Consider the following 115,343-nt stretch of genomic DNA (forward strand, 5'->3'; position numbering starts at 1 on the left):
TACAGGTGAACACAATAAGTGGATTGCTCTCGCCCTCTGTATTCTGCTCGGATACCTGGGCATGCACCGTTTTTACGAAGGTAAAATTTGGACCGGAATCTTGTGGCTTTGCACCGCAGGACTATTTGGCGTTGGAGTCATTGTCGATGCCATTTTGATTGTTTTGAAACCGGAACATTACTAATTAGTTATTAGTCAATAGTCAGTAGTTATTAGATTAATATGAAACGTTTATTTGTTATCGCGACCGGTAGTGCCGGAAAAATTAGAGACTTCGCCCACATTTTGGGAACCGACCATTACGAATTCAAGACATTAAAAGATATCGGTTTCGACGAAGACATTATCGAAGACGGCAATACCTTTGCCGAGAACGCCATCATCAAGTCGAACACAACGGCTCAATGGCTCGCCAAGCGCAACATCGAAGCAACAGTTCTCGCCGACGACTCTGGTCTTGAAGTTTTCGCACTGAACGGCGAACCGGGCATTTACAGCGCCCGCTACTGCGGAAAGCACGGCGATGACGAAGCCAACAACGTCAAGTTGATGCAAAAGCTCGAAGGCATCGAAGACCGCAAGGCCCGCTACTTCTGCGCGCTCTCGTACCAGACCGTCACGAAGAACGAGAATGGTGAATTTGTCATCAGCAAGCCGATTATTTTCGAAGGCGAATGCCGCGGCGAAATCAACCATGCACCCGTTGGCGACATGGGCTTTGGCTACGATCCGCTTTTTGTCCCGGATGGTGAAACCAGAACGTTCGCGCAGATGGAACTTGAAGAAAAGAAAGTCATCAGCCATCGCGGTAATGCAATTAGAGCATTGAAGAAAGCCCTCGGGAAATAAAAAGCATAATCCACATTTTTTCAATTGTCATGCCGGACTCCGTTCTCTTTGACCACTTAGAACTTTAGTTCTTACGTGGTCATGATCCGCGTATGGGGACGGCATCGCCATTCTTAGTTGAAAAAAGATTAATACATTTACTATTGCATTTGTAAAAAACAAGGTCCGCAAAAATCGCGCCATGCTAAAAGTTCTATTCGCACCGCTACAAGGTTACACGACGGGCATTTATCGAAAAGCCCACGCTGAAATCTTTGGCGGTGTTGATGCTTATTACGCTCCATTCTTGCGAATCGAGAACGGAAAGCCGCGCGAAAAGGACTTGCGAGATTTAAATTCGTTTGATGGGAATGCGCGCGAGATTCCGCAGATTATTGCAAACAGCGTAAGCGAATTTAAAATTCTCGCAGACGTACTAATCGCCAAAGGCTACACGGAAATCGACTTCAACATGGGATGCCCCTTCCCGATGCAAGTCAATCGCCATCGTGGTGCAGGTATTTTAAGCGATGTGCAAGCAGTCCAACAAATCATGGACGAAATTGCGAAATTATCTAGCACCACAAACGAAACAGCACAGGCAAATGCAAAAAAAACTGCGCCGATAAAAATTTCCGTGAAGATGCGTCTCGGGCAAGAATCCCCTAGCGAAGCATTTGCGCTCCTCCCTATTCTAAACGAAGCTCCGCTTACACAAATTACGCTCCACCCGCGACTCGGCAAGCAGCAATACAAAGGCGCAATTGATTTCAAATCATTTGAAAAATTTTATGAGGAATGCCGCCATCCGCTCGTTTACAACGGCGACATCACAACAATTTCGCAAATTTACGAAATGGAGCGCCGCTACCCCAAACTCGCAGGTGTGATGATTGGCCGCGGGTTGCTCGCACGCCCTAGCCTAGCTGCTGAATACAAAGTACAACGCGAAAATGCCGATGTTCAGGATGTTCAAGATGTTCAAGATGTTCGCAAAAATTGTGCCATAAGTGAAACAGATTTCACAAACAAACTTTTTCAAATGCATCAAGCGATTTTCGACAACGCTTGCAAAACGTATCAAGGCGATAGCCAAATTCTCTCGCACGTTCAAAGTTTTTGGGAATATCTCGAGCCCAGCATTTCCAAGAAGATATTCAAGAAAATCAAAAAAGCAGGCAAACTCAGCGAATATCAACAAGCAATTATCGAGATGAGGGGATGATTGTGAACAGCGTCTACATCGAAATCACGAACGTTTGCAATCTGAATTGCAGCTTTTGCCCATGCGGAACCACCGCAAGTAACGCGAATACTGCAGACAACAGATTTGCGGCAAACAATTCGTCGATTTCCGCAAATCGCGCGTTCATGAACTCCAAGATGTTCGAGGATTGCATCGCTACCGCTCAAGAAATCGGAGCCACCAACGTATACTTTCACGTTCTCGGGGAGCCCACGCTCCACCCCGGCTTTGCGCATTACGTCAAGAAGTTAGAACAAACGCCATTAAAGCTAACGCTCACGACAAACGGAACCACCATTGAGCGCACTGGCCGCCAAATTCTCACAAGCCCCGCTGTTCGCCAAGTCAACTTTTCAACACACGCCTACGCCGAGCTCCCCCGCGAAAGTGCTGAGCGTTATTTGCAAAACGTCCTAGATTTCTGTAGTCTCGCGATTGTCGAGCGCCCCGACCTCTACATCAATTTACGCTTGTGGAACGTCGGCGCAGACGAAGTCACGCCGTGGAACAGCTACATGCTAAAGCGCATCCACAAGACATTCGGTGTCGAAGTCACACCAGGGCATTTCTGCAGCCGCCACAAAAGTTTCAATATCACCGGTCGCCTCTACCTGCACGAAGACACAAGATTTGAATGGCCTAAGCCAGACGAAAGAACAAGCAAGGTCCCTGAGCCTGCCGAAGGGCCTCATCATCCTGTTGGCACATGTCGCGCGCTCGATACGCATGTGGCAATTCTTCATAACGGCCGTGTGGTCGCCTGTTGCCTCGATCATAGCGGACAAATTACACTCGGCCACATTGGTGAACAAAGCCTTGCCGAAATTTTAGAAGGTCCGCTAGCTCACAACATCCGCGAAGGATTTGCGCAGCACGAACTACGCCATCCCTTCTGTCAAAATTGCAATTTCTGCAAACGGTTTAAATAAGCGGCATCAAAATCAATAGCAGGTTTTGTCCGTCCTTGTCGCCCATTTTTTGAAAGCAACAAGAGCCTCGTTTCGCATAAAATGATCGCACTTGATAGCACGTTTTTCGTACGGCAAATCGAGTTGATCATAAATAAAGGAATCATCAAAGTCAATAGCGGCGGCATCGGCCTTGGTATTTGCGTAGCAGATTCGCTTGACACGCGCCCAGTAAAGCGCGCTTAGGCACATCGGGCAAGGTTCACAACTTGTATAAACCGTACAGCCTTCCAAGCTGAACGTTCCAAGTTTTGCGCAAGCATTGCGAATTGCAGTCACCTCGGCATGAGCCGTCGGATCGTTATTCGGAACCACATGGTTTGTACCCGTCGCCACAACTTCACCATCCTTGACAATTACGGCTCCAAACGGGCCACCACCTTCGTCAACGTTATCTACAGACAATTGAATCGCCATTTGCATAAAACGTTTGTCTTCATCCGTAATATTCTTCAATTCTTCTTGCATAAAAACTCCTTTACCTCCCTAAAATAATCAAAAACTCAAAGAAAAACAACAAAAAGAAAAATTCAAAACACGCTATTTTTCAAACCACGCCCTGTCATGCCAGCCACCGAGCAGGCATCGCCTTTTTTGCCCAAGGTAGCGGATTTTTAACTATTTTTTGGCAATGATGATCACGGTTCAAGACTTCACGGGCGTTTATGCCGAGCAACCCTTTATGCAAGAACTGCGTGCCGCCGCAGAAACAAGCAAGGACATTCGCTGGCTAGACTGCACCAAAATCGTAGGAACCGACTGCTACTGTGACGATGACGCCATCAAGGAAATCAATGAATTGATTGATAACGCTGAAAGCAACAGCAAAAGTGAATGCGACAGCATTATCGAGAATCGCGACAATTCCACAAACGACATTGCGCCGCAACCAAGTATTCACTTCTTTGATAACGGCAATTACCACTACATGAGCAAGCTCTGGACTGACAGAGTTCAAGAACCATTCACGCTCATCGTCTTCGACCACCATCCCGATATGCAGCCGCCCCGCTTTGGCGGAATTTTAAGTTGTGGCGGTTGGGTCAAAGAAGTCCTCGACAATAACAAGTTTATTCAAAACGCAATCATCATCGGAGTCAAAGACGAACTCGTCGAAACCGTTCGCGAAGAACTTTCGCAATCCGGTGAAGCGGACATTTTAGAGAAAGTTACGTTCATCAAAGAAAGTGAACTAAGCACCCTCTCGTCTTTAATCTGTAGCGAGTTTTCGAGCATCCTCTCGTCTAATCTTTACATTTCCATCGACAAGGACGCGCTCTCGCCCACCTATGCAGCAACAAACTGGGACCAAGGCTCGCTTACACTTGACGCCCTCAAAGATTGCATCACAGCCCTTGTAACAGGTCGTAAAATTCTCGGCGTAGACATCTGCGGTGAATGCGCCCACGATTTCGAAGGCGACGAGCACCACACCGTCCAAGAAGCCGATACGCTCAACAACTCGCTCAACCGCGAACTTGTCGAGTTTTTAAAGAAGATTTAAACTAAGCGTAAAATCAAGAGATTATCCTTCAGTTTCTACCTTTTTTTCTGAATGCTCGTGTTCATAGAGAACCTTCTGCATTTCTATTTCACGAGCAAGTTCTTCCTTAGATGGCAAATATGTCAAATACTTGGCAGCGTACATACGCTTATTTGTTGCAAGCGTTGAAAATCTTGCCACATCAGCATTGGTTTCTGAACAAAGAATCACACCGACAGTCGGGTTATCCCCCGTATTCCTTTTATAGGTGTCATATAGCCTGAGATACATATCCATTTGACCAACATCTTCGTACGAGATTTTTGTGGTTTTCAGGTCAATCAAGACAAAGCACTTTAAAATGTAGTTATAGAATATCAAATCAATATAATAGTCATCTTCGTCTGTATGGATATGCTGCTGGCGCCCAACAAAGGCATATCCCTTCCCCATTTCCATTAGGAATTTCTGTAAGTGGTTCAAAATTGTACTTTCCAGGGTTGATTCAGTCAATGCAGCATCCTGATTGAGTCCCAAGAACTCAACAATCAATGGATTCTTAATAAACTCAGAACTATCTTTCTGATAATCGGCTGTCAAAGTCTTCATTTCCCTGACAACAAGTACTCTCTTAGCCTTCGGTGTTTGCATCAAGCGATAGTAATATTGCGAGGCAATATTGCGTTTTAAAGTGCGATAATCCCATTGTTCTGCAGCCGCTTCCTGCATATACCACTGACGAGCATCAAGGTCAGGCACACGCATCAGACTTTCGTAATGGCTCCAAGATAATTGAGGAAGCAAAGGCTGTTCTATCATTGAAGATTCAGCAACATGCGATTCCATTTTTCCTAATTTTACGGATTTAGCAGGCAAAGCCTGCTGAATCTTTACTATTTCTTTTTTAAATTCAGCAGGCAATGCCTGCTGAATTTGCAGAAATTTAAACAAACAATAAAATTTTCTAAAATTCCTAAGTTGCGTCTCAGAAAAACCATTACCAAAATTTTCGGTTAACGAAGCTGAAGCTTCTTCAATAATTCGTTTCCCATAATCCGCCCTAGCTTTACCTTGCTGTTCTTGCTCCACGATTCGCCAACCTAGTAGCCAGTTACAAGCCACCTGCATCAAGTTTGCTGCACGAAAACTCATTTTTCGAGCAGTCGAAACAATAGACCGCAAATCAGCGATATAGTTTTCGCTATCAGTTTTTCTTTTCTTAATTTCTCTAGATTTCATTTCAGCCTCCATTTTGCCGCATTTTACGGCTGTTAGATTTTAGAGGCGTTCCCTTATTCCAAAATTTCAGAATAAAAAAACGCATTTCTCCATTCGACAGAGAAACACGTTATGCATTAATGTACCTAATATTAAAATATCTGGCTAGGGGTGCAATAAAATTTTACATAATCAAGAAATTCTAAACCACAAAATTGTCATTCATCTTTTCTTAGCAACAAGTCTCTTAAATTCCGCACGGGCCTTGCGCATATCAGCATTGAAAGAATCATCTGCATGCAAGCGTGCATAGCATCCTGAAATTATCAACTTTGAAGCATCTACATCGCTTTGCCAATGGAAGCCAGCTATCACGCGGCTTTGCCCCCACTCGTAGCCGAACTTCAGCAATGCATCTTGAGCAGCAGGGTTAATTTCGGCAAGCAAGAGTGCCATCGCCCACCCGCGAACCGTATGGCTCGACGGAAACGACCCCGTATTTCGATGTTCTTTTTATTTTTGACAACACAAAATACAAAGAAACAAAAAATTCTTTGAAAAGAATCATTGATTCAAATGTATTTGCATAAGCGGTCATGCATTCCAGCGCGGCACCCCCATTTCTACTTCACTGCAATAAACTTGCGGCGTTCCGTATTTGCGCTCTTCAGCTGCATCACATACAAGCCAGCAGGCAGTCCGCGGGTCATCCATGCGACATCGCCGACTTTCGCAGATTCAACGTCCATGCGGCGCACCAGCGAGCCCTTCGTATCGAAAATGCTAACGCGATAGGCGCTTGGCACGACCTTTGCTGCCGTCGAACGCAAATTTGCAAAGTGAATCGATGTAGGATTATCCTTCGTCGTATCTTTTTCCGCGGCCTTCACAAGCGTCACATCGAACTGATCGATGTTCGGGCCGTCATTACCGCCAACAGTTGCAAATTTCACGGCATTTTCGCCTGCAGCAAGGCTAATCAAGACTTCAGCCGTTTCCCAGACAGTCCAGCCACCAGTTGCCTTGAAAGATGTTGTTGCAGTATCCAACCCCGCGCTCACCGTCAACGAACGCGCTTCACTCGAGCCATTTGCAAAATCGACATCGAATTTGTATTGACCTGCGGTATCGACTTTCACATTTACAACAACATCTCCGCCCTTATCAAAATTCACGTAACCGTCACCATGATAACCGCCATTGCTACTTTCTGAAACGCCACCTGTAATCACGCCTTTTTCGGCCTGATATTGCTTATCGGGTGTCGGCGGCTCCGGTTCCACATAATTCGCATCACATTCTGTCGGGCTTTTGAGCGTTGCACCCGCATTCGCTTTCACCGCAGCCTCGACTTCACTTGCCTTGAGCATAAAACTCGTGTATTCATACGGCGGCGTAAAAGATGTTCCCGTTCCCTTTGTATTGCCGGAGCAGTTCGTGAAAATGTTGTCTATAACTTCATTTACGCCCGTTCCATTGGCGTTACCCGTATAAATCGGATTCGATTCGTTGATGAACACATTCCTTTCGGTGCGCACTTTGCACATGTGACCTGCCGAAACACCAAGCACGTCCGTGCCGTTCGTAATGCTAGCATCTCCCGTTAAAAGGTTGTTTACCATATGCACATTTCCGTAGCGGCAACGCGGTTTGCGCTGGTTTGCAGCCTTCCACCAGTTGAACATATAAGTCACGTTCAACTTGCCTTCACTTACAGGTTCATTATCTGAACTTCCAATGAGGTTCGAGAGGTTGTGCGTACTCTTTTTCTTATAACCGAATATACACCACGTAAACGTTACGTTATCAGAACCTTTCACCACGTCAGCGTTGCCATCTTGACCATCCCAAAATTCGCAATGGTCAATCCAGATGTTCTTTGATTCGCCTTCAATCGTGAGGTTATCCCACGCCTGGTCCGCATTACTACCCGGCCCTTGAATCACGATATTACGAACGATAATGTTCGATGCCTTGCTCGTAATATGAATGGGAGCCTTCAAAAGTGTTCCCGGCTTAAGACCGATAATCGTCTTGTTCGAAGCGGTAATGTTCAAGCGACTGCCCGACGTTCCACTCCAGCCATCGCCAAGCGTACCGTCAATGTAAATCACACGCGGAGAAGAATCCTTCGCGTACTTTTGCAAATCGGAGAACGTTTTTACAACAATAGGAGTTGCATTCCCGCCACCGGTCACTTCAAACGCTGTAGAAGTACGACCCGAACGAGTCGCCCAGCCAATCGGCTTGCACTGATCCACCGCAGCAGAAGCACAAACCGCAAACGCACACAACGTTACCAAGACTTTGTTAAAACACTTTTTCATCTCACACTCCTTTATCAATCCTAAAAATTCACTGGATTCTTCGCGATGCTCCGAATGACGTGCTTGGTTAAACGGACTAAACGCTTGTCATCTAGCAACCGCTTTTACATACAAATTCTTCATTCCCTTGACCTTCATTTTTGCTTGTTGCATCGCATCGTTTGCATTTAACGCGCGAACAGTTCCAACACAAACGCCCATCGGGTCAAAGACCATATAATTGCGCGGTTCAGCCTTCGCTTGCAAGCGACCACGAGCAATAGGCAAAGATTCACCTACAAATTCAATCCAGTCAATATTGACATAATTTCCGGTAATCAAAATCTTGAGAACGTGCGGACCTTCGGTCAAATCAACAGTCCCAACATCGACTGTTTCGTAGGTTTTCCAATCCTCGCCCGTCTTGGACGCAACAAAAGCAGAACCAAGTTCCTTGTCGTCGAGCAAAAGCTGGAATCCCGACGTTTCAGAACCCGAAGCGTACCGCGCCCTGATCTTGTATGTTTCAGTTCTCTTGACATTCACGGAATATTCCAACCATTCGCCTTCCATGGTATAGCCCACAGCGTAGCCATCCGCGATTTCTTCGATATCTACGCCATCATTACGGTAAACTTTGCCCTTGTTTTCGGAATCGTCATCCTTGTACGAACTGTTACCGCTCCCGACTCCCGTAATATCGTAGTTTTCGGCTTGAATTTTCCCAGGTATCACGGCAGCATCACCGGCCACCGCTTCGCCATTCTCGATTTTTCCGAACGGCTGTTGCGGCACAGGTTCCACAGGAGTACGAACAACAGCTTTGAGCATTTGTTCTGCATAGCGCTTACCAAATGTCACATAGGCATCGTGATTAAAATGGTAGCGGTCTACCCCGTTTCCGCCAAGATTTTCAGAAGTCGCATAATAGGTATTGTCCATCGTATTCGGGAGTTTCGAAACGCGGTCAGAATAGCAGCAACCATCGCGCAAAAGTTCACCCGCCACAAACGGCACCGTATCCGAACTCATGTCAAGCGCTTTCAAAATATCGTCACGAGTTTTCTTCACAATTTTCGGCCAATCCGAATAACCGCCATCCGTTTCACCCTGGTGGAAAATAAAACCTTTAATAACGCCGACTTCTTTTGCTTTCTTGGCGATGTCCACAATCGTCTTGTAAACGTTTCCGTCGCTTGCATATTCCTTGGCGTAGTTTTGGAGCCAACCTTCAGCCGTCGAAAGGTAACTTGCATACTGGTCTTTATCAAACAACTTAATACTAGCGCCACCCACTGCGACAGGAATAATACCAATAGTCACATCAGGCATGCTGTCGGCCATCGTACGGCCAAACCAGTCCGCAATAGAAATTGTATTGCCGCAGTTAAACAGCGAAGGCACCGCCGGATAAACCTCGCCCAACGTATTACGACCTTTGCCCGAGCACTTTTGCGTTGCAAAAATCTTGAAGCGCGGATGCTCCGCCTTATCTGCACTTTGAGCATCTGCTGTGCCGCCCATATTGGACTGGCCATAGGCAATATAAATGTGAAAATTGGGGTCCGGAGCCGCATGGAGCGTACCGAACAGAGAAATACCGAGGGCAAAAGCCATCCCAGCAAGAGTTTTAGAATATCCCACAAACATGTAAAATCCCTTTTTAGAATTACACCTAGTGTAATCTATAATCTTGAGCCGAGATTGCAACCACTGCGCCAAGCATTTTTCTAGACAATTTGTCAAAGGCTTGACTCAACTTTGGTCAACAAAGGTTCTTCATTTTCAAACCGAATATAAAAAAATGCTATTATTCCTTTCAGAACATCAATCAACTAATAACTATTGACTAAAAACCAACAACTAAAAATGGATATTAACGAACTCGCACAACAGCACATTTTGAAGCAGCCGCTCTACGTGACCGGCAAACCCATCGCCTACACCGCTCGTGAATTCGGCCTCGACCCGAAAGACATCGACAAGCTCGCCAGCAACGAAAACCCGTTTGGCCCGAGCCCGAAGGGCATGGCCGAAGCTCGCAAGGCTTTGGAAGAAGTGAACCTCTATCCGGATGGCGGTTCTTACGACCTCATCGGAAAGATTGCTGAATTCCGCGGTGTGAACCGCGACCAGATTGCTGTGGGTAACGGCAGTAACGAACTTTTGGACATGATTGCCCAGGTGTTCCTCGGCCCCGGCACGGAAGCCGTCATGGGCAACCACAGCTTCGCTGTTTACAAGCTCGCCACGATGGCCATGAACGCCAAGATTGTTGAAGTTGACATGCCCGCTCCGGGATACAACTACAACCTCAAGGCTATGCGCGACGCCGTGAACGAAAAGACCCGCATCGTGTTCCTCGCCAACCCGAACAACCCGACCGGTTCTGACCTCACCGCCAAGGAAATCCTCGACTTCGCCGACAGCCTCCCGGAAACTTGCGTTCTCGTGATGGACGAAGCCTACACCGAATTTATCGAAGACACGCCGGAACTCGTTCCGGATTTCAACAGCCGCATCGCTGCTGGCAAGAACATCATCTGCTGCCGTACGTTCAGCAAGATCTACGGTCTCGCAGGGCTGCGCGTGGGCTACTGCATCACCCGTCCGGAAATCGTCGCCCTCATCAACCGCGTGCGTGAACCGTTCAACGTGAACAGCATCGCTCAGGCAGCTGCCATCGGCGCTATCGACGACCAGGATTACGTGAACAAGGTTCGCGAACTCAACAAGAAGGGTCTCGAACAGCTCAAGGCTGGTTTCAAAGAACTCGGCCTCCCCTACGTCGACAGCCACGCAAACTTCATCGCCGTCAGCGGATTCAAGGATCCGATGGACGCCTTCAAGTTCTTGCAGGCCAAGGGCACCATCATCCGCCCGCAGCCGGCTATGGGTGACGTGCTCCGCATTACCGTCGGTACCGAAGCTCAGAACAAGAAATGCCTCGAAAACATCAAGGCATACCTTAACAAATAAACATTGACTATGTCATTCCCGCGAAAGCGGGAATCTCCCATCCTTGAACAAAGAAGGAGGTGCCCGCTCGGAGGCGGGCATGACAATTCAAATGAACTTCAATAACAAAAGCAATTGGAACAAACGCTCGCAAGTAGCAAAAGAAAAAGCTCACGGCGTTGCCCGTGTGATTTCTAAGCGCGGTTTTTGCAGCAGAAGCCAAGCAGAAAACCTGGTCCGCGAGGGCCGGGTTTCTTTGCGTGGTAAAATCGTCCGCGATCCGGACACTCCCGCCCGTGAAAATGATGAGATTTGCGTTGACGGAAAGCCCGTAAAAGCAAGCGCGTTCGTTTACTTTATGATGAACAAGCCGCGCGGTTACGTCACCACAGCAAGCGATGAAAAAGGGCGCGCAACCGTAATGGATCTTTTCCGCGAGCAATATACCAAGATGTTCCCTGGCAAGGCTGTGCCGCATATATCGCCCGTTGGCAGACTCGATGCCGCCAGCGAAGGGCTACTTTTGTTAACGAATGATACAGCCTGGGCAAACAACCTCACTGAACCGCGAAAGAAAAATGGCGATTCCGGCACGGAGGCCGGAATGACAAAGTGGATTCAGCATACCAAAATCTACCGCGTTCAGGTCAACGGCCACCCCACCACCGAAGAACTTTCGCAAATGGAAGCAGGTTTCAACGTTCCGCCACGAGTCTTTGGTGAACCCGAAGAATTCATGCACGCCGTCAGCGCCAAGCTCTACAGCGCAGGCGAAAAGAACTGTTGGCTAGAAATTACTTTAGACGAAGGCAAGAATCGCGAAATTCGCCGCATGCTCGCGAAGCTCGGCTACGAAGTCTTGCGTCTCGTCCGCATCAAGTTCTGCAATTTTGAGTTGGGCGATTTAAAGCAGGGTTGCATCAAAAAACTAGATGCTCCGCAGCATTAAGCCGATCGCGGCTTACCCGTCCAGCCAAGTTTTTCTCGAAGAGCGCCCACAAATCCCGTGTGACGCATACGAATAAACGTTGTCACAAGCTTACTTTCAGACAACATCACATATTCATCCGGTTTCATTTCAAAATCTATACGCCCGTCAAAAACGAGATCAAGCGAGCAATTCACCGCCGAAGCCATTCGCAACTTTTTGTCCGTCAGCGAAAGCACAAGCGGACGCACCGAGAGGCTGCTCGGCGCCACAGGCGTGAGCACCACCGCAGGCGTCGAAGGATGGATAATCGGGCCACCAGCAGCAAGGTTGTATGCAGTCGAGCCCGTCGGCGTCGAAACGAGAATTGAATCCGCCCAGTATTCCGTCAGGCAGGTATCGTTATAAGCCACGTTCACGTTTACCATGCGTTCCGGAGCGTGCGCGCGCACGTGGACTTCGTTCAGCACGGTCTGCTTTGCAATGCACTTTCTGCCATGATAAACCGCAGCCTCGATCATCATGCGTTCACGAGTCGAAAAATCGCCAGCAATCAAGCTGTCAAGCGTCTTGGTCAAGCCTTCCACGCGCGATTCCGCCAAGAATCCCACGCGACCGGCATTCACGCCAAGAATCGGGATGTTATGACCAAGCGCAATATGCGCGGCAGTAAGCACAGTGCCATCGCCGCCAACAGCAATCAGCAAATCCGTCTTCTGCAATGCGGATTCCTTCACCACGCGAATCGGCTTTTTTACAAGTTCCTTCAAGGAATCCAGCGCGCAAAACTTGATTTGCGGATGTTCGAGCGCCCATGCCGAAATTTGCTTCAAGGCACATGCCAAATCGGCACTTTTGTCCTTGAATCCGACAATTCCAATATTGCAAAAAGACTTGTTCATTTATGAATCCTTAGTTTTCTTTGCTAGACAAGAAGGCGATTCCGGCATCCTTCGACTGTTGCTCAGGACAGGCTCTGGTCGGAATGACAAATCGGGCAACAACATTCTATTCCTTCTTCTCGGCGTTTTCGGCCACAAGCACGTTCTTCATTTTTTCATAAACGCCTGGGAACACCGCCTCGACCTTGTCCATATTCTCGACCGGTTCATCGTTCTGCAGCGCAAGCGAAAGCACGTTCAAGGCAAGCCCCATCTGCGCCGATTCACCCGCATCAAAATCGCTACCGTTCACAATCGTCTCGAGCCCGCGAATCACAAGACCGTCATCGTACACGCCGACTTCGGCACCCGTCTTGCGCAAGTTCACCGCCAAGACTTCATTCTTGGGGCGCATTTCAACACGCACTTCTTTAGGCACTCGCAAAATCGTCTCGCCTTCGGCGTAGCAAGCCGCCACCGCCAACAGCGGGTATTCTTCAAGCGCCGTTGCAATCACGTCTTCACTAAAGCGGCGGCCCTGCAAACGCTTGCCCGAAGCGAACGGCTTGATTTCCACATCGCCAAAAACGTCACCGTACTTTTCACGACGGCTCACCGTTTCCACGTTGGCGCCCATGCGCTTGAGGCATGTGAGCGCCCCTGCACGGCTACTGTTCAAGTCCACGTTCAAAAGTTTGATGACGTTGTCTTTCGGCATATTCCCGACAGTCGCAAGCACCGCAAAAGCAGTCGCTTCCGTGGTATCGCCCGGCACATAATATTCACGCGCCGTAATCACCTTCGTCTCCGAAAGTTCCGTGAACTGCGTACGTTCAATCTTCTTGCCCTGCGCAATCATCAAGCGGCGTTCGAATTCGCTCAACTGCTCCATGCCACGGCCTTCGTACTTCACAGCCGCACCAAAGTAAATGAGCATTTTGGTCCACTGGTCATGCACCGTAGACTTTTCTTCAAAATTCAAATATTCATTACGGATAAGCGCACGGAGCAAAAGCCTGTTACGCATCACATACGAAACGTTCCCGAGCGAATCCTTCTTTACATTCAATTCGTCGCGCAAAAAATTAAAGACAAACTTTGCAGGTTCATCTTTCTGGACCTTAATCTTGAAATACTTTTGCAAAGTTTCCTTGGCCGTGTTCACGCGGGCAATTCCCGCATCGTCCACTTCGGCGGCAAACGTATAAAGTTGTTCTTCGTCCTTGCTCGCCAGCGTCCACAAAAGCACATTCTCGGCCTCATTGAACTTTATCGGAAGCATCGTCGGAACTGGGTACTGGAACCCCTTGCCGTTAAGCACCAACTGGTGCCCTTGCAATTCGTAAGACAACCCAAATTCTTTAAGAGCCTCGGCATAACGTTCACTGCCACTCGCCCATGCGAAATCTTCTAACACGGTGCGGCCATTCACAAGGAGCGCCATCACCAGTGTCAAATTCATCCGTTCTCGGTCGGGGTTCATCAAGAATTCCATCGTCTTTTCCTTAAATTCCTTTCTATCAAATTAACGTCTTTCTTTAACTTCGTAATCCAAATAACGTAAAGTCTTTACTGCACGAGCAGCTTCTTCTTCGGTCTTGAACGCAAGCAAAAGCGTGCCCGCCACATTTTCGCGAACCTTCATAAGTTCAATATCGCGAATGTTGATGCCTTCTTCGGCAAGCGGCTGCATCACGCTCAACAGAGCGCCCGGCTTATCCTTGAGCTGTACCGTAATTTCGTAGAACGAAGCGGTATTGTTGCGACCCGGAGCAAACAAACTCGCACGGCCATCGTTACCCGCCTTGAAAATATCGGCAAGCGCCTGGGAATTATCCGCCACCACACTCTGTTCGTCATTTTCAAAATTGCCCGATGCAGGCTTGCCATCTTTAACAACATTCAAGCCGTTCATCGCAGCAATCGTCTTGTCGAGGCCATCACGAACTTCGCAAAGTGCACGCGTCGTCTCGTCACGATTGGTCACCGCAATATCGTGCCACATCCCCCAACCCGAGGCAGCAATACGCGTCATGTCACGGAAAGCGCGCCCCGCAAAATGCTGGTAATTGTGAGCAAGCAAACGCTCCGGCAAGTTGCCAGCAAGCGTAGAACTCAGCATCTGCGGCATGTGACTCACCCACGCCATCGTGCGGTCGTGATGTTCCGGCGGGAACACCACAGAATTCGCCCCCACAAAATGAATCAATTCCAAAAGCGGCGCATAAACAGATTCAGGCGTACCCTCTGGCGGGCAAACAAACCAGTACGCATTTTCAAAAATCGCAGGATCGTTGTATTCGCAAGTGCGCTTTTCGGAACCCGCCATCGGGTGGCTACCGACAAAACGGAACGGAGCCGGCAAACGCATGCCCGCCTTGCAAATTTCAACCTTCGTCGAGCCGATATCGCTCACCAAAATTTCACGGCCAACAGCGGCTTCAGATGCAGCCCACGAAACGCGCCCCAGCGCATCAATCATTTTAAGAATGTGGATAATCGGCGCACAGAGCAAAATCAAGTCACTGTCATTTGCCCATTCTTCCGTTTGGTCGTACTGGTAAAATTCATCTGCAAGTTCAAGCTCGCGAGCACGCTTGAGCGTCGATGGCGAACTCACGGCACGAATCTTCGTCGGGAGCTTAGCCTGTTTGATGGCAGCAGCAATCGAGCTTGCCAAGAGGCCAAAACCCACCATAGTAATGCGGCCGACCATTATTCTTCCACCTTGCGAGTTTCTTCCATGATGACACGGAAAATATTCTGGAACGATTCCGGTTGGAGCAGCCCACCCGCCTTTTTCGCCTTTTCGGCAACTTCGTTCAAAACAGCCGTTTCGCGACCTTCGTCAAACACGGGCAACCCCTTCTGCTTTTTGATTTTACCAATCTCGGCAGCGTATGTCGCCCTCTTGTTGAGGATCGCCATCAGTTCATCGTTCAGTTCATCAATGCGAATGCGCCATTCATTAATATCCATGTACGTGAATGTAGAAAAAAATGGTTGCTGTTTTGCGATGAATACGTTGATGAACGGCTCCTGCTACCCATTTTTACAGAAATAAGGCGTCACGGCATAAACCCGCTCTTTTTTCAATGTGTTATATCAGTTTCATAATTTTTGAAAGGAAAAAAAACATATGTATATGATTGACTATCAAGAAGCCCTTTCTCTTGAGCAAGATTTATATTTTTTTCAGCATTTCGAATTGCATTTTCTAGCTTTCCCTCAGCACAAAGCTTTCTTACCCACTCATCATTATCAAGATAAGATTCCGTTTTCAGAATACTACCGAGTTTAACTTTATCTAAATTTCTGATTTTCTTCATTTTAAAAAGCGCTTTATTTGGCAATATAGCGTCAGGAAAATAATTACGTATATACAGCTCTAATTTTTTGACAACGCTGCCACATGTTTTATACAAGGTTACATCATTTATAAAATGCAGTAAAAACCAGTATTCAAAGCAAGGCATGCTAGGGCACAACACAACATTTTCGGAATTCTCATATTTTTTCTTAAATTCGTCAAAGGTCTTTTTATTCGCTACAGCATATTTACGCTTTACATCCTTCTCTCTCGTTAAATTTCCTAGAACCGTATCAAGATCAAATACACAATATATCTTGGCATCTGGATTTCCAGACAAAATATCGTCAACATGTTTTGGAAAAACATCTGCATAGGAAGCTTCATTCCCAAAATATCTAGGCAATATCGTAAATTTATAATTAGAGCAATTTGCCAAATGACTGAAATAACAACGCTCTGTAACGCACCCACCACTAATAATATATGGTTCTATAGGATTTAAAGGTCTTGAACCATCTTCAAACTGATATAAAACTTCCGTTCTGAAATGCGGGGTCTCTTTAATTTCCGGCTTTATTTTTTTCATACTATTTAACGCTAAACTGAGTCGCTCCAAATCGTTTATTTCTATAAGCCGATCTAATTGAAGATATTCTATTAATACCCTTAAAGTCTGTCAGTTTGTAGAAATCAGACTCTCCCGCTTTATTCTTTTCAACAAACCAAACAGAATCCTTTCTAATCAAATCATCAGTCAAGTCAAGAAGTCCATCGTAATGAGTTGTTATAAACAATTGAGATTTTGAATTTTTTTTCAGAAAATTATAAAGCAAACTTTGCAACAAATATGGATGTAGCGAATTTTCAATTTCATCTATTGCCAAGAAACTTTCATTTTGAGCGGCATCATATAAAGCAACATTCAATCCAAGAGACCGAAGAGTTCCTAACGATTCAACTTCTTCTTCAAGTGCATATAATTTTTTTCCGTCATCATTTTCCACATAATGATGAAATATCGCTTTCAACCGACTAACTCGATCCTTTCCTTCTATCAATTTTTTCCATTCAACAGGCACTTTCTTTAGAAGTTCATCAGGCATAAATTCTTCTTCTATATCAATATCTTCGATATTGAAATCGGCACCTTTCAACATTTCAAGAGCATTTCTTTTTACTTCAATGCTTTTTTTTATTTTTTTCTTTGCAAATGTCGTCAAATTGATATCTTTATTAATCGCATGTAGGCCGCTTTCCTTAAACCATCTAGCGGCATCATCAATAAAGGGAAACAAGCCATTCACCATATCTCTTGCAACAAAAAAAGACATATTTTTTAGGCAATTTGCTTCAAGGGCTTCTTTGGCACTTTTGCTGACCTTTAATTTTGGATTTATTTCAATTTTAGACCGATCACCTTCTAAAGTTCGCTTAAACAGCAACGTCGGCTGAACACTGTTATAAACGCTAAGCGATTCTAAATATACCTGCTTTTCGTCAATTTCCAATGAATACTTGTATTTTAAATCATCAACAAAAAAAGTCAATTCCAAAAAAGACGGAGATTTTCGTGAATCAGCATCAAGCATAAACGGAACAATACCCGTTTTTTCGTTAATCGATTCCGGTTTATGTTTTAAGAACAACGCCAAAAAGCAAAAAGCATCAAAAATATTTGTTTTCCCAGATGCATTATAACCATAAATCACAGCAAAACGAAGAAGCCTTGTTTGCTCGTTCACCTTTACGACTTGATAATCTTCTGCAAAAGTATCGTTTGAGGCATCGAAACTAATTCTAACCTCATCTTTGATGGAAAGATAATTTCTGACTTTTAATTCTTGAATCATCCAGCAGATCTCCTAATCATCAAATCATAGATTTTCACACACTCCAATTTAACAAAAGAAATATAAAAAAACAAGATTTTATTTTACAAAACAGCAATAAAAAAGCAGATTTTGCAAATAGAAAACAACTTCTCAACAATTTACGATTTAAAAGCAACCAACAAATCGGTCACTTCTCTCGCCTTGCAAGATTTATTATTTTTAACAAGTACGAGGAATTTGCAGACCCAATCGTCAAAGCCTACATGAAGTACTTTGCAACCAGGAATGCAGACTCCAACGAAACCGAGACAATCAAAAAAAAAGTGTCTTTTTTCAAGACCGACACTTTCACGAGGAGCAAGTATATGACTTACGAGTACGACCTTCATGAAAGAGAGGAAAAAGGAAAGGCCGAAGGAAAAGCAGAAGCCGAAGCCAAAGCCTTAGAAGAGAAAAAGGCCATGGCCAAAGGTTTCCGTGATGCCAAGGTTCCTTTGGAAATAATCTCCGCACAAACCGGCTTCACCATCGACGAAATCAAGTCTTTCTAAGCAAACATCCGCTCCCTTACTCAAGGGAGCTTTTTTTCATGCCCGGCTCGATCGGGCATCTCCCCCTCCCCCCCAAAAAACAGTTCACCGTTTTCATCCATTTAATATCAAGCTACACGTTTGAATTTTACTTTATCCAAAACACTTGCAAACTACAGATTGCAAAATGAACGATTTTGCAAACGGTTGATTGCAAAATTTGTAAGGTTTCACTTTTTCAAAATTTTCCGTTGTAGATTAAAGCCTCTAAACTTAACGGAGGTATAATAATGAACATAAAACCTTTCGACGAGCTCGACATTACCGACCCGATCATGTTCGGTCTTGTCTTCAGCAACAAGGACATCGCCCAGCCATTCATTGAACATCTGCTAGACATCAAAATCGACCACCTGGAAACGCCCACACCCGAAGCCGTTCTCAGCTTTGACGCAAATCATAAGAGCGTCCGCTATGATGTTTTTGCGCGAGAAACCAATGAAAACGGAGAGACGATCCGTTCCTTTGATCTTGAGATGCAAATGACGGATACAAAAGAACTACCTCAAAGGGCTCGGTATTACCAAAGTGTCTGTGACGGGGTTGCTCTCGCCAAGGGAGATTTTTACACCAGTCTCAAGCCACAATACATCTTGTTTTTATGTCCGATGGACATTTTCAAAGGCGGACTCCCTGCATACCATTTTGAAAACAGAGCTAGGGAGAATACAAACATCACTCTGAATGACCTTACTTTCAAAAACTTTTATATATTTAGTAAGTACGAGGAATTTGCAGACCCAATCGTCAAAGCCTACATGAAGTACTTTGCAACCAGGAATGCAGACTCCAACGAAACCGAGACAATCAAAAACAAAGTGTCTTTTTTCAAGACCGACACTTTCACGAGGAGCAAGTATATGACTTACGAGTACGACCTTCATGAAAGAGAGGAAAAAGGAAAGGCCGAAGGAAAAGCCGAAGCAGAAGCCAAGGCCTTAGAAGAGAAAAAGGCCATGGCCAAAGGTTTCCGTGACGATGGATTTCCTCTAGAAGCTATCTCCAAGCGAACAGGCTTCACCATCGACGAAATCAAGTCTTTCTAAGCAAACATCCGCTCCCTTACTCAAGGGAGCTTTTTTTCATATCCGGCTCGATCGGGCTGTAAGCTTCCCCATAATGACCTTACTTTCAAAAACTTTTGAGCTTCGCTCCAAATCCGCTGCGGCTCGGAAATGCCCAACAAGTTGGTCACTTCTCTCGCCTTGCAAGATTTATTATTTTTAATAAATACGAGGAATTCGCAAATCCAGTCGTGAAGGCTTATATGAAGTATTTTGCGACTAGGAACGCAGACTCTCGTGAGACCGAAACCATCAACAAACAAGTATCCTTTTACAAGACCGATACGTTCATAAGGAAAAGATACATGATTTACGAATATGATTTTCACGAACGAGAGAATGAAATACGAAAAGAAGCCGAAGCCAAAGCCTTAGAAGAGAAAAAGGCCATGGCCAAAGGTTTCCGTGACGATGGATTTCCTCTAGAAGCAATCTCCAAGCGAACAGGCTTCACCATCGATGAAATCAAGTCTTTCTAAGCAAACATCCGCTCCCTTACTCAAGGGAGCTTTTTTCTTGTCATGCCCGGCTCGATCGGGCTGTAAGCTTCCCCATAACGACCGCACTTTCAAAAACTTTTGAGCTTCGCTCCAAATCCGCTGCGGCTCGGAAATGCCCAACAAGTCGGTCACTTTTCTCGCCTTGCAAGATTTATTATTTTTAATAAGTACGAGGATTCTTGTGTCTCATTATAAAGCCGACACTCTCATAAGGAGCAAGTTTATGACTTACGAATATGACATGTATCAAAGCAGACAAGAGGGCCGTGCAGAAGGAATTGCTGAGGGAAAAATTGAAGGCAAAACGGAGGCTACGCTCGAGATGGTCGATGCAATGCTCGCCAATCCCAAATGGACCGATGAAGATATCGCCTCAATCTCAGGCCTCCCGCTAGAAGAAATCCAAAAGCGACGTACTCTTTTAGCTAAATAGTCCCCGCGCAGTTAGCGCGTTAGCCTACAAAAAAACTCCCTTTCCGGGAGTTTTTTTGTTTACTTCTTCTTTTCGCCGTAACGGTAGCGGTAACCGTAGCCGTAGCCATACCCGTAACCGTAACCATAACCGTACGAACTACCGTCATGCACGCACTTGTTCAGCACAATGGCCTTTTTCTCAAGCTTGGCCATGCTCAACTGGTCGATAATCTCCTGAATGTTCTCCATGGAATGCTTCTTGTATTCCACGACAATCAGCCCAAAATCGGCAAGCTTTGCGATTGCCTGCGCATCGGACACCAGCGAGCAAGGCGGCGTATCGATAACCACGATATCGTACTTTTCGCGACATTCCTGCACCAGCTCGGCAAAAGATTTTGACGCAAGCATTTCACCCGGATTCGCCACACGCGAACCCTTCGGCAAAAAGTAAGCACCTTCACCCATATCCACAACAACACTATCCAATGTTGCCGTCTTTGCAATAACATCCGAAACGCCCTTTTCGTGCTTGTGCGAAAGTCTGGACTTGCGCAGGTCCGCATCAATAAAAATAACGCGCTTGTTCTGCTTTGCAAAAAGGTACGTCAGGTTCAACGACACAAAGCTCTTGCCCGCCTCTGGCGAAATACCCGTCACCATCAGCACGCGCCCGCCCTCGTCGAGGCACGAAAATTCCAGCGCCGTACGCAACGCACGAATCTTTTCGATAGCAAAATCTTCGGAATCGGCCTTTGCCAAAATAAAACGCTTGTCATTTACGCCAGGCAGCTTGTGGCTGATATGCGTCTTGGGAACCTTCGCATAAACACTCACACCCGTTTCACGTTCAATCTCAGAAGATGAACCCACACCGCGATTACGCATGCGATGCAACATAAGAACAAGAACCCAGGCAAAAGCAAAACCACCACCGAGCCCCGCAAGCGCAATCATCTTGCGCTTCGGTTTAATAGGCTTCCGGTGAATATAGGCCGGGTCCACAATACGCACGTTACCAATTTCACTAGCACGTACCACGCGGAGCTGCTGGATGTTGTTCAAAACAGACGTGTAAAGTTCATTGTTGAGTTCCACATCTTGCTGGAGCTTTAGCACATCTTGTTGCGTAACCGGGAGCGCCTTAACCTTGCCCTCTTCTTTGCCAATTTCTTTACGGATACGTTCTTGCTGCGAAAGAATCGCCTGCATGGCAGGGTGGTCTTGTTTGAACAAACGAGATTTTTCTTGATATTGTTGCTGCAAAGAAAGCAACTGCGTTTTAAGCTGAACCTGACGGTCCAACGTACCACGAGCCTCGGCCCCCAAGTCAACCGTCCCCACCTTGTTGCGGTAACTGGTCAAAAGTTGCTGGGCAGAATCAAGCTTAGCCTTAATTGTCGGCAGCTGTTTTTCCAAAAATTCCAGAGACTTTTCGGCCTCGGCACTGCGCATCTCCACATTTTGGCGTACATACATCTGCGCTACAGCATTGAGCACTTTAGCAGCACGGTCCGGATAACGGTCCTGGTACGCAATTTCGATAATGTTCGTATTCTTCCCCTTTTCATCGGCCAGAACAGTCTTCTGCAAAATCTCGGCCATACGGAGAACAGACAACCTGTACAAAACGAACTTTTGCCCCGGGAGCGCATCCATAGAGCGCACACAAATTGCAACAGAATCCCCCTCTACTGGCACGCGATATGTTTCGCCCACCTTACCCACAACAACGCTTGAACCAAGAGGGGTAAACAACTCATAAGAATCTTCCGATTTTACCTCGGCAACCCAATCGCCATCATCATCATCAAAAACCTTAGGGGGTTCGAACAAATCCAAGTCCATCCGCCCCTCGCGGTGCATAAGGCGGTCTACAAGACCAATCGGTTCGGCACCGTAATTCAAGCGCAACTTCTCGACCACGGGCATCAGCACGTTTAGGCTCTTAATCAAGTGGATTTCGGCCAAAGCTGGGCTATGCGATTCAAACAAAGCTCCAATATCAGCAATAGCCTTGCCGCTTTTAGACTTCGTATCGAGTTGCAACATCGCCGTACTGCGGAAAACATCCCGACTGTAGCGAGCGTACGTAGCCCCAGCAACCAAGCCTACAACAGAAAGCAAGGCGAAAATCAACCAATGACGGCGAAAAATACTGAACAATTCGAATACGTCAATGACATCGACCGGCTTAATAGCTCCCTGCGATACAGGGAGCTGATTCATCTGTTTTTCAGGTGTATTAGTCATATTAAACCTTTTTCGTATAGAACGTTTGCCACCAAAATATTGAGCATTATTTACATTCAAATCATTTCTAAAAATAGCAAATTATAAGATTTTCAAAAGATGTATTTATAAAATTTGAACATCTATTCGAAAGACAATTCTATAAGCTACCAGTTATACTCGACTCAGTCTAGTTTTTTTCGTCTTGATTACAGCAGATAATCGCTTCAAGTTGTTTTTTTACATTATGAGGCAATAAAGCTTCTTTAGCTTTTTTCAAATTATCAGAAAAACCTGCCAAAATTGTTCTATCCAAAGCGATTTCATTTATTTTATCAACCAATTCATCAACAGAATCACACAAAAAGCCCATTTGTCCAAATTTCTCAAATATATAATCGAAATAATAGTTATGCAAAGCTATGATTGGTTTCTGATTCCAGATAGCCTCCAATATAGCTCCACTAGCAGTTAATTTATACGATCCGCTATTATATAGGAACAATAAGATATCCATCTTATTCACAAATCGATTATACTCGTCAAATGGCAAAAGTCGTCCAGATTCATTCAAAGAACAGAAATGTGGCGAATTTATTTTTTCCGTTATAAAACTTATCGACTGTATCAGCACAGATTCTGCTATATTTTTTTTGAGGATTTCCCTTAAAACATTTAATCCCCGTCCTTTATTGATTGCCGCGGGAATGCCAACCAACAACTCGTTGGATTTTGATACATCCGTCAAAGAACAATCAACAAAAGGCCTTATATATGCATGATCAATCCAATAGATGTTCTTTTTATTTTTTTCCGAAATCCTACTTGCAAAGTATTCCTGCATAAAAGAAGATAATAAAATAAAGTGGAACCTAGATGGAATATCCATGTAGCGGAAAGATATTCTAAGAAAGGGATTGAAAAATAATTTATTTACAATAGCAGTATTCTCTTTTTTATCGATACCTTCCATTTCACTATGACACATTATATAAAGATTATTCTTTCCACGATCAAAGAAACGCAACAACCAAAGTGCTAAGAAAATATTTCCATTAAAAAAAACATCACAATCCTCTTTTGTGTATTTTCGAGTCCAAACAAAGTTCAACCAAGAAACTATTAGTATCTTTTGAAAATAGTTCAAGCTTCCGCATTTCAAATTGACGAAATACGATTTAGTTTCCTTATAAATAAAATCGACATTCGAACAATCAAAACCACATTTATTCATTAAAGCCTTCATATTTTCACAAGAAGATCCGTCTGCCACATAAGTAACATGGTCATACAAATCGGATATCATCATCAAATATGATTGGTTGATGACTTCGTGATAGGCTCCATGAGAATATGGATCAATAATTACCGCATTCTTTTTCATTTAACCAAACTCCGAAACAAATCTTCCCATTTATCGGCAATTTTAGGGAGAGAAAATTCACGAGAACTAGTAAGCCCGTTCTCAGCAAGTTTTTTCCTCCAATTTTCGTTTCGCATTAATTCTTTCAGCCTATACACATAGGATTCAAAATCATTTTCCTTGACAATCAAGCCGTTGTACGCATCCTTGACAATCTCATGTAGACTACCATATGTGTCCATCGCCATAGGGACACATGCGTATTGTTGCGACTCCAAAAGGGTCATTCCAAAACCTTCACTAGCAGAAGTCATCAAAAATACCGAAGCTCTGTTATAGTAAGGTCTAGGGTTTTCAAATTTACCATTCATCACAATATTTTTTAGTCCCATCTTTTCGGCCATTTCCTTCGTTTTAGAAAAATCAGGTCCATCACCAACCATGATAAGTTTCCAATCCGAGAATTCTAAATCAAAGCAAACCTCTTTCCATATTCTAAGCAGATAAGACATACGCTTAGGATGCTCTAACATTCGACCTACAAAAAGGACAATTTTTTCCTTTTGCTCATAATTCGCCATATCAAAATATTCAGTGTATGTCAACGGATTAGAAATTGCACCCAACCTATGCACCTTATAATTATGGGAAAAATGTTTAAAATCATTTAAAAAGGAATCTGCAAGAAAAACATACTTATCACAAGTATCTATTTCTTTTTTGTGCATTCGAAGATAGTTCTTTTTTTCTCTCCATGCATATATGGAATGAAAATGGTCATTGAAAAAATTTTTAATCTTACTATGTCTATCGTCAAATTTGGGAATAACTTCTTGATGCCAGCACCGAATTAATTTCACCGGCAAATCGCCAATAGCCTTACGAGCAAAGAATGTATTACCCCATTGATTTATAATCAAATCGATTTTATTCTCTTTTAAAAAATTATGATATAACTCTAGTGAAGCGGAATCATTTACATCGTACGACGGGATTTCAATCATGCCAATAGATTCATTTAATTGATATGGCATCGGATCAGTTGTTTTGTAATTCAAATAGGATGCAAAAACATTATGACCACGGCGGACAAATTCGTTCGCCAAAGTAGCAGTAACAGTTTCGCCACCACCATAAACAGGCCAATATCGCATCATATACAAGATATTCATATATCTATCCTTCTTTTCCATGTACACTTTAAATAAACCGAAGTTACCAATCATTCCTCATATAAGTAATCCCCCACTTCATTTTATCCTCGACACTTTTTGTTTAATTGAACTTAACAAAACTTTCCTTTCTTGTTTGTTAAGCCCTTTAAACAAGAAAAATAATACAATTATCAAACTTGAAGATAATATTGTTAGGACCAAACGTCCAAAGCTATTTGAAAGTACATAGTTTTCTATACAAGGAATTATAGATGTAATCACTAACATTATAAATGAAAATAGCACAACCGATTTCAAATAAGAAGATACAGAAAAAGACATATTTCTTTTTAAGATAAGAAGTCGAGCAACAAAGGCCCCTATTGAAATAATAATAGACAAAACCATAACTATATAAGCTGGAGCTCCATAACATAAAGCAACATAGCTAAAAGGGAAGTTCATTATTTGAATGGTTCCAACAACAATCTGGTAAACCTTTATTCTTCCTGTGGCATTCAATGCAGTTCCTATGGGATAACTCATAGATTCTATTAATGATTCGATAAGCACTAAACGAGCAAAAATTATAGTACCTTCAGGAACCTCATTCAACCATAAATTGAGAATCATCGGCATTTCAAGAAATAGGGGCATAACAACTAACAACATTAAACAGAAAGTCATTTTACCTGATCTATACACCAACAAAAGCATTTTTTCACTTTCCTTATTAGCATAATTCTTTATAATCTGAGGTTGAACTGCTGTAAAAAAGTTTTGAGCAAATAAGCAAACAGAATGATTTACTTGCATCGCTATAGCGCGAGCTGCATTTACAACAGGGCCAAAAAAAAGATTTAGCAACACATTTATTCCTTGTCCCTTAACCAAACCTGATGCAGCACCAAAAAGGTTCCACCCAGCAAATGAGAATATTTGAAAAAACTTTTTTTTATCCCAAAAAAAAGACAAATGGCACTCTTTATATTTCACATAACAATAGCACCAATAATACAAAGAGACAGCAAATGTAGAAATTGTTATTAAAAGGCCATACAAAACAAGTTTATCTACAGATGAGTATTTTATTAAAAAAGCTATAATTAACTTTGAGATTACATCAAAAATACTAACATATGCATATACAGACATATTCTCATGAGCAATGATCATAGCAGTACAAGGAATAGTACATATCGTAAGAATAAAAGATACTATAGCAAATTGATAAACAATAAATGCAGCGTTTATTCTCACTTCTGGGATAACCAATTTATTTGAAACAAACCACGCTCCAACAGTTTCCGCAAGGATAATCAAAAAAACAGATGCACATAAATAAGCAACAAACGTTAAATTAAATGTTTTTTTTAATTGAACAAAATCTCCCCGTCCTAAATCAAAAGATAAAAATCTATTCGTCGCTGTAGCCATAGAATTACTCAACAAAGAGAACATAGCAACTACACCGCCAACTACATTATAAATACCAAAATCAGTTACACCTAAATTCGCCAAAATAATACGATATGTGTAAAGAGAAACCGTCAGTACAAGGAACTGTCGTAAATATAAAGTAATTGTATTCTTAACTATTTTTTTATTGGAAGCTTGCATTCTTACTTAAAAATTTCGTTTAATATTTTACGTATTTCTGTTTTTTTATTCTCTATCGTTTCAGGAGATATTTTATAAAGTCTATTTATGTCATCTAGATTAAAGTTTTCCAAATAATCAATTATATCAATAGGAAGCATACTATTTAGTCCTAACGCACTATAATAATCTTTATATTTAAAACGATAACTATTAATAGGACGTTCATAATGAACCCAAGGATTTTCTAACCACATATTAGGAATATGCAAACTATCAGCAACAATTAATCCATGAAGTGATGTCGAAACAATTCTTTCGCATTCGGCAATTTTCTTAACAACATCAACAGGAGAATCTTGAACATTAACGCATATACTTTTAGGTGTTTTTTCTATAATTTTCCAAATCAAAGGATTATCCAAATCTCGGAAATGAGGAACAACACCCAAAGAATATTTTTTTATTGCTTTTTGAGACAATATGTCTGATGCCAACAAGCCAACATCACCAAGAACTATATTATCATTTTTCAAATAACCGCTTTTCTTAAGAATGTCTGCAGAAAGAGCTCCTCTAACAATAGGAAACTGCATTTTTCTTACAAAACGTAAATTTAGTGAATTATCATATTGGAAAGAAATTCCGGCCCCTAATGTAATCAATGGTTTAAAAGAGAAAAGTACTCTCAATCTTTTAATGATATTTTTTATATGAGTTTTTACATCTTTTTGAGGTGCATAAGTAAGTAAGCTAGCATCTAATATTGAGCCTATTCCAATGTAATCAATTTTGGCAACATCATACGAGAGCGAAACACGCTCTTTTGAATATGAGTTAAATATTACAGAATTCAATTCATCACCAAAATTATTGCATCTTGCAAAAAAAATTTTTTTTGACATATTAAAGTACTCCAAAGAATTAAAAGAAAATAATATATTCACTACGTTCCATTTTTGCAAACAATTTTCATAACACGCTCTTCAAAAAGTGAAAAAATTTTATTTCTCACAATTTCACAAAATATAGAAGCACTAAAAACAACCACTACATAAATCAAAATTTTTGGAAAAAACGGTATGGATTGCAAGAAATTCAAAGGAATTAGATTCATATGAAGAGCAATTCCATGAGCTAAATACACAGACAACATATATTTCGATAATCTAGAATAGTGAATATTTGTTTTTATTTTAAAAGCAACAAAAAATAAACTAATAGCAGCAATGATTAACAAAGGATTATGATTATTACAAAACCTTGAAAAAACATTATCCGGTATATTTCCATACACGCACAACAATGCAATAGCTCCATTAAATAATAAAGCCCCCCCCCCAATCAAACATACATTTTTTTTTAAAAATTCAATCGTATAGAAAAAAAAGTATCTACCCAATAAATACACCATTATTAAATACACAACAGTCGTTCCATCATGTTTATATAAAAAAACACCAATATAGACAAAAATAGATAATAACAAGATAATAACTTTTAACAATCTAGAATTTTTAAAAACAATTTCGTTATTAAGAAAGGGCGCCAAAAGCATAAGTAACATATAAGCGCTAAAATACCAGCAATTTCTAGACATTATTGGTGTTAACGCACAAAACAAATCTCTAATACAAAATTCTGAAAAAACAACAAATTTAATGCAAACAAGTAATAACCCCATAGTAATTGCAACAAATTCCATTCTGACAAACTTAATTAATTTCCAATTAATACCAAAATATCCAGAAATGAAAGCAAAACCCGACACACTAACAAAAGCAAAAGATCGAAAAAAATGATATAAAGAATATGTTAACGGATCCGATATATCAGCAGGGAATCGTCCGCTGATGTGTAAAAAAACAATCAATAGCATCATACATATTCGCAGAAATTCAACACCTTCTTTTTTTTCTAAAATATCCATCGATATGTGCTCCTAAAAAATTATCATAACAAATAATGAAAGATCTAATAAATAAAACTTCTCAATACAACAACCTTAACAATTATTTTTTAACAATTCAAAGCAATTGCAATTTAACATTTTATAGAAACAATGTTTTTTTGCGTTATTCAAATTCAACATCAAAATCTTTTATTTTTTTATCGTTTATATTTTTTTCATTATAAGCATCCTTAAAAGCTTCAAATAGCGGTTTTATTATTTAAAAGACTTTAATTCGCATTTTTCAGGAAAAAGTTTCATATCCATTTTTGCAATACAGAACATAATCATGAAAAATAATGAATCGTCAAGCCCCGGAGTAGATGTGGCAGTTTTCATGACGATCCAACCCACTACAAAGAAAAAAATCAATCTTTTTCCATATCCCTGCCCTAAGGTCACCAAATTTTTCATAATATACAAATAAAAAAAACATCCTAACAATCCCGTTTCTAACAAAAGACTTATCCATATTGATTCACCGCCCAACAAACCAATCTTTCTTTCGAGCCAATATCTTGTTGCATAGGCCCCCTCACCAATTATTGGATTTCCAGAGAGCCAAGCCCTGATAAGAGCTTCAAATTGTTCTGTCCGCATTTCCACATTTGAGCCACCTCCCATTTGTTGTTCTATATTCTTATCAAAAATGCTAAGAAAAACATCTATAAATGAGGATAGTTCCGAGTGAAATACAACAAGTAAAATTATCCCTGATGTAGCAAGTCTAAGAAAAGGCCTAAAATTCCATAATGCCAAAAGGGATATCAGCAACAACGGATAGGGGGAACGACAATTACATAAGCCTACTAAAAGAATTGAAGAAAAAACAGCCGCATAGTAGAGCTTATTTGAAGCTATATATTTTTCGTGAGCGCCTTTGATATACAAAAAGAATACTGTAAAAATAGCCATTGTACACCCACATCCGATTGCATGAGCAAATATTGAAGAAACCCTTCCTCGACTACCTCTAGCAAGGGTTTCATAGACCCATAAAGGGTCTATATTATTTGGATTAAGAGATTGTTCATAAAGAACCAACGGATTCATGAAACGGAACATAAAAGCTTCAAAAGCCCCATATATCGCAGCAATTATAGAAACAACCATTAGCCCCTTAATGATAAACTTTAAATCTTCCGATTGTTTTATTTCTGCAAAAAAAAGTAACGGGAAAATATAAGAACTAATACATTCTAAGACAGCACTATTTATAGAATTAAAAAAAGGCAAAAATGATACTATAGAAGAAAATAAAATTAAAAAGATCATCCAAGCAAAGGGTTTAAATATAGGCAACAATCGAGGAATTACAATTTTGCCATTAGCCTTTATTAAATATCGCAATATAGGTAAAAAAATAAACCAAGCATCACAAACAAGGCTCATTCTAATTTGAGGAAGTCCTGCAATTGCCAAAAAGGGAACAAAATTAGACAAGAATATGCGAAAAAGAAAATACCACAAAAATGCCTTATGGTAATTTCGTAGGGAATAACCAAGAAGCGGTATTGCGATTAAAAGGAAAAAATTCATCTATTATTTCCCATAAAACATCGTAAACACATCTTTCGGTGTTTTACTCGTCCAAAGAACGCTCAATAAATTTTTATAACGAATCTTCTTAATAGTCTGCATTTCGGTCTTTTTAAAAAATTCAATTAAAGAATAGACTGCTATTGTAAGCGTTAAAACCAAAGTGTAACAACAACGAGCAACAAACCATTTTAGCAAGGAATTACCACATATCAAAATAAGGCGTCCCATTACAGCGGCAGGATAAGTCGCCACGCTAGTTTTTCCAAAGGTGGCTCCCTGCAAATGAGTAATTTTTACATCAGAATCAACGTAGCATTTGTAGCCTTTTTTATTCAACCGAGTAGACAAAGCAATATCTTCCGGGCCAAAGAAGTATTGCTCGTCAAAGAAACCTTCATCCCTAAAAATGTTCATTTTTATCAGGAATACACAACCAGAAATGTTATAGGTTTGGAAAATGCCATTTCCGTTAATATACGACAAATCTTTTTTGCTTCTTGGGAAATTTATTCGAAAAATACTTCCTATATAACGCCAATAGGAATCCATTGGCATTTTTCCTTTTGCATTTTTTTTCAAATTAATGTGTTCTATTGTCGGGCTTATTATTGCGACATCTTGAGGAAGTTTTTCAATATCATCCACAAGAGTATCTATCAGAGCATCAGTAAAATAAGTATCATCGTTCAAAACTAGTGCATATTTTCCATGAGCCAGTCTCAACGCCAAGTTGTTATTTTCCGAAAAGCCTTTAATTTCATTATTCTCTATAATGGTAACTTGCGGATATTTGTCCTTAAGTGCAGTCAAGTTATCCTTTGAAAACATGTAAGCGACAACGATTGTCTCAAAAGTTCTTTTTTTTGTTGTACTATACAAGCTATCAAGGCATGGAAATAGATAGCCAGTATTGTTCATACATACAATTACAACGGAGACTTCGCAATTATTCTCTGACATAATCAGTTACTCCCTGCAATTTTCTGCAGATATTCCAAAGATTTTGCACGATGAACCATAATTTTTTCATCAAAAGAACACCCAAGAGGTGCAAGACGGATTAAATCATCAACCGTTTTAACATTATTTTCAATTTGAGCCAAATCAAACAAGTTCTGAATTCTTGAATTTGCGGAAGCACTGGATCCAACATTGTATCGATTAAATACAGCAACTTTTTTAGCAAAAAGCAGCGAGAAAACGGTTCCATGAAAAGAATCAGTGCATACATACGATGCTCCTTTTATTAATTGGACAAACTCTGATGGTCCAACGTTAAACGGATGTTCATCGCCAAAAGAATCGTCTTCGGGGTTATACGAGTCCAAGTGAACCGGATTTATAATTCGATAACCAGTTTTTTTCTGCAGTTCTTTTGCAAATTCACGATGTTTTTTATTCTTTCCCAAAAAATAACAAAAAATATAAGGCTGTTCTGAAGCTGATGATGTAAGATGAAATACTTCAGACCATTCCTGAGCGCATAGAAGTAGCGTTGGATCAAGCGTCCGTTCGTAATTTTTTCCAGTCAAAGACTGAACAATTTCAACGCCACTTTTTTCACGCAAAGACATCTTGGCAAAACGGGAAAGATATCTTTTTGTATAAGATTTTTGTATCAACGGAATTTTAGAAACCCCAAAACTCGAAGCATATGCGTACTTCGGAACTGATTCATCAACCCAACTTAAATCATAAAAATGAGCACCCAAATTTATAGGATGAAGCACTTGGTCACTTCCCAAAATCACGCTTTTTAGAGATTTAGAATATTCTCTCAATTCCTCGTGAGTATGCAACTCTTTGGATTCGAAAAAATTTCTTTGTGAGAATTCATCAAATTTCAAATTTCTTTGCAAAAAAGAATCTTTCATTTTGCGAGAGGCCATGAAATGCAAATACACACTTTTAGAAAGCATTTCCATTTTCATTTTTCGGGCACTTTTTATAAAAAAAAGAGGAATTTTAGAAAAAAACGTTTTAAACGAAAATTTGGGAATAAATCTCACACATTCAAAAGGAATATTATTCTTTTGAAATACATGTTGTAAAGCGAATGATTGAAGCATGCTCCCATAATTATGATGCCGATAGCACATCACAAGGCCTATTTTTTTCATAATAATTTTCCTACTTTACGCTTTATAACGTGTAACACCTTAAATCTGTTTAGAATTGGCTTTATTGCCTGGATACATCTCTTTTTCATAGTCAAGGGCGTGTAATTTTTTATCATTTCTGGAATGGTGAAGTTGACCGCATCCTTAAAAAATTCATCCCTTAAGGGATTCATCTTTATTCGGCCTTCAATCATGCTTCCACTATCTTTTTTCAGTAAATCAAAATCAACCTGAACACCTTCAATTTTGTCAGATAATTCGTCAAAAATTTCCAGCCCTTTCTGAGAATGAATCAATACGGATGTTGTACCCTTGTCATCATCCATTTCTTTTTTGAATGTATTTACACTCCAGCAATCAAACAACGTAAAATCAGAAACTCGATTTATTGTTTTAAACCTACATTGATAGCATGATGGTCGTGTCGACAAATCTCTGAAAAAAGATTCCTTGAAGAAATGGACATCCTGGCCAGTAAATCTTTTTTTCCCCGACTTAAATTCCAAAGCCATCGTAGAACCTGCATATCCAAATTCTTTATTGCGGAAGTAGATATTTTTCAAAGGACCTTCCGTCCTAGTGTGGTATTCTACATATTTTTTAAACAACATCGGGGATGGAGTTCCATGACAAACAATATCTATAAGTAAAAGTTTTTCGTAATTCTTCTTCAAAAAGTTTTTTAAACCAGCTATCTGGCAAGGAGTTCCGCTATAGCAAACCCATCTGCCATTTTCCAAACATTCTTTCGCTTTACGGAATGTTTCCCCAACTTCACTTTGAACATATTTTGAACCGCGAAGCTTATACAAATCTGCAACAGACTCTATGCCAATGTGTTTTACAACAAAATTATCGTCATATGCAGCCCCGAAAACAATTCCCTGCTTTGCCAAGACATATTCCGCTAAAACGGAAAACATTCCACCAGAAGAAGACTCTTTTCGAACATGGCTATTTTTGTTTTGAACGACATATGATAAAGGAATATTTTCTTTTAAATGGCACGGATTCTGTATAGGACATATTTTTGTACACAATCCACATTCAATGCATTTTGTAGAATCGACCACAGGATAAAGAAATCCTTCATCATCAAATTGCATATCTATGCATTTTTTAGGACACGCGTTAGCACAAGCGGAACAGCCGCAACAGTATTCTTTTTTTTGGATGGTTATACACATGTACCGATTTCCTATAATTAAACTTCATGTTGTTACAACATCTGAACCATTAGCAAGATTTTTTCTTACCAATCAAACATAAATTCAATATAGGATTGTTTAGTTTTTTTATGCCTAAATATAGTACATATCCTGTTGCAAAATCTAATACAGGAAGCAAAAGATAATAGAGTAAATATACAACAGAACTCTGCCCTTTAATTAGAGGTCCCAACACTGACAAAAAAGAATTATGCATACAATAGATAAAGAATGTGCCTGAAGCAAGTCCTACTATTTTTTCATTTTGCAAATATTTAAGAGCAATAGACGGGAATACCAATAAAGCACAAAGTACAAAGATTTGTTTCAGCGGAATTGCAGAGAAATTCATCCATCCGAAATAATCAATAAAGTAAAGCATATTTGCGACCCCCCCCGTTAGTAAAATTTTATTTACACAATTACTGAAAGAAAACAGCTTGATTTGGTTCACTGCAAAAAAAGCGCCAAGGCAAAAGTATATCGTAAAGATTCGCTCATGATAATAGACGTAGGGAATATTGACAAACAGAGCAACCAAAAGAGCTACTCCAAAAATATATTTGAAAAAACGACTCTTAAGTAACGGATAAATAACTGGAGTTAAAAGACAAAGAATGAACAAATCCCTAATATACCACAAAGGTCCATTATAAGGGCATGTTCCGGCACCATTCCCTTTTATGCTCCAAAAGATATTTAGTACATTCAAAAAATCCCATTCTGTGTTGTTTACCAAATTATTCTTTCCTAAGAAAGCAAGAGCAACATCTCCTGCAAAGACAATCAAATTCCATACAATATAAGGAATAAGCAAGGTAAACACTCTATTTTTTATTTTCTTATTGTAGGCTTCTTTGGAAAATTCTGCGGTTGCAAAGAATAAATATCCTGAGATTAAGGCAAAACCAGGAATAGCAAGGTCTGCTAAGAATGTTGAAAAATACTCTCTAATAAATTTTTGCAATTCATATACAAAGCTACCAACATCTGACACGGATTCTACACTTGGAATGTGATAATGAGCGTGCAATAAAATTATCAAAAAACAAAAAATCACTTTAAGCGAAGAAATAGACCGAGATTCTTGTTGATTCAGCATGTTTCATTCCTCAAAAATATTCTAATTGCAAGCAAGTTGTCTATATTCATTTTGATATAATTCGCTCATATGTTTCGCTGTATAATATTTTGAGAACAGCGTTTGTATATGTTTAGATGCGACATCTACATTGATGTTCAAAATGTTTCGCATAGCATTTTCCACTTCTTGCTGATTTTTATTGTTAAATAAAAAACCAATAGTTTCTGACGCTTTTGAAAGAACTTCCCTATGCGAAGGAATATCGCTAAGAACACAAGGTAAGCCTACTGTCATACTTTCTAAAAGGGTATTAGCTAAACCTTCTACATCCGATGCAGAAATGTAAAAATCAGATGCTATAAGATAATCATAAACATTCGACTTAAATCCGGGGACACAAATTTTCTCATTTTCCTGTTTTTTTATATCATCAAATAAATTACCATTGCCTAATAATATCAAACCAACATTATCATACTCTGATTGAAGTTTCTTGAAAGCCGATAAAATGATATCGGGATTTTTTTCCTTTGAAAAACGACCAACAAAAATGAAATAACGCAAGTTCTGTTTTAGCCCTAAACGTTCTCTCATATTCTGCTTATAAGCTAAATTTTTTTCCCATATAGGAAGCGAACATCCATTTGGAATCGCTTTCATTGAAAAATCCTGTTCTTTTTTATAACTTGCAGCAACGCTTTCTGAACAAGCTATAGGCAAATCCATTCTTTTCGTGAAAAAATGACTAAGCCAAATAACGGCTTGACCCTTGATTTTACCGTACATAACTTTTTGCTGTTCTCCAGGAAAAATATGTACGGTTTCCATTTTCTTGTACTTTTGGGGTAAAAAAGGAACAAGAAACATGGATCGTGGGCAATGCGTATGTAAAATATCCGGATCTATTTCTAAGACCTTCTTTTTTAAATCCCTGAACATTTTTATAGGCGAAGGAATCCCTACAGGACATATTTGATATACGGATATAGGCAAATTTCGAAATTCATCTATTCTAGAAATGGATTGTTCTTCTACCAAAGTGATAATGGATACATCAAATTGATCAAAATTCATGTATTGAATGATATTGTACAATACATTTGGAGGCCCCTGATTACTTAAAGATGAAATTACATAGCAAACTTTTATTTTTTTTAAAGTCATCTTAGCACCAAACCTCTTACACCCAATAATTTTTATGCATAGAAGCTTTACGTAATTGAGGTAAACTCATTTTTTTAAACTTACGCCCCCTGCGATTCGCTAAGAACTTTACACCGCTTTCAATAATATAATAGGCAGCGCTAAACAGGCGTCCTTGCGACAACAACTTCTTTTCAACCCACTTGACCATCTTTATGCCTTCAGATGTTGCCGAAATATTTGCAAACAATTCAGGATGCATAGTCATGAAGGCAGACACATCGAAATTTCTAGTATACTGTTGCTTTAAACTGTAATTATGCGAATGCCATACACCAGCAGTCCCAACGTATGCGATTTTGTAGCCTGCATAAATGAACTGTGCTGCAATTTTCATATCCTCGTTAATAAGAATATGCTTGTCAAAGCCTCCAATAGCCTCATAAGCAGTACGACGAAATGCAGAGCAACAATCCGAGGCAAAAAAAGTCTTTACGCCCAAACGGGGAATATCATCTTTGCTACGAACAAAGCATACTTCGGGATAATTAAATTCGCGGGTTAGCTTTTCGATAGGACTAGCATCTTCACGAGGAACTTGACGTCCACTCGCCATTGCTATTTTTTCATCCTCGGCAAAAGGAGCTATCAAGCGTTCCACATAACGAGCATCACACGGCAAAGCATCTTGCGTAAGGCATAAAATAAAGTCACCGGAAGTGTGCTGAATAGCTAAATCCCTAGTACCGCCATGATTAAAATTTTTACGATCAATGGAGATTACTTTTACCCCATCAAAATTCATAGCCTTCGCCACGGTGTCATCATCAGAAGCAGAATCAACAATGACAATTTCATCAATAGAAACAGTCTGTTCCTTAAGTCGCTTTAGCAACGGTTCTATGAATTTTCCAGCATTAAGCGTAGGTATGATGAGACTAATCTTCACCTTATTCCAATCCCTTCCCGTTACAGTCCTTATACCAATCGCGGAAGGCATCTTCAAGCGAATAAGAAAGCGGGTAATTTTGTGCAAGTTTTTGTCCGTCGATATTGGTACTCACCATGAGCTTTTTCACGCGGGCAGGACAAATTCCAAGACCAAGCCCTCCGAGCATTCCGCAAACGGTTGCAGCGGCCATCATCGGTTTATGCGGGATAAACGGAATATAGCGTTTCATTTCCGTTGCTTTGAGCATGGTGTTAGCAATTTGTTCGATGGTAAACGACGGGTAATAGCAGCAGTTGAATAACTGTACCCTAGATTCCGGGTCAAGCCCGGAATGACAAGAAGCAGCTTTCTCGGCCATTTCAAGCATGATTCGTACAAGGTCTTTCACATAAATGCAAGCCTTGATAGTATCCTTGCGACCGGCGTAGGCAAACTTATGACTTTTCAAGCCCTTATAAAGACGGGTCATGTTGCCGTGCTCGCCTGTTCCGAATACAATTCCCGGACGCACGATAGAAAGCCTGCGACTTTCATTTTCTGCAGTCCATTCGCGATGAATTTTTTCAGCAACCAACTTCGAAATTCCATAAGGCGTATTAGGGGTCGGCAAAGTTTCTTCAGTTTTCAGTTCTTCCGCAGCGCCATAGGGAGCAATACTGCTGGTAAAAACGATGTTTTCAATGCCGTGCTTGCGTGCAAAATCGCAGACATTTTCCGCACCACGGATGTTCGTCTCAAAGTAGGCGTAATCCGGATGCCCAGGAGTGCGGTGGATAGCCGCAAAGTTGAAAATCAGGGTATCTTTGCCAAACTCGCCTTGCATATCGATGGGGTTACGCACATCGACTTTCTGGTAACAGATTGCTTCGTTGCCTTTAGGCTCCTCGCAATGACTTTTCTGGGAGGATTCGTCGGCAAGCAAATCGGCGATATAAACTTTTGCGTTAGGGTATTTTTCGCGAAGTAGATTCGCCATGTGCGTTCCAATAAACCCACATCCACCAAAGATTATGAAGTTATTAAAGTCCATAAGCTCCCCTATGCCTCCCAACTTTTATCTGCAAAAAGTTCACTCACCACACATGGCATAAAATCTACTTTACAATCACAAGCCAACGGGATACCACGGACCATCAGATTCCTTACGCCAAGGAACTTCTGGCACCACTGGTTCAAAAACAACAAGACACCCATCAGCATCGACAATCACCTCTAGTTCAAGCATTTGATCACAAGAATTGACAAAAGCCCATTATTTCGTTCAAAACGCCAAAAACGCTTAAACAATATGAAAAATATAAGAAATGGATGAGATATTTTCAAGTGATAATTAACCCAATAATAGCAGTTCCCCACCACGTAGCTAGGATTGGGTGGAATTGTGCCGCCGACAGGCGGCCATGTCCTATTTTTTCTGCAGCTCCAGCACCTTTTCTATAGGAAGATGCGAATACTTTACAATTTCCTCGATAGGCTTGTTATCGGCTAGCATGTCTAGAGCAACTTTTTCTAAAGCTTGTTGTAAACCTTTCTCTAGACCTTTCTCTAGACCTTTCTCTAGACCTTCCTGTAAACCTTCTTCATGGGCACGGACTTTCAGCGAGGCGAGATAGTCAAGTTCTTCTTCTGTCATTACCATATTCTTTGCCTGTTCCCTGAGGAGTTTTTACTTTGACCAGCGAGCACACCCTATTTCAAAGCCATGACTGCAGCAAGTAGCTTAGGCGAAGCACCATTCGAGCGAAGGAATTTTACAATTTTTGCTTTTCCTTTAGCTTCTCCTTTAACAAAGCCCAAGGCCTTCCCTTTAGCAAGGCCCTTAGCTTCACCTTTTGCTTCGCCCTTGGCAAAACCCTTTGCCTCTCCCTTGGCAAAACCCTTCGCCTCTCCCTTGGCAAAGCCTTCAGCTTCACCTCTGCGGCGGGCAGTCGTAATCCCGGCCCAATATTCTCTCTTGTCATGCATACGATTTACCACCTTTTTCAAAAAATCACTAGTCGAATTCTTCACCAGCAGCCGCTCATAGACATCCCTGATTTCGTCTACAACGTTTGCCGGAATACATTTTGCCTTCGGTGCGTTCTTGAAGATTTCTAACCATTGCCGTTCGAGTTCGTTACCCCCGGTAGGGACGAACTTAGTTAAGTCAACGATAATATACCTCTTTTTAGCATAGATGGGAAGAGCCCGCTTTTTCGTCGGGCGTTCAGATTTTTAACAACATTCCTTTGTGAAAATTTTGTATATTATGTCCCGAACTTTTTTACTTGGAGTTTTTATGAAAATCGCTGTTATGGGTGGAGCCGGCTATATCGGGAGCCACACCATTATTGAGCTTTACAAAGCAGGTCATTCGGTAGTAGTAGTCGATAATCTTGTGAACTCCAGCAACGAATCTTTGCGCCGCGTGGGCGAACTCGTTGGCTCCCCTATCCCGTTTGTAAATGCCGATGTCCGTGACGCTGCCGCCATGGACAAGATTTTTAGCGAAAACAAGTTTGATGCATGTATCCACTTTGCCGGGCTCAAGGCTGTGGGCGAATCGGTGGCAAAGCCGCTGGAATACTACGAGAACAACATGAACGCCACGTTCGTGTTGCTCCATGCCATGCGCAACCACGGTTGCAAGAACATCATTTTCAGTTCGTCGGCCACGGTTTACGGCAATCCGGCCATCATCCCGATTACCGAAGACTGCCCCAAGGGCCAGTGCACCAACCCCTACGGGCAAACCAAGTCCATGCTCGAAGAGGTTCTCCGCGACGTGCAAAAGGCAGACCCGGAATGGAACGTGGTGCTGCTCCGCTATTTCAACCCGATTGGCGCGCACCCGAGCGGCCGCATTGGCGAAGATCCGAACGGGATTCCGAACAACCTCATGCCGTACATTACGCAGACGGCGGTCGGCATCCGCAAGGAACTTGGTGTTTTCGGCAACGATTACGATACTCCAGATGGCACGGGCGTCCGCGACTATATCCATGTTTGCGACCTTGCCGCAGGCCATGTGGCTGCACTGCAGGCTATCGAGCGCAAGTGCGGGCTTGCGATTTACAACCTCGGCACGGGCCACGGCTACTCCGTTCTCGATGTCGTAAAGGCTTTTGAAAAGGCAAACGGTGTCAAGATTCCGTACAGTATCAAGCCGCGCCGCGCAGGCGATATTGCCACTTGCTACTGCAATCCGCAAAAGGCATTCGACGAGCTTGGATGGAAGGCTAAGTATGGCATCGAAGAAATGTGCCGCGACGCCTGGAACTGGCAAAAGCAAAACCCCAAGGGTTACAGAGGCTAAGCCTTTTTGTCACCCCGGCCTCCGTTCCATGGCATGTCACCCCGGACTCCGTTCCGGGGTCGCCATTTACAAAAAAAAATCGCCTCTCGCTTTTAGCGAGAGGCTTTTTAGCATTACGCAAACTTAGTCGCGGTAGTCACGGTGGTTGTGGTGACCATGCTTCTTGCGCGGCGGTTCCGGACGGTTGTAGTTGCGATGTACTTCTTCGCATTCGCCAATGCTTCGGGCCGCAAAGAACTTGTGACGCTTCGGGTCCATGCAATCGATGCGGTCGGCGCGGTCACGGCGGTAGTCAATCTGCATCCAGACTTCGCCATTGTTGCAATAGAAGTCAAACTTACGTTCCTTTTCACCACGGAAGCATTCGCCACGGCTATACATCTTCTGATCGTTGTCGTAACGTTCAGAATGAATCCTATCATGACGGTCACACTTCGGTTCAGCAAACTTGCAGGTTACAAGCGGCTTTGCCGGGGCCGGAGGAGGTGGCGGAGGAGGTACAGAACGGGAAGATTCTTCCTTCTTAGGTTCAACATTTATCGTCAATGCCATTGCAGAGGTGCTAAGCAGCATGAGCGACATGGCGCAAGTGAGCATAAGCTTTTTCATATAGCCTCATTATACTTTAATTGTTACATCAAAGATAATATATTAAATATTTTGTTACAAAACCAACTGTTTACAAAAAAAATGGCCTTGCCGTTTGGGGGCAAAACCATTGTAAAAAGCTATAGCGAACAAACTCGTTCGAGAGCCGCACAAACTCGCCTTAAATCAACTCTTCGGCAGTTATCTTTTCGTCGTGTTCGGGTTCCTGGTAGCAGGATTCGGGCACTTGCACCTGGTTCTGAAAATAAGCCTTGTGCGCAGCAATCACCTTTTCGCGGGCAAAAGCGGCATCCTTCCATTCACCAATTTGTACGTCCTTGCCTTCGAGTTCCTTGTAGTTCTGGAAAAAGTTCTTGGTAATGCGGAGGAACATCTGGTCCACGTCGGTAATGTCGCAGAACGGACGCGGGTTAAATACCGGCACGCCCAAAACCTTGTAGTCCTTTTTGCCACCGTCAGTCATGTCGAGAGCGCCAATCACGCGGCACGTGCAAACCGTACCCGTAATCATGGATGCCGGGCTGTAAATGAGCATGTCCAGGGCATCGCCATCGTCGGCCTTGGTGCTCGGGATAAAACCATACGTGCAGGGGTAGCTCATGGAGCTCAAAAGGCAGCGGTCCAGACGGAACACATGCAAACGTTCGTCGTATTCGTATTTCAAATTCGTGTCTTTGCCGATTTCCACGACGCAATCCACTTCGTAGGGGTACTTGCGCCCGATAGGAAGATCCAGATAATTAATGGCCATTTATTCTCCGTAGGCCCACTTTGAGCCATTTTTCTTTCTTTTTTAATACAGTAGCGTAAATTTAACTTTTATTTACAAAAAATCAAGGGGGATGCTAGCGGCTACGCCAGCGAGCGGATGTCGTCTTTTCGAAGAGGCCAATGTGGAATACCGGTTCCCCGTGGTCCGGGCTGTAACCCACTTCAAAGCGGATTCGGTCAAGCGCGGGTATCACGAGATGCACACCGCCATAAACAGCGCCTTCGTAATTTTTCCAGCCGGGCGTTCCTTTGTTCCAAAGCAAACTTCCGTCCAAGCCAGCCACCAATTGCAATCCATAGAAGAAGTTGATTCCCCACAGCGAGGCGGAACGGCGTTCGAGCAATACAAAACGTTCTTCGAGGTTTACGAGAGCTTCGTGTTCGCCCAAGCGCTTCGAGCTCGATTCATGGCCACGGAAGGTATTCGCGCCGCCATGATAGAAGTAATCATAAAAGCGGACATGTCCCGGACGCAGGCGCACCAATGCCGTAGCCCCCGTCACGAACGGTCCAAACGAATAGTAGGCGCGAGCATCTTCCAAGAATTCCGTATAATGTTCATCGTTCATTTCGCGGAATCCCATGTGCGAGACCATGCTTTCAAAATAAATTCCCTTGCGCGTATCAATTTCGCTATCGCGGAAATCCACGGCAACGCCAAGGCCAAATTCCGGCAGATGTTCCGGCCCGCCTTCAAGATAGCGGTAAGCAGTCTTCCCTAAAATCGAGAAATGCGGAATCAGTTTCCAGTTTACATCTAAACTAACCAACCAACTTGCATCACGGAAACCGCGAATATCATCCCAGCTGTTTGTTCTCAAGAACTCGAAGTTCCAGCCAACGGGGAGCCCCAAGAAATAAGGTGAACTTGCATAGAACGCGTATTCGTTGTTATCGAAGAACGGGTCGACAGATGTACGGTACTGGACTTCGGCACGGATGTCTTCGCCAAGGATGTTCAGGTTTGCAAGCGCAAGGCCAATCATGAACCCATCGCGGTCCGTCTTTTTGCCAGCTGGCGACGGAATCCAGCGGAAAATTTCCTTGACATGGTAAACAAGCTTAACGGCATTCAAAGAATGGGCTGCCGAAAGATAGCTTGTTCCCGATGCATTTTGAACAACCTTTTTTTCCGCAATTTTCGAACTTGTTGCTGGGGACGACGCAACTGCAGAAAGCGTACCAATGTCCGAAGAAAGTCTAGATATCAGAGCTGCAAGCGAATCCGTATTCGAAGCCAACTGAGAAACGATAGACGAGAGTTCATCTGTAACCGTCGGGAATCGCTCCACAAAAGCCGAAAGAGAATCCGATTCTGTCGAAAGTGTCGAAAACACCGACGAAAGCGCATCTGTATTGGAAGTCAACTGCGTGACAAACGACGAAAGCGTATCGGTGTATGGCGAAGGTTCTTCGGTTTGGGCTACAGCAACCGGTTCCGGCACGGGTTCATCTGGCGCACCGAGCATGTCGTTGATAGATTCGCTAAACGGTTCGCACGTGACCGTAATATCGGTAAACAGGTCCAGGTCTTGAAGTTTGCGCTTTTCAGCTTCAAAGGTTTGCTGCGAAAAATGGCCCCCAACTTTATGGGTCAGTTCCCGCATAACGACATGCGGTTTCGTATGGTCGAGCCCATTGATGTCAATCATTGCAATTGGGGTTCCATCGGCACATTCATAAGTATTTTCTTCGAAAAGATTAACCCTTGCGGCATGCGACAACACCGCCATTCCAGCAATCAAAAGCGTAAGTGAAATCCTAGTCATATTTTAAAGATATAAAAAATTGCTATATTGGGGTCACGAATTAGAGGTGATTATGTTAGACTTTCTCGCAAACTATTGGCCCTACTTGGTTATCCTGGTCGTGGTCATTCTTTTGTTTTTTGTTCTCCGCGGATTCCTTAAAGGTTTGAAGGCCAGAAGCCCCTTCAACATGGAAAACATCCGCAAGAGCACCGAGCCGAACTTCCTTGCCCTCCAGCAGAAGTCCAAGGCTTTGCTCGCCGATGCCGACATGATTTGCGAAATCAAGCCGGGCAGCGATCAGGTGATTCCCAAGAAAGAAGACGTCAAGTTTTTCCGTCGCGCCGTTTCGCAGAAGTTCAAGCTTGCAGTGTTCCAGGTTCCGGGCACCAACAAGGTTGTGTTCTTCTTCTGCAAAACCGAAGCTGGCATCCGTAGAAGACTCCAGAACTTGGTCATCAACCAGAAGTACCGCGAAGGCAAGCACCCCTACGTTGACGAAGCTACTGGCGAAAAGCTGAGATATCCAAGAGCTTAGTAGCAGATTCCGTCATTCTGAGCAAAGCGAAGAATCTGCTGTCATCCTGAGCGAAGTCGAAGGATCTAGTTTCTTTTATTACGTAATTGCCCCGGTCACAGTGCCGGGGTCAACTTTTTTAAAAAGAACCACAACAAGATAACGAGAGCCCAATGCGCACGTACAAAGATTTAGCCATTGCCGAAGCAGAAGACAAGCTAGTCGACGCTATCGAAACATCGCGGAATTTGCTTATCGAAGCGCCTACCGGTAGCGGTAAATCATTGTACATCCCGTGGTTCTTGAGCAGGCACTTTAGCGGGCGCATTGTCGTGTTGCAGCCGAGGCGAATCGCAGCCCTCGCCCTCGCCCAATACTCAGCGAAATTGCACAACGAGCCGTGCGGCAAAACGGTCGGTTACCAGTTCAGGCAAGACAGTTGCAAGTCCAGCGAAACAAGAATTTTGTTCCAAACTTACGGTAACTTTTTGCAGGAACTTTTGCACGGGAAGTTAAACGCCGATTGGGTGGTGTTCGATGAATACCACGAGCGCCGTGCTGATATGGATTTGCTCTTTGCGTATTTTAGACGAGAGAGTGTCATCCAAAGCCCCGGAACAGTGTCCGGAAAAAGAGAGAGTGTCATCCTGAGCGAAGTCGAAGGATCTAAGCCGCAAAAGCCACAATTGCCGAGAATTGCAGTGATGTCGGCGGCGTTGAACCGCGACGAACTTGAAGCAGCGCTTGGCGTGAAATGCCTGCAGCTCGGGCACCCGCTGTACCCTGTACAAATTCTGCACCAGAAGCCCGCCGCCGGCGTAAACATTGCCGCAGGTCAAGGAATCGAAAGCGAAGTCGTGCGCGCTTTACGCACGCTGTACCGCAATAACATTTGGCAGACAACGCTCGTATTCTTGCCGGGTAAAGCCGAAATTGCCAAATGCCATACCGCCGCAAGCGAGGCGCTTGGCGACAATGTCGCAGAGTTCCTTGAACTCTACGGCGGTCAAGACCGCGAAACGCAAGACCGCATTTTCGAAGAAACAGAACGCCCGCGCGTTATCTTCACGACCAACATTGCAGAAACATCTATTACAGTGCCAAACGTGACAGGCGTTGTCGATAGCGGCATCGAACGCGTGAACGAATACGACGACAGCAAAAAAGTAAATGTGTTGCGCACATTGCCGATTTCGTTGCAGAACGCCATCCAGCGCAGCGGCCGCAGTGGCCGTACACAAAACGGTTGCGCCATCCGCCTGTGGACTGAAGATACCGAAAAGCACATGCCACAAGGAATTGTGCCCGAAGTATTGCAAATCGAGCCTTCGGAACTCATACTGCAAAAAGCCGCACTCGAAGAATCATGGCCCCTATCGCCTGACGGCTCCAGGGTGACAAGCCCGCAAAACGTCATTGCGAGCACAGCGAAGCAGTCCATTACATTACCTACCGCCATCCCAGCAGCCCGCGAAAAAACTACCACAGCAATGCTCGAAAACTTCGGCATGTTGCAAGACGGCCGCATCACAGACCTCGGCAAACGCGCCATACAAACGCCTATTTCAAACATCCCGCTCGCACTGATTTTAGCAAAAGCAGAATGTGCCGAAGACCTCCCCGATTTACTCCTTGCTTCCATGGCATGGATACATTCCGGTACAGAATTTGTTCAAAAGTCAAAAAATACATTGGATTTGTTCACGCTCGCCAAGGACACACTTTCAAAAGCAATAAACGCTCCCCGCGAAGTCACATTTACACTAAGGCAACTAAGAGATTATCGTGATAAGCTACGTCATTGCGAGACAAAGGAGATGCCCGTTCAAGACGGGCATGACAATACACGTCATTGCGAGCCACAGAGGGGCGAAGCAATCCATGCAGTCGTCATCCGCAGCCTGCTAAACGCCTTCCCAGAAGCCCTTGCCACTCCAAGCGGAAACGTGTACAAATTAAGCAACGGCAACACCATCCGGCTGCAGGTGGCCGAGGCCCCCTACGCGATACTCGCGCTTTCGATGCTCCGCACCGAAGCCGCCACCAAATCCGAATTGCGCGTCAATCTTTACGCTCCCGTTCCCAAAGAATTGCTCGGAGGCGAAAGCGACAAAATCCGCTACGAACTGCTGTGGCGCAGCGGTCAAGAACGCTTTATCGGCATCGAGATTCACGAAAGCGAAAGCCCCAACGGCGACGTGCGCGAAACAAGCCGCAAAGAAATTCTCCCGCAAGAAGCTTCGCCCAAAGTTCTTGAAAAACTCAAAGAGCTCACGGTCGATGCCTGGCGCGACAAACTCGAAAAAGAAAATTGGACAGGTCGCTACCTCACGGAAAATTTGCAGACACTATTGATAAAAATGCGCCTTGCCGCAAAACTTTATCCGGAATACGGTCTCCCGGAATTCAACAACGAAGATATGGAGCTCATATTCAACGAGCTTACCGACGGAATCTTTTTACTGCGAGATATCAACGACGACCGTTACAGAAACATCGTCGAAGATTACTTCGGAAAATCGATGTTAGCTTGGCTGCAAAAGACGTTCCCCGATCATTATGTTTTGCCAAACGGCAAACGCGCCCGCTACAGCTACCAGGCAGTCGCTACCGCCGATGAACAGAGCAGCGGCAAAATCGTACAAAGTGCAGACGGAGTGCTTGTCGAAATTTCAGCACGCATCGAAGACTTTATGCAACTTCGCGGAGAACACAAAATTGCAGACAACAAACTCAAAGTGCGTTACGACATTCTTGCGCCGAACTTCCGCACCATTCAAAAAACGTGGGACCTCACGAGTTTCTGGCAAAATACCTACGCCGAAGTCCGCAAAGAACTCCGCGGAAGATACCCCAAGCATCCGTGGCCTGAAAAAATCATGTAATTTCATTACATGAAAAAAGTTTTTTGAACTACATGCGGGCGGGGCTCTACTTTACTGTATAAACAGCTAATGTCTTGCTGTATTCGTAGCCAACAATCAAGAGAGATTCCCCGTTGGGGCTCTTTTCTGCCGGGATGAACAAAATGCCTTCGGGCCCACGGTCTTTCGGGTTCAAGTAAAAATCAACGATTTTCGGGGCATTCCCATTTTCGACCCCTGTAATATCGAACACGGCAACAGCGCTCGAGCGTTCAAGGCCAGCAAACACATAGCGTTTTTCGCCAACGACACCAGTCGTCACGTTTTCCGGTTCGCACCCCTTATCTTCGCTGCGGGCATCCATCTTGACTTTGCCCTTCTTGGAATTCCAGTTAAAGTAATCCGGGGCGACCTTAGCCATCGTTTGTTCAAACACATCGCCGGAATCCCACATCAAATGTCCGGTAGCGCCATCAAAAATACTAATGGAACGCGAACCAAAAGAATACATATAAGGGCACTTGCCATTTGCAGTTTTATCCGGGGCAGCATCGCAACGTTCCAGACTGCTCACAGTCACATTTTTCAAATCATCCAGCACACTTGCCGTAAATACTTCCGGGTCAAGCACGCCTTGCTGCGAAAGCATCATCGGAGTCGTCACATCCGTCCAGGCCTTGTAATCGTTGACCGGAGCGCCTTCATTTGCAGTCACAACAAATGTCGTTCCATTTACAGAGAACGAAGTAATGCCATCGGGCTGGCGCAAACCACGCAAGGGATAGTTCTTGATTTCAATGGCCTTATCTTTCTTTATATCAAGCCCTGCACCCGACACAGAATGGTCCACAGAACCCAGCGGGAACACGTCCAAAATTTTCTTAGCCTCAACGTCGAACTTTACAAGAGCGTTGTTTTCTTGCAAACTAATCCAAGCCGTCTTGGAATCACCATCTACCGTAATATATTCGGGTTCTAGCGATTGGACAAAGCTCTTTACGCCAGTCTTGCGCACGCCTTTTGCCATCAGTTTTAACGAATCGAGTTCATTAAAACCAACAACAGTTTTTTGCGGCTTTCTCCAAGCTTTTGCCAAGTCAGCCGCATTCGCAGGCGCCGTAATCGACAAAACACCAATGCCGCCTTCTGGGTCTTCCGTGAACGTTTCATCCGGCGAGCCTTCGCAAGCTACAAGCAAATTCGTTCCATCCGGCGTAAACGTAATCATGTCGGGCATGTAGCAAAGTTCGTGCAAGCCAAGGACTTCAAGTTTCTTGTTGTAGCGCATCACCTGCACATGGCCTTTTTTCCACTCAGGGTTGTTCAAAAGGCTCACAGCCACAAGGTCTCCGTGCACCGTCACGCTAGAGGCGCCACCTGGCAATTTGACTTCGCTTACCTTTTTCGGGTTTGCTGGGTCCGCCAAATTGACAATTTCCAGGACATTCTCGCCGCCGACTACAAACAACACATTCTTTTCGGGCATGAACGCCGAAATTTCGGCCGTTGTCATGGGAATCGAAGCAACCTGCTTTAGCGCCGTCCCCATCTGGAACGGGCCTGCCGGAACATCCGACTTTTTAGCAAACGAAAAGCCCGAGCACAAAAGCAAACTCATGGCTAAAGCGGTATATTTCATACAATCTCCCATGCGGCAAAGCCGCGTTTTTGCCAAAACTCAGTCGAGAATCAGCCACATGATAAGCATGCCAAGTCCAAAACTTGCAGCCATTGACGCCGACTGCATTACAACATCAGACTTATCCTTTTCTTTGTCAGCTTTTTCCTTGGCTTCTTGCTTTTCTGCTTGTTCCTGACTTGCTTGAATTGCAACACTCAAAGCTTTGGCGCAGGTTTCGTTGTTCTTCTTGAGCGTATTGTAGCTTTGTTCCCAATTCTCGCACTTTGCACGTTCCAGTTCAAGGTCCGAACGGAGCGCCTTTTTTTCTACAGTGCAAGCGCTATCGCGGAGTGCCATGACGCTATCGCGCACAGCAAGTTCCGTGACAAGTTCAGCCTTCTCGGCATCACCAGCCGCAAGAACCGGCGACACAGCAAAAGAAAGCACGAATAAAACGCACAAAGCTAACGATTTCACAAAAGAACGAGCAACAGAAACCATATAAGCCTCAATTACATCTGGGCCAAGATGCGCTTCCAACCGTCTTCCGGAATCTGCGCGCCCATGACTTGAACAACTTCGTTCGAAACGATACTGCCGAGGTTACCCGAGCGTTCCATATCCCAGCCGTTCATGTAGCCGTACAGGAATCCCGATGCCCAAAGGTCACCAGCACCCGTCGTATCGATTGCCTTTGCAGCACCTGCAGACACGCGAGTCACCTTGCCATCCTTAGCAATCAAGGCGCCGCGCTTGCCAATCTTTACCACAGCAACCTTGGCCTTCTTGGCGAGAACTTCGAGAGCGGCTTCTTCCTTGACGCCAGCATAAGCAAAAGCTTCATCTTCGTTTGCGATGATGATATCAATCATCTTGTTTTCGAAAAGTTCATCGAACAGCTTGCGGCAAGCATCGACAACGCCAAACGAGCTAAAGTCGAGAGCGGTTTCAACACCGAGACTGCGTGCAAGTTCAAAAGACTTTTTGAAACATTCGCCGTTAAAAGCACGATAGCCTTCGGCATAGAGGAGGCCCACACCGTCATAGAGAGCCGGAGTAAAATCATCAGAGCCCAAAAAGTCCGAAGCACCGAGGTATGTCCACATGGAGCGCTGTGCATCCGGAGTCACGGCAGAGAACACGCAACCCGTTGCAGCACTCGAAAGTCCGACCTTCGATTCCACACCGTTATTCTTCAAATGATTCTGGAAGAGCTTGCCCAGTTCGTCATCGCCCACCTTGCTGATAAAAGCGGCCTTGCCACCGAGACGGGCCACGCCCACCATCGTATTGCAAGTCGAGCCACCCGGAACGCGAATCGGATTTTCAAGAGAGCCAAGGAACTTCTCCATCTGCGGCCAGTCGACCATGTTCATGCCGCCCTTCTGAACGCCTTGCGATGCAATCCATTCGTCGCTCACATTAGCCAAAATATCAACAAGGGCAGCGCCCATACCAAGAATTTTCTTCATTAGAATCCTCCGCGACGGCGACGCAACTTGTCACCCGCTTTCAATAAAAATTCACGTTCCGATTCGCTCAAGGACTGAACGCCTTCGCGCTCCACCTTTCTGAGAATATCGTCCATGCGTTTCTGTTCATCTACGTAGAACACTTCACCTTCGAGAACTTCCGGTTCGTCGGAATTGCGCGTACGGGATCGAGGCGCATCACCATACTTTTCGGGATTGCTCGAGAACAGGCGGAAAATAGCAGAAAGCGGCGAATGGTAAAGCACCTTCGGGCCGTTCTGGTAAACCGCCATGTAAAGGAATCCGGCAACGACACCGCCCAAGTGTGCAAAATGAGCAATCATGTCTCCCGAATTCGCAAAGAGAATATCAAGGGCAATCATCACCCACATGGCATGCTTAATCTTCATCGGGATGACAAAGAACATAAGGAGCATGCGTTCCGGGAAGAACTTGTAATAGGCAACAAACACGCCCATCAAGGCGCCCGAAGCACCGATAATCGGATTGTTCGTAAGGCCAAGCAAGCACATGAAAAAACTGAACAGCGCAGCAAAAATACCGCAGAAAAAGTACATCGATACAAAATGGCGAGTCCCCATCCATTCCGCAACATCAGAGCCGAACATCCAGAGCATGAGCATATTGAAGAAGAAATGCATAAAGTCAAAATGAATGAACATGTATGTCACATAGCGCCAAAGTTCAAGCGGGACGCGCGGCATAAACGCACCAAAGTAACTGATGTAATCCGTCAAACTGCCATAGCCGGCACCCAAGTCCACATCGATTCCGCGCCCTAAAAAGGCGATAATAAAAACAACTGCATTTGCAAGCAACAAGACCCGCAAAGCCTTGGGTAAATATTTAAATGGTTTCATAAATCTTCCTAAACTCTTTTAATAGCACTGAGACCATGTTTTTCGGTACGAACTTCGAAAGGAGCGCCGTCTGTTCATCATCGCTCTTGGAAGCGCCACACTTCAAAAGTTCGCGAACAAGGGAACTGCTTACCACGAGATGTTCCTGAGCACTGAGCAAGAGCACCGTTTCGGCATCGCCAAAAAGAACCTTATTGTTCCAAGCTACTGCCTGTTCCGCATCCAGGTCCGATGCATTGCGAATGCCGCGCAACAAGTAGCGCGCCCCCACGGATTTCATAAAATCGACAGTCAGACCGCCATGAATAGCCACCGACACATTCGGAATTTTAGAGACGGCGGCCTCCACCATGGCCTTACGCGTTTCAGCATCAAACATGTTTTTCTTATTCGCGTTCTGTGCGACAACAACAATCACAGAATCAAACATGCCTGCAGCACGTTCTACAAGGTCATAATGCCCCACCGTAAACGGGTCAAACGAGCCTGCGAAAACAGCGATTTTAGATTTCCACACCATGTGGTATAATTTATAAAAATCACGTCCTGAAAATTATCAGCGAAGACTCGCCGTAGCGACGAACTTGCCCCTGAAAATCGTCACCCTTAGCCCATTCCGGCAATTTACGGCTCGGAGCTTCAAAAACAGCCACCCCACCAGGGTTGAGCCATTCTATAAACGGACGTAAATCAGGGTAATCCATATCCTTGAAAGGCGGATCCGCATAAATCAGGTCAAAACCGCCATCGGCACAGACAAGTTCCTTTTTGAGCGTAAGCACGCTCGTTTCAAGCAACCGCAGTTTCGATTCAGCGCCCACGGACTTGTACGAACGTTCAATCATCTTCGCTTGCGGGCGAGCGAGTTCCACCGCAGTAACGCTTTCGGCCCCACGGCTAATGGCTTCAAGCCCCATAATTCCGCTTCCGGCAAAAAGATCCAGCATGCGGAAACCTTCGACGCCCTGCAATATGTTAAAGAGAGCTTCCCTTGTTCGGGAAGCTGTCGGACGTGTTTTCATGGTGTCCGGGGACTCGATGTTGCGCCCCCGTAAAGAACCGCCAGTAATACGAATCGGCATACTAGCGAAGTACAAACATTTCGACGCGCATAGTCGTAATCAGGTTCTTCTTGGCAAACCTGAGGTCTGCCTTAGAAACGCCCATGCGAATCGTGGAATTTGCAAACACGTTAAAGAAGTTCAGCAAATCGGCAAAGTCAGCCGTTGATGTTACATTGTATACATAGCGTTTGTACACACCAAGGTCATCAACGATTGGCTTGTCCAAGCCCTTCAGTTGAACTTTATTCGAAGCAGCAAGAGACTTGAACGCCTTGACTTCTGCAGGAATTTCAGCAGCAGGAACAAAGCCACGCACTGCATCCAAGCGAACCTGCGGCACTGCGAACTGGCCAAAAGCAGCCACTTCAGTTGCCGCTTCAGAAGCAATCGGCGTCTGGAACTGCTTACTTACAGCCTTGAGCCTATCCATAAGGGCATGCTGCGAGGAGGCCTTCATTGCTATACCACGAAGGTAATAGAAGTTCGGAGCCTGGTACACACATTCCGAGAAGCCGATATCGTCCGGAGAAGCCGTATTCAAGAACGACAAGAACTGCGCCAAGGACGTCTTCTGGAACGAAAGCTTTTCGAGTGGGAGGTAGCTGTTATAGCTTGTTCGTTTGTTATTAAACAATGCCTGCGGATTGATTTCGCCAACAATGTCCCTAGCAGACATTGCTGCGCGGGCCTTTGCCACAGCTTCTTGCTGCTGTGCAATTTGTTCGGCAGTCGGACCGGCAGGGGACGTTGCCTTTGCAGCAGCGCTCTTTGCCCCAATCAAGTTCAAATAGGATTGCGGAAGAACTCCGTCCAACGCAGCAGGAACGCCCTTCATGCTCAGGTAGGCACTGAAACCAACAACAGCAAGCAATGCTGCTACCGCAACAGTCAAATATTTCTTCTTGTAGCGGCGTTCCACATCGGCAACGTTCGTCACATGCACCTGCTGAGACAACGCACCAAGGGAGGCATTCTTTTCTGCCACCGCAATAAGGTTCATGTGAATCATACACCCTCCATCTGGTTCAAAGCAGCACCAACGGCACCGATACAGTAAACCAAGTTACTGGGGTCAACACTTTCGTCACACGGAAGTTGCGACAAAGACCTCAACAGCGATACATTGTAATCGCCCAGCTGGCCCATAAGATGTTCGACAAAGGTTTCTTCCGATGCCATTTCGCCACACAGACGAATATCCTTCACTCCGTTGATAGCGTTTTCCGTTTCAACCAACTTTATCTGTTCAACAATTTCATTGGCAAGAATCGGGTACGCGTCGTCAGCAGTTTTGCCGACCATCGAAAGCGTAGAAACACCGCGCAAAGCCAAAAGCTCATCGCGACGCATCCAGACAATCGTCACACCGTCAAAGTCGGCCTTCACGATGCAGACTGAATCCTTAATCTTTTCACCAACATCCATCACGTTCATGAGCGAAAGCACGTCGACTTCCAAGGACTTCGGAGCAAGCACACGGGAACGGAAGCCTTTACGAAGGGCATCGACCCATTCCTTGCGGACAGCCATCACAAGTTCGTTATAGCCCAGGGAATCATCGCCACTCAATGTCTTGGAATCGACAATGTAAGCATCCACGTCGGCATTCGTAAACAGTTCCATATACCACTTCAGGTACTGCCCCTTGTTTGCGGCAGCCTCGGGCGGTACATAGACCTTACGGATAATGGACATTTTTGCAGGGATTGTGACAGAAGTCGCTGCGACATCCTTAATCTGATTTTCGTCGATCCACATCTGGAGCGTACTTTCAAAAAGGAATATATCGTAAATGGGGTTACACTCCACCGGGAGGATAGCCACCTTGACCACCTTCTTTTCAGAAGAGTCCACAAGAGCAACCTTCATATAATGGTCGCCGACTTCAACACCTAGGTATAATTTTGAATCGCTCATATATATACTTATGTAAAGTTTTCTTCCTAAAACTAATCAAAAATTATCGAATGTAACAAGTTTTCAAGTTTTTTCTTTCCAATTCCATGCACTTTTTTTAAGTCTGAGGGGCTTTTGAACGGTCCAAAGGCGTTTCTATGCTCTATAATCTTCTCTGCGAGCTTCGGTCCGACCCCCTTTAGCGCACATAAATCGTCTACACCCGCCGTATTGATGTGGAGCGGAAGTGTAACCTTCTTTTTTACTTTCCGGTGGTGCTCAAAAGGGACCTGCCCCTCCTGACGGACCTCGAAATCGGGATTTGCAATGGGTTTTATTTTATTTACAATCGTATCCGTAGTTGCGTTGGGGACTGCGTCTGAAGATGCGTTGGGGACTGCGTCTGAAGATGCGTTGGGGACTGCGCCCGGGGCCGTATTTGCGACAAAAACGGACTCCCCGACTTCAAACGTTTCGATAGACGGGAGCCCCCACGGGAGGTAGCGGATGATCAAGCCAATTGTAAAGAGGATTATTGCAAGTTTGAGGATTCTTTTTTCAGATGCGTTCATCGCCTTTTCTGAGAGATTCATCTAGCAAAGGATAAAGCAAACGATCTAATAAAATATTCTCGACGTGGGTCGCGTCCGACGGGACGTCCACGGAAATGCTCGGGTAAGCGCTCTGCACAATGCGGATCGGGCGACGCCCCAGGATTCGCATTTGCTCTAACGAGCGTTCCAGCTCAATCTTGTTCTGCGGGAGCGATGCAAACTCGTCGCGGGCATCGCGGGAGTAAGCGTAAATGCCCTGGTGCTGGAACCAGCGGCCCGCTTCTGCAGGCGGCACAGATCTTGTAAAATCGACCGCCACACCATCGCGAACGAGCACTTTCACGACGGTCTTGAGTTCAGCTTCTGCGGGGTTCAGCGGACATGCGACCGTCACCCAGCAGTCGGGGTGTTCCGCAAGGTCTTTTGCAACATCACGGAGCACTGAAGGTTCAACAAGAGGCTCATCGCCCTGGAGATTCACGACCAGATCAAGGCCAAGCTTTTTGGCGGCCTCCGCCACGCGATCGGAACCTGTTGCACATTCGCCGGTCATCACGCAGTCAAAGCCAGCCGCCGTGACCACAGATTCGATTTCGGGACCGTCCGTTGCGCAGACAATGCGATCAAAGCAATCCGCCAGCATTGCTCGTTCCAGCGTACGGACAATCATCTCCTTGCCATTAAGCTTCAGGAGAGGTTTCCCCGGGAATCTGGACGAGCCCATGCGGGCCGGAACGATGCAACTGACCTTGTTCAAAGCGAAAAGCGTAACGAAATGCGCAGAATTCGGCAAATGCGTCGGGCAAGTATGCCGACTACAGTATGCCTAATGCGCCAGAAATGCAATAAATGCACGCGGAAGAGCGCGCCGACTACATCACCTTCGGGATGGCAAAGTGGTCGTTTTCAACAGCCGGAGCGTTCGCAAAAGCCTGGTCGAGCGTAAAGCCCTGGACCGGCACGTCTTCGCGGAGGATGGTAGCGCCGTTTTCGACAGCGGTCATCGGTTCCACGTTCGAAAGGTCCAAAGCCTTCAATGCTTCAAGATGGTCGAGCATCTTATCCAAGTGACCCTTGATAGCCGGAATATCTTCTTCAGCAATGCTCAGGCGAGACAACTTTGCGAGTTTCAAAACTTCTTCACGTTCAAGCATAAAAAACCTCTTATTTTACGGAATGCAAGATAGAAAATTTTTTCTACTCCGCTAAGATTTGTTCCTCGGTATACCCAAAGTAAGTTATCCATGAGACAGTCTGCTTTGACGAAGTGCCTCTAATTTGGCTTGCATTTCAGCAATTTTTTCGTCGGACATTCCCATTTCACGCAAAACAGCTTCAGTGTCGTCTCGATTCTGAGCTAATTCAGCTTTAGCATTTTCAGCCTTTTGACGAGCGTTCTCGGCTTTTTGACGTTCTTCATCGATCAGCTTTTGCGCTTTGGCTTGTTCTTCAGTGCGCGCATCGGCAATCTCCTGACGGTAAACATCGCCGGCACTGACGAATCCGTACTTTTGTCCAATGCTCTTGAAAGCCATGTTCAACTCCTTCAGAATTTTATCCATGAGATTGTCGACTTTGACGAAGTGCCTCTAATTTGGCTTGCATTTCAGCAATTTTTTCGTCGGACATTCCCATTTCACGCAAAACAGTTTCAATGTCGTCACGATTCTGCACCAATTCTGCTTTAGCGTTTTCAGCCATCGCCTGAGCATCGGCGATTTCCTGACGGAAAGAATCGCCGGCACTGACGAATCCGTACTTTTGTCCAATGCTCTTGAAAGCCATGTTCAACTCCTTCATAACTTCTTTACCGAGATACTCTGCTAAATATAGACTTATTTTTTCGAGCAAACAAGAGCACTCCTTGTCTGGCATTTTTCGCAATCTCGGCTTGAACCGGTTAAATATATCAAGGATGGCATCCTTGTCGTAAGCATGCGCCATCATCGCGATTCCTAAGCCTGTCGCGACATCTTCGCAAGCGAGGCAGTCGCTGTCCGGAATGTCCGACATATTCACAAACGCACAGCGGAACGGCAGCACCATGCCGTGAAAATATGCGGGATAGTCCTTCTCAAGCAATTCTAGCGGGTTCCAGTTATCACGCCCGTTGTAGAATATCATCGCCATTGTCGGGAGGCCGTCGAATAGGCGTCCCTCGTCAAAGCGTTTCATCACGGAACGCATGTAACGCGCAAGCTGATTGAACATATCGGCATCGCGACCGGACTTGTGCTCCACAAGGATTCCAACAAATACGGGTGCGCCCGTCAGAACATTAACACGGAATGCCAAATCTGCATCACCCGTTTCATAGACCTCAGAATACGAATCCGGAATGCGGACTAGCGTATCCAAATTTACCGCAGCGAGGAACTCCCCCACATCAATATTTATTTTACCAGCAAGTTCAAGCAAATACCTGAGATGCTTAACATCTGCAAATAGCCAACGGAAAAAAGCATCGTGAGGCTTTTTTGCCGCCTGTTTTTCTTCCATAGAATATCCTTTCTCTTTTTAGAGACAAGTTCATAAAAGAAATGATATAAGAAAGGATATAGATAACGATATAATAAATTCAGTTCATCAGAACTGTTGATTATAATCTAACAAAGTCGTTCAAGAAAAACAAGGGGGCGTTTTGCAGAGCATCCATTTTGCAAACAACCGTTTGCACGAGTGTCGCGGCAACCAAGCTTGCTTGAGTTGACATGACCGAGTAGCAGGTTGTTCTGCAAACAACCGTTTGCAAGCAATATTCATTCAGTAAAGGTAAATGGGATTGAGACGATTGTTTCACCTGATTTTACCCTGAAAAATACCCAGCTGCCTACTAATTGTTGTATTTCGGCATCAAAATTGCGATTTTGCGTTGTAGAAGAAACGATGGAAACGTCTGTAATTTCACCTTTGGGAGCAATTGTGAATTTTAAGGTAATCTCACCTTGGAATCCAGGATTCTTTTTCAAATATCTATTATAAACATGACGAAGTCCTGGTGTTCGTTGACGAAAAACTTTCATAACATCTGAAGCAGTTCGATTGGCTCCATTTTCATTTTTTAAATCAATATCACTTAAAGACGGAATCTTAACATGTCCCTTATACATGTTTTTCACAGGTGGATAGCCTGGGAAACATGACATTACAGGAGAATCACAATGAAAAAAAGTAGTTTTTCGTTCCTCACTAAAACCAGGTATCGGCTTACCACGACGATACCAACTACTATTAGAATCTATTTTTGCACTAATCCTTCGAAATTTTACTGATTCCTTCGTTACAGTCGAACTACTAGACTCCATCTGTCGGCTAGTTTCTTCTTTGCAGCTTGAAAATACGAAAGCAACACTTGCGACGACAATCGCGATGAAAAAATTTTTCATTTTACACATTTCCATATTCGCCTCGCATTCTTTCAGCACTGCAAACGTGAGTACATCTGAATATCATTTACAAAATCACAAAAACAACGCCAAGCGTTTTAATGAAAATTTACATGTAACGGGAGAAATGCCCTACCCTATAATTTCCAGCGCGGCGTACTTAAGGATAATAGTGCGGTTGATGTTTTCTCGATCAAAGCGAACATCAACGCGAGCGTTGTCGCCACTGCCATAAGCCTTCATGATAACGCCATTGCCGTACTTGGAATGTCGAACACGAACGCCTGCCTGGTATGGATTCTGATTTGCGACTTGGCTGTATTCATCGTAAACAACGTGCGGACCACTCGAAGCGGCAGGCTTTGGCGAAGCCACCTTAATCGGATTGCGATAGACGATATGCTTGTCGTTTTTCTTGATGGACGCTGGCACCGCCGCCGGACGAGAACCATACGAGCCATACGAAGAACCGCCATAACTGCCGGAACCGCTACGAGAGCTTCCGTAAGAATTTCCGCTGTATGAGCCGCCGGACGAACGGGAACTTCCGAAAGATCCCGAAGAACCATAGGACGGACGGGAACCATAATTCGACGAACCATACGACGAACTGGAACGCGTATTCCCGACAAAACTAGGAACGGACGGACGTGTATTCAAACACGGAGTAAAGTCAACAACAGACGGGTCCAATTCCTTGAGGAACCGTGACGGAGCAAACGGACGGATATTCCCCTGGAAGAACCTGCGTTCGGCATGGTACAGATAAAGTTTCTTTTCGGCACGGGTGCACCCCACGTAGAACAAACGACGTTCTTCTTCCATCTGCTCATTGATTTCAGCCATCGAGAGCATCGAAGTTCCGCGCACCAGTGGGAAGATTTCATCATCGCAGCCTGCAAGGTGAACCGTATTGAATTCAAGGCCCTTTGCCATGTGGATTGTCATAAGCGTCACAAGGCCCTTCGACGTATCGACCTTCTTGTCGCCATCCGTCAAAAGTGAAATGTCCTGCAAGAACGCATCAAGAGTCGCCCCCGGATGGTCTTCGTCAAATTCGCGGATAGCGTTGATCATTTCGTCCAAGTTCGCAATGCGTTCATCGGCCGTAGTTTCGTCTTCCTTGCGCAAGAATTCCTTGTAACCGATATCGTTGATAATGTTTTCAGCAAGAATCGGGAGCGGCGTTTCGCCAGAATTCATCATGTTTTTCCAGCGGATGACAAGATCGGTAAAACCTTTCAACTTCGGAGCGCCGCGCCCCGTGCCGTTCGCTTCGGCCAAAAGATTGTCCCACAACGATCCCTCGCCCGCCTTCACCTTGGCGAGCACGCCTTCGACAGTTGTCTTGCCGATGGCACGTGGCGGAGTGTTAATCACACGCAAGTAGGCGGCATCGTCTTTTTCGTTGGCGAGCACGCGCAAGTAGGCCAAAATATCCTTAATTTCTTTGCGGTCCCAGAACCTTGTGCCACCAAAAATCACCGACGGAATTCGCAGGTCGTTGAGAGCCTTTTCAAGCAAACGGGACTGCGCGTTGGTGCGGTAGAAAACAGCCGTTTTTGCATAAAAATCAGGACCAGCTTGCGCAATTGCCTTTGCAATATTCGATGCTTCGGAACGGTCATCCTCGAAATAGCGCACGTGGATGAGTTCGCCCGCTTCTTCCTTGGAGAACACGTTCTTCTGCATTTCTGCAGGGCGAACGTTATGCGCAATCACGGAACCCGCGCCCTTAACGATGTTCGCGGTCGAGCGGTAATTACGTTCTAGCTTGACAATCGTCACCGGAGCAAAATCGCGGTGGAAATTGCGGATAATCTTGATGTTCGCGCCACGCCAGCCGTAAATACTTTGGTCGTCATCGCCCACCACCGTCACGTTCTTCGTTTCCGGATTGATGAGTAACTTCAAAAGTTCATACTGCACATCGTTCGTGTCCTGGTATTCATCGACCACGACATACTGAAACTGGTGTCTCAAAGACTCGACCAATCTAGGCACCATCTGCAACATCTTGACCGTATTGAAAAGCAAGTCATCGAAGTCCATCGCATTCGATTCCGACAGCTTTTTCTGGTAAGCAGCATAGTAACGAGCATTGCGTTCTTGGTCGGCAAATTCCGCATTCAACATCGCGATATCAGGAGTCTGCAACGTTGCCTTGTCGCCTTTATACAAAATCGTATTCTTGTAGCGCGAAATCGCACCATGAACCTTTTTCAGTTCAGCAGGGTCATAATCATCGCCCAAATCGTCCTTCAAGATTTCCTTGAGGATGCGCTTCTGGTCGTCGTCATCGTAAATCGAAAAATTCGCATCAAACCACTTGCCACCAAGCGCCTGAATCACAAAATCTTTCGCAAGGCAGAGTTTCAAAAGCTTAAGGCACACGGAATGGAACGTTCCCATCCACATAAAAGGCAAGCGATTATCCAACAGTTTCTGGATACGGTCCTTCATTTCACGAGCGGCCTTGTTCGTAAACGTCACCGCCAGCACTCGATTGGATTCCACATTGTGAAACGAAACTAAATGGGCAATCTTGTAGGTAATGCAACGCGTCTTTCCCGAACCTGCACCGGCAAGGATCAGCATCGGGCCGTTGATTTTCTTTGCGGCAGCCGCCTGTTCCGGGTTCAACTCACGATCTAAAACATTACCATCTACAGTATTTGCCATCCTGCACCTCTAGTCGATATACAGATGTGCAATATAGAAAATAGGTTGTAGGTTTTAGGGGTTAGGCATTAGGAAATAGCCAATGGTTATTGGTCATTGGTCAATGGTCATTAGTTATTAGTCATTGGTTATTAGTTTAGACTCTTACAAAAATAGGAGATCCCCGCTCGGAGGCGGGGATGACAAGAATAAAAGTTCGGGGTGACAAGCGTCTATTATTCGTCGGCGGTGGATGCGCCAATAGCCTGTTCCAAAGTGGTCTGCCCCTGGAGAGCCTTGTTGATACCGTCCATACGGAGCGTAATCATTTCGCAAGACTTGATGGCCTCGCGCTTGATTTCGTCACCGGAAGCACGCTTAATCACAAGGTTACGCACAGATTCGTTCGGCACGAGGAATTCGTAAATACCGCAACGGCCCTTGAAGCCCGAACCATCGCACTTTTCGCAACCACGGCCATGGTAGAACTGCATGTCCGGCGAAAGGTGGAGTTCATCGCGGAGTTCCTGAGAAATCTCGACCGGTTCCTTACAGTTCTTGCAAATACGGCGCACAAGACGTTGGGCCAAGACCCCCTTAATGGCAGTAGACACAAGGAACGGTTCCAATCCCATTTCGAGCAAACGAGGGAAAGCACCTGCAGCATCGTTTGTATGGAGCGTACTGAAGACCAAGTGACCCGTCAAAGCAGCTTCGATAGCCATCGTCGAGGTTTCTTGGTCACGCATTTCACCGATCATGATAACGTCCGGGTCCTGACGGAGCAAGGCACGAATGCCCGCCGCAAACGTAAACCCTGCGGCATTGTTAATCTGACCTTGGTTCACACCATCAATATTCAATTCCACCGGGTCTTCCATCGTCGAGATGTTAATCGTCGAGTCAAGAATTTCACGAATAGAAGCATAAAGCGTCGTAGACTTACCGGAACCCGTCGGACCGGTAACCAGCACAATTCCATTAGGAGCGTTAATCGCATCGATAAACTGCTTGAGCACGCGTGGGTCGAAGCCCATTTCCTTTAGCGGGAACTGACCCGAGTTCGGGTCCAAAATACGCATAACGATTTTTTCGCAAACGCCACGCTTACGCAAAGAAATCGGGAACGAGCTCACACGAAGGTCAACCTCGGCGCCCTTGTAACGCACGGTAAAGCGTCCGTCCAACGGTTTACGTTTTTCTGCAATGTCCATTTTGGACAAAAGCTTAATACGCGAAAGGATCTGCGGCATCAAACGAGCCGGAATCGGAGACATCACCTGCAAGTCACCATCAATACGGTAGCGCAACTTGAGGAACGTTTCTTGCGGTTCAAGGTGAATATCAGATGCATGGCGGGCAATGGCTTCGTGAATAAGCGTAGTCACGATCTTAACGACCTGACGACCTTCTTCGTCGGTCAATTCCGGTTCGTCGTTACCGCCCTGACCGCGTTCAACGGTTTCAAGTTCATCGTCGTTAGAAGAGCCGATAAGTTCAGCAAGGGATTCTTCGGCAGGTCCGTGGCCAGCAAAAAGAATATCGATAGTCTTCTTGATATCCTGTTCGGATGCCATGACCACATCGACGTTTTTTTTGACCTTGAACTTGATGGAGTCCCTGAGTCTCACGTTCGTCGGGTCCGCCATGGCAACAACGAGCGCCTGGCGAGAATCCTTCGTCACATAAAGCGGTACAATTTTGTGTGTTTTACACTGGTCTTCAGAGATATACTCGTAAACCTTCTCATCAAGCTTGATAGCATCGAGCTTTACAAAAGGAACTTCGAACTGGCAGCAAAGAATGTCAGTGAGTTTCTTTTCGTCAATAAACTTCAAATCGACGAGCACGCGACCCAAGCGCTTGCCACCCGACGTTTTTTGCTTTTCAAGAGCCTCGTTCAACTGGTCCTGAGTAATGAAGCCCTGGTCCAAGAGCATTTCACCAATACGCTTCTTGGTGACGCTCTGCATTTGGACACCCAGAATATCCGTCAGCTGTTCCTGCTTGACCATTCCAGCCTTAATGAGGATCTGGACGAGGGTCACCTTCTTGCCCAACTGCGCCTGGTACTTGACTTCGTCTTCGGCGTACTTCAACTGGTCTTCGTTAATCAAGTTAACGCGAACCAGCAACTGTCCTAAGCTGTTTGAATCCTTCATAGATGCGACCACGCCTGAGCGTTTAAAATTATCCTACCACCAACTTGGTTTTTCAAGTAAACACCACACCCTGAATCGACAAAACCAATTTCGTAGATTTCGGCTTTTTGGGGCGTACCTTCTAAATATATACTTTTTGTAACATTAGAAGTGAACAGAAGTTCGTATTCTTCACCCCCATTTAACGCAAATTTGAGGGGAGAAAGCCCAAAATAATCACACATTTCCAAAACATCGGGGTCAATGGGCAATTTTTTTTCGTCAATTTCGATGGAAACACCCGAAGAAAGGGCCAAATGGTTCGCCTCGGAGCTGAGTCCGTCGCTAATGTCCATGCAGGCGCCCCGCACCCCCTGTTTTACCAGTTGAGCCCCAGCATCCTCGCAAATTTTGGGGGCGAGATGATATTCAACGAGTCGGGGGAAGCGCGCGGCCTCTTCGGGATGGTTCATCAAAAGCCATAATCCGGCATCGGATTTGCCAAGAGTTCCGGCCACATAAACACGGTCACCCGGTTTCGCTCCGTCACGGAGGAGAGTCGTTTCGCCTTCGGTTTTACCCAAAAGCGTTGTCGAAAACATCCCGACATCTCCCGAAACCGTATCTCCACCAATCAACGTAATTCCTCTTCTCTCAAAGCCTTGCGATACCGCCCTTGCAATTCTGTCGCAAGTTTCTTTGCTCCAAGATTTGTTCACGCAGAGTCCAAAGAGAGCAATGCAGGGCCGACCGCCCATGGAAGACACATCCGAAACGTTGGACACAATGTGCTTCTCGACCGCCTGTTCCGGACTCGACCAGTCCAGGCGGAAGTGCGTGTTTTCGACCGAGAGATCCTTTGTTGCAAGCCAGCCATCAAAGATGGCGCAGTCATCACCGGCGGACAACCAGCTGCGGTGCGAGGGCGATTCTTTTTTTAAGGGTACAGCCCCTTCCAAAATTTTGCTGACGAACCTGAATTCGCCAAGATCAGGGAATTTCATATTTTTAAGGACAAATCAATTTTTTCTCCCAATAATTTAACAATAAACTTTCTATACTTTAGGTGTGGGACACATATTTTTTATAACGCCATCATCGCCCGGCAGCCTCGACAAGCTGAACCAGTGGACCTTCCGCTGGCTTTTAGAACATGGGAACATGGCAGACGATTCCACCCTCTACACGTGCAATTCTATCGAAAGCGCACAGAGCCTTTTGGAATCTGCACTCATCATCGGTCAATCACCGGCGCTCATCATCTTTGATCATGCGAACCATGCGACCGAGAAGAACCTTGCATTCAGCAAGGAACTCCACAACGGCATACCGGAATCGTGGATTATCGAAATCATTCCAGACGACATGCCGCTCCCCGAAGATTCCAGAGACGAAAGCACGTTCTGGATCAGGCGCCCTGTAAGCGAAGAAGAATGGTGCGCCACGCTCGAAAACGTTCTGCACAAGAACGGTTGTCCGCAATGGGCCAAGTGGACCCAGCACAAGAGCTACAGAGGATTTTAACAGAGGTTTTTAACCGTGATTAAAGGCGTCAGCTATTTTGGTGTGCGCTCTCCAGAGCTCGCACGCATCGACCTTGTACATATAAAAGAAGCAGGATTCAACGCTGTGCTCCACACATGGAGCGAAGAAGACCTGCAATACTATTACGACACCATGAAGCAAATCGTGAACGAGTCTGCCGCAATGGGCCTTAGCGTTTATGTGAACCCGTGGGGTGTCGGTCGAGTTTTTGGCGGAGAAGCTTATTCGGAACTCACAGCCAGAAATCACGATATGTGCCAAGTGGCGCTCGACGGAAAGCCGAAAGTGGCGGCCTGCCCGAACCATCCGGAATTCAGAGCGTTCATGCACAAGTGGATTGCAACGGTTTGCGATACGAACGTTTCTACAATCTTTTGGGACGAGCCGCATTTTTACTTTGAAAAGGGCGGGCTCAGCAACTGGAGCTGCCGTTGCGAAAAATGCCGCCATTTATTTAGAACAAAGTTCGGGTACGAAATGCCCGCCGAGCTTACGGATGACGTAAAGCAGTTCCGCGAAGAAAGTTTGATTGAATTCTTGGACGAGATGACGAAAGACGTTCACGACCGCGGCAAACGCAACTGCGTTTGCATGCTCCCGCCGTGGTTCCCGGCGGGGCTCGACGACTGGGGACGCGTCGCCAGTCTCGCCGCGGTCGATGAAATCGCGAGCGACCCGTACTGGGAACGGGGAGCGAGCGAAGAGTGGGTTCGCGAAAAATATCGCGAAACCGCAAACAAGCTTGTGGAAGTCGCGGCCCGCTACGGGAAATCCGTACAGATGTGGATCAAGGCGTACCAAATTGAAGCGGGCCGAGAAAACGACCTCGCCATCGCTGTCGAAGAAAGCCGTGCCGCAGGCATCAAGAACATCTTTGCATGGAGCTACCGCGGTACAGAAACCTTAAGCTGGCTCAAAAGCGACAACCCGGATGATGTCGCGAGAGTTTTCCGCCGCGCCGTTGGTGCCACGAAGCCCTAACAATATTCCAATCCCCTTGCACTAAAAAAGGTTATATACAGAAAAAGCTCCCGTTTCACGGGAGCCTTTTTCACTAGCATAAGAGCCGAGCGGTCTTATAGTGAGCAACAAACGCCCGGTATTAACCGAGCGTGGTTGCGAGAGCGAGGCGAAGACGGAGTCCCCGCCTTGCATAAGAGCCGAGCGGTCTTATTACTTTGCGCGTTCGAGGTAAGAACCGTCGCGGGTATCCACGCGGATCTTGGTGTTGTTTTCGATGAAGAGCGGAATCATCACCTTGGCGCCAGTTTCGAGAGTAGCTTCACGCATCACGTTACCGCTAGTGTTGCCCTGAACTGCCGGAGGAGCGTCAACGATCATCAAGTCAACGAAGGTCGGCGGGATAACTTCGATCGGAAGTGTAGCCATCGTCTTCGGATCCTTCCACCAAGTGACTTCGACAGTAGCGCCATCGAGGAGCCAAACTTCGCAGCCATTGAGAGCTTCCTTGGAGATTTCTTCAGTTTCCTGAGTTTCGCTGTTGAGGAAGTACCAAGTAGAACCGTCGTTGTAGAGGTAGGTCATTTCGGTGTAGGTCACATCAGCTTCTTCCACCGTATCACCGCTCTTCCAGGTGCGTTCGAGAGTACGGCCAGTCACCAAGTTCTTGATACGAACGCGGTTGAAAGCCTGACCCTTACCCGGCTTCACAAACTGGTTTTCGATGATTTCATACGGCTGACCATCAACCATGATTTTCAATTTTTTACGGAATTCGTTGGTGCTTACAGTACCCATATTATCCTCTTTTGGTTTTTGATTCTAAATTTAGCAATATAATGGAAAATTCTGTTAAAACTTTCACGCATATTTCTGATTTTTTAGACTATTTGGGCAAAGATTTTACAGGTTTGACAAGCGAAATGCAAGCAAACCTAGACCACAACCCTTCGTTTGCCTTTAACTGTTCCAAGCATTACGCCGACCTTATCAAGAAATCAAACGAGCCCGTCAAACTGCTACGCGAGGTTCTACCTTCTACAGACGAACTCACGGATGCTCCGGGATTCGTCGATGATCCCGTTGGAGACCTCCCTGCGGGCAAGTCCGAATGCATTTTGCAAAAGTACGAGAACCGCGCCCTTATCGTTTCGACATCAGCCTGCGGTGTGCGTTGCCGTTTCTGTTTCAGGCGCAACTACCCCTTCCAGGACACACAGAATATTGCAAGTGAAGTTTCGAACTGGCTGGACGTTCATACAAACATTTGGGAAGTCATTCTTTCGGGCGGAGACCCGCTCACACTTGGGCCAGGGCCGTTCCGCGACCTTGTGGAAGCAATTGCATTCCACCCTTCCGTCACGACACTCCGCATCCACACAAGACTCCCCGTGATGCGTCCCGACCTTGTAATGCAGCATTTTGAACTTTTGCGTGAACTCCCCGCACGATTCAATTGCGTACTCGTGGTGCACGTGAACCATCCCGACGAACTCGATGAAAAATCTGCCGCCGTCTTTGCGCAGCTCAAATTTAGCGGTTGGACGCTTTTAAACCAGAGCGTGATGCTGAAAGGCGTGAACGACGATGCAGAAACGTTGGAACGTTTGTGCCGCAAGCTTTTTGAACAAGGTGTACTCCCCTACTATTTGCATCAACTCGACCATGCAAAGGGGGTCGCCCATTTTGAAATCAGTGATGAACACGCCCGCGAACTCATCGCGCAAATACGCAAAAAACTCCCCGGCTACCTCGTACCGAAACTCGTTCGTGAGATTGCCGGGGAAAAGAGCAAAACGCCCGTTTAAAACCAGTAGCCGATGCCGAGCTGGATTTTGTTTATCAAGAAATACGAACCCACTTCAATTTTTTGGATATAATCAAAATCCTTCTCATTGATGGTCTCCCCCGTCTCCGGATTGAGATAAGTCTTCCACGCAGTAACAGTATAACTGCTACAGCTCTTATCAATAGACACAAGATCCGTCAATTGGAACGACAAATGGGCATCAATGAAAAAGCCCGATGAAAAAACGTGCCCGAAACCTACAGATAAGCCAGCTCCAGCAATGCGGTCTTCTTGGCATTTATCTTCACGAATTTCTCTATCAAAGTAGTCTTTTTTCCGCATGAGTTTAAAATCAAAAACAGGCCCCGCCTCGAAATAGAGAATATTCGGAATATGAAATTGCACCAACATCGGGATTTCTAGATAAAGCAAATAGTCTTTATTTGAACCGGACCAAAAACATTCACTACGAGACGAACCTTCTACATCTAGATCAATTACTGTATTTTCCGTTTCACATCCCAAAAATTGGTGATCTGAACCAAAATAGCGGTAATCCACGCCCACACTAGAATGGAGCGAAAACCGAGGTGAAATACGGTACAACACATCAAACGAAAGCGTTCCGCCATACCCCACCCCATCGGCATAAATCCCCCAAGGAGCATCGGTAACTTCGTTAACTTTGTTTACGCCAGCGTGAACGCCCAAACGCAGAGGTTTATCCGCCGCATCAGTCGCAAAACCGGAAGCGTAAACAAGCAACGGCATGGAAGCCAACAGGGTCACCACCAATTTGCCCATTCTATTTTTTAACCACATATTTTCCTCCTAACACAATTTATTTTCATTTTTTTTCAATGCCTTGGATTCTGTTAATACAAGAACCGAATTCCTCGTAATTGTTATTTTTATAGTTCCATACATAAGTATCAAAGCTATACCAATAAGTGCTATACAGATACTCTTCAAATTCTTCACGGCATAATTCTTGAAAAGAACTCTTTTTCTCACGGAAGTGCCATTGACAGGTGGCGTCACCAGACGAGAGACTCACAACCGCAGAATCAGACCTACTGACATAATCAACATTCAAAGTCCAGGATCTACCTTCATACGTAAAAGTCATGTTTCTATTTGTTTTATTATTAATAACAAAGTTATCTTGAGTAGTCCAATATTCCAAATCCATTGAATGCGCAAATATATCAGCTTGACTCAATACTGAATAATCAATCCGCGGTTTTCTATCAATAAAAGAAAAGAGATTATAAACAAAACCTGAACTCATATAATCAAAATTATCTTGAGATTCACGGAATTCTATTTTATCGCCATCAATTTGAATAAACGTCGTTACGCCATCATCCCAACATACAAGATCACCTTGAAATGAAACACACGGAGACACCATCCAAATGCCATCTAGCACACCATTAGTTCCTCCGACAAAAAAGAACGATGTATAAGTAGGCAAACCTGTATCATGATTTATAGAAGAATCCGTAAGAACAAGAGTATCGCCCTTGAAACTGCAATAATATTTTATCGTATCTCCCCAATAGAATGATTCATCCCATTTAAATACACTATCTTTCTTAACGCATGCACCAATCTGTTCGTGAATAATAGTTATCGTGCTTTCCGTTTCGCCTACATCCACTTTTCCAATCTGAGTGGTGCGAGCCGCAGCAAATTGACTTTCTAAATTAATATCAATTGAGTTATTTGTTTCTAAAGAATTTCCATCTTCGGTAAAGCCAGCACACCCTGCAAAAACAATTAAGCAAGCAAAGCAAATTGACAAAACACTTTGTATAGAGTATTTATTCTTTTTCATTTTCATCCACCTTTTTGCTCAATGGAAAGAGCTGTAAATTCATTCGATAAACGCGGTCGTAACTTTTCACGTTAGACACAATTTCTGCAACTTTTTTGCGGAAAGCATCAAGTTCACAAGCCAAGCGTTCATACGCTTCACGGTCTAGCCCCATCGTCATTCCAGAGATGTGGCGGTAATCGCGCGTATAACGTTCTAAAGCATCAGCAGCTAGTTGCGCATACTGCTTTTGCATACTGACAACCGTTGCCGACACCATTTCGCGGGTACTTGAAACACCTTCACTCGTTTGATGATAATTTCCACATTCGTCTTTTTTCAAGAGGCCAAGCGATTCCTGAAGTTCCAAAGATTCGCGAGCGTCTGCAGCAGAAATTGCAGGGACAAGCGCATGCCCCATTTCAAGCGGAGTTGCGCCCTTCATAATCGGGGCAAGTTCCCTCAACGCGGGATTTGTCCACGACGAAAAATACGCGAACGACTTCGCTTCCAGAAATTCCACGCGATTTTCTTGCGCAATCTTCATCATTTTTTCAAACGATGAACTGCGAACTTCAGGTTGTTGCGAATCGCAGAACGAAACCATCAAGCGGAAATATTCAGCCTGTTCCCCAGACAAATTCATCGCAGGCAAGACCTTTTCTACTGCCACTTTCGAGAGTCGGGTTTTACCGTCACAGACAAGCTTTAAAAATCCCGAAGAAGAAAAACCAGCCTGCTTGGCAAATTCGCGCCAAGTGAACGCGGAACATCTTTTACGACTCTCGTAAAAGTCTCGAATGTACTCGCGGTAGTTTCTGTATTCAAAAACGGATTTCATTTTTACATGTAACCTTTACACCAATAAAGATAAATTACGCAACCCAATAATTCAACATTGATGAAACAAATTTTTCAAATTTTATAAAATTTTAGCAATTTTTGTTAAAAATTAGCAATTTTTAGTCACTCATAAGAAACATCGCGTTTCATAAAGGCGATGCCCGTTCAAGGCGGGCATGACAAAATAATTCGTGAAATTACTGGATCCTTCGCCCTGCTCAGGATGACGTCAAGAACACGCGAGTACGGATTCGATAAACTTCCTTTCTAGGAAATCATCAAATGACGTCGGTGCCATCACACGTAAATTATCGCCTTTGCTATACACCAAGCAATTTCCTTCAAGCCCGCCATACCATTTCATCCCCTTGAATACAAGAGTCATCCAGTCATCGACGGCGTAATCAATGGCATCGTATTCGGTCTCGGTTGCGACATCCTCACCATTGAGGTACGGGTGGAAAAGTGCGGCATTATACTTGGGCTTGAATTTTTCGGTAAAAACGTTCTCGGCCGCCACTGCAAGCAAATCGATTGAAGGCAAGGCAAGACCGTTTAAAGGGAGTTGAAATTCATTAATCGAAACCGCATTGCCGATCAAAAGGCTATTATCCCGTTCTTCCACATCAAAGAACAGAAATACAACGTCATTGCAGATATCCTCGCAATCTTCAATTTCAGATTCGAGCATATCAAGGATTGTCTCGCGTGCATGGCGCGTTTCTGCATTTTTAACAACAGGACGCACCACCTTCCCGATAAACATCGGTTCGTAATTCCAAAGGAAACACTTGGTTTTATCCAAATTCGGAATTCGAATCAACCGATTCGAATAAAGGTACAAAAGTCTTTCGGGCGTCAGCCACGCCACAAAGGAGTCTTCGTCCAAGCACTTTTTCAGTTCCTTGTCGCTAGCCTTTTCAAAGAACGCCGTATCAACTTCATAGAATTTTATTCCATGAGTTTTTGCAACAATTTCATCTTTAGCGAGAACATGCGGTGCGTCAGTACCAACATCGACTACAAGCGTTTTCTTTTCACTCGGCTTAAAAAGCGGTTCATCGGTAGGGATAGAAACGCTTACGCGACCACATTCGCTCACGAGGTCAAAATCAATTTTACGCCCCGCAAATTTCACATTGCAAAAATCAACGCGGGGCTTTTTAGCAACCATATAGACGCGTGCTTTAGCAAGCGATTTACGATAGTCGACATCGCTTTTAGCCCACGTAATATCGCAGAAAGCTAAAGGGCTACACGCCAACTTCAATGTCGTAGAAATCACTTTCATCACGGCCTCGCTAAAACACCCACATCGAGGCAAAACATAAAACTTTTATAAGAAATAACTTAATATGCAGGACGTATATTTATACGTTAAATATCTCACAAAATAAGGATTCTTTACAAAAAATGGCGAAACCGAAGTTTCGCCGCATTTCTATTTACAAAATGTGAAACACGCTTGACAAACGAGAAATTATGGATGGGGCATGCCCCAACCTCTTTGGCTCGGTCTTATCCATACGAGTATGGCTGTGACTCTCGCCTTATGAGGTTGTCTTCGCTTCGCTCAGAATGACGTAATAAAAAAGGCGATGCCGTCCCCATACGCGGATCATGACCACGTAAGAACTAAAGTTCTAAGTGGTCAAAGAGAACGGAGTCCGGCATGACAATAAAGATAAAGCCCGCTTTCGCGGGCATGACAAGTTCGGCAATTCTCGCGCTTTTCAACCGCGACGATTCTCGCGACCTTACTACAGAACGCCTTTGCTGCTGGGGATGCCTTTCACGTTACGCGAAGGAGCCACAGCCATAGCAACGGCACGAGCAAAAGCCTTGAAAATCGATTCCAGGCAATGGTGGTTGTCATTGCCGTAGAACAGTTCCACATGCAAGTTCATGCGTGCATTTTCGCAAAGGCTCTTGAAGAAGTGCTCGAACATGCTGGCTTCGATTCCGCCTGCAGTTGCAGCAGGGAGCTTTACATTCCAGACAAAGCCGATGCGGTTGCTAAAGTCAATGCAAACGCGGCTCAAGGCTTCATCCATCGGAACAAAGTAAAAACCGTAGCGTTCGATTCCCTTCTTGTCGCCCAAAGCTTCAACGAGAGCCTGGCCAAGCACAATGGCGATGTCTTCCATGCTGTGGTGCATATCGACTTCAGTATCGCCCTTGCAGGTCAAGTCGAGATGGAAACCGCCATGCACTTGGAACAAGTTAAGCATATGATCCAAGAATCCCGAACCCGAACTGATTTTTCCTCTTGAGCAATCATCCAAATTCAAGAAAAGCTGAATATCGGTTTCACCCGTCTTGCGAGAAATCTTAGAAGAACGCATCTTAGCACCTCTTATTTAAGGACACGACCGTCATAAACGCTAAAGCGAGCCACACGGCCAAACTTCGGCACAGGAACCGGGGTTTCCACTCCGTTCAAATACATCTTGCCAATAGCACGCGGTTCGCCAATCACGATATACAACGTGCCGCTAGCCGTATAGACCAGCTTGTTATCGACCGTTGCAATATTCGCTTCTTTCACAAATTCATCATCATCTTCGTCGCGCTTGATGCCGACCCAGGAACGCATTTCGCCGGAACCGACAAGTTCAATCTTCGTGCGGCCATTGTCCGAAACCGGACCCGTCACGGTATCTTTCTTAGAAGATGCCGAAATGAAAATCGTTGCAGATGCCGGGAGGTTTTCAGACTTTTTCATAGCCTTATCGACATCGGCTTGCGTCACCTTTTCATTCTTTTCGTCCTTGATGGAATCTGCAGGAACAGCTTCGGCTCCTTCAGGCATATCCTGACTGATTTCCGAAGAATCTTCAGCAGCAACCACCGCCGGCGGATTGGCGTTACTATCAGTAGTAGCGTCACCCTTCGTTACAAAATGGAGCCCGACAATGAAAAAAGCCACAATGACAACAATGGCAATAGGCACGGCCTTGCTGCGCGGCTTACTTTCTTCTTCCGTGATCGGAGCGATATTCTTCATCGGTTCCGTGTCGCGCGTAGCGAAGCTTGAACCAGCTTCTTCAGCATAAAGTTTAAGGACAGCCTTTGTATCCAAGCCAAGCTTAGTACTTACAGAATTCAGGTAACTACGGACATAAGCGTCTACCGGCAAAGACTTCCAGTCGCTTGCTTCAATAAAACGAAGCATCTTCACCGAGATTTTCGTACGTTCCGAAAGATCGTCAATAGAAAGCCCTTGAGATTCGCGAACGCGGGCCAAAAAATCGCCGAGACGTTCGTTGGGATTTTTCTCATCCAATTGAATCATTTGCTATACCTTAACTTGTAAACCATCCAACATTTCCAGTGTACGTGCAACTGGTAACCCAACCACGTTGTAGTAACAGCCGTTGATAGACTTTATTAGGCGCGCACCATTCGTTTGAATACCGTAGGCACCCGCCTTATCCATCGGGTCTTTAGAATTTACATAATCTTTAAGTTCCTGTAAGGAACAGTTTCTAAAAAAGACCTCTGTTTTCTCTTCAGAAGCACAAAGGACTTCGCCGTTGCGGGCAATTGCAACACCGGTTATGACAACGTGGCCCCGATTATTTAGCTTGCTTAGCATTTCAAGGGCGTTTTCTTCGGATTTCGGCTTGCCGAGCGGCATGTTGTCCAAAAAAACAAGCGTATCAAAGCCGAGCACGTAGGCATCGCGTTCCTGGCGCGATACAGACAAAGCCTTGATGCATGCGTTTTCACGCGGGAAATCGAGCGGATTTGTGCTTGTGGGTTTTTCGTCTTCGCCAGAGACCACAACGCGAAAATGGACACCCAACTGTTTTAAAATTTCAGAACGGCGCGGAGAACCGCTAGCAAGAACTATTTCAGATTTTGTCATAATATCTTTTTAGTTACTAGTTAATATCACAAATTATTGACGAGATGGCGATCCGGGATGACACTGCAACACAAACATCTTTCGTCTAACTTAATCATAAACCTTCGTGTCGGTGCTACCGGCATTCAGCTTGATATCCGGCAAGTCACGCACATACACAGAGAAGCTCCAGCCAGCGGCAGGACCTGTCGGCGTCCATGTAAAATCGAGCTGCCAGCAATGCAGCACACGCTTGAACGTGAATTCATGCGAAACAAACTTACCTTCATTATAATCGTATCGGGTGCTGTAAGAAACATCCCAGTTGACAGTCGGTTGGAACGATGCCGAAATACCCGTCGAATGAGAAATGTTGTCTTTGAACAAATTCTTTGCCACGCGCGTACTGCTGAACGAATAGCGGTAATCCAAGCTCAAAGACCAATTCAGCATTTCGTACTTTTCAAGCTGCGAAGGCAAGCCTCCATTAAACGTACCGCTCCAATGGAAATTCTTTGAAAGTTCATACCCCCAGTATGTGAGTTCCGGGAACTTGACTTTATTCGGATTCGAATCGTACTTGTGGTAGAAGCTATGGCGGGTATTGATGGTAAACATGTAATCCGGCAGAACCTGGAATCCAAACGATGAAGAAATATCCGAGAAGTTCAGAGAATCCGCTGCAAAGTTGTACGAAAAACTATGCCTTGTGGTAAGCAAGCGGCGTGTGCCGTACTGGTCCTCAACGGCCTTGGCCTTTTTCGAGGAATCACCGCGAGTCGTATCGACTTTTGCAGCCACCTTGAGATACTTGATATCAAAATCGTTACTCAAGCTAAAGCCAATCGTCTGTTGCTTTTGCTGGTACGGATATTGTCCGAGATACGGATGCGGAGCAAACTTTTTGACCGTATCGATTTCAGGCGCATACGTGTAAGAAACGCTTGGAGAAAGCACATGGCGAATACCAGTGAACCGCCCGATTTCAGGAACCCAGATACCATATAGTTTTGTATCGGCGGTCAAGCTGTAGCTATGGTTGTAAGCAACGTTACCATAAGTTCCTTCTTCAGGATTAAAGCTCACATAACGCTTTCTTTTGTACAAAGAATCGTTCGGATTGCGCCAAGAAGTACCCGTCCAATATCCCGTAAACGTTGCTCGCGGCGTAATGTTGATAACGTCAAAAAGGCGGCCGGAATAATCGAGCGTATAAGTACCCGTGTAACCCAAATAATGCGCCGTCGTATCCTTGTTCTGCAACGTGTCGCGTTCACGGTGCGACTTATAGTTAAAGCGGTTCGTAAAGCTGTAGTTGAACTTTTCAAGGAACGACTGGAACGAGCCGTCTTCGGCAGCAATTTCGCCTTCATCCAATTCAAAATTGAAAAGGTTTCCGCTCATGCGGTACTGGATATCGGGCAAGTCGCGTTCAAGCATGCCCGTCGTGAGGTTATGATTCTGAGAAATCTTGACCGTCAGACTCTTGTTATTGCCGAACTTTCCAGAATAAGCAAGTGAAGCATTTGCCTGCTGGTTCAAAATCGTACTCGATTCCAGCGAGTTGTTCTTACGGATTCCCCTATCGCTCACAAAGGAGCCCTGACCACTCAACGTGTGCTTTGCATCGGGAGTCAAGTTCTGGTTATGCGAAAATTCAATATCGTAACCGCTGTTGCTAAAATCGAATTCTTCGAGGTAGCTCGTATAGCGCAAGTAACCATCGAGCAAATAACGTTTCTTATAGCGGATCTCGCCCATCAACGTCGAACGTTCAAAACGCGCTTCGTCACCTTCAATCACGTCTGCAGAAATCGTAGCATCCCAGTAATCATTGGCAGCGTAATAAAAACCGATATTGCGCAAGTAATAGCCCTGCTTTTGGTCGCCACCGAACTTGGGCGTCAAAATACCGGACTTACGACCACTCTTGAGCGGAGCCACAATCATCGGGAGAACTGCCACAGGCACATCGGCAATATTCAACACCACCGGTCTTGCGGTAATCGTCTCCTTGGGCTTTACCACCATGCGGCGTCCATAAAAGTAGAAGTGCTGGTGAGTTGTATCGTTACATGTACTAAAGTCACCGCGCGCAATCTGGATTCGCGTATCCGGCAAACGGCGGACTTCCATACCGTTCAACTGCTGGTTGTCCTGGAACGTCGTTGCGTAATAGACCTCGCCTATTTTAGACTTGAGGTTGTACTTGAGACGCATACCCGAAAGCGAAGGATTCTTGGTTTCGCGAAGTACGGGATTTCCAGAAGCGGCCAAAATCTGATTCTTTTGGTCCATCCAGATGGTATCGGATTCAAGTGTTGCGGTTCGGTACTTGAGTTGAGCAGACTTGTTCAAGTTGAATGTCGATGTTTCTACATCGTACACCAGGTCAACCGCATGATATTCAATGGTATCGACGCCTGTCGTATCGTTCATCCAATCGACCTCGGTCGTATCTTCTACAGGCTGCTCGCGCTCTTCGAGTTCAAAGCGGGTCATGTCCTCGCCATAAGAGCAAGGAGCAAAGACCGCAGCGACAAGCAATGCAAAAACGGCCCACAGATAACGATGGGTTTTGGACAAAATCACGGTTCCACAAGATAGAAAAAAAGAACGCTCCAAATATGAAGCGTTCCTCAAATTTTTGATTATAGCGGAATATTACTTCAGCAGGGCGTTGGCGCCGCTTACAGAACCATTGTGGTCAATGGAAATAACGTAGCGACCGCTCGGGAGCTGAGAACCATTCCAGTTAATCGTATTCACGCCAGCAACAGCATTGTCGAGGCCAAGCTTTGCGACCTGTTCGCCATCGGCATTCATGATCGTCACTGCAACACGACCCGTAGACTTAACCGTGAACGAGAGAGCCTTGCGATTGAAAAGGCGGAGGCTTGCATCACCCGAGCGAACCGGAGTCGTCTTGGTGAACTTCGGAGCGGTCTTAGCCTTTTCCACATAAACGCCATTCACATCAGCAGAAGCAACAGCGACATCGTTCTTGACAAGGTTACCACGGCTGAGCACAGCAACGAGCTGCTTGTCATTTTCAGTTGCACTTGCAAACGTTTCGAGTTCCTGAGCGTTCACGCGTTCCTTGTCGCCATACCAGCTCTTGACGGCCTTGTTGTCCAAGTCCTTCACGGTAATCTGGGCGCGACGAATCACGGTAGAATATGTTTCGCCATTGCTCGTATAAGTAATCTCGAGCGGCTTATTGACCTGGCCGCGGAGTTTTGCCTTAGAAAATTCAATATTCTGACCCTTGAGGCTTACACCATCAACAGCGGTAATAACATCACCGGCACGGAGATTGGTTTCTGCTGCTGGAGTGCCCGGGATGACTTCGGCCACATGAACGCCTTCGCCCACCTGATAAATGGTAATGCCGACACCACCAAAAGATTCGTCAGCCATAAGCGGAGCCGTCATCATTGCGGCAATCAAAGAAGCCTTAACAAAACTATTCATAATAATCTCCTTAAATTTCTTCCATAATATATAATAAAAAGTTCTTATTTCAAACGGATTCAGGCCGAAATATACGGAATAAAACGGCAAAAACACCCTTCAATGCAACGGATGGGCACATAAGCGGTCTTTTTTGGCTAATGCAAACTACTCTTTGACGCAACGAATAGGGACTAGCTCATCCTCATCCACATAATAAAACGTCATGTAATTGAAACCAAAGCCAAACGCCCAAATATCACCTGGATTTTTGTAGCTATAAGCCCAGTACTTGGTATTTTCCGGTCCTCTTTCGGTATGCGGCTTTTTACTTGTTCCTAAAGGCAAAAATGAAGTTCCTTTAGTATTACAATCAAATCCATTACAGCGAGAACCTATATCAGACACAAATTGTTCATTATAACAATTTTGCAAAAATGGAGAAAGATAGTCATATTCCCTTGTTTTTAACGAATAAGCAGCCATCGAATCAGGTAATTTCCAGCCTGCAGGGCAAGCGGTTAGAGCGGCTTCCTTCGAATAAAATCTACCAGCAATTTCGCACCCTTCTTCAACAGGGATGCTTTGCGAAGCGTCTGCCGTCACATATCTCAAATTTTCAGCCATCCACGTGTATCCGTTATGAACAACAGTCCTGTAAGTTTCTCCGTCGCGTTCATCAATTAACGTTCCATACTCGATATCAGGATTGAAGTAATACTCCTTCGGGAACTCACAACTCCATTCCATCATAGAATGCCATTTGCCGTTATAACAGATATATTGGTTTTCACCCCCGGCACTGCGATTGTAAAGCCTTTTGTTATCTGTATCGCAAGGAGCTTCATTGAAATCGACCCAAACATTTTGGAAACATACATAGAACATCAAAGTATCGCGTAAGCCCTGGATCGTTTTCCCTTCTGCATCACAGGCTCTATCGCCAATGTCCCTTTCTCTATAAGTAGCCTGGTCCCAGCCTGATTCATGGCAGATGTAAAAGATACCACCATTACTTTGGTTACTCCATTCACTTTCTATCATTTTTCCGATACGGTCGCAAGGAATTCCAGTCGTTTCCTTTTCTAATTGAGTAGCAATTTTCCATTCCGAATTTTTGCACAGATAGAACCTAGTCGTATCCGTCGGACTTTGAATAACTTTTGCTGAATCGCCGCACGGAATATCCTTAGTCTCGTAATCCATTTTTGTAGCGACATTCCAGCCGTTTTCCTTGCAAACATAATAATGTTCACTTAAAGAAGCACTCTTGAACATTTTGCCAATTTCGTCACAAGGCATATCCTTGGTATCATCTTCATAATTCATCAAAAGCGTCCAGCCGCTTGTACCGCAATAGTAAAGCGTGTCAGCTATGATATTTTTAAGACCAGCTTGTTCGATAATACCAAATTGTTTACCGTCGCAATAAGGGAGTCCAATACATTTCCGATAAACGTTGTTTAAAATATAAGTAGGTGGAACAGATTCATAACCGGTAGCGGCACATCCTGGTTGACCGATTGTTCTTGCCCACAACGAAATGTTTCTATAAGGGATAAAAGCATTTTCTTCGCCTCCCCAGCTATTGCTTGGAGAAACATTCCATATGCCGCAATATTCGGAACGATCTAAAGTTCCCTTTTCAGAAAACGACTTGACAATGTTATAGGTCACAACAGTATCACGATCAAAGAAATAATTCAATGTATTTTCAACGTCAGCCCTCGAAAAATTAGCCGGCCTATCCATCAACGGGTTTTGGACAAACAAAGTATCCAACCCCAATGCCGCAACGAGTTCACTCTTTGCAATCTTTTCGGCATCTTCCGCAGCAACTCCATCCGCAATCAACTTTACAGCACGTCCTTCGATAAGCAACTGATAGCCGTTAATCGAACGAGGAAGTTCTTCAGGACGAAAACCGCCCGTTCCCCACGTATAATCAGGAAAAGCAGTAGCACCATTCGATGCAGATAAAGAGGCAACACAGCCTCCGCCAGCACCTCTGCCCGGAATTCCAGTATCTAAAAAGTCCAAATAATACGAGCTTGAAGAAAGCAGCTTATCTTTAGCATCAGAAGACTGTGCAACTAGAGAAGAACTAGAAGCTACTACATCTTTCGAGTCACTAGACAAGGTTGTACAAAATAAAGAGGAACTTGAAGATTGAGTATCATCCGTAGCAGACAGATTTTCATCACTAGAAGAGCTATCCTCCTGAGCGATAGCGCCACTATCAAAATCCGCGATATTTTCGGATTCCGAGCACGCGACTAACGCGACGACCGACAGCAAACAAGCAAATTTTTTCATCAAGCCTTCTCCCTCTTAATTTTATTCCTTGATGCAACGAACCGGCACGTAAGTTGTATAGTCGTATTCCTTACCTGCGTACATTTCTCTAAGATCTTCGCCCCACCAAAAATCAACATCAATCCCATTAATGTAGGCGATACGGCGTTTCTTTTCTTGAGTCGGGCTCATCCACATAAGATAGGATCCTCCTTGCCCACCATATAAACTAAAGTCAGGTTGGTTCATGATTCTTCCTGTCGGAATAAAACTCAAGCCGTGAGGGTCATTCGTTCCTCTAGAATAAAGCAGCGAAAATAAATTTCTAACATCCAATGGCGAACCTCTAAAATCTTCAATATCGCTAGAATCAGGGAGCCGCCACCCCTCGGGGCAAACTTCTGCGGCAGTGTATAAATCGTAGAAACGCCCCAAATTTTTACAGCTGTCTTGGAGACAAGTTGTCGATTGAGGATTGTCCGTCAAGAATGTTCCCTCGTACTTCATGTTTTCGGCCATCCAAGTTTTGCCTTTAAAAACAGTCGTACGGTAAATGCGATGGTCGCGTGGGTCTTCGAAACTTCCGTAATCAAAATCGGGATTGAAATAATATTCAGTGGGGAAATCCGTGTGCCATTCGCCTGCGCGCCGCCATGTTTTGTTATAACAAATGTATCGATCGAAGCCTGGGTTAACATTTTCATTTTTAACGGTGACACGCATATTGTCGGTATCGCAAGGCATATTGAAAAACTTGGTCCACATTCCGTCATGGCAAACGTAGTACAAGTTCGAATCCGACGGACTTTGGTACGTCTTGCCCTCGCTATCACATTGTGCGTTCAATGTTTCAAAATCCATTTGCTGGGCATAATCCCAGCCGCGGTCAGCAAAACAAGGAGCTTCTTGATGACCATTATGGGTTCTGCAAAACGCCGTCGTTCGGCAAACGTAGGTGACATTTGGTCTGTTCGGGCTTTTGTAAAGTTTACCATGTTCATCGCAGGGAACGTCAAAAGTTTCTGCATCGATGGTCATCGCCTTATGCCATCCCGAATCTAAACTGCAAACGAACGAAGTATCGGGACGTTTAGAATAAAATACGTATTTACCTTCTTTGTCACATGGATTTCCATCAGTTGCAAGTTCCATCTCATTCGGCGTATTCCAGCCATTTTCCCTGCAAACGAACGGAACTGTACCCAAATACGCATAAATATGCTTTACCTCGACGACGGTCTCGCGATTGGACTGGTCGCAAATAGGAAGGTTCATGCACTTGCGTCTTGTCTCATTGACCAATTCTAGCGGGATGGGGCGCGGTATGCCTCCAGCACATCCTTTCGATTCGAAAGCACTGTTGTCGTATAAAGAGTAACGGGGATAGGTGTTAAAAATATTGGGATAATATCTTCCGTTTTTTCTTTCACTTTTGTAGTTGTCCAAATCCTCAAAATTGCAGTAATGCTCGAATAAAAGCGTGCCGTTCTCTGCAAAATAATCGTTCACACCCTTATAAAAATCGCTTTGCGTCGTGCCGCCAAAAATATAGTCGAGAGCTCGACTGACGGTGAGCTTTGTCACGCCTGATTTTTTATTGATAACGGAATCGATTCCCAAAGCCTCGAACAGTTCCGTTTGTGCGATGCATTCAGCCTGCTGCTTTGGTGCAATTCCCGATTCGGAAAGTTTTTGGATACGCTTTTCGAGAATCGTGTCGAGCGCAACCATGTGCGCGGGAGGATTGCGTGCAAGGAGAGTATCGTAATAGGAGGCGTAATCACTCGCCCCAATTCTGCTAACGCCAGAACCTTTGACAAACGCGGCTACACCGCAGCCAGCTCCGCCGCCCTTATCCCAAGAAAAGTCTTCGCTGGACGCAATGGAGTCAAGACCATCCGTGATGATCATTGACACACAATTTTGAATGAGCATGGGCGCAGACGAACTCGACAACAACACATCGCTACTGCTAGCGGCAATTTCCGAAGAGCTTGATAGTTCCTCGAAGCTCGAAGAGCTCCCCTCCTGAGCGGTGAGGTCGCTATCATTGAAAAACGCAACATTTTCCGACTCGGAGCAGGCAAACAACACCAGCACCGAAAACAGAAATGCAAAAAATTTCATCCGTCCCCCTTCTACACAATTGTAGTGCACCCAAACACTCGTCTTAAAATACATTCAAATTATTTGAATGTATTTAAAAAAAATCAACGCCCAGAATAAGCGTTGAGAGTTACGCATTTTTCAAAATCAAGTGAAAAATGCCGAAAAATATTGCAAAGTAGCATTTTTATACTTTAAATTATATTGAAAAGTTTCAAAATTGGCGAAATCAAATAAAAAAGGCGACCCCGGCACGGAGGCCGAGGTGACAACTCAAAATTATTCCGTCAGTTCGCGGGATTCTTCGTAAGACGGGCGATCGTCTTCGTAGTCCTTGATGCTCTTGTCGCCAGGAACAACGATAAGGCCAAGCGTTACAGGTTCACCCTTCAAATTGATGTAGGCTTCAAGATAAAGTGTCGTAGAGAGGCGAATAAGACGCAAATCCATCATCGTGCCACCCTTGTGGATACTCATCGGATTGCGATTGAAGAAGAGGAACTTTTTGTTGATGTATTCAAAGCGGTCTTTTTCATAATTGATGGACCATTCGGTATCGCCATCATTTTCTTGGCGGTAGGTGCAGCGGTCATTATCGATATCACATTCGAAGCTAGCACTTTCCTGGTAGCGCTTGTTCCATTCGCGGCTGAAGGCGCACGACTGCACACGGGAACCGCCATTGCGGTGCTTGTTCAATTGATCGTTGATGACAACGTAGTCCATCTTCATTTTCTTGACTTGATTATAGACATTCATGAGGATGATGTAGGCTTCGATATCCTTGGGGCATTTGCCGGTAAGGTTCACATCTTCATGAGCTTTCAAAAGAGTCTGTTGCAAATCGATATCGATTGCATCCGGGATTTCACTTTTCTTGATTTTATCAAGAACTTCCTTGGGCGGGACACGTACGATTTTGTCACCCTTCTTGATAGCGTAACCGAGCTGGTCACGAACATAGTCCAAGCACTGCTGCACGTGAATATGCACGGTATTCGAACCTGCCGAAACAAAGTCCGCACCGATACGCACGTTCCATTCATCTGCCGTATTTTTTGCGTCTTTATCGAGTTCGCAGAACGGGTCTTCGCGAGTACCGTCCACAAAAATCAAATTGACGTGAAGCTTTGTCACGAGGGATTCTTCTTTGTTGATGGCACTGCCCAAACTCCAGAAATTCGGATTCAAGCGGAGCACTTCTGCAAAGGCCTTGTCGCCATCGAAAGCAGGCAGCAAGGAATCGTTACGGGCATTCTTTTCTTGCAACAGTTCAGAATAAGATGTCTTGACATCCATGTTGTCAAACGAATTACGGGCAACGGCAGAGAATGCCGAAGTTGCCATAAACGAGCACAAGAAAGCGATCGAAATACGCCATTTAGAAAACATTTTCCCTCTCCTATTTTTTCACAATCTTTTTTACAGCAAAGTTGAGCAAGTACATGACAACTCCACCCGCAATAATCGTGGGGCCCACGACAAAATTGAACTGGCATGCAACCAAAAGCCCAAGCACAACGAGCACAAGCGAAACCAGAACCGAAATCACCATCATCTGGAGCAAGTTCTTGGCATAACATTCCGCGATATACGCAGGAATTGTCAAAAGCGCAATCACAAGAATCATGCCCACCGCCTGCACAGCAATCACAACCGTGAGCGCAATCAGCGCAATCAAAAGCATGTAATAGTTCAGCACGGGAATGCCGCGGACACGCGCAAATTCCGGATCATATGAAATCGATAGAAAGTTACGGTAGCAAATAGAAACTGATGCCAATATGAACACAAGCAACGCGCCCATCCACCAAAGAAGTTCCGTCGGCACGGTCAACAGGCTACCAAACAAGAAACTCATCATTTCACTGCTATAACCCGGCGTTAAATCCGTGAGAATCACGCCAAGCGCCATACCCGCAGCCCAGATAATCCCGATAAACGTATCGGCATGTTTGCGGTCACGCCAAGTAAGCGAGCCCATGAGCATCGCACAAGCCAAAGCAAAACCTAGCGCGCCAAGCATCGGTGAAAAACCGATAAAGCAAGCAAGCCCAACACCGCCAAATGAAGCATGCGCCACACCGCCCGAAAGCGAAACGAGGCGGTTCACGACGACATACGTTCCCATCACGCCGCAAGCAATGGCCACAAGCACCGCTGCAATCAGGGCGTTCTGCATAAAATCCATGGAAAGTAAGTCGAGCATATTTTTAGCTTTTGGTTATTAGTTATTGGTTATTAGTCAATAGACTTTTGTTTAATAATCGCGTCCAAGGCGTCTTATAAAAACTAAAGACCAATGACTATTGACTAAAGACCTCTGTTATAGATTCGTAATTAACTTCTCCCGTAAATTTAGTAAATGCGGGATGTGAAAATCCACCCAATCGGGCGCTTGTATGTTAGGATTTACAAGAACTGTAGTCCAGCCGCGTTCGTGAGCGGGTTCCAAATTGCGGAGTGAATCTTCGAGCAGCACAATTTGCGACTTTTCTTTGGCATTTGCATCCAAAACGCCTCGCGCCACAAGCCAGTTTTCAATCTTTTCGTATGCGCTTACGTGCGGTTTACCTTCCCAATCCATTAGCTTGAGGTCAAAAACATCCTCAATGGCAGGCGCAATTTCCATGCGGGCCATACCGGCGCGGCTCCAGTCCCCTCGCCCATTCGTAAACACAAAGCGGTGCCCCACAAGCGATTTTAGTAGAGCAAACTTTTCAGGCGATACTTTGGGGTAAACTAAGTATTCCGGTTCATGAATAAAGTCAAAGAAATCATCAGGCGCTATTCCGTTCATTGCCATGAGGCCCGAAAGCGTTGTTCCAAAACGATGCAGATAATCCTTGCGGATTTCCGTTGCACTTTCGAACGTACCGCCCACAGTCTTTTGGACAAACTCAGCAATGCGGTGATCGAGCGAATTTAAGACAAAACGTTCCTCTTCGCCATAAAGCGTCAGGTCGTAATCGAACAACCAAATTTTAGAAGCATCGTTTTTTATGCCGTCGTTCAACGCACTCACCTTGATTAATATCCCATGGCAAGGCCGCCAATTTGACGAGCCAAGTACGTTGCATAATTATCCGTCATGCCGCTCACAAAGTCAAGTACCTGGTGGTACGCTTCGGCAGTCGTGACACTCTGCCCAATTTTAGCCTGCCCGATAAGGCGTACAATTCTGTTTGCACGGTACGAGTTGCGACCGTTTTGACGATAATCGTAAACGCCGTTGATAAATGCATCAAGCACGGTGCTAAGCGTCGTGTAACTACCGACTTCAAGTTCCGTCTTGCGGCGGTCAGGATAAATGCGTTCCACGCCCAAACGCTTTGCAATGCGAATGCCTTCCATCGTATCGGAACGGGAAAGGTCAATCAAATGCTTGTCGAGCGTTCCTTCCATGATGCGGTCGTAATGCTTCACAAAAAGCACAGCCACGTCATCAATCAAATTCTGGATAGCACGTCCACGAATGCTGCTGAGGAAGTCTCTGAAGTTCTGGCCATTTTCTTCAAACTCGCGATCGATATCCACGTCCGGACCGCACAAGAAACTAAACATATTGCGCACATCGCCAAACGTCAAAATGCCAAGTTCAATTGCATCTTCAACATCGAGGATGGAATAGCAAATGTCATCTGCAGCTTCCATCAAGTACACGAGCGGATGGCGAGCCCACACGCCGTTTTCAATTTCAGGAATACCAAGGATTTCTGCCGTTTCGCGGTAGAGTTCGGCTTCAGTTCTAAACAAACTTGTAGGGCAACCGTAATAAGCAAGTCGCGGATACTTGATCATCGAACCGATCGTTGCGTACGTTAAGCGCATGCCACCATCGAGGAAATGGTATTCCAGTTTGCTCAAGATGCGATGGCCTTGTGCATTACCATCAAAATTTTCGAAGTCCGCAATTTCCTTGTCACTCATTTCGGACATCGGTGCGGAATGACGATTCTTGCGGAACCATTCGCGGATAGCGGCTTCGCCCGCATGGCCAAACGGAGGGTTACCGATATCGTGCGCCAAGCATGCCGACTGTACAATCGTTCCGAACTGGTATTCGTTCACATACTTCGGCAAATGCTTTTTAATCAAGTGATACACCGTAATCGCAAGGCTACGGCCCACGCTCGAAACTTCGAGGCTGTGCGTAAGACGGCTGTGAACATGGTCATTCACCGAGAACGGGTGAACCTGAGTCTTGCGGCCTAAGCGACGAAAAGCAGTAGAAAAAACGATGCGGTCGTAATCGCGATGGAAGTCAGAACGGTTCGGGTCCGGATCGGCCGGGTGACCGTAACGCGTTGCAGAAAGAAGCGTATCCCATTGTAGCATATTATAAAATATAGAAAGGTTATAGGCTTTAGGTATTAGGCGTTAGGTAAAGAATCGCGGCTTCGCCGCCCTATACAGATGCATAAAATGCATGGATATTTCCTATTACCTATGACCTACAACCTAACTCCTACATAGCGGCGACCGAGACGAACTTACGGTTATCCAGTTTCTGCTCGCCATCAAAACGGTAAGCAACGAGGCGCCCGTCACCGCGGTAACCAGCAACGCTGTAATCCAAGCAGCAAACGTTATCACGAATAAGTTCAGGGAGTCCCGTCAACCAATAATGTCCAAAGAAAACAGGACGTTCATTTTCGCCATAGAAATCGCGAGTCTGAATTTCAAGCGGCACTTCGAGCGGAGGCAATTCCACACCCGGCTGGAAACTGAGTTCCTGCAAGTTGACGTTTTTCGGATTAATCCACCAACGGATTCGCGTACGCTTACGGAGTACACCTTCAGCATCTCGGAACGTCACGCCTTCCGGCAAATCCAATTCCGGGCCCTTTAAGAACAAACTTATCGGCCAATACAGCGAATCATCGTATTCGTCATTCTTGTCGTTCGCACGAGCAATCAGCTCATCGAAATTGCCATCCGTAAAAGAACGGATGCCTTCGGCTTTAAGCACTTCGGCGCATTTCAAGTCAAAGCAGGCGTGCTGCGCACGGAACAAGTCCGTTTCCAAGTAAAACGGGAGCGTCTTGAGGAAATCGAGCATTTCCTGAAATTCAGCCTTGCGCCCGCGATAGCTTTCTACAGTCTTCACGTGAATCGCTACTTTGTTAAAAGTATGTTCACGCAAATAGCCGCCATGAATTGCTTTTATAGGTCGCCCACCAGCTCCATTCTCTTGCCAAAAGCTAAGCGCATTGAATTCGTGATTGCCCATCAACGCAACTGCAGAACCCGCATCGCGCATGGCCCGCACAAGATTTACAGTTTCGCGAGCATGACTTCCACGGTCGATATAATCGCCTAAAAAGACAACCGTTCGAGCATTGCCCGGATAGCGATACGCGCCCCCCTGCTCTTGGTAGCCTAACTTTTTAAGGAGCACCACGAGTTCATCGTAGTGCCCATGAATATCGCCAATGAAGTCAATCGAAGCGTTCATTAAACCGCAATCGGAGCCTTGATAGTCGGCCACGGATCATAATTCACAAGTTCAAAATCTTCGAACTTGAAATCGAACAAATCCTTGACATCAGGATTCATCTTCATCGTCGGGAGTGCACGCGGTGTACGCGAAAGCTGTTCACGAGCCTGGTCAAAGTGATTGCTGTACAAATGCAAGTCGCCGAAAGTATGGACAAACTCACCGGCTTCGTAACCGCAGACCTGAGCAAGCATCATCGTCAAGAGCGAGTACGATGCAATGTTGAACGGTACGCCGAGGAACATGTCGGCACTGCGCTGGTAAAGCTGACAGCTGAGCTTGCGCTTGCCACTAGCACCTACACCGCCCACGTAGAACTGGAACAGGCAATGGCACGGCGGCAAAGCCATCTTGTCGACTTCAGCGACGTTCCAGGCACAAACCAAGTGACGTCGAGAATCCGGATTGTTCTTAAGACTGTTAATGAGGTTTGCTATTTGGTCAATGTGTCCACCATCGGGAGTCGGCCAAGAACGCCACTGGTGACCGTAAACCGGACCCAAGTCGCCATTTTCATCGGCCCATTCGTCCCAAATCGTAACCTTGTTGTCGTGCAAGTACTTGATGTTCGTATCACCCTTCAAGAACCACAACAGTTCGTGAATGATACTGCGCAAGTGAAGTTTCTTGGTCGTAAGGCACGGGAAGCCTTTGGAAAGGTCAAAACGAGTCTGGCGGCCAAACACAGAACGAGTGCCGGTGCCAGTGCGGTCGGAACGGTCCACACCGTTATCGATAATATCTTTGAGAAGATCTAAGTATTGCTGCATATTGTAATTATATAAAAGTTACTAGTTAATAGTTAGTAGTTACTAGAATTCTTAATATGAAATTTTCTAGTAACTAGTAACTCAGAACTCGAAACTCACTCCCCAAACAAATCCACGCGCTTGTACTGCTTGGCAACTTTGCCTTCGACTTCGGCGGCATTTTGCTGCAAGAGTTTGTTCAAAGCCTGCAATATTAAGTCCTGCGAGTGCTTGGGAACGGGCTTCTTGCCAAGGCGTGCCTTCTGCACCATCTTATGGTTCAAGTTCACTGGGAGCATCTCGACAAGGTCGTGATTGCTAAAGTTATTTGCGGTCAGAATTTCATCAAGTTTTGTCATATTGCAAATGTAGAAATCTAAAAAAAAGGCGACCCCGGAAAGGCAAACGAGGCGAACGCTGCGTCAAAGAATTTATTTCTTTGACATAGCTGAGCCGAAGGGCATTGCGCTTGCGCAATAAATCCGGGGTGACAATGAAAGGCGACTCCGGAATCATGGAACTCGATGGATCGCCACGCATCTTCGATGCTCGCGATGACGTTGTTTGGCGGAATACCTTGAATCTATTATATAAGAAAAGCCCCGGGCTTATGCCCGGGGCTTTGTTTGAGACTCTAAAAGGTATTAGTCACCAACGTAGTTGCTTTCGCACTTCATACCGTCATTTTCCGGTGTGACGAAGTGCATTTCAATACGACGGTTCATTTCGCGACCATCTGCCGTAGAGTTATCGTCAACCGGGCAGGTAGAGCCGAGACCAACAGCCTTGATGCGGTTCTTGGCAACACCGAACTTCGTGAGCTGCTTCATAACAGCCTTAGCACGGCGGTCAGAGAGCTTGAGGTTCTTCTTTGCCTTACCGCGGTTGTCGGTATGACCCTGGATCACAATCTTGAGATCCTTATAAGCTTCGTCTTCCTTAAGCTTCTGAGCGATACCCTTAAGGATTCTCTTAGCGTTAGCGTTGACGGTTGCAGAACCGCTCTTGAAGGAGATACCTTCGAGCTTTTCTACCTTCTTCTTCGGGCAGCCGAAGCCATCATCGCCAGCTTCATTCGGGCAGCGGTCAAGACCAGCGCAGACACCTTCGTAAAGGTTGAACATGTTCTTTTCGGTGACCCAAGCATCGCAGACGCCGTCCTTGTCAAGATCCGGATCCGGGAGCGGGCAGCCATCGTATGCAGGCACGCCGTGTTCGAGCGGGCACTTGTCAAGGCCCTTGCAGGACTTGCCAATGAACCATTCCTTAGCGAGAGCTTCATCTTCGGCAGCCTTTTCGAAGTAGTAGCCGAGCTTCTTCTGTACAACCCATTCGTCGCAAACGCCGTCGCCGTCGCTATCCGGGTCATCCCACGGGCAGCCCTTATTGCCGGCAGCACCTGCTTCACCCGGACACATGTCGTAGCCCTTGCAAACGCCAGTGTACTGATCAAGCTTGTTCTTGTCGGTAACCCACGGAGAGCAGAGACCGTCGCCATCCGGGTCCGGATTGTCTTCCGGGCAACCATTGTTGACAAGCGTACCAGCTTCAGCCGGGCACTGGTCGATGCCTTCGCAAATATCCTTGAACTGATCAAGCTGACCCTTCTGGCTTACCCAAGAATCGCAAACGCCATCCTTATCCGGGTCCGGATCATCGGACGGGCAGCCATTGGAGTTGTTACCCTTTTCGGTCGGGCACTGGTCGATACCTTCGCAAACATTACGGAATTCGTCAAGCATACCCTTTTCGGAAACCCAAGCGTCGCAGACACCATCTTCGTCGCTATCCGGGTTACCCATCGGGCAGCCGCCGTTCAAACGATGACCATAGTCATCCGGGCAGCGGTCATCGGCATCAGCCACACCGTCGCCATCGCGGTCCTGCGGAGCAAGGAAGCCGGACCAAGTAAGACCACCGAACAAGGCGAGCTGCGGGTTCACGCGAGTCTTGGTAGCCTTGATACCGGTGAGGAAGTTTTCTTCGTTTTCCATCACGCGTGCAAAGTGAACCATGTTGTCATTACCAACATAGACAGATGCACCGAGCTGGATGTCAAGACCGATCGGCAAGTGGAACACGGCACCACCGGTCACCTGCTTCATGTCGAGCTTTTCCGGAATGACTGCACCATCGGTCGTCTGGCGGTTCCAGACGAAGTCTTCGGTCTGAATATCCATGTAGAATTCACCGAAGAAGGAAAGGAAGTCAAGCACATAGAATTCAAGAGCTGCACTTGCAAACGGGAAAGACATGTAAGCCTTGTCCATAGACATACGGTAACCACCGTTGACATGAACGAGGAGTGGCATAACGTCAATCTTGGAAAGGTCGAACGTCAAAGCGGCACCGACGGTCATCACGGACTTAGCAGTACCGTACGGGAATGCCATGCCAACTTCCTTGGCAATGTATTCCGGTTCACGAATCCAGATACCCTGCTTGGAGTTCTTGGAAGTCTTGAAAGAATATCTGAAGAAAGCAGCGAAGTCGATAGGCACATCTGCCGGAATCGGAGCGCGAGCCTTCAAGCTAGCAGTCACGTTACCGATGTAGCCAACCTTCGTACCGGCGAGAGGAGCGCCATTGCAGCCCGGTTCTTCACCGCAAACGGAGTTGCCGTTGAACTGGTCATAGAAGACCGGCAACGTTACACCGATATCGAAATAGTCCAAAAGACCAATAGCGAGGCCGACATAGGCACTGATACCGCTATAGTTTGCAACTTCAGCCTTCTGAGCATAGTATTCGTTCTGCATCACATAAGGAAATCCGTTCTCAGGATCAGCCTTGAACATGCTATTTCCAAATGTATAATCGCCCAAAGCTGTAAACACAAGCTTAGAATGACCAAGAGACTGAGCTGACTGTGTCTTATTGACACCGACGAAGCCCGTCTTGTTAATCGTATTGGCGTGACCAGCGAAGGCGGATGATGCCGCCAAAGCCAGGGCCAATCCCATTGCTACTCGTTTCATAGAGTCTCCTTGATTTTGACCAACCCTTGTCTAGAGTTGTACTTATAGTAATGTATACGTGAAATATAACTCTTTAAAAAAAAGTCCGCACTTTTTCTAACGCAAATTAATGGATAAATAATACATAAAATTTAATTTTCGCCATTTGATTGATTTTTTTTTACACATTTTTATTTATAAAACGTGCTTTCGAAGATTTCCGGATAACAACGGCATAGGCTTGTAAACCCACTTTTACCAATGATTATATGATCCAAAACCGGTATTTGCAAAATTTTACCTGATGCGCAGAGAACACGCGTAATCGACATGTCTTCGGGACTAGGTTCTAACGAGCCCGAGGGGTGATTGTGGACAAAAATCACAGATACGGCGCGGTCCTCGATAGCCAAAGCAAAGGCCTCACGCGGGTGCACAGGAGTCTGATTTACAAGTCCAGTCGTGAGTTCATGAACGCGAATGATGTAATTTGCCGAGTTTAACGAGATAACAACCAGATGTTCCTGCGATTCGTATTTCATGTACGAGACACGCGAAAGTACATCTTCGGGAACAGAAACGGGAATCGCCTTGTCGCTTAAAATAAAGCGACCCGAAAGTTCCAGACACGCCAAAATTTGTGCGGCCTTGACTTTTCCAAGTCCACGAATTCGCTTAAGACTTGCAAGCGTAGGGACCGAAGTTTCTGTCGACAAGAATTGAGAAAGGCGCCGAGCAAGTTCAAAGACATCACAATCATGGCAACCACTCCCCAAAATAATTGCCAACAGTTCTTCGTTGCTCAAAGCGCTGACACCGGCGTATTCCATTTTTTCACGCGGCATCAAATTAAATTCGGGCCTTGCAAGCAAGGCCACCTGATTATGATTCATCCATGTATCTCCTGTAAAAAGGGTTCTGCTATATAAACACGCTTTTTACAGGCTTTTGTACTAAAATTTTTTGAAAAAAAATTTTTTGATGCAGCCGTTACCGAAAGTTGAACCTTTCGGGGTTAGGCATTAAAAGAATACATTGAATACAAGCTGAAGAGCAAACAAGCTCGATTTGTTTTCAACAACCTTTGCTATGTGTATTGTATTATTTGCAGAAGCATAGATTTCTGTGTCCCTGTCTTCAATTCCTCTAAGGTCCCAAATAAAGCGGAGGCCCAAATCACATTGCAACCCGCTAGCGGAGAATGAAGTACCAATACCACCAACAACGGACGGAATGAACGTCTTGATTTTCCATTCATCTTCTGCAGCGCGCTTAACGGTCTTATATTCACCATCCTTAGGATCATAATACTTCAGAGGTTCACCTGCCGCGTCCGTATATTCGTATTCATGGTCCGTGTCGAAATTGAAGCTAAGACGAATACCGCCTTCGAGATACACATACGAGGTATGCAAGCGCAACATGAGCGGGATATTGATATTGTAGAACGACTTTGCGTCATTTACCTTGTATTCACCCCAGAAATCATCGTCACCACCTGCACCCTTGATTTCTTCAGAAAGATAGCCAAGCCCAAAATTCAATTCAGGAACAAAAGAAAGAATTGGATTTAAAGGCATCATGAAGATAAGACCGATATCCCCAGAGACACCGACCCATTCGTTATCGCCATACTGCTTTACGAAATCTTTATCGGTCGGATAATTTGCCACAAAGGCAACACCAAGACCAAGATGGACACCCAAACGAGAACGCATGCCCTGGTTATTGCTACTGCTATTGCTGGGACTGCCATAAGACGAAGCACGAGCTTCTTCAAAGGTTTTGTACTCAGGTTCATTACTTACCGGCAACTTGTTGCCATAGCCGTCATCGACAGTGCCTTCGGACCTTGCAGGCGGGATGTCGTTACCGTAGCCATCATCTTCGGCAAAGGCGTTTGCGCTAAGGCACATCATGGCTATAGCAGAAGCAATCATAAACTTTTTCATTTTTTCTCCTTAAAACAACATCCGGTGCTGTTATAAATTCGATTTTATTTGATAGGGTTTAAAATACAAAAAAGAAGAACAACATTTCCAGTCCCTTTTACAAAAAAGTTTCAAAAAAGTTCCATTCTTCTTCTACACCGCTAAATTTGCTCAAAAAAAGCAAATTTGGATGTATTAATCTTTTAATTTAAAAGCAATTAGAGTCGTGAACCGAAATAATAATTGACAACAAGCTGTATATTCCACACCTTTGTCTTGTTTTTCACAACGCTATGTTCAACGTAAAATTCGTCATATTTTTCAATACCGCCAACATCAAGAACAAAGCGTGCACCAACATCAATATCATGATGATCATCGGCCCTGAAGGTACCGCCAAGACCAAAGATAAGGGACGGCACAAAAGTCTTTGGTTCCCAGTTCCCTGATCTCGAAACCGAAATCGTATTGCCATCAATGTCCGATCCGCTAAAGGTATGAGAAGAGGCAAAGTTCAGGCTCACGCGGGCTCCAGATTCAAGATAAAATTGCCGATGCGGAGTAAAACGAACGGCGACAGGAATTCTGAATCCATATGCACCGCGATTTTCAGAAACGTCATAATAAGAAACAGAACCAGCATCTCTAGAGCTTATAACCATGCCAAAATTCAATTCCGGCACAACGCTCAAATACCGGTTGACTCTGATGTTGAACGCGCAACCCAAATCAAAAGCCACGTTCATCCATTCATTGCTTCCCAAATATTCTGATGGATAATCCCAGTAGCCACCCAAGCCCATCCCCACATGGACACCGGTGATGAATTGTTCTACAGGGGGATCATCAACGGCAAACGCATTGGGGCATAAGCACATCAGCGCAACAGCCAACGTAGCTATAAAACGTTTCATTCTAACTCCTTTTTTAAACTTTCCCATAAAAGAAAATAATTCTTCTATGGTTCACATAAAATAAAAAAAGGAGAACTAGCTTCGAGAAAAGCGTTCCAAGAATGAGCTTAATCGTTTGTTTTGAGATTGATTGAACACAAAGTCTGGCGTTCCCTGTTCCACGACAACGCCCTGATCCATGAAAATGACTTTATTTGCGACATCGCGGGCAAACGCCATTTCGTGCGTCACGATGACCATCGTCATGCGGTCTTCTGCAAGTTTCTTGATAATCTTGAGAACTTCGCCCGTCAGTTCCGGATCCAGAGCACTAGTCGGTTCATCAAAGAAAAGAATCTTTGGCTTTAATGCAAGCGCACGCGCAATGGAAACACGCTGTTGCTGACCACCCGAGAGTTCACACGGGTAAGATTTTTCCTTGCCTTCAAGGCCCATCTGTTTGAGCAAGAATCGAGCAAGCGCACGAGCATCTTCACGGGAATCGCCCAGCACGCGGATTGGCGCAAGCGTCAAGTTCTGGAGTACGGTCAAATGCGGGAACAAGTTAAAGTTCTGGAACACAAGACCTGTCGAAAGACGAATTTCGCGCAAGACCTTTGCTGGAGCGTACTTAATGTTCCCGCCAATGCAAGAACCTGGAATAACCATATCCTTGCCATCGACTTTAACCTCGCCCGCCTCGAACGATTCAAGCTGGGTAAGGCAACGGAGTAGCGTGCTTTTGCCAGAGCCGGATGGTCCAATAATCGAAAGCACCTCGCCCGCCTTAAGATCGAACGAAATATCCTTGAGCACATGCAAGTCGCCAAAAGATTTTTTTAAGTGCTTAACTTCGAGAATCGGAGTTTTCAAATCGAGAGCGGCATCGTTTATAATTACAGACTGAACATTAGCAGAATCCATGCTACGCCTCACTTGTAATAATTGAGTTTGCGTTCAACGTAAGCAAAGACCATGCTCAAAAGCAAGTTCGCCACATAATAGAAAACGCCTGCCACAAACAACGGGTATATGCTTGCATAGGCCGCCTGCTGCTTTTTGGCAAGCGCAAAAAGTTCCGTCACGGCAATCACCTGCGCTAGCGAAGTATCTTTCACGAGCGTAATGACTTCGTTTGCACTTGCAGGCACAACACGTTTTGCAACTTGCGGGAGAATAATGCGGTAAAAAGTCTGAGCACGAGTGAGTCCCAACATGTAGGCCGCTTCGTACTGACCTTTAGGAATCGACTGGATACCACCGCGAAAGATTTCGGCAAAATATGCAGCATAGTTTATCGAAAACGCGACAATCACTGCCGGAAAACGGTCAAACGAGAGATCCACGCCCGCATATTCGCTCAGGTAATACGAGCCAAAGTAAATCGCCACAATCTGCAAAAGCAGCGGAGTGCCACGCATCACCGAGATGTAGAACGACACCGGGTAACGCACGATGCGGTAACGGCTCATCTTGAGTACAGCAATAAGGAGCCCAAGAGGGATCGAGAACAGGAGCGTGAGCGCAAAAATTGCAAGCGTTGTGCAGAAGCCGCCCCAAAGGACCGGAAGTAAACTGTTTAAATCAGACATCAAACAAACAACCTCGCCGCCCCCAACTTATTTACCAAACCACTTGGCCGAAATTGCTGCAAATTTGCCATCGTTTTTCATAGAAGCAAGAGCCGCATTCACAGAATCACGCAATGCCTGATCTTGCTTGCGGAAGCCAATTGCATAGACTTCTTTGTATTTACCTTCGTCAAGAATCGGATAGTTTGTACCATGCGTTACATTCCAGTATTTGGCAAAGACTTCGTCCATAAAGACGGCATCAACATTTCCGGCAACCAAAGCTTCAATAGCCAATTCCATACTTTCATACGCATTAACTTCGACCACCTTTCCTAATTCGGAATTCATCAACACGGGTTCAGAAGTCGATGCCTTCTGTACGGCAATCTTTTTTCCCTTGAGGGCGTCAAGATGTTCGATAGACTTATCCTTTACCATAAAAACCAAACGGTTCATAAGATAAGGATCGCTCAGGTTCATCGAAGCAGCACGGGCGCTATCCACACTCATGCCATTCCAAATACAATCAACATTACCAAAATTCAGTTCATTTTCCTTAATTTTCCAGGAAATCAATTGGGGTTTGAGCTTCACGCCCATGCGCGCACAGACTTCGGTTGCAACATCAATGTCAAAACCGACAACATTGCTATCCTTGTCATAAAAGCCCATCGGCGGGAACGCGCCCATATGCCCTAGAACCAATACGCCGGCCGATTTTACCTTTTCATAAGACAAGTCGGAATTAAAAGAGACTTCCTTCTTTTCGCTGCATCCCCACAGCAAGGCAATAGCGAATACAGCTATCGGCGCAAATAATTTTTTCATTTTATTCTCCTTATTCATCAAAATAAAAATATTTCAATAAATAAGGATTTATTTGCCGAACCACTTGGCAGAAATTTCATCAAATTTGCCGTCTTTTTTCATTGCAGCGAGGACATTATTCACAGAGTCACGGAGAGCCTGGTCCTTCTTGCGGAAACCCACAGCGTAGACTTCGTCGGAGAGGCCTTCCTCGAGCACCGTGTAGTCCTTCGCGTTCGTCACAATCCAGTACTTGGCCACGATTTCGTCCAGGAACACGGCATCAACACCGCCCTTGTCCAAATCCATGAGAGCCGTCTGGTTGTCGTCAAACGGAACGATTTCCTTGGCAGCCTTACCAGCATCGGAAGCGTCCAAAAGCTTCTGGGCGGTAGAACCGTTCTGCACGGCAATCTTCTTGCCAGCGAGAGCAGCGAGGTTCGTGATAGCCTTGTCCTTCACCGTGAAAATCATGCGGTTCTTGAGGTATGCATCGCTCAAGTTCATGACCCTAGCGCGATCAGAATCAACACTCATGCCGTTCCAGATGCAGTCAATCTTGCCGGTATTCAGTTCCTGTTCCTTGGCGTCCCAGGAAATCGGCTGGGTCTTGAGCTTGATGCCCAAGCGAGCGCAAACTTCTGTCGCGAGGTCAATATCAAAGCCCACGATGTTGTTGTCCTTGTCGCGGAAGCCCATCGGCGGGAAAGAATCGTCGAGGCCGAGCACAAACACGCCCGCGGCCTTGACCTTATTGAAGGAGTCATCGGCGTTGGACTTTGTTTCGGACTTCTGTTCATTGCAGGCAGAGAGGAATGCGGCGCAAGCTACCGTCGCAAGAATTGCAAAAAATTTTTTCATCTTAGATTCCTTTTTTAATTTCTGAAGGAAATATAGGAAAGAGAGTGGTTATAAGGCGCCGCAAATGCCATCAGGCTACAATTTCTTTCAGAGATATCCCGAAAAAATGACCTTTTTCCGAGAATTTTGGACAATTGCAGTTTACATACAAAAAAGGGCCGCATCGCTGCGGTCCTTTTTTGAATGGTTTGGTCAGGAGTAACTATTAATCCTTGCCATAAACCTTTTCGGCGTAGGTGACTGTTGCGCCGAGGTATTCGCGGTTCATCTTGGCGATGTAATCGACGGTGATACCCTTCGGGCAGGCAGCCTGGCATTCGTAAAGGTTCGTGCAGTTGCCGAAGCCTTCCTTGTCCATCTGAGCGACCATGGCCAAAACGCGCTTCTTTGCTTCGACCTTGCCCTGCGGCAAGAAGCTGAGGTGAGAAACCTTAGCAGAGACGAAGAGCATAGCAGAGGCGTTCTTACATGCAGCGACGCAAGCACCGCAACCAATGCAAGCGGCAGCGTCGAATGCGCGGTCAGCATCAGCCTTCGGAACCGGAATCGTGGATGCTTCAGGAGCAGCACCAGTGTTGACGGAAACAAAGCCGCCAGCCTGGATGATGCGGTCGAAAGCGGAACGGTCCACAGCGCAGTCACGGATAACCGGGAATGCGGCAGCGCGCCACGGTTCGATCACGATGGTGTCGCCATCCTTAAACTTACGCATGTGAAGCTGGCAGGTAGTCGTTGCATGGTCAGGACCGTGCGGCATACCGTTGATGACGAGAGAGCACATACCACAGATACCTTCGCGGCAGTCGTGGTCGAAAGCGAAGCCTTCCTTGCCCTGCTTCATCTGTTCTTCGTTCACAATGTCGAGCATTTCCAGGAAGGACATGTCCGGAGAAACATCGTTGATCTTGACAGTTTCGAACTGTCCCTTGGTCTTGGCATCCTTCTGACGCCAAATCTTCAAAGTCAAATTCAGTCCGCTCATTATTTGTAGCTCCTAGTAGCAAGGTGGACGTTATCAAAGGTAAGAGGTTCCTTGGAGAGTTCCGGTGCGATACCGTCGCCCTTGTATTCCCAAGCACCGACGTAGCAGAAGTTTTCGTCATCGCGCTTTGCTTCGCCTTCCGGAGTCTGGCTTTCTTCACGGAAGTGGCCACCGCAAGATTCTTTACGATGGAGAGCGTCGAGAGTGAGGACTTCGGCGAATTCGAGGAAGTCAGCAACGCGGCCAGCACGTTCGAGGTTCTGGTTGAAGGAACCTTCGGAGCCGAGCACGTTGACGTTTTCCCAGAATTCCTGACGGAGTGCCGGAATCTTTTCGAGAGCCGTCTTGAGGCCGGCTTCGTTACGAGCCATGCCAACGTATTCCCACATGATGTTACCGAGTTCACGATGGATATCGTTAACAGTGCGGTGACCCTTGATGGAGAGGAGCTTGTGGATGCGTTCTTCGGTCTGCTTCTTGCAGTCTTCGAAGGCGGCATCGGATTCAGAGACCTTTTCGAGCTTGGTACCTGCGAAGTAGCCACCGATGGTGAACGGAATCACGAAGTAACCGTCGGAGAGGCCCTGCATAAGAGCAGATGCACCGAGGCGGTTTGCACCGTGGTCGGAGAAGTTAGCTTCACCGAGAACGAAGCAGCCCGGGATGGTGGACATCAAATCATAGTCAACCCAGAGACCACCCATAGTGTAGTGGATAGCCGGGAAGATACGCATCGGGACCTTGTACGGGTCTTCGTCTGTGATCTTTTCGTACATCTGGAAGAGGTTGCCGTACTTGGCAGAGACGCCTGCAACGCCCATACGCTGGATAGCGTCGGCGAAGTCAAGGTACACAGCCTGCTTGGTGTTACCCACGCCGAGACCTGCATCGCAGACCTGCTTGGCGTTACGGGATGCCACGTCACGCGGGACGAGGTTACCGAAGCTCGGGTACTTTTCTTCGAGGTAGTAGTAACGTTCTTCTTCCGGGATCTGGTCCGGGCTGCGGGTGTCGCCAGCCTTGCGCGGAACCCAAATACGACCGTCGTTACGGAGGGATTCACTCATCAAGGTGAGTTTCGACTGAAGGTCGCCATGGCGCGGAATGCAGGTCGGGTGGATCTGCGTGTAGCACGGGTTTGCAAAGAGAGCGCCGCGCTTGTAAGCACGGAATGCAGCCGTGACGTTGGAGCCCTGAGCGTTCGTGGAGAGGTAGTAGACGTTACCATAACCACCAGTGCAAAGGCAGACAGCGTCTGCAACGTGGCTTTCGAGTTCGCCAGTGATGAGGTTACGAACGATGATACCGCGAGCCTTGCCGTCGATCACGACGAGGTCCATCATTTCGCGACGCGGGAACATCTTGACCTTACCGGCTGCAACCTGGCGCATGAGAGCCTGGTATGCACCGAGCAAGAGCTGCTGACCCGTCTGGCCACGTGCGTAGAACGTACGGGAAACCTGCGTACCACCGAAAGAGCGGTTGTCCAAAAGTCCACCGTATTCACGACCGAACGGAACGCCCTGAGCGACGCACTGGTCGATGATGAGGTTCGAGTTTTCGGCCAAGCGGTGCACGTTAGCTTCGCGAGCACGGAAGTCACCACCCTTAACGGTATCGTAGAACAAACGATAAACGGAGTCGCCATCGTTCTTGTAGTTCTTAGCAGCGTTGATACCACCCTGAGCGGCAATAGAGTGTGCACGACGCGGACTGTCCTGGATGCAGAAAGACTTTACGTTGTATCCAAGTTCGCCGAGAGATGCGGCAGCAGAAGCACCTGCAAGGCCAGTACCCACGACGATGACCGTGAACTTGCGCTTGTTGGCCGGGTTCACGAGCTTGAGTTCGAACTTGTGCTTGGTCCACTTTTCTTCGATGGAACCACCGGGGATTTTAGAATCAAGAATCATTAGTGGGCTCCTTACTTTTCAATATTGAAAGAAACTTGTACTTCGCCAACAGACGGAATGACGAAAGCAGCCTTGTCGGCCTTGGCCTTCTGCTGTTCGTACTGCTGCTGGAGGCTACGGGACTTTTCGATAAGAGCCTGGGTTTCAGGCTGGTTAGCGAGGTAGTAAGAGGCAACAGCGGTGATGCCGAAGCCAAGAGCAACGACGACGCTATAAACGATACCGGCGATATCGATAATCGGAGTCCACTTCTGGTGAGCGATACCCATCGTCTGGAATGCAGAGGAGATGGCGTGGAAGAGGTGCATACCGATCACGAACATGCTAACAACATAGAATGCAGCCCAGCCCGGGTTTGCAAACATCTGGATCGTGGTGAGCCACATGTCGCGGATGATTTCGCCCTTGTCGTTCACATAGAGATAGTGCTCACCGAACTTGAGCATCATGAGGTGCTGGATGAGGAAGCCGAGAATGAAGAGACCAGACCAGATCATGGTGAAAGTTGCGAAAGTCTTCTTGCCCTTGCGTGCATTGACTTCGTATTCAATTCCGCCACGAGCCTTCTTGTTTTCAATCTTCAGCTTGATAGCAAGGAAGATGTGAATGGCAAAGGCAGCCACGAGTACCAGTTCGACGAGGTAAATCATCTTCACCGGGAAGTGGAGCGGGTTGAATCCGGTCAGGAATTCGGTATAAGCGTTGTAGGACGCCTGTGCCGCAGCCTGGTCGAAGTTCAAGAGCTGGAAGTTACCACACATGTGGCCAAAGATGAACAAGGCGAGGAAAGCACCTGTGCATCCCATGATCTGCTTCTTACCAATGGAAGAAGTAAGATACGTGATGATCCATTTCATTTGAGTCTGTCTCCTTAGAAGGATTGTTTTATTGTTAAAAATTAGAGGACGCAGCAAGCCTTGAGGCAGGGCATTTCGTAAGCGTAGCGTTCTTCCTTCTTGAACCAGAAGTCGAGTTCGCGTTCTGCAGATGCCGGGCTATCGGAGCTGTGAACGACGTTTTCAGTCATGGAAGGAGCAAAATCGTAGCGGAGGGTACCCGGTTCCGCCTTGGCAGGATTGGTAGCACCGTTAATGGCGCGGACCTTTGCAATAGCGTTTTCGCCACCGAGAGCAAGCATGACGGACGGGCCCTTGGTCATGTAGGCTTCGAGTTCCGGGAAGAACGGCTTCTCGACATGTTCTGCATAGAAACCGCGAGCATCTTCAGAAGTCATCTGATGCATCTTCACGGCGCAGACAGAGAGACCGGCGCTGATGTAGCGATCAATAATACGGCCAACCAAGCCAGACTTGACAGCGTTCGGCTTGATCATTGCAAATGTCATTTCCATAGTAGTACCTTTTAGTTAAAGATGTGAGAAATATAGATTTTTTACTCTTCGGATGCGATTTTCTTCATCAAATCATCGGCGAGTTTGCCGTTGCTCTTGATGTTCTGAATCAACCAATCAACCGATTCCATGAGTTCACTCTTCGGGTAAGTCTTCTTGAATTCTTCAAAGACCTTGAGCGCTTCTGCATCCTTGTGCAAGTTTTCGTTCAGGATGAATCCGCGGCTGAACATTGCCTTTTCTGCATCCGGAGATTCCGGCCATGTTCTGTAGAATACGCGATATTCTCTCTGTGCCTTGTCGTAATCTTCCATATCGCTGTAGACATGGGCCAGTTCAAAAGTAGCCTTCTTTGCAACAGAGTCAATATCGGCATAGCGGTCACGGATACCAGACCATGCAAGATAAGCCTTCTGGAGGCTCTTTGCCTGCGTATAAAGAGAATCCGCCGACCTCATAGCAAGTTCAACAGACCATTCCTGCGGCAAGAGCGTAATGTTGTCTGCAAAGAGATCGACCTTAGCCGTACCCCAAGAGGTCACGACTTCCTTGTCCCAACGGGCATTACGGAACACCAAATAAGCTTGTTCGAAAACACGATTCTTTGCCTGTTCATAAGTATCCGGCAAGAAGTCTTCTTCGGCATAGTAGTACGTTCTCTTCATGATATTTTCAGGAATTTCGAACCAGTCGTTCAATTCGGAACGGGACTGTTCGTAAGTCAAGGTCGGATGTGCCGGATTGCCCATACGTTCATAGAGAGCCTTGAGGGAATCTTCCGGAACAACAATACGGCTGAGAACCTTGTTTCTATAAACCTTGATAATGTAATCTACATCGCTTTGGCGCTTCATGGCACGATATTCCCAAGAACGGTCAAGGCCAACTTCACGGGCTTCGGTAGCAAAAGCAAGCTGGAGTGCCAGAGAACTTACAATCTGGTCATGAGTCTTGCGGGAACGGATCATCATACCATTATCGTTATATACAGCAAGAACATCCTTTTCACGGACTGCCGGTTCACCATTCATCGTCACGAGAACATAGGACGAATCCAATTCATAGTTCGCCGTTGTAGCAAGGTCACGTTCGATGGTCTTACGGACACGGTCAAGCGGTTTAACTTCGGCCGGAACCGCAGAAACACGATAGAACACATGGTAACGTCCAGTCGATTCCGAGCGGTGAACCGCAGAAATCCCACCATCCGGCAAAGTATCGAGATCGGCGAACATGCTATTTACAAAGCCAATGCCATACGGGAGCGAATGGCCGATGAGGACCTTACCCACCGAGCCCTTTCCCTTCTTCGTTTCCGGATTTTCGCTATACCTGGAGGCTAACGTTGCGAAAGAACCGAGATCCATTTTTCTGTGCTTAAAGCGCTTAGCAAGTTTAGCGGAGTCCGCAGATTCTACGTGAAAAACAACAAAGCCATTCGGAATCATGTACAAATTCTTGTGCTTTTCGTAGTATTCTTCCACGGAAGGCATCTGGATTTTAGTTTCCTGAATGTTGTACTTTTTCAAGAGAGCAGGACCCGTTTCACGAACAATCCTTTGGCGATGGTCCGAGACGAAACGTTCCTTTATATCGTATGTAATCTTGACTTCGGCATTAGAATCGGCCAAATCTCTATGATGGAAAGCATAGGACTTCAGGGAATCGTAATTGGATTCGATATACTTTGCATCGGCGACCTTGTCACGAAGGTTCATGTACGAAAGCGAATCAGCAAACTGGTCACGGTGCTTGTCGTAATAGAAAGCCAGTTCGTCGTCACTGTACATCAGGCGGTCCATCGTATAAAGACGCTGGTACACAAAAGTGAGCAGGTAATTTTCCAAGGCCGCGTTATGGGCTGCAAGCTGTTCCTTTAATTCCGGATACTTCTGGAGAGCAACCGTATAGAGAGCCTTACGGCTAAACAAGGAACTCGAAGCCTTTCTCATCTGCTCTGTATTAGGGACAATGTTCCCCACACGCATGATGAATGCGTAGTCTTCCTTAAAAATGGGTTCGCCATTCACCCTAGCAACGAGAGTATCCTTGTCTCCAATAGAATTACACCCTGTAAAAACAAGGGCACAGAAGGAAATAACAGCAAGCAAAGCCTTTTTCATAAAGTCCTCATGAATATGTGCGTGTGAATATAACAATTTTTATAGTTAATAGTTACTGGTTATTGGTCATTAGTTATTAGTTACTAGAGATTCTAAAAGTGAAGTTTTGGGAACTTGGGAAATAAAGCATTGCCGACCATTGACTAATGACCATTGACTAACGACTAGCAACAAATTACTTTATCCTAAATAAATAATAATTTACAAATCGTCATATTCTGTATACTTTCACACCACAAGTTCCACGTCAGCAATCATTTAACAAAAGGCAACATTAACTATATTAGGGGCACTTGAAGAGCATACTCTCAATCTTTTTTATAAAAGCCGTCATAACGACGGCGATTGTAGGCGCTGTGGCACTTGGCGTCTGGTATGTTCATTTTGCCATCGAAGAGATTCTTTCGACCCCGCACACGTTCGGGAACCTCACAATTACCCCATACGGGCACCGTCAAAACAACCTCCTAGAACATTTCTACGATTCAGTCCACGTTCAACAGGGTGAGTCCTCTTACATGATTCGAGGGCCGCATTTGGACATCACCCCATTCGGTAACAACAGGGGGATTCTCCTCGAAGCAGACGAGGTGTCTGCAAATTTTGTCGCCGACACAACAAGCAAGGACAAAGGACCAAACGCCGCCCCTCCAAAAAAGCTTGAACCCATTGAATTTCCTGACAATATCAGAATACCGTTCCCGGCCAGGGTCCGCCTAGGAAAGCTCGACTTCAACATGGGAGATATGGGTTGGAGCGCCCAAAACATCGATTTGCAAAACGACGATGAAAAGGTTGTCACTTTAAGCGCCGACAGCATCAAGGGCGACTTCATCAAGGATGCCGCAGGATTGCAGCTCGATGTAGACTTCACGAACAAGAATGTCATTGTCAATGGCAAAATCAAGACGCAAAACGACTACATAAATCTGAGCGCCTCGGCCCCCAAAAACGACCTCACCCAGTTAAAGGCTTCGACGAATATAAACGTCAAGGATCCTCTCAAGTGGGTTCCGATGAAGCTTTCGAAAGCGATTCCAGCAATCACGAACCTCAATCTCAACGGCAACGTTTCTACTTCGCTCACCAAAAAATCTCTACAATACAACTTTACGCTTAAAACGCATATCGGTGAATACTGGCCGTTCTTGCCGCTCGACGCTACAATCAAGGTGAACGGCACCCCCAAGCAGACCAATATCGAAACGTTCTTCAAGAACAACGAAGGCGGCACCATCAGTCTCGACGGAACCATCGATGACAAGCTCGACTTTGACTTTTCTGGCGAAATCGCAAACATGAGCGCCATGTACGGCCCGCAAATGATGCCCATGGACATGGATATCCAGTCCATCACCAAATCAGGGGACAACATCGACGCATCCATCGAAACACGCGAAGGCTCCGTCGTCAGGGCTCACGTGAAAACAAAGGACAGCCTCAAAGTATTCTTTGCAGCAAACCTTTCGGCCATGGAACCTTGGGCGCTGGACTGGGTCAGGGGTAACGTCGAAATCGGGAAGAATCCAAAAATCATCGGTTCCTTCCAAAACAACAAATTGCGCGCTTACGTAAAAATTGATTCCATCATCAACGCCTATCACCTGAAGGCAGACTCGCTCCGCATGCAGCTAGTCCTTGACCTCGGACGACGCTTCATTGATTTCCCGAAAGCAACTATATACACACCCAACGAAGAATTTTCCATTACAGGCGATGTAGACTACCACGATCCCACGCTCCGTACATCTTGGCATCTCAAGCAAAAGAACGGAGGTTCTGCATCAACGACGGTACATGTGGGCGACTCACTCATGATCTGGGCAGAAGCGGACCACGCCGAAATTTCGACCATTCCGTTCTCTGACATCGAAATAAGCGACCAATTCAAAGGTTCTGTTACAGGTTCCGTTGCCTACAATCTTGATTCAAGAGTTGGCGAAGCGGAGCTCGATATCGACGGAAACGTGGAACCGTTTATTGTTCACGGGCACACCAAGATTAGGGAAAGTGGCGACACTATCGTCATTGACACCGCTGTCTTTATGCACAACAGCAACAAGGTTGCCATGGAAGCAACGTTTGTGCTCCCGAACGATTCGAACCCAGCCTACAAGCCCACCGCCATGCTCCCCATCCAAATTTTGCACGCATGGGCTTCGGCAGAAGACTTCAACTTGCCGATTCTTTTGGAACCGCTTGGCGACACAACGCTTGCCTCGGGTAGTTTCAATGGTGAAATTTCGTTCGAAGAAGAAAGTGGTTTGCTCGGCAACATCGATTTCAAGAATCTGAAATTCAACAACATTCCCCCAGAGCTCTTGAAGATCCAACAAATGAACGTTTCGGCAAAGAAGAACAAGATTGAACTTCTTACCGACTTCGAAATTTTGAACGGCACATGGACCGGCAATACAAACATTGTCGTCGATGATATTTTCGAACCCACAAGAAAAGTCAAGCTCACTTATTTAAGCCCCAACAGCGGGTATATCAAGAGCGAAGGCATCTTGAACAACGATTTCGATTTCTTGGGCACCATCAATTTGGGAGGCATGTGGCTCATCCCCGAAACGCGTGCTGAAATTGCAAAGACCGACCTCAAGATTGACGTTCAGGCAACGCTCCGCGAAGGTTTGAAAGGCATCAAGGCCCAAATTTGGTCGGACTCTACCATACTCAAGTATTCAACGCTCCCGACAGACTTCCCGCTCCGCGTGAGAGGCGACCTCAAAGACGGCATGCTCGCCATCAACGAGATTTCTACGCAAAACGAATTTGGCGATTTGCTCATTGCCACGTTGCTTTACGATTTGCAACAAATGCGATTGGAAGCCATCGATATCAGTACCGAAAAGTACACGCTTGAAATGGACAGCCATATCATCACCTTGCGAAACGTCACAAGCCACTTGGAAGATTCCGAAGACCAGATGTCCATTGTCACGAACATTCCAACCATTCAATACAAGTTTAATGACGAAACATTTGGTACTGCAAACTTGATTGGCAAGAGCGACATCACGCTCAACATTCCGCACACGCAAGAAAGACAAATCAAGAACAAGAGCGTCAGCGGCAATTTCATTATCGACAAGCTCGTCTATAGAAAAGACCTGGACATCGAAATCACGCCAAGTTCTCTCGACAAACTTTTGTCGCTACTGAACAACGCTATTGCAAACCTGCGCAATAAAGAAAAGACCGAAGCAAAGATTTCTGTTTCGAGCCCCATCGACTTGTCGTTCCATGTCAGCGATTCGCAAAGCGACTCCGTCGAAATCATCACGCCGTTCGCATCATTCCCGCTTACGCTTGACATTTGGGTTCTCGGTACAACAAACAGACCGCTCTTGCGCGGTGATGTTACCAACGCCGACAACGGATTCATTGGCGTGAAAGACATCTACGAATTTGACCTGAACGCATTCAACATCTCTTGGAATGACGTTCCATGGCAACACGGCATCATCGATGTTTCGAGTACGCAGGAACTCCCCTACTGTTCTGAAACAGAAGACAAAGAGAAAGAAACCTGCCCTGTCAACCTAGACATTCAGGGAACGATTACAAACCCGCAACCCATTCCGAGTTCGAACTGCGGAACAGAATCTACGGCTGCCGACACGTACCGCAACATATTCCTGGGATGCGTCGCTACAGAATCCGGCGTTTCCGCCGACTGGAACAAGCTTGCGGGTAAAGCAATCGGTAAGTTCATTTCTTCGACCGCAAACAAGACTTTGGGCGGCGATTACATTGGCGATATCGACATGAAGGTGATGTTGTTCGACAATTCCGGCAACGACAAGGATTCTTCTTACGTCAAGGTTCCGATTTCACTTGACCGCTGGGTGAAAAACTTGAGCCTCATCTTCGGTTATACGCAAGACCAGAGCCAGAGCCCGACATACGACCAGGCTTTGCAATTCGGTGCCAGCTACACGCTCCCTGTATTCCAAGATAAGGAATACTCGCACAAGAACCATTTCTCACCGTCGCTTTCCTTGAACGGTCAAATTGTCAGAAAGCAATACCAGTTCAGCACAGGCGAAGACAACGACAGCCGTATCGAAAAGAACATCGGTGTGAACTACACGTACAAGTTCTGGAATCCCTGCATTTTAGGCATCGGCCATTGCGAAACGGTTCGTCCGCCAAGAGCAATGCTCCAGCCCAACGACCCGAACGCCGTTGATTCGACAAGCACAAAGAACAACGAAATCAAGCCGAACGGAACCAAGCCAACGGAGAAAGCAAAATGATTTTACTGATTTGCGCATTATTGTTTTTTTCGTCGTTTGCGTTTGCTGATAATGATGACAAGAATCCTTGGTCCGTCAACATCAGCGGAAATAAGATTTTCTCGAAATTCCAGCTGAACGAACAGCTCGACATTCCCGATGAATTCGGACAGCTTGATACGATTAAGCAAGACTTTTTGATGCGCCTTTCTTCGGAAAACGTACGAGCGCTTTATTATTCCCGTGGTTATTACAGCCTCGATTTAAAGCTGATTATTCAACGCGAGCAGTTATCGAACGGTTCCATCCAACGCAACTACTACATTTCTGTTAGCGAAGGAGAATGTTACCGATTTAACGAAGCAAAAATTATTTCTGCAAGCGACGATTCTATTCCCATCGACTTGAGCACGCTAAAGATTACAAAGCACCAGTACTACAACCAAGAAGACCTTTCTGAAGATTTGCAGGACATTCAAAAAGCGTACCGCAAACAAGGTAATTTACACGTTTATATTTCATCGGAAGAACTTGTCGATACTACCGCCAAAGTTGTCAATGTAAACATCAATGTCAATCCGGGGCCAAAAGTTTTGATGGGCAACATCGTCACCACGACACAGCGCATCATGAACAAAAACGAGAAAAAGACTGAGCCGGAACAAGGCCTCACCGACACCGCATGGCTTTCTTCTCTTTGGCGAATCAAAAAAGGCGATATCATTGACGGTAACCAGTATTTCAACTTCAAGAGCAAACTTTACTCCACCCAGCTATTTACGCAAGTCAAGCTAAACGACGAACTTCGCGAAGACGGTCTCTCTGACGTTCACTTGGATGTTATCGAACGCGTCCCCGGCGAAGCGAGATACGGCTTTTTCTTCGAAGAAGTTTACGGTTTTGGAGCTTTATTCTACGCCGACCATAAAAACTTCTTTGGGAAGTTCAACGAATTTTCAACGAACTTCCAAATTGCACAAAACAAGCAAGAAATCACGCTCGGCTATGCAAACCCGCTTTTGTTCGGAACTGCATTTACATTCATTCCGACAGCAATCCGCTTTGTAGACCGTCTCTCGTTCAACCATGAAAAAATCACCCCGCCCGCCTACCCCGACAGTGTTGAAGAACGTTACGAAATCATCAACCGCGGCGACTTGACATTCGGCATCACAAACAACATTAAATTCCGTAGTTCCATCGATACGCGATACGTGAACAAAAATCACGATGAACTTTTCAAGCTCAAAGGCGAAATCGGTCTGACTTTCGACTACACCAACGATTACTTCAATCCGACCAAAGGATTCCGCTTTATGCCTACGGTGGGTCTTGGCACAAACTTTAACGTGAAATCAGACAACAGCGGATATTCGGACGACCAAGATGGCCACATTTATACTTATAGCGAAGCTACATTAAACATCTACGTTCCCTTATTCTGGACTCTTTATGGAGCGCTCAGCGGAAGTATCGGTAGCTTTTTCAACAAAGCTATCGAAGACGACGCCCGCATGTTCTATCAAGGCGGTTCCCGTTCTGTACGCGGTTACCGATTCCGCAGCGTTTTCGCAAGCTACACGACAAAAGACACGGTTGCAGTCAAGACCGAAAGTGGCAGCGATTCCTCGGAAGTTAAAGACAACATCCATACAGCTCTAACGCCGATGTATTTCCGCATCAACGAAGAACTTCGTTGGACACTTCCTTGGAAATCGTTAAGAAGCTGGCAAATTGTGCAATTCTTTGACTGGGCCAAAGTTGTAGATATAAAAGACAACACTTACGAAGATGGTCAAGAAGCAAGTATTGGCTTAGGCATACGCTATCAATGGCAATTCCTGACGTTCCGCCTTGATTATGCAATAGTAAAAGGCCTCATGACCAACGAAAACTGTAGTGACAGCGAAAGCACCAACTGCAGAAATCACAAGAAGAAAAAAGGCTTTGATTGGAATAGAATCGCCTTTGACCTTTCGCAGGCATTCTAGTGAATTAAATCTCTATAAATTTTCGATAGAGACGTTTGCACAGAATTAACGTCTGCGGAGATTCCGGCTGCAGCAAGAGCAGCGCGGATTTGTTCAAGCGATACACCTGCGGCATTGATTTTGAACGATGCAACATCAGCACCGATATCGGCGACTCGCCCACTTTTCAAGACGCGACCGCAATCGATAATGGCATAATCCGTAGCCCATTCATCCATTTCTGCAAGCACGTGCGAGCAAACAATTGCAGTTCCGTGAGTTTCTTGGCGCCATTCGTCAAGCAAATGCCAAACAGAATCTCTCGAAATCGGATCAAGATTTGCCACAGGCTCATCGAGAATCAAGAGCTTGGGATTATGCAAAAGCGCGCGGACAATTTGCACTTTTTGGCGGTTCCCAAGCGAAAGCGTTTCCAAGCGCTTATCAAGAGCCGGCAGATTCAATCGATCCGCCAAAAGCTTGCAGCGGTTCAACATATCACCGTTTTCACGCCAAGAATCTTCGCCAAAGCCGTAGAAACCCGTAAAATACTGGAGGTATTCCTTAATGGAAAGTTTCGGATAAACGCCTGGATTTTCTAGCAAGACGCCATATTTTTCGGCATTCAAAAAGCCTTCGGAATTGCACAAAGCATCTTCAATTTTGATAGAACCTTGAAAAGAACCCAAACGCCCACAAAGCAAACGCAATAGAGTCGTTTTTCCGGCACCATTAGGGCCTATCAAGGCAAAAAAAGAACCCTGCGGAATACAAAGCGAAATATTCGACAATGCATCCGATGTTGATTTCGGATAACGAAATGTTACCGAAGAGAGTTCAATCACGCGCAAAAGTCCTTGACTGCTTGAGCAGGATTTTTAATGAGCTTGAGTGCATCCTTGGACTGGCGAACGGCTTCCATCTGCACGTTTTCGCTTGCACGTTGCAAATACTGGATGCAACGCCAATCGGTACGCACTGCAGCAAGTTGCACTTGTTCTGTACGGCGACGAATGCTCACATATTCAAACGCATGGAAATCCTGTTTGACAGCCGCAACAACAACAGCCGCCGTCGGATTTTCGATTTCCTGGATGTACTTCCAGTCACGTTCAACAGCGGCAATAAGCACCTTTTCGCCAGGATTACGGATAAACTTCAACGCATCTTCGCATTGACGAACGGCCTCGGCCCAAAGTTCATCAGAAGCGCCATCGATTTTGCGGACAATTCTCCAGTCCTGCGACACCGCAGCCTTGAGAAGCACCGGATTCGTAATAAACTTGAGCAAATTCGGTTCAGCCTTGAACGAAGCTAGGAACTTAGCCTCGTCCATAGCGTTGAGCGCTTGTTTCAAGGATTCGCACGGGCCGCATTTTACATAAAGAATGGCCTGCTCATTTTTTTCAAAAGCAGCCTTTTGAACCTTTTCTGTCGGATTCTGAATTAAGCTGATTGCGTACCAGTTAAGCCCGATAGCTTCCAATTGTTGTTCTTCGGTGGGGTTCTCAATGTTCTTTATTTCGGTCCAGGACTGCATAAAACCTCGTATTTATGATACAAAGATAGGTTTTATTTTTGAGTAGGAAGTAGAAAGAGGAAAACAGGAAGTTGTTTTTCCGTCTATTCCTTAACGCAGCGAACCGAGAAGGCTAAATTATATGTATCGATAGAATAAGGGGAACGAAGCGCCCAAGAAACGGATTCATTAAATCCTGACACATCAACAGAAAAACACGCATGAGCCCCATTAGCATTTTCACCATCGACCCAATATTCAGCATTTATCCTCACGCCTACGTTGCCATATCCTTTAGGAGCATTACAGAATTCATCGATAAGCACAGAGTTTGTATCTAAACGGAAATGCATTTCACCCGCAGGAACAGCACTAAATCCGAATGTATTGTAGCCTTCTTTATATTCCCAACCTACAGTATCCTTTAAAAAATTTTCAGCATAATCAAAACCACCCAAGTCGTATTTAGCTTGAGCGGCAAGCATCAATAAATGATTAGCCTCTTCTACAGAAGGCAAACGCCAACCAGCAGGACACGCATTTTTCGCCACATTCCAAGGATACAAGCGACCACGGCTATCACACGATGTCGTATCGGCACAATTGCAAAAAGACAACGCATTCGGAACTTCATATTTTAAGTTATCTGCAAACCAAACGGTACCATCAATATCAACAGTCCTATAGACATTGCCATCTCGTTCATCCGTAAACTTACCATACTCGCCAGAATAAGTTGCTGGTTTTTCGGGCTTTATAGAAAAACCTAAAGGAGACGAAGACGTTTGCATTTGGCTTTCATCATCTTTGAGACAACGAACATAAGCCTCATAGGAATTTCCAATTCCATCTGTTTCTAACCCGGCACTGTCAGCACCAATTTTCAAAACGATATTGCCGAACCAATCCCCCCTAGTGGGCGCATTCGACGAAGACCAAAAGCGAATCTGATCTTTTCCTTCGGGAGGCTTAGCTCCAAAGCCGTATGCATCAAGACCATTTTTTCCATCAGGCCAACCACTCGTTGATTTCAGCATCGGTCCCGTAAAAGTTCCTTCTACAAAATTTGTCGCATTGTTTAAACCATTTACAAAAGCACTAAGGACTCTCCATTCATAATAACTCGGTACATGCCAGCCATCAGGACAAATTCCCTGAATCGGTTGTTTAGCAGAGCAATAGTTCCACATTCCATAATCATCGCCCCATATTAAACTATCCAAATAGCACCCCGTAACTGGAGCATTTATCATTTCTTCATAAGTGTAAGTTTCTTTGGAACCATAAGATAAATTTTCGGCCATCCAGACCCAACCGCCAATATCGACTGTTTTATAAACATGCCCATCGCGGGAATCTGTAAACGATTCAAAAGGCCCAGTGTAAGTTTTCTCGGCACGGTCCATCGGTAAATCTAAACCGTAATTTCCATCCCCCTGAATACAACGGACTACATATCCGCTCGCTTCATAAGTTGTCACAGAAGTAAAATACGCAAAAGCATTTTCATAAGACATGTACAACGCTTTGGGTTCATCAGTCAGAATATGCAAATCTTCATGGAGACCAGTTGCATAATCCTTACTATAGGACGGCAAAGCACTGAAGCCAAAACAATCTACCCCGTTTCCAACACCACTCCATCCAGTAGTTGATTTCAGATACTTACCTGCATATCTCGAGCCCCCAGCATAATCAAGCAATGTTTGAACATCATCCGTAGTTGGGATGCGCCAGCCATCAGGGCATAGGCCACGAGCAGGCCGTGCAATAGGGCAATTTTCAAATGTTACACCGTCATAGACAAAATGATTTTTATAAACATACTCCCCGATATATAAAGCAGGACGTTCGCCAGAGCAACCCGCAGCTATTCCCCCAACAGCATCAACCCAGGAATAATAATACTTCGAATCACCCGTATATCTTTCACGATTATACTCCAAGTTTTCCGCCATCCAAACTTGATCCCCAATTTTAACGGTCTTATAAACATGCCCGTCACGAACATCCGTAAATTCACCAAAAATTTTTGTAGAATCGGAGCACACAAATTTCGGATCCTCATCATAAACGACTGGAACCCGCGAACTAGACGTTGTGAAATCAATTTTTCTAGGAGTAGAATCAACAGCTTTAGGGGTTGAATCAATAACCGAAGATGAATTATCTTGGCAAGCCGTAAAAACAAGCAATGCGCCACAAATCACACAAAATCTGAGGCCGGAAATTTTGCAACAAAACAACTTCATGACGTAATCCCCTTTAAACTATCCATTAATATATATTCTAAATAAGATAAAGGAACACAACCAAGTTCATTTTGAAGCAAACGGATTATGATTTTGTTGCATCCGTTGCATAGAACATTCTTTCGTCTAATTTAATCCTTAATGCAACGGACTGAAAAGGCATAGTCCTTTTCGAACCCCCATTGGGCCCCATCTCCATTGTGTTTTTGCAACCCTACATAGCGAGCTTTATACCAATCATGTTCGGTTGCACTCCAAAAAAACGCTTCGGTACAATCTCCATAGAAACTACCAAGAAAATCTCTGTAACCTGCAGGAAGCGCCGAGAAGCCGAATAAATCTGAGCCATTTTCACTGCCACGATTCCAGCCCCATGCAGATTTAAGTTTCGCCCCTATGGAATCGCTCGCCATCGCAAACAAGCTGTTCCATTCACTAGCATCAGGAATATGCCATCCATTAAAGCAAATCCCACGCACCGGATATGTCGGCGAACATTCCTTGTCATAACCGCAGCCTTTGCCATTTTCACTGAATACACCGGCACTATCTATTGCAGTCGACCAAGTATAAAGTCGTCCATACTTAGAGCAATATTTGTCGTTATTGTTATAGCAATAGCTATTTACAGTTTTGTAGTTCAGGTTCTCCGCCATCCAAACCTGATTACCTATTTTCACCGTTTTGTACGTTTGTCCATCGCGCAAATCTTTGAGCGTATTTGTCTCTGCATCATACACACTGCCATCATCAACTTTTTTTGAGGACTCACTTAATAAAGGTTTTACAGAACTGCTTGATTTTGCGGAACTGCTACTAGACTTTTCTTGTTTATTAGATGAAGAAGTTAGAGAGGAACTCATTTCATCACTCGGATTCACAGATGAATCATTTTCGCTGCACGCAGCAAAGAAAAACATCGCGATAGACAAAACAAGTGCATAAGTATTATTCATTCCACAACTCATTACAAATAAACCAAATTTACTTGTTCGCAATATACAAAACAAGCTATAAAAAAAGCAAAAGCCCCCGGCTTTGAACCGAGGGCCAATTTACTTTAGCCTATTTGGTCAAAAAAGGTATTTTAGACACCACAATATACATTGACAGAATGATATAAAAATCCCTACGAGCGTCGTTCTTTTTTTCACCTCTAAACCTTTGATACAACGGACAGAGTGTCCGGTGTCCTTGTGGCCGTAACCCAGGCCTGCAATGTCGTCGTGGTAGCGCAAGTGCATACTGTACGCGATACCATCATCAGTAGAACCCCAGAAGAACGCATAAAGGCCCTCTTCACGGTAAATCCCACCGTTGTCGGACCATTCGCCAGCAGGCAACGCCGTGAACAAGTAGGCATCCGTACCATTGCCGCTTTCCCCTTCATCATCATCCCAGCCGCTAGTGGACTTGAGCATCTTGCCTGCTGTACTAGAACCACCAACAGTAGCAACTAGCTCTTTAAATTCGACCTCTGTCGGCAAATGCCAGCCGCTCGGACAAGCGGTTTTCGCAGCAGCCCAAGTGTAAAGGCGACCGTACTTGGTGCAGTTGGACACGCTATCCTTGTAGCAGTAGGAATTTGCGGTCTCGTAGTTGAGATTTTCCGCCATCCATTCCTGATTGCCGATTTTCACCGTCCTGTAAGTTTGACCATCACGAGAATCAGTCAAGATGCCGCAAAAAGCGTCCGTCGCAAACGACAACGCAAGCAACACAAAGATGGCAAAAGAACGATTCATAGAAAGCCTCATGAATTCTATAATTATACATTTTTTTGGTTGGTTCACCGCCACTTTGGCAATTTTGCGCTTTTTCTATATAAAAAAAGCGACCCGTTTTAACGGGCCGCCAATATTCTGGTCTGGATCCTTCGCTACGCTCAGGATGACGCAACACGCGGAGCGTTTGCCCCGCTACACTTTACTTGTGTGAGCAACAAACGCCTCGTATTAACGAGGCGTGGTTGCGAGAGCGAGGCGAAGACGGAGTCCCCGCCTTGCATAAGAGCCGAGCGGTCTTACTTGTACAGCGGGTGCTTCTTGCAGAGAGCGACGATGTCTTCGCGGATCTTGGCGAGAGCTGCTTCGTCGTCCTTAGCCTGGATAGCGCGGTCGATGATGCGGGCCACTTCGCGGGTGTCTTCTTCGTCGAAGCCACGGGTCGTGATAGCGGCAGTACCAAGACGGACACCAGACGGGTCCATCGGCTTGCGCGGATCGAACGGAATCGTAGAACGGCTGCAAGAGATGCCGACCTTTTCCATAGCGACTTCGGCTTCCTTACCGGAAACGCCCTTAGAAGTCATATCGACAACGATGAGGTGGTTGTCGGTGCCATCGCTGATGACCTTGTAGCCGAGCTTCTGCATTTCGGCGCACATAGCCTGAGCGTTCTTGATAACATTCTTTGCATAGACCTGGAATTCCGGCTGCAAAGCTTCGAGGAATGCAACAGCCTTACCAGCGTTCACGTGGTCGTGCGGACCACCCTGCATACCCGGGAACACGCCCTTGTCGATTTCCTTAGCCAAGGAAACTTCCTTGAGTTCGCCCTTCACGAGCTTCTGGATGGTACGGTCCTTGCACATAATGATAGCAGAACGCGGGCCACGGAGAGTCTTGTGGGTGGTGGTCGTCACGATGTCGAAATACGGCACCGGAGAATCAATAGCCTTACCGGCGATGAGACCTGCAA

102 protein-coding genes and 2 pseudogenes (2 of these 104 cut by a window edge) are annotated in these 115,343 nt (G+C 45.4%); 18 read left to right on the forward strand and 86 right to left on the reverse strand.

Translation table 11 applies throughout. The features are described 5' to 3' along the window. The 4 genes from BUQ91_RS06950 to BUQ91_RS06965 form a co-directional block, all read left to right on the forward strand. Positions 1-184, forward strand: partial view of a TM2 domain-containing protein gene (locus BUQ91_RS06950; protein WP_072827088.1) — the 3' portion only. Its footprint begins 8 nt before the window's first position; 184 of the gene's 192 nt are visible here — the last part of the coding sequence; its start codon lies beyond the left edge, outside the window; it ends in the stop codon at positions 182-184. Positions 185-222: 38 nt separating this feature from the next. After that, positions 223-849, forward strand: coding sequence for an RdgB/HAM1 family non-canonical purine NTP pyrophosphatase (gene rdgB, locus BUQ91_RS06955; protein WP_072827087.1), 627 nt, complete (start codon positions 223-225; stop codon positions 847-849). Positions 850-1,030: 181 nt separating this feature from the next. Then, a complete protein-coding gene (locus BUQ91_RS06960) occupies positions 1,031-2,053 on the forward strand; it encodes a tRNA-dihydrouridine synthase family protein (protein ID WP_074208651.1) in 1,023 nt (340 codons plus the stop codon). Positions 2,054-2,055: 2 nt separating this feature from the next. Continuing rightward, complete coding sequence (locus tag BUQ91_RS06965; protein ID WP_074208948.1) at positions 2,056-3,003, forward strand: radical SAM/SPASM domain-containing protein; 948 nt, start codon at positions 2,056-2,058, stop codon at positions 3,001-3,003. A gap of 12 nt (positions 3,004-3,015) precedes the next feature. On the opposite strand, the gene BUQ91_RS06970 is transcribed toward BUQ91_RS06965, so the two are convergent. Further along, entirely contained in the window at positions 3,016-3,510 is a 495-nt protein-coding gene (locus BUQ91_RS06970; protein WP_074208652.1) for a nucleoside deaminase, read from the reverse strand. Positions 3,511-3,673: 163 nt separating this feature from the next. Between BUQ91_RS06970 and BUQ91_RS06975 the strand changes: the two genes are divergently transcribed. Beyond that, positions 3,674-4,546: an arginase family protein gene (locus BUQ91_RS06975; RefSeq protein ID WP_074208653.1), complete on the forward strand. Its 873-nt coding sequence runs from the start codon at positions 3,674-3,676 to the stop codon at positions 4,544-4,546. Positions 4,547-4,567: 21 nt separating this feature from the next. On the opposite strand, the gene BUQ91_RS06980 is transcribed toward BUQ91_RS06975, so the two are convergent. The 4 genes and pseudogenes from BUQ91_RS06980 to BUQ91_RS06995 form a co-directional block, all read right to left on the reverse strand. Further along, positions 4,568-5,764, reverse strand: coding sequence for a PDDEXK nuclease domain-containing protein (locus BUQ91_RS06980; protein ID WP_083601199.1), 1,197 nt, complete (start codon positions 5,762-5,764; stop codon positions 4,568-4,570). Between the two features lie 201 nt (positions 5,765-5,965). Then, positions 5,966-6,229: pseudogene (locus tag BUQ91_RS15950) on the reverse strand (phosphatase PAP2 family protein); the annotation flags it as partial. Positions 6,230-6,366: 137 nt separating this feature from the next. Next, positions 6,367-8,070, reverse strand: a complete 1,704-nt coding sequence (locus BUQ91_RS06990; RefSeq protein WP_074208655.1) for a pectate lyase family protein — start codon at positions 8,068-8,070, stop codon at positions 6,367-6,369. Between the two features lie 87 nt (positions 8,071-8,157). Beyond that, positions 8,158-9,699, reverse strand: a complete 1,542-nt coding sequence (locus BUQ91_RS06995) for a sialate O-acetylesterase (RefSeq protein WP_074208656.1) — start codon at positions 9,697-9,699, stop codon at positions 8,158-8,160. Positions 9,700-9,918: 219 nt separating this feature from the next. On the opposite strand from BUQ91_RS06995, the gene hisC reads away from it, so the two are divergent. Together hisC and BUQ91_RS07005 are read left to right on the forward strand one after the other, a co-directional pair. Then, complete coding sequence (gene hisC, locus BUQ91_RS07000; RefSeq protein WP_074208657.1) at positions 9,919-11,028, forward strand: histidinol-phosphate transaminase; 1,110 nt, start codon at positions 9,919-9,921, stop codon at positions 11,026-11,028. A gap of 91 nt (positions 11,029-11,119) precedes the next feature. Then, complete coding sequence (locus BUQ91_RS07005; protein WP_371590736.1) at positions 11,120-11,956, forward strand: pseudouridine synthase; 837 nt, start codon at positions 11,120-11,122, stop codon at positions 11,954-11,956. Here BUQ91_RS07005 and BUQ91_RS07010 read toward each other — a convergent pair. The 6 genes from BUQ91_RS07010 to BUQ91_RS07035 all read right to left on the reverse strand — a co-directional run bounded on the left by BUQ91_RS07010 (position 11,953) and on the right by BUQ91_RS07035 (position 17,979). Next, positions 11,953-12,837, reverse strand: a complete 885-nt coding sequence (locus BUQ91_RS07010) for an NAD(+)/NADH kinase (protein WP_072827077.1) — start codon at positions 12,835-12,837, stop codon at positions 11,953-11,955. The two genes, BUQ91_RS07005 and BUQ91_RS07010, sit on opposite strands and share 4 nt — an antisense overlap. A 106-nt stretch (positions 12,838-12,943) precedes the next feature. Beyond that, positions 12,944-14,311 (reverse strand): 3-phosphoshikimate 1-carboxyvinyltransferase, encoded by a 1,368-nt coding sequence (locus BUQ91_RS07015; protein WP_072827076.1) that lies wholly within the window; start codon positions 14,309-14,311, stop codon positions 12,944-12,946. A 30-nt stretch (positions 14,312-14,341) separates the two neighbouring features. Next, positions 14,342-15,532 carry a prephenate dehydrogenase/arogenate dehydrogenase family protein gene (locus BUQ91_RS07020; protein WP_074208659.1) on the reverse strand — a complete coding sequence of 397 codons (1,191 nt, stop codon included), beginning with the start codon at positions 15,530-15,532 and terminating at the stop codon, positions 14,342-14,344. Continuing rightward, on the reverse strand, positions 15,532-15,795 hold the full coding sequence (locus BUQ91_RS07025) for a chorismate mutase (RefSeq protein ID WP_074208660.1): 264 nt from the start codon (positions 15,793-15,795) through the stop codon (positions 15,532-15,534). The genes BUQ91_RS07020 and BUQ91_RS07025 overlap by 1 nt, the downstream gene beginning before the upstream one ends. Before the next feature lie 113 nt (positions 15,796-15,908). Continuing rightward, a complete protein-coding gene (locus BUQ91_RS07030; protein ID WP_074208661.1) occupies positions 15,909-16,715 on the reverse strand; it encodes an RloB family protein in 807 nt (268 codons plus the stop codon). 1 nt (position 16,716) lies between these two features. Further along, a complete protein-coding gene (locus BUQ91_RS07035; protein ID WP_074208662.1) occupies positions 16,717-17,979 on the reverse strand; it encodes an AAA family ATPase in 1,263 nt (420 codons plus the stop codon). A gap of 347 nt (positions 17,980-18,326) precedes the next feature. On the opposite strand from BUQ91_RS07035, the gene BUQ91_RS07040 reads away from it, so the two are divergent. The 4 genes from BUQ91_RS07040 to BUQ91_RS07055 all read left to right on the forward strand — a co-directional run bounded on the left by BUQ91_RS07040 (position 18,327) and on the right by BUQ91_RS07055 (position 20,548). Beyond that, positions 18,327-18,512 (forward strand): hypothetical protein, encoded by a 186-nt coding sequence (locus tag BUQ91_RS07040; protein WP_074208949.1) that lies wholly within the window; start codon positions 18,327-18,329, stop codon positions 18,510-18,512. Positions 18,513-18,781: 269 nt separating this feature from the next. Beyond that, complete coding sequence (locus BUQ91_RS07045) at positions 18,782-19,597, forward strand: Rpn family recombination-promoting nuclease/putative transposase (protein ID WP_074208663.1); 816 nt, start codon at positions 18,782-18,784, stop codon at positions 19,595-19,597. Between the two features lie 221 nt (positions 19,598-19,818). Further along, positions 19,819-20,094 (forward strand): hypothetical protein, encoded by a 276-nt coding sequence (locus tag BUQ91_RS07050; RefSeq protein WP_074208664.1) that lies wholly within the window; start codon positions 19,819-19,821, stop codon positions 20,092-20,094. A gap of 244 nt (positions 20,095-20,338) precedes the next feature. Then, positions 20,339-20,548: a hypothetical protein gene (locus BUQ91_RS07055; protein WP_139299702.1), complete on the forward strand. Its 210-nt coding sequence runs from the start codon at positions 20,339-20,341 to the stop codon at positions 20,546-20,548. A gap of 59 nt (positions 20,549-20,607) precedes the next feature. On the opposite strand, the gene BUQ91_RS07060 is transcribed toward BUQ91_RS07055, so the two are convergent. The 16 genes from BUQ91_RS07060 to BUQ91_RS07135 form a co-directional block, all read right to left on the reverse strand. Beyond that, the gene (locus BUQ91_RS07060; RefSeq protein ID WP_074208666.1) at positions 20,608-22,782 is read right to left on the reverse strand and encodes a polysaccharide biosynthesis tyrosine autokinase; all 2,175 of its coding nucleotides are present in this window, start codon (positions 22,780-22,782) and stop codon (positions 20,608-20,610) included. A 169-nt stretch (positions 22,783-22,951) separates the two neighbouring features. Continuing rightward, on the reverse strand, positions 22,952-24,145 hold the full coding sequence (locus BUQ91_RS07065; protein WP_074208667.1) for a glycosyltransferase: 1,194 nt from the start codon (positions 24,143-24,145) through the stop codon (positions 22,952-22,954). Further along, on the reverse strand, positions 24,142-25,350 hold the full coding sequence (locus tag BUQ91_RS07070; RefSeq protein WP_074208668.1) for a glycosyltransferase: 1,209 nt from the start codon (positions 25,348-25,350) through the stop codon (positions 24,142-24,144). Before BUQ91_RS07070 ends, BUQ91_RS07065 begins: the two co-directional genes overlap by 4 nt. A 24-nt stretch (positions 25,351-25,374) precedes the next feature. Then, positions 25,375-26,898: a lipopolysaccharide biosynthesis protein gene (locus BUQ91_RS07075; protein ID WP_074208669.1), complete on the reverse strand. Its 1,524-nt coding sequence runs from the start codon at positions 26,896-26,898 to the stop codon at positions 25,375-25,377. Positions 26,899-26,900: 2 nt separating this feature from the next. Continuing rightward, positions 26,901-27,782: a polysaccharide pyruvyl transferase family protein gene (locus tag BUQ91_RS07080; protein ID WP_074208670.1), complete on the reverse strand. Its 882-nt coding sequence runs from the start codon at positions 27,780-27,782 to the stop codon at positions 26,901-26,903. Between the two features lie 41 nt (positions 27,783-27,823). Continuing rightward, positions 27,824-28,807, reverse strand: coding sequence for an acyltransferase family protein (locus BUQ91_RS07085; protein WP_074208671.1), 984 nt, complete (start codon positions 28,805-28,807; stop codon positions 27,824-27,826). Between the two features lie 237 nt (positions 28,808-29,044). Beyond that, entirely contained in the window at positions 29,045-30,367 is a 1,323-nt protein-coding gene (locus BUQ91_RS07090) for a hypothetical protein (RefSeq protein WP_074208672.1), read from the reverse strand. 3 nt (positions 30,368-30,370) lie between these two features. Next, a complete protein-coding gene (locus BUQ91_RS07095) occupies positions 30,371-31,330 on the reverse strand; it encodes a glycosyltransferase (protein ID WP_074208673.1) in 960 nt (319 codons plus the stop codon). Between the two features lie 2 nt (positions 31,331-31,332). Then, positions 31,333-32,439: a polysaccharide pyruvyl transferase family protein gene (locus tag BUQ91_RS07100; protein WP_175566613.1), complete on the reverse strand. Its 1,107-nt coding sequence runs from the start codon at positions 32,437-32,439 to the stop codon at positions 31,333-31,335. Positions 32,440-32,486: 47 nt separating this feature from the next. Next, positions 32,487-33,677, reverse strand: coding sequence for a Coenzyme F420 hydrogenase/dehydrogenase, beta subunit C-terminal domain (locus tag BUQ91_RS07105; protein WP_074208675.1), 1,191 nt, complete (start codon positions 33,675-33,677; stop codon positions 32,487-32,489). Between the two features lie 49 nt (positions 33,678-33,726). Then, positions 33,727-34,800 carry an acyltransferase family protein gene (locus BUQ91_RS07110; protein ID WP_074208676.1) on the reverse strand — a complete coding sequence of 358 codons (1,074 nt, stop codon included), beginning with the start codon at positions 34,798-34,800 and terminating at the stop codon, positions 33,727-33,729. Between the two features lie 21 nt (positions 34,801-34,821). Then, positions 34,822-35,946, reverse strand: coding sequence for a glycosyltransferase (locus tag BUQ91_RS07115; protein ID WP_074208677.1), 1,125 nt, complete (start codon positions 35,944-35,946; stop codon positions 34,822-34,824). Positions 35,947-35,962: 16 nt separating this feature from the next. Next, on the reverse strand, positions 35,963-36,874 hold the full coding sequence (locus BUQ91_RS07120) for a glycosyltransferase family 2 protein (protein ID WP_074208678.1): 912 nt from the start codon (positions 36,872-36,874) through the stop codon (positions 35,963-35,965). A gap of 1 nt (position 36,875) precedes the next feature. Continuing rightward, positions 36,876-37,907, reverse strand: coding sequence for an NAD-dependent epimerase/dehydratase family protein (locus BUQ91_RS07125; RefSeq protein WP_074208679.1), 1,032 nt, complete (start codon positions 37,905-37,907; stop codon positions 36,876-36,878). Between the two features lie 375 nt (positions 37,908-38,282). Next, complete coding sequence (locus BUQ91_RS07130) at positions 38,283-38,510, reverse strand: hypothetical protein (protein ID WP_139299705.1); 228 nt, start codon at positions 38,508-38,510, stop codon at positions 38,283-38,285. 56 nt (positions 38,511-38,566) lie between these two features. Further along, positions 38,567-38,842, reverse strand: coding sequence for a hypothetical protein (locus BUQ91_RS07135; RefSeq protein ID WP_139299706.1), 276 nt, complete (start codon positions 38,840-38,842; stop codon positions 38,567-38,569). A gap of 313 nt (positions 38,843-39,155) precedes the next feature. Here BUQ91_RS07135 and galE point away from each other — a divergent pair, with 313 nt between their 5' ends. Then, complete coding sequence (gene galE / locus BUQ91_RS07140) at positions 39,156-40,172, forward strand: UDP-glucose 4-epimerase GalE (protein ID WP_074208682.1); 1,017 nt, start codon at positions 39,156-39,158, stop codon at positions 40,170-40,172. Positions 40,173-40,295: 123 nt separating this feature from the next. On the opposite strand, the gene BUQ91_RS07145 is transcribed toward galE, so the two are convergent. The 3 genes from BUQ91_RS07145 to BUQ91_RS07155 all read right to left on the reverse strand — a co-directional run bounded on the left by BUQ91_RS07145 (position 40,296) and on the right by BUQ91_RS07155 (position 43,321). Beyond that, complete coding sequence (locus BUQ91_RS07145; protein ID WP_074208683.1) at positions 40,296-40,781, reverse strand: hypothetical protein; 486 nt, start codon at positions 40,779-40,781, stop codon at positions 40,296-40,298. Positions 40,782-40,941: 160 nt separating this feature from the next. Beyond that, on the reverse strand, positions 40,942-41,532 hold the full coding sequence (locus BUQ91_RS07150) for an inorganic diphosphatase (protein WP_014547160.1): 591 nt from the start codon (positions 41,530-41,532) through the stop codon (positions 40,942-40,944). A 94-nt stretch (positions 41,533-41,626) separates the two neighbouring features. Then, positions 41,627-43,321, reverse strand: a complete 1,695-nt coding sequence (locus tag BUQ91_RS07155) for a BamA/TamA family outer membrane protein (protein WP_254842275.1) — start codon at positions 43,319-43,321, stop codon at positions 41,627-41,629. A 52-nt stretch (positions 43,322-43,373) separates the two neighbouring features. Here BUQ91_RS07155 and BUQ91_RS07160 point away from each other — a divergent pair, with 52 nt between their 5' ends. Beyond that, positions 43,374-43,838, forward strand: a complete 465-nt coding sequence (locus tag BUQ91_RS07160; protein ID WP_074208684.1) for a hypothetical protein — start codon at positions 43,374-43,376, stop codon at positions 43,836-43,838. 152 nt (positions 43,839-43,990) lie between these two features. Further along, entirely contained in the window at positions 43,991-46,702 is a 2,712-nt protein-coding gene (locus BUQ91_RS07165; protein WP_074208685.1) for an ATP-dependent helicase C-terminal domain-containing protein, read from the forward strand. 46 nt (positions 46,703-46,748) lie between these two features. Here BUQ91_RS07165 and BUQ91_RS07170 read toward each other — a convergent pair whose 3' ends face one another. The 18 genes and pseudogenes from BUQ91_RS07170 to BUQ91_RS16045 form a co-directional block, all read right to left on the reverse strand. Then, the gene (locus BUQ91_RS07170) at positions 46,749-48,320 is read right to left on the reverse strand and encodes a choice-of-anchor I family protein (protein WP_074208686.1); all 1,572 of its coding nucleotides are present in this window, start codon (positions 48,318-48,320) and stop codon (positions 46,749-46,751) included. Between the two features lie 39 nt (positions 48,321-48,359). Continuing rightward, the gene (locus BUQ91_RS07175; protein WP_074208687.1) at positions 48,360-48,803 is read right to left on the reverse strand and encodes a hypothetical protein; all 444 of its coding nucleotides are present in this window, start codon (positions 48,801-48,803) and stop codon (positions 48,360-48,362) included. A gap of 11 nt (positions 48,804-48,814) precedes the next feature. Further along, positions 48,815-49,774, reverse strand: coding sequence for an adenosine kinase (locus tag BUQ91_RS07180; protein WP_074208688.1), 960 nt, complete (start codon positions 49,772-49,774; stop codon positions 48,815-48,817). Beyond that, positions 49,774-50,655, reverse strand: a complete 882-nt coding sequence (locus BUQ91_RS07185) for a rhomboid family protein (protein WP_074208689.1) — start codon at positions 50,653-50,655, stop codon at positions 49,774-49,776. The genes BUQ91_RS07180 and BUQ91_RS07185 overlap by 1 nt, the downstream gene beginning before the upstream one ends. Beyond that, entirely contained in the window at positions 50,642-51,175 is a 534-nt protein-coding gene (gene coaD / locus BUQ91_RS07190; protein ID WP_074208690.1) for a pantetheine-phosphate adenylyltransferase, read from the reverse strand. Before coaD ends, BUQ91_RS07185 begins: the two co-directional genes overlap by 14 nt. A gap of 19 nt (positions 51,176-51,194) precedes the next feature. After that, positions 51,195-51,737, reverse strand: coding sequence for a 16S rRNA (guanine(966)-N(2))-methyltransferase RsmD (gene rsmD, locus BUQ91_RS07195; protein WP_074208691.1), 543 nt, complete (start codon positions 51,735-51,737; stop codon positions 51,195-51,197). A gap of 1 nt (position 51,738) precedes the next feature. Then, on the reverse strand, positions 51,739-52,728 hold the full coding sequence (locus tag BUQ91_RS07200) for a hypothetical protein (protein ID WP_074208692.1): 990 nt from the start codon (positions 52,726-52,728) through the stop codon (positions 51,739-51,741). Beyond that, on the reverse strand, positions 52,725-53,636 hold the full coding sequence (locus BUQ91_RS07205; RefSeq protein ID WP_074208693.1) for a type IV pilus biogenesis protein PilM: 912 nt from the start codon (positions 53,634-53,636) through the stop codon (positions 52,725-52,727). Before BUQ91_RS07205 ends, BUQ91_RS07200 begins: the two co-directional genes overlap by 4 nt. Before the next feature lie 32 nt (positions 53,637-53,668). Beyond that, on the reverse strand, positions 53,669-54,187 hold the full coding sequence (locus tag BUQ91_RS07210) for a ComEA family DNA-binding protein (protein WP_254842276.1): 519 nt from the start codon (positions 54,185-54,187) through the stop codon (positions 53,669-53,671). After that, positions 54,174-54,926, reverse strand: a complete 753-nt coding sequence (locus BUQ91_RS07215) for a 3-deoxy-manno-octulosonate cytidylyltransferase (protein ID WP_074208950.1) — start codon at positions 54,924-54,926, stop codon at positions 54,174-54,176. Before BUQ91_RS07215 ends, BUQ91_RS07210 begins: the two co-directional genes overlap by 14 nt. 115 nt (positions 54,927-55,041) lie before the next feature. Continuing rightward, positions 55,042-55,323 (reverse strand): Asp-tRNA(Asn)/Glu-tRNA(Gln) amidotransferase subunit GatC, encoded by a 282-nt coding sequence (gene gatC, locus BUQ91_RS07220; protein WP_015732335.1) that lies wholly within the window; start codon positions 55,321-55,323, stop codon positions 55,042-55,044. Positions 55,324-55,407: 84 nt separating this feature from the next. Next, the gene (locus BUQ91_RS07225; protein ID WP_139299707.1) at positions 55,408-55,704 is read right to left on the reverse strand and encodes a hypothetical protein; all 297 of its coding nucleotides are present in this window, start codon (positions 55,702-55,704) and stop codon (positions 55,408-55,410) included. A gap of 19 nt (positions 55,705-55,723) precedes the next feature. Continuing rightward, entirely contained in the window at positions 55,724-56,668 is a 945-nt protein-coding gene (locus tag BUQ91_RS07230) for an Rpn family recombination-promoting nuclease/putative transposase (RefSeq protein WP_074208696.1), read from the reverse strand. 260 nt (positions 56,669-56,928) lie between these two features. Continuing rightward, on the reverse strand, positions 56,929-57,570 hold the full coding sequence (locus BUQ91_RS07235) for an AgmX/PglI C-terminal domain-containing protein (RefSeq protein ID WP_074208697.1): 642 nt from the start codon (positions 57,568-57,570) through the stop codon (positions 56,929-56,931). Between the two features lie 117 nt (positions 57,571-57,687). After that, positions 57,688-60,237, reverse strand: a complete 2,550-nt coding sequence (locus tag BUQ91_RS07240) for an ATP-dependent helicase (protein ID WP_074208698.1) — start codon at positions 60,235-60,237, stop codon at positions 57,688-57,690. A 215-nt stretch (positions 60,238-60,452) separates the two neighbouring features. Continuing rightward, complete coding sequence (locus BUQ91_RS07245) at positions 60,453-62,378, reverse strand: GspE/PulE family protein (RefSeq protein WP_254794279.1); 1,926 nt, start codon at positions 62,376-62,378, stop codon at positions 60,453-60,455. Further along, a complete protein-coding gene (gene thiL, locus BUQ91_RS07250; RefSeq protein WP_074208699.1) occupies positions 62,375-63,361 on the reverse strand; it encodes a thiamine-phosphate kinase in 987 nt (328 codons plus the stop codon). The genes BUQ91_RS07245 and thiL overlap by 4 nt, the downstream gene beginning before the upstream one ends. Positions 63,362-63,441: 80 nt before the next feature. Further along, positions 63,442-63,528 (reverse strand): annotated as a pseudogene (locus BUQ91_RS16045) (hypothetical protein); the annotation flags it as partial. 368 nt (positions 63,529-63,896) lie between these two features. Here BUQ91_RS16045 and BUQ91_RS07260 point away from each other — a divergent pair. Further along, positions 63,897-64,883 (forward strand): hypothetical protein, encoded by a 987-nt coding sequence (locus BUQ91_RS07260; protein ID WP_074208701.1) that lies wholly within the window; start codon positions 63,897-63,899, stop codon positions 64,881-64,883. Between the two features lie 192 nt (positions 64,884-65,075). Here BUQ91_RS07260 and efp read toward each other — a convergent pair whose 3' ends face one another. Then, positions 65,076-65,660, reverse strand: a complete 585-nt coding sequence (gene efp, locus BUQ91_RS07265) for an elongation factor P (protein ID WP_072827029.1) — start codon at positions 65,658-65,660, stop codon at positions 65,076-65,078. A 41-nt stretch (positions 65,661-65,701) separates the two neighbouring features. Between efp and BUQ91_RS07270 the strand changes: the two genes are divergently transcribed. Beyond that, a complete protein-coding gene (locus BUQ91_RS07270; RefSeq protein WP_074208702.1) occupies positions 65,702-66,670 on the forward strand; it encodes a KamA family radical SAM protein in 969 nt (322 codons plus the stop codon). Here the strand turns inward: BUQ91_RS07270 and BUQ91_RS07275 are convergent. The 31 genes from BUQ91_RS07275 to BUQ91_RS07425 form a co-directional block, all read right to left on the reverse strand. Then, positions 66,667-67,473, reverse strand: coding sequence for an outer membrane beta-barrel protein (locus BUQ91_RS07275; protein ID WP_083601173.1), 807 nt, complete (start codon positions 67,471-67,473; stop codon positions 66,667-66,669). The genes BUQ91_RS07270 and BUQ91_RS07275 overlap by 4 nt on opposite strands. 25 nt (positions 67,474-67,498) lie before the next feature. Further along, positions 67,499-68,491: a hypothetical protein gene (locus BUQ91_RS07280; protein ID WP_139299708.1), complete on the reverse strand. Its 993-nt coding sequence runs from the start codon at positions 68,489-68,491 to the stop codon at positions 67,499-67,501. Then, positions 68,478-69,311 carry a TIGR02147 family protein gene (locus BUQ91_RS07285; RefSeq protein ID WP_074208705.1) on the reverse strand — a complete coding sequence of 278 codons (834 nt, stop codon included), beginning with the start codon at positions 69,309-69,311 and terminating at the stop codon, positions 68,478-68,480. Before BUQ91_RS07285 ends, BUQ91_RS07280 begins: the two co-directional genes overlap by 14 nt. Positions 69,312-69,542: 231 nt before the next feature. Continuing rightward, complete coding sequence (locus BUQ91_RS07290; RefSeq protein ID WP_074208706.1) at positions 69,543-70,604, reverse strand: hypothetical protein; 1,062 nt, start codon at positions 70,602-70,604, stop codon at positions 69,543-69,545. A gap of 469 nt (positions 70,605-71,073) precedes the next feature. Then, positions 71,074-71,658, reverse strand: a complete 585-nt coding sequence (hisB, locus tag BUQ91_RS07295) for an imidazoleglycerol-phosphate dehydratase HisB (RefSeq protein WP_072827023.1) — start codon at positions 71,656-71,658, stop codon at positions 71,074-71,076. Positions 71,659-71,669: 11 nt separating this feature from the next. Beyond that, the gene (locus BUQ91_RS07300) at positions 71,670-72,608 is read right to left on the reverse strand and encodes a helix-turn-helix domain-containing protein (RefSeq protein ID WP_072827022.1); all 939 of its coding nucleotides are present in this window, start codon (positions 72,606-72,608) and stop codon (positions 71,670-71,672) included. A 3-nt stretch (positions 72,609-72,611) separates the two neighbouring features. Beyond that, positions 72,612-73,184: a Maf family protein gene (locus tag BUQ91_RS07305; protein WP_254842277.1), complete on the reverse strand. Its 573-nt coding sequence runs from the start codon at positions 73,182-73,184 to the stop codon at positions 72,612-72,614. Positions 73,185-73,274: 90 nt separating this feature from the next. Further along, entirely contained in the window at positions 73,275-75,755 is a 2,481-nt protein-coding gene (locus BUQ91_RS07310; RefSeq protein WP_254842278.1) for a putative LPS assembly protein LptD, read from the reverse strand. Positions 75,756-75,827: 72 nt separating this feature from the next. Continuing rightward, positions 75,828-76,637: a PDZ domain-containing protein gene (locus BUQ91_RS07315; RefSeq protein ID WP_072827020.1), complete on the reverse strand. Its 810-nt coding sequence runs from the start codon at positions 76,635-76,637 to the stop codon at positions 75,828-75,830. Positions 76,638-76,784: 147 nt separating this feature from the next. After that, on the reverse strand, positions 76,785-78,932 hold the full coding sequence (locus BUQ91_RS07320; protein ID WP_074208708.1) for an FISUMP domain-containing protein: 2,148 nt from the start codon (positions 78,930-78,932) through the stop codon (positions 76,785-76,787). A gap of 21 nt (positions 78,933-78,953) precedes the next feature. Next, positions 78,954-81,038: an FISUMP domain-containing protein gene (locus tag BUQ91_RS07325; protein WP_074208709.1), complete on the reverse strand. Its 2,085-nt coding sequence runs from the start codon at positions 81,036-81,038 to the stop codon at positions 78,954-78,956. A gap of 258 nt (positions 81,039-81,296) precedes the next feature. Further along, positions 81,297-82,409 carry a hypothetical protein gene (locus tag BUQ91_RS07330; protein WP_072827017.1) on the reverse strand — a complete coding sequence of 371 codons (1,113 nt, stop codon included), beginning with the start codon at positions 82,407-82,409 and terminating at the stop codon, positions 81,297-81,299. 10 nt (positions 82,410-82,419) lie between these two features. Further along, on the reverse strand, positions 82,420-83,226 hold the full coding sequence (locus tag BUQ91_RS07335) for a metal ABC transporter permease (protein WP_072827016.1): 807 nt from the start codon (positions 83,224-83,226) through the stop codon (positions 82,420-82,422). A gap of 117 nt (positions 83,227-83,343) precedes the next feature. Continuing rightward, a complete protein-coding gene (locus tag BUQ91_RS07340) occupies positions 83,344-84,042 on the reverse strand; it encodes an HAD family hydrolase (protein WP_074208710.1) in 699 nt (232 codons plus the stop codon). Between the two features lie 5 nt (positions 84,043-84,047). Beyond that, positions 84,048-85,355 (reverse strand): deoxyguanosinetriphosphate triphosphohydrolase, encoded by a 1,308-nt coding sequence (locus BUQ91_RS07345; protein ID WP_072827014.1) that lies wholly within the window; start codon positions 85,353-85,355, stop codon positions 84,048-84,050. Positions 85,356-85,485: 130 nt separating this feature from the next. Further along, on the reverse strand, positions 85,486-86,475 hold the full coding sequence (locus tag BUQ91_RS07350) for a metallophosphoesterase (RefSeq protein ID WP_074208711.1): 990 nt from the start codon (positions 86,473-86,475) through the stop codon (positions 85,486-85,488). After that, positions 86,475-87,287, reverse strand: coding sequence for a thymidylate synthase (locus BUQ91_RS07355; RefSeq protein WP_072827012.1), 813 nt, complete (start codon positions 87,285-87,287; stop codon positions 86,475-86,477). The genes BUQ91_RS07350 and BUQ91_RS07355 overlap by 1 nt, the downstream gene beginning before the upstream one ends. 95 nt (positions 87,288-87,382) lie before the next feature. After that, the gene (locus BUQ91_RS07360; RefSeq protein ID WP_074208712.1) at positions 87,383-87,625 is read right to left on the reverse strand and encodes a hypothetical protein; all 243 of its coding nucleotides are present in this window, start codon (positions 87,623-87,625) and stop codon (positions 87,383-87,385) included. A 285-nt stretch (positions 87,626-87,910) separates the two neighbouring features. Then, complete coding sequence (locus BUQ91_RS07365; protein ID WP_074208713.1) at positions 87,911-90,244, reverse strand: OmpA family protein; 2,334 nt, start codon at positions 90,242-90,244, stop codon at positions 87,911-87,913. A gap of 170 nt (positions 90,245-90,414) precedes the next feature. Beyond that, positions 90,415-91,116: a RadC family protein gene (gene radC, locus BUQ91_RS07370; RefSeq protein ID WP_074208714.1), complete on the reverse strand. Its 702-nt coding sequence runs from the start codon at positions 91,114-91,116 to the stop codon at positions 90,415-90,417. 129 nt (positions 91,117-91,245) lie between these two features. Then, positions 91,246-92,175 (reverse strand): porin family protein, encoded by a 930-nt coding sequence (locus BUQ91_RS07375; RefSeq protein WP_074208715.1) that lies wholly within the window; start codon positions 92,173-92,175, stop codon positions 91,246-91,248. Between the two features lie 197 nt (positions 92,176-92,372). Continuing rightward, a complete protein-coding gene (locus BUQ91_RS07380; RefSeq protein WP_072827007.1) occupies positions 92,373-93,068 on the reverse strand; it encodes a porin family protein in 696 nt (231 codons plus the stop codon). A gap of 75 nt (positions 93,069-93,143) precedes the next feature. Further along, entirely contained in the window at positions 93,144-93,971 is an 828-nt protein-coding gene (locus BUQ91_RS07385; protein ID WP_074208716.1) for an amino acid ABC transporter ATP-binding protein, read from the reverse strand. An 8-nt stretch (positions 93,972-93,979) separates the two neighbouring features. Next, the gene (locus tag BUQ91_RS07390; protein ID WP_074208717.1) at positions 93,980-94,639 is read right to left on the reverse strand and encodes an amino acid ABC transporter permease; all 660 of its coding nucleotides are present in this window, start codon (positions 94,637-94,639) and stop codon (positions 93,980-93,982) included. 27 nt (positions 94,640-94,666) lie between these two features. After that, entirely contained in the window at positions 94,667-95,449 is a 783-nt protein-coding gene (locus BUQ91_RS07395; RefSeq protein WP_074208718.1) for a transporter substrate-binding domain-containing protein, read from the reverse strand. A 48-nt stretch (positions 95,450-95,497) separates the two neighbouring features. After that, positions 95,498-96,289 (reverse strand): amino acid ABC transporter substrate-binding protein, encoded by a 792-nt coding sequence (locus tag BUQ91_RS07400; protein ID WP_074208719.1) that lies wholly within the window; start codon positions 96,287-96,289, stop codon positions 95,498-95,500. Positions 96,290-96,494: 205 nt separating this feature from the next. Beyond that, complete coding sequence (locus BUQ91_RS07405; protein WP_074208720.1) at positions 96,495-97,271, reverse strand: succinate dehydrogenase/fumarate reductase iron-sulfur subunit; 777 nt, start codon at positions 97,269-97,271, stop codon at positions 96,495-96,497. Next, positions 97,271-99,184 carry a fumarate reductase/succinate dehydrogenase flavoprotein subunit gene (locus BUQ91_RS07410; RefSeq protein ID WP_014547103.1) on the reverse strand — a complete coding sequence of 638 codons (1,914 nt, stop codon included), beginning with the start codon at positions 99,182-99,184 and terminating at the stop codon, positions 97,271-97,273. The genes BUQ91_RS07405 and BUQ91_RS07410 overlap by 1 nt, the downstream gene beginning before the upstream one ends. A gap of 11 nt (positions 99,185-99,195) precedes the next feature. After that, complete coding sequence (locus tag BUQ91_RS07415) at positions 99,196-100,041, reverse strand: succinate dehydrogenase cytochrome b subunit (protein ID WP_074208721.1); 846 nt, start codon at positions 100,039-100,041, stop codon at positions 99,196-99,198. A 41-nt stretch (positions 100,042-100,082) separates the two neighbouring features. Then, positions 100,083-100,535 carry a nucleoside-diphosphate kinase gene (gene ndk, locus BUQ91_RS07420; protein ID WP_072827000.1) on the reverse strand — a complete coding sequence of 151 codons (453 nt, stop codon included), beginning with the start codon at positions 100,533-100,535 and terminating at the stop codon, positions 100,083-100,085. A 41-nt stretch (positions 100,536-100,576) separates the two neighbouring features. Then, positions 100,577-102,658, reverse strand: a complete 2,082-nt coding sequence (locus BUQ91_RS07425; RefSeq protein ID WP_074208722.1) for a peptidyl-prolyl cis-trans isomerase — start codon at positions 102,656-102,658, stop codon at positions 100,577-100,579. Positions 102,659-103,014: 356 nt separating this feature from the next. Between BUQ91_RS07425 and BUQ91_RS07430 the strand changes: the two genes are divergently transcribed. Next, positions 103,015-106,923: a translocation/assembly module TamB domain-containing protein gene (locus BUQ91_RS07430; protein ID WP_254842279.1), complete on the forward strand. Its 3,909-nt coding sequence runs from the start codon at positions 103,015-103,017 to the stop codon at positions 106,921-106,923. Beyond that, entirely contained in the window at positions 106,920-108,893 is a 1,974-nt protein-coding gene (locus BUQ91_RS07435; protein ID WP_074208724.1) for a BamA/TamA family outer membrane protein, read from the forward strand. The genes BUQ91_RS07430 and BUQ91_RS07435 overlap by 4 nt, the downstream gene beginning before the upstream one ends. Here BUQ91_RS07435 and BUQ91_RS07440 read toward each other — a convergent pair. From BUQ91_RS07440 to glyA, 6 genes are all read right to left on the reverse strand, one after another. After that, the gene (locus BUQ91_RS07440; RefSeq protein ID WP_074208952.1) at positions 108,890-109,717 is read right to left on the reverse strand and encodes an ABC transporter ATP-binding protein; all 828 of its coding nucleotides are present in this window, start codon (positions 109,715-109,717) and stop codon (positions 108,890-108,892) included. The two genes, BUQ91_RS07435 and BUQ91_RS07440, sit on opposite strands and share 4 nt — an antisense overlap. Beyond that, positions 109,714-110,412, reverse strand: coding sequence for a hypothetical protein (locus tag BUQ91_RS07445; protein ID WP_074208725.1), 699 nt, complete (start codon positions 110,410-110,412; stop codon positions 109,714-109,716). The genes BUQ91_RS07440 and BUQ91_RS07445 overlap by 4 nt, the downstream gene beginning before the upstream one ends. An 83-nt stretch (positions 110,413-110,495) precedes the next feature. Further along, positions 110,496-112,643, reverse strand: coding sequence for an FISUMP domain-containing protein (locus BUQ91_RS07450; protein ID WP_074208726.1), 2,148 nt, complete (start codon positions 112,641-112,643; stop codon positions 110,496-110,498). A gap of 131 nt (positions 112,644-112,774) precedes the next feature. After that, positions 112,775-113,599 (reverse strand): fibrobacter succinogenes major paralogous domain-containing protein, encoded by an 825-nt coding sequence (locus tag BUQ91_RS07455; RefSeq protein WP_074208727.1) that lies wholly within the window; start codon positions 113,597-113,599, stop codon positions 112,775-112,777. A 117-nt stretch (positions 113,600-113,716) separates the two neighbouring features. Then, positions 113,717-114,388, reverse strand: coding sequence for a fibrobacter succinogenes major paralogous domain-containing protein (locus tag BUQ91_RS07460; RefSeq protein ID WP_074208728.1), 672 nt, complete (start codon positions 114,386-114,388; stop codon positions 113,717-113,719). Between the two features lie 278 nt (positions 114,389-114,666). Next, on the reverse strand, positions 114,667-115,343 hold the 3' portion of the coding sequence (gene glyA, locus BUQ91_RS07465) for a serine hydroxymethyltransferase (RefSeq protein WP_074208729.1). 607 nt of this gene lie beyond the right edge of the window; only the last 677 of its 1,284 coding nucleotides appear in the window; its start codon lies off the right edge, out of view; its stop codon occupies positions 114,667-114,669.

Source organism: Fibrobacter sp. UWB11 (genome assembly GCF_900143015.1).
Classification (GTDB): Bacteria; Fibrobacterota; Fibrobacteria; order Fibrobacterales; family Fibrobacteraceae; genus Fibrobacter.

Bases quoted from the DNA above. Each gene is read 5' to 3' on its own strand.
- BUQ91_RS06990 (WP_074208655.1), bottom strand. From the start codon at position 8,070: ATGAAAAAGTGTTTTAACAAAGTCTTGGTAACGTTGTGTGCGTTTGCG.
- BUQ91_RS07375 (WP_074208715.1), bottom strand. From the start codon at position 92,175: ATGAAAAAGTTTATGATTGCTTCTGCTATAGCCATGATGTGCCTTAGC.
- BUQ91_RS07425 (WP_074208722.1), bottom strand. From the start codon at position 102,658: ATGAAAAAGGCTTTGCTTGCTGTTATTTCCTTCTGTGCCCTTGTTTTT.
- BUQ91_RS07330 (WP_072827017.1), bottom strand. From the start codon at position 82,409: ATGTTTTCTAAATGGCGTATTTCGATCGCTTTCTTGTGCTCGTTTATG.
- BUQ91_RS06960 (WP_074208651.1), top strand. From the start codon at position 1,031: ATGCTAAAAGTTCTATTCGCACCGCTACAAGGTTACACGACGGGCATT.
- BUQ91_RS07455 (WP_074208727.1), bottom strand. From the start codon at position 113,599: ATGAATAATACTTATGCACTTGTTTTGTCTATCGCGATGTTTTTCTTT.
- rdgB (WP_072827087.1), top strand. From the start codon at position 223: ATGAAACGTTTATTTGTTATCGCGACCGGTAGTGCCGGAAAAATTAGA.
- BUQ91_RS07390 (WP_074208717.1), bottom strand. From the start codon at position 94,639: ATGTCTGATTTAAACAGTTTACTTCCGGTCCTTTGGGGCGGCTTCTGC.
- BUQ91_RS06995 (WP_074208656.1), bottom strand. From the start codon at position 9,699: ATGTTTGTGGGATATTCTAAAACTCTTGCTGGGATGGCTTTTGCCCTC.
- BUQ91_RS07115 (WP_074208677.1), bottom strand. From the start codon at position 35,946: ATGACTTTAAAAAAAATAAAAGTTTGCTATGTAATTTCATCTTTAAGT.
- BUQ91_RS07090 (WP_074208672.1), bottom strand. From the start codon at position 30,367: ATGAATTTTTTCCTTTTAATCGCAATACCGCTTCTTGGTTATTCCCTA.
- thiL (WP_074208699.1), bottom strand. From the start codon at position 63,361: ATGAAATTCCCTGATCTTGGCGAATTCAGGTTCGTCAGCAAAATTTTG.
- BUQ91_RS07205 (WP_074208693.1), bottom strand. From the start codon at position 53,636: ATGAGCGATTCAAAATTATACCTAGGTGTTGAAGTCGGCGACCATTAT.
- radC (WP_074208714.1), bottom strand. From the start codon at position 91,116: ATGAATCATAATCAGGTGGCCTTGCTTGCAAGGCCCGAATTTAATTTG.
- BUQ91_RS07110 (WP_074208676.1), bottom strand. From the start codon at position 34,800: ATGCTGAATCAACAAGAATCTCGGTCTATTTCTTCGCTTAAAGTGATT.
- BUQ91_RS07105 (WP_074208675.1), bottom strand. From the start codon at position 33,677: ATGTGTATAACCATCCAAAAAAAAGAATACTGTTGCGGCTGTTCCGCT.
- hisB (WP_072827023.1), bottom strand. From the start codon at position 71,658: ATGCGTTCTTCTAAGATTTCTCGCAAGACGGGTGAAACCGATATTCAG.
- ndk (WP_072827000.1), bottom strand. From the start codon at position 100,535: ATGGAAATGACATTTGCAATGATCAAGCCGAACGCTGTCAAGTCTGGC.
- BUQ91_RS07230 (WP_074208696.1), bottom strand. From the start codon at position 56,668: ATGGAAGAAAAACAGGCGGCAAAAAAGCCTCACGATGCTTTTTTCCGT.
- BUQ91_RS07030 (WP_074208661.1), bottom strand. From the start codon at position 16,715: ATGAAAAAAATAAAGCCGGAAATTAAAGAGACCCCGCATTTCAGAACG.
- BUQ91_RS07080 (WP_074208670.1), bottom strand. From the start codon at position 27,782: ATGTCAAAAAAAATTTTTTTTGCAAGATGCAATAATTTTGGTGATGAA.
- BUQ91_RS07125 (WP_074208679.1), bottom strand. From the start codon at position 37,907: ATGGACTTTAATAACTTCATAATCTTTGGTGGATGTGGGTTTATTGGA.
- BUQ91_RS07155 (WP_254842275.1), bottom strand. From the start codon at position 43,321: ATGACTAGGATTTCACTTACGCTTTTGATTGCTGGAATGGCGGTGTTG.
- BUQ91_RS07135 (WP_139299706.1), bottom strand. From the start codon at position 38,842: ATGCATGACAAGAGAGAATATTGGGCCGGGATTACGACTGCCCGCCGC.
- BUQ91_RS07410 (WP_014547103.1), bottom strand. From the start codon at position 99,184: ATGATTCTTGATTCTAAAATCCCCGGTGGTTCCATCGAAGAAAAGTGG.
- BUQ91_RS07360 (WP_074208712.1), bottom strand. From the start codon at position 87,625: ATGACAAAACTTGATGAAATTCTGACCGCAAATAACTTTAGCAATCAC.
- BUQ91_RS07405 (WP_074208720.1), bottom strand. From the start codon at position 97,271: ATGAGCGGACTGAATTTGACTTTGAAGATTTGGCGTCAGAAGGATGCC.
- BUQ91_RS07100 (WP_175566613.1), bottom strand. From the start codon at position 32,439: ATGCTTCAATCATTCGCTTTACAACATGTATTTCAAAAGAATAATATT.
- BUQ91_RS07355 (WP_072827012.1), bottom strand. From the start codon at position 87,287: ATGCAGCAATACTTAGATCTTCTCAAAGATATTATCGATAACGGTGTG.
- BUQ91_RS07300 (WP_072827022.1), bottom strand. From the start codon at position 72,608: ATGATTCAATTGGATGAGAAAAATCCCAACGAACGTCTCGGCGATTTT.
- rsmD (WP_074208691.1), bottom strand. From the start codon at position 51,737: ATGCCGATTCGTATTACTGGCGGTTCTTTACGGGGGCGCAACATCGAG.
- BUQ91_RS07095 (WP_074208673.1), bottom strand. From the start codon at position 31,330: ATGTCAGAGAATAATTGCGAAGTCTCCGTTGTAATTGTATGTATGAAC.
- BUQ91_RS07200 (WP_074208692.1), bottom strand. From the start codon at position 52,728: ATGATTCACATGAACCTTATTGCGGTGGCAGAAAAGAATGCCTCCCTT.
- BUQ91_RS07450 (WP_074208726.1), bottom strand. From the start codon at position 112,643: ATGAAGTTGTTTTGTTGCAAAATTTCCGGCCTCAGATTTTGTGTGATT.
- BUQ91_RS07460 (WP_074208728.1), bottom strand. From the start codon at position 114,388: ATGAATCGTTCTTTTGCCATCTTTGTGTTGCTTGCGTTGTCGTTTGCG.
- BUQ91_RS07325 (WP_074208709.1), bottom strand. From the start codon at position 81,038: ATGAAATTTTTTGCATTTCTGTTTTCGGTGCTGGTGTTGTTTGCCTGC.
- galE (WP_074208682.1), top strand. From the start codon at position 39,156: ATGAAAATCGCTGTTATGGGTGGAGCCGGCTATATCGGGAGCCACACC.
- BUQ91_RS07185 (WP_074208689.1), bottom strand. From the start codon at position 50,655: ATGAAACCATTTAAATATTTACCCAAGGCTTTGCGGGTCTTGTTGCTT.
- BUQ91_RS07320 (WP_074208708.1), bottom strand. From the start codon at position 78,932: ATGAAAAAATTTGCTTGTTTGCTGTCGGTCGTCGCGTTAGTCGCGTGC.
- efp (WP_072827029.1), bottom strand. From the start codon at position 65,660: ATGGGTACTGTAAGCACCAACGAATTCCGTAAAAAATTGAAAATCATG.
- BUQ91_RS07035 (WP_074208662.1), bottom strand. From the start codon at position 17,979: ATGATTCAAGAATTAAAAGTCAGAAATTATCTTTCCATCAAAGATGAG.
- BUQ91_RS07055 (WP_139299702.1), top strand. From the start codon at position 20,339: ATGACTTACGAATATGACATGTATCAAAGCAGACAAGAGGGCCGTGCA.
- BUQ91_RS07365 (WP_074208713.1), bottom strand. From the start codon at position 90,244: ATGAAACGAGTAGCAATGGGATTGGCCCTGGCTTTGGCGGCATCATCC.
- BUQ91_RS07085 (WP_074208671.1), bottom strand. From the start codon at position 28,807: ATGGATATTTTAGAAAAAAAAGAAGGTGTTGAATTTCTGCGAATATGT.
- BUQ91_RS07280 (WP_139299708.1), bottom strand. From the start codon at position 68,491: ATGAAAAAGAATAAATACTCTATACAAAGTGTTTTGTCAATTTGCTTT.
- BUQ91_RS07070 (WP_074208668.1), bottom strand. From the start codon at position 25,350: ATGATTGGTAACTTCGGTTTATTTAAAGTGTACATGGAAAAGAAGGAT.
- BUQ91_RS07060 (WP_074208666.1), bottom strand. From the start codon at position 22,782: ATGACTAATACACCTGAAAAACAGATGAATCAGCTCCCTGTATCGCAG.
- BUQ91_RS07210 (WP_254842276.1), bottom strand. From the start codon at position 54,187: ATGAACGCATCTGAAAAAAGAATCCTCAAACTTGCAATAATCCTCTTT.
- BUQ91_RS07380 (WP_072827007.1), bottom strand. From the start codon at position 93,068: ATGAAACGTTTTATAGCTACGTTGGCTGTTGCGCTGATGTGCTTATGC.
- BUQ91_RS07170 (WP_074208686.1), bottom strand. From the start codon at position 48,320: ATGAAATATACCGCTTTAGCCATGAGTTTGCTTTTGTGCTCGGGCTTT.
- gatC (WP_015732335.1), bottom strand. From the start codon at position 55,323: ATGCTTGAACGTGAAGAAGTTTTGAAACTCGCAAAGTTGTCTCGCCTG.
- coaD (WP_074208690.1), bottom strand. From the start codon at position 51,175: ATGGTGTGGAAATCTAAAATCGCTGTTTTCGCAGGCTCGTTTGACCCG.
- BUQ91_RS07335 (WP_072827016.1), bottom strand. From the start codon at position 83,226: ATGCTCGACTTACTTTCCATGGATTTTATGCAGAACGCCCTGATTGCA.
- BUQ91_RS07385 (WP_074208716.1), bottom strand. From the start codon at position 93,971: ATGGATTCTGCTAATGTTCAGTCTGTAATTATAAACGATGCCGCTCTC.
- BUQ91_RS07235 (WP_074208697.1), bottom strand. From the start codon at position 57,570: ATGGAAATGTGTAAAATGAAAAATTTTTTCATCGCGATTGTCGTCGCA.
- BUQ91_RS07275 (WP_083601173.1), bottom strand. From the start codon at position 67,473: ATGTGGTTAAAAAATAGAATGGGCAAATTGGTGGTGACCCTGTTGGCT.
- hisC (WP_074208657.1), top strand. From the start codon at position 9,919: ATGGATATTAACGAACTCGCACAACAGCACATTTTGAAGCAGCCGCTC.
- BUQ91_RS07445 (WP_074208725.1), bottom strand. From the start codon at position 110,412: ATGCAGTCCTGGACCGAAATAAAGAACATTGAGAACCCCACCGAAGAA.
- BUQ91_RS07040 (WP_074208949.1), top strand. From the start codon at position 18,327: ATGACTTACGAGTACGACCTTCATGAAAGAGAGGAAAAAGGAAAGGCC.
- BUQ91_RS07270 (WP_074208702.1), top strand. From the start codon at position 65,702: ATGGAAAATTCTGTTAAAACTTTCACGCATATTTCTGATTTTTTAGAC.
- BUQ91_RS07435 (WP_074208724.1), top strand. From the start codon at position 106,920: ATGATTTTACTGATTTGCGCATTATTGTTTTTTTCGTCGTTTGCGTTT.
- BUQ91_RS07225 (WP_139299707.1), bottom strand. From the start codon at position 55,704: ATGGCTTTCAAGAGCATTGGACAAAAGTACGGATTCGTCAGTGCCGGC.
- BUQ91_RS07005 (WP_371590736.1), top strand. From the start codon at position 11,120: ATGAACTTCAATAACAAAAGCAATTGGAACAAACGCTCGCAAGTAGCA.
- BUQ91_RS07415 (WP_074208721.1), bottom strand. From the start codon at position 100,041: ATGAAATGGATCATCACGTATCTTACTTCTTCCATTGGTAAGAAGCAG.
- BUQ91_RS07290 (WP_074208706.1), bottom strand. From the start codon at position 70,604: ATGAAAGTGATTTCTACGACATTGAAGTTGGCGTGTAGCCCTTTAGCT.
- BUQ91_RS07400 (WP_074208719.1), bottom strand. From the start codon at position 96,289: ATGAAAAAATTTTTTGCAATTCTTGCGACGGTAGCTTGCGCCGCATTC.
- BUQ91_RS07015 (WP_072827076.1), bottom strand. From the start codon at position 14,311: ATGGAATTCTTGATGAACCCCGACCGAGAACGGATGAATTTGACACTG.
- BUQ91_RS07175 (WP_074208687.1), bottom strand. From the start codon at position 48,803: ATGGTTTCTGTTGCTCGTTCTTTTGTGAAATCGTTAGCTTTGTGCGTT.
- BUQ91_RS07305 (WP_254842277.1), bottom strand. From the start codon at position 73,184: ATGACAAAATCTGAAATAGTTCTTGCTAGCGGTTCTCCGCGCCGTTCT.
- BUQ91_RS07350 (WP_074208711.1), bottom strand. From the start codon at position 86,475: ATGAACGCTTCGATTGACTTCATTGGCGATATTCATGGGCACTACGAT.
- BUQ91_RS06975 (WP_074208653.1), top strand. From the start codon at position 3,674: ATGATGATCACGGTTCAAGACTTCACGGGCGTTTATGCCGAGCAACCC.
- BUQ91_RS07020 (WP_074208659.1), bottom strand. From the start codon at position 15,532: ATGGTCGGCCGCATTACTATGGTGGGTTTTGGCCTCTTGGCAAGCTCG.
- BUQ91_RS07180 (WP_074208688.1), bottom strand. From the start codon at position 49,774: ATGAAGAAAATTCTTGGTATGGGCGCTGCCCTTGTTGATATTTTGGCT.
- BUQ91_RS07395 (WP_074208718.1), bottom strand. From the start codon at position 95,449: ATGAAAAAATTATTTGCGCCGATAGCTGTATTCGCTATTGCCTTGCTG.
- BUQ91_RS07065 (WP_074208667.1), bottom strand. From the start codon at position 24,145: ATGAAAAAGAATGCGGTAATTATTGATCCATATTCTCATGGAGCCTAT.
- BUQ91_RS07245 (WP_254794279.1), bottom strand. From the start codon at position 62,378: ATGAAGGATTCAAACAGCTTAGGACAGTTGCTGGTTCGCGTTAACTTG.
- BUQ91_RS07315 (WP_072827020.1), bottom strand. From the start codon at position 76,637: ATGAATAGTTTTGTTAAGGCTTCTTTGATTGCCGCAATGATGACGGCT.
- BUQ91_RS07160 (WP_074208684.1), top strand. From the start codon at position 43,374: ATGTTAGACTTTCTCGCAAACTATTGGCCCTACTTGGTTATCCTGGTC.
- BUQ91_RS07075 (WP_074208669.1), bottom strand. From the start codon at position 26,898: ATGCAAGCTTCCAATAAAAAAATAGTTAAGAATACAATTACTTTATAT.
- BUQ91_RS07045 (WP_074208663.1), top strand. From the start codon at position 18,782: ATGAACATAAAACCTTTCGACGAGCTCGACATTACCGACCCGATCATG.
- BUQ91_RS07165 (WP_074208685.1), top strand. From the start codon at position 43,991: ATGCGCACGTACAAAGATTTAGCCATTGCCGAAGCAGAAGACAAGCTA.
- BUQ91_RS07050 (WP_074208664.1), top strand. From the start codon at position 19,819: ATGAAGTATTTTGCGACTAGGAACGCAGACTCTCGTGAGACCGAAACC.
- BUQ91_RS07130 (WP_139299705.1), bottom strand. From the start codon at position 38,510: ATGACAGAAGAAGAACTTGACTATCTCGCCTCGCTGAAAGTCCGTGCC.
- BUQ91_RS06980 (WP_083601199.1), bottom strand. From the start codon at position 5,764: ATGAAATCTAGAGAAATTAAGAAAAGAAAAACTGATAGCGAAAACTAT.
- BUQ91_RS07145 (WP_074208683.1), bottom strand. From the start codon at position 40,781: ATGAAAAAGCTTATGCTCACTTGCGCCATGTCGCTCATGCTGCTTAGC.
- BUQ91_RS07285 (WP_074208705.1), bottom strand. From the start codon at position 69,311: ATGAAATCCGTTTTTGAATACAGAAACTACCGCGAGTACATTCGAGAC.
- BUQ91_RS07345 (WP_072827014.1), bottom strand. From the start codon at position 85,355: ATGCTACAATGGGATACGCTTCTTTCTGCAACGCGTTACGGTCACCCG.
- BUQ91_RS07010 (WP_072827077.1), bottom strand. From the start codon at position 12,837: ATGAACAAGTCTTTTTGCAATATTGGAATTGTCGGATTCAAGGACAAA.
- BUQ91_RS06970 (WP_074208652.1), bottom strand. From the start codon at position 3,510: ATGCAAGAAGAATTGAAGAATATTACGGATGAAGACAAACGTTTTATG.
- BUQ91_RS07025 (WP_074208660.1), bottom strand. From the start codon at position 15,795: ATGGATATTAATGAATGGCGCATTCGCATTGATGAACTGAACGATGAA.
- BUQ91_RS07240 (WP_074208698.1), bottom strand. From the start codon at position 60,237: ATGGCAAATACTGTAGATGGTAATGTTTTAGATCGTGAGTTGAACCCG.
- BUQ91_RS07150 (WP_014547160.1), bottom strand. From the start codon at position 41,532: ATGGCCATTAATTATCTGGATCTTCCTATCGGGCGCAAGTACCCCTAC.